Origin of the sequence: Actinomadura meyerae (assembly GCF_900188445.1) — a bacterium.
GTDB classification, from domain to species: Bacteria; Actinomycetota; Actinomycetes; order Streptosporangiales; family Streptosporangiaceae; genus Spirillospora; species Spirillospora meyerae.
Genome location: NZ_FZOR01000026.1, coordinates 1 through 111998, shown reverse-complemented (window position 1 = coordinate 111998; position 111998 = coordinate 1). Strand labels below are relative to the sequence as shown.

Here is a 111998-nt window from a genome sequence, read left to right as displayed (position 1 = left end):
CCTCCGCGTCGGTCGGCGCGACGACGGCGTCGGCCGAGACGATGACGTACGGTTCGTCGAGGACACCGGACGGCTTGAACGCCGCGCGGTAGGCGTCCACGGCCTCCAGGACGTTGGACGGCGCGACGTGGTAGTTCGCGGCGAACGGCAGGCCGCGCTCGCCCGCGACCTGGGCGCTCTGCCCGCCGCTGCTGCCGAGGATCCACAGCTCGACTTCGGCGTGCTCGCCGGGCGTCGCGTGCGCGACGTGCCCGTCCGCGGACCGGTACGTGCCGTCCAGCAGCGCGGTGATGTCGTCCACGACCTGCGCGAAGTCCGGGACGCCCGGCCGCTCCAGCAGGTGCGTGAACCGGGTGTACGCCGGGTTGGCCGCCAGCCGCGCGAAGTCGATCGGCGGCGGGATGAGCAGGCCGTCCACGATCCGCCGCTCGCGCGAGGGCGGCGGGGGCGGCGGCGAAGCCGGGGGCGGGGCGCCGGTGCGCTCCTCGGCGCGGCGCTGCCCGGAGCGGCCGAGGCCGATGTCGATCCGGCCGGGGTGCAGGGCGTCGATGGTGCCGAACTGCTCGACGATGGCCAGCGGCGTCCAGTGGCCGGTCTGGACGGCGCCCGACCCGACGCGGATCCGCTCGGTGGCGGCGGCGACCGCGGCGATGAGGATCTGCGGCGCCGAACCGGCGACGCCGGGCGCGAGGTGGTGCTCGGCGAGCCAGTAGCGTCGGTAGCCGAGGGCCTCCGCGCGCCGCGCGAGGTCGAGGGTGTCGCGGAGCGCCGCCGGGACGGTGCCGCCCACCGGGACGGGCGACAGATCGAGGACGGACAGCGGGATCATGTGCGGCCTCCGGTCGGGGCGGCGGGCGACGGGCGCTCCGCGTTCGCCGGCGTCCCCGTCGCGTAGCGGTTGGCGGGGCGCGGCAGGCCGAGGCGGCCGCGCAGCGTCCCGGCGCCGGGTCCGGTCCCGGGCGCGGTGTCGTAGGCGGTGCGGAAGGCGGAACGCCGCTGCAGCAGCGGCACGACGTCGCGGCTGATGGCGGCGAGGTCGTGCGGGAGGAGGCCCGGGCGCAGGCGGAAGCCGTCGAGGCCGGCCTCGCGCCAGTCGAGCAGGACGTCCGCGAGCTCGGCCGGTGTGCCGGTGAAGATCTCGGCGTCGGAGGTCAGCTCGGCGCCGTCCAGTTCGTCCAGACGGGCCTTGCGGGCTTCGGCGGCAGCGGGGTCCTCGTCGAGGAAGACCACCAGGTCGGCGAAGATCTTCAGCGGTGCGCCGCCGCGATCGGTCCTGCGCTCCGCGTCCCGCACCTGCCCGGCGATCGCGGCGGAGTCCGCGCGGGAGTGCGGGGTGATGAAGACGACGTCGGCGGAACGGGCCGCGAACTCGTAGGGCACGGTGTCGTGGGCGAGCGCCGTGACGAGCGGCTGCCCCTGCGGCGGGCGCGGCGTGATGGACGGCCCGCGGACGCTGAAGTGCGGCCCCTCGAAGTCGATGTAGTGGAGCCTGTCACGGTCCAGGAACCGGCCCGTCGGGACGTCGCGGATCTCCGCGTCGTCCTCCCAGCTGTCCCAGAGGCGGCGCGCGACCTCGACCGCGTCGGCCGCCTCCCCGAACAGCTCCGCGATCATCGCCCGCCCCTCGGGGGTCGCGAAGGCGTCCGGCTCGAAGACCCCGGGGAACGTCCGGCGGCCGAAGTGCGCCGCGTCGGAGGCGCGGCCGGACACCTGCGGCCGCCAGCCCGCCCGCCCCCGGCTGACGTGGTCCAGCGTGGCGATGCCGATGGCGACGTGGAACGGCTCGGTGTGCGTGGTGTTCGCGGTCGGCACGAGCCCGATGCGCGTGGTCGCGGGGGCGAGCCGCGCCGCGATCAGGACCGCGTCGAGCCTCCCTCGCACCTGGTCGGTCCGGTCGTCCGGGGCGGCGAACCGGGACGACTGCGGGCCGAGGGCGTCCTCGATCGTGACGAAGTCGAGCAGGCCGCGCTCGGCCTCGGCGGCGAGGCCGGCCCAGTAGCGGGCGGTGAACAGCTCGGCGGGCCGGGCGGACGGGTCGCGCCAGGCGGCGGGATGCCAGCCGGCGCCGTCCAGCGCGGCGGCGAGGTGCAGGGCGGTCACGACGCGGTCTCCTCTCGCGCGGGCGCGGCCCGCCCGGCGGCGCGCGCGGGGCCGAGGCCCAGGTGGTCGCGCAGCGTCGGGCCGGTGTAGTCGGCGCGGAACACGCCCTTCTCCTGGAGCAGCGGGACGACCCGGTCGACCAGGTCGTCCAGGCCGCCGGGGGTCAGGTGCGGCACGAAGACGAACCCGTCGGCGGCGTCGGCCTGGACGAACTCGTCGATCTGGTCCGCGACGGCCCGCGGCGTGCCGACGAACGTCTGCCGGCCGGCGGCCTCGATGACCAGGTCGCGGATGCTGAGGCCGCGCTCGGCGGCCAGTTCCCGCCACCGCCGGACGGTCTCGCCGCGGTCGCCGCGGAACTGGGCGCGCCCCTTCGAGACGCCCTCGCCGAGGTCGGGCTCGATGTCGGGCAGCGGGCCATCGGGGTCGTAGCCGGACAGGTCGCGGCCCCACACGCCCTCCAGGTAGGCGATGGCGGTCTGCGGGCCGACCTGCGCCCGGCGGATCTCGGCGGCGCGCTCGGCGGCCTCCTCGGCGGTGTCCCCGATGACGCAGGTGACCGAGGGCATGATCTTCAGCTCGTCCGGGCGGCGCCCGTACCGGGCGAGGCGGCTCTTGACGTCCTTGGAGAAGGCGCGGCCGTCCTCCAGGGTGCCGTGCCGGCTGAAGATCACGTCGGCGTCGGCGGCGGCGAACTCGCGGCCCGCGTCGGAGTCCCCCGCCTGGATGATCACCGGGTGGCCCTGCGGGCCGCGCGGCGTGGCGAACCGCCCGGAGATGCGGAAGTGCCGCCCGCGGTGCGCGAAGGCGCCCGCGCCGGGCCGGACGAACTCCCCCGCGGCCGGGTCCGCGACGAGGTCGCCGTCCGCCCAGGAGTCCCACAGCTCGCGCGCGGTGTGCAGGAACTCGGCGGCGCGGGTGTAGCGGTCGGCCTCGTCGAGGAAGCCCCCGCGCCGGAAGTTCTCCCCGGTGAACGCGTCCCAGCTGGTGACGACGTTCCAGGCGGCGCGGCCGCCGCTCAGGTGGTCCAGCGTCGCCAGCCGGCGCGCCACCTCGTACGGTTCGTTGAACGTCGAGTTCACGGTCGCGGCGAGACCGAGGCGGGAGGTCACCGCCGCGAGCGCCGACAGCACGGTCAGCGACTCGGGGCGCCCCGCCACGTCCAGCTCGTGGATGCGGCCCTTCATCTCTCGCAGGCGCAGCCCCTCGGCGAGGAAGAAGAAGTCGAACCTGCCGCGCTCGGCGGTGCGCGCCAGGTGGACGAAGGAGTCGAAGTCGATCTGGCTGCCGGAGGCGGGGTCCGACCACACGGTGATGTTGTTGACACCCGGGAAGTGGGCCGCCAGGTGGATCTGCTTGCGGGCCATCAGCCGGCCTGCTCACGGTCGCTCATCTTCCGGAGGATGACCCGAAATTTCCTACTAAGTCAATAGGCAAAGTAGGCAAGCGGCACGCGCCACACCGCACCCCATCCACCCCTTGCATACTTTTCCTACCGATTTGGTTGATTGCTCCTCCAGGCCGTCCTAGACTGGCCGACGTGCCGCTGAAGCCGTCCCTGACGACCCGCGGCCACGTGGATCTGTGCCGCGTGGCCAGCGCGCTGTGTTCGCACTGAGCCCCCGACCGACGACACCCGAGCCAGAGGCCGGCCGCACCGGGGTCCTCCCGCACCCCTCCCGCCCGCCGCACCCGGCAGCCGCACGACACCTCCAGGGGAGACCCATGACCGAAGTACTGCCGAACCTCGCACTGGACCCCGCCCGCTTCCGCCAGGCCCTCGCCCACCACGCCGCCGGAGTCGTCGTCGTCACGGCCGCCTCCGGCGGCGAGCCCGCCGGGCTGACCGCGACGTCGTTCTCCTCGGTCAGCCTGGACCCGCCCCTCGTCGCCTTCTACGTGGACCGTTCCTCCACCACCTGGCCCGCCCTGCGCGCCGCCGGCCGCTTCGCCGTCAACATCCTCGCCGGAGACCAGGCCGACCTCGCCTCCCGCTTCGCCCGCCGCGGCATCGACCGCTTCGCCCCGCCCACCGCCTGGCAGGCCGACGAGCACGGCACGCCCCTTCTGGACGGCGCCTGCGCCCACCTGCTGTGCACCCCGCACGACACGATCGTCCTCGGCGACCACATCCTCGTCGTCGGCCTGGTGACCGGCGCCGACCTGCACACCGGCGGCCGCCCGCTGCTCTACCACCGCGGCCGCTTCGGCCGCTTCCTCCCCTACCGGCGAACCCCGTAGCCGCCGCCATGCCCCCGGTGCGCGAGGTCCGTTTCCCACAAGACCGTCGCCCTGCCGAGTACGTACGTTGACCTGTATGGATGCATATTCGAAGCAGATCTCTCGACCGGGCCGGCACGAGTATGACGATGAGCGGGCGGATCTGGCCGACCTGGTCAACGTCGGCCGGGCGGTGGCCGGTTACTTCGAGCGCGTCGGGATCACCCGCACCGCACAACTGGCGGGCAGGGACCCGATCGAGCTGTACGAGCAGATGTCGGCCGCCTGCGGCGAGGCCCTGGACCCGTGCCTGCTCGACACCGTCATGTCCGCCGTGGACCAGGCCGAAGGGCGGCCCGCCCGCCCGTGGTGGCACTACACCCCCCAACGCAAACGGCTGCTCGCCGGCGGGTGAAGCACACGCCGAGACCGCATCACCCGCATCCACGCGGTGCGAACCCGCAGAACGCGGCGAATTGCGTACACTCAATACCCAAGCGCTTACTTGCCTTGCTAGGCTCGGAGGAGCCTGAGCGGCGGGGGGTGCGCTAAGGGAACACTGATTGTCCGCGATCACCGACGACGAGCCGGCCAGTGAAGCACCCCCGCCCTCAGCGGACACGGGCCGGTGGATCTCCGGAACCGAGCAGTTTGGGTCTCAGCATGGACGTCTCGCAGGAATCCTTCCCGGCGATGCCCGCCGACGGGCGCCGCCCGCCGCGCACCCGTTCGCAGCGGCCCGTCGACCCGATCCGCCGGCACGGCTGGATCCAGGACAAGCTCGACCACCTGATGTACGAGTCCGCGATGCTGCCGGGCGTCCGCTTCGACCGGCCGGCCGGCGACCCGGGCTGGTTCTCCCCCGGCAGCGCGATGTGGTACGTCCACTCGCACTTCTCCGCCATCGCCGGCGGGTTCGTCGGGCTGATGTGCGAGGGCGTCAAGCCCGACATGGTGTACGGCGGCCTCGACCACAGCGACTTCTTCAACGACCGCAAGCGCCGGGGCGGCCGCTCGGCCTCGTTCTACTGGGCGACCGTCTTCGGCCCGACCGAGGTCGCCGAGAAGATCTGCCGGAACGTGCACAGGTACCACGAGACCGTCCAGGGCACGATGCCGGACGGCACGCCGTACGCCGCCAACAGCGCGGAGAACCTCCGCTGGGCGCACGCCGGGCTCACCTGGGGCTACATCCGCGGCCACCAGCTGTACCACCCGAGGCCGCTGCCGCCGGAGAAGCTCGACGAGGTCGCGGACGGCATGGCCCGCATCCACGAGGCGATCGGCGCCACCGACCTGCCGCGGACGATGGACGAGATCGAGGAGTACTACCGGCAGATGCGGCCGCGGATGTGCCTCAACGAGGACGGCGCGTGGGCGCTCGACTTCGCGTTCTCGGAGATCAACAAGCCGGGCCGGGCGCCGCTGCGCTGGGCGCTGGAGGACGCGATGCCGTGGTGGGCCCGCGAGATCCTCGGCGCGAAGTCCACTCCGCGCCAGCGCGCGATCGGCCGGCGGCTGAACCGGGTGGTCGTCAACGGCGTCCAGACGGCCATCGGCACCCCGTGGTACGTGAAGGAGGCGCGCGAGCGCATCAGGGCGGACCGCTGACGGGCACGGGTCGTCCGGCGGGCCGTTCCGCGGCCCCGGCGTGGAAATGCACCTCCCGATCCCGTTAAGGTCTTGGGCTGGTGAGCCGGGAAGTCTGGTCGGCAGTGCCGCCGCCGACCCCGGAGAACTCCCGTGACGAACCTCCTCCTCGCCTTCGCCGCCCTGCTGCTGCTCGCGGTGCTGGTGTCGAACCTGGCGCACCGGACGGTGCTGTCGACGGCGGCGCTGTTCCTGGTCGGCGGGTTCCTGCTCGGCGACGGCGTCACCGGCCTGGTCTCGCTGCAGCCGGGCGACGAGCTCGTGTCGGCGCTGGCGGAGCTCGCGCTGTTCGCCGTGCTGTTCACCGACGGTATGCACGCCGGCTGGGACGACCTGCGCAGCGCCTGGCGGCTGCCCGGACGCGCCCTGGGCTGGGGCCTTCCGCTGACACTGGGGATCACGGCGCTCCTCGCGCACTACCTCGTGGGCCTGGGCTGGGTGGAGGCGCTGCTGATCGCGGCCGTCCTCACCCCGACCGACCCGGTGTTCGCCGCCGCGCTCGTCGGCAACGAGAAGGTGCCGCCGCGGCTGCGCCACCTGCTGAACGTGGAGTCGGGGGTCAACGACGGGCTCGTCCTGCCGTTCGTGGTGGTCTTCCTGGCGATCGCGCAGGGCGAGAAGGACCTGCACGTCGGCGAGCTGGCGGCGGAACTGGCCGGCGGGCTGGCCACCGGCGTGGTGATCCCGTACGCCGCGATCATGCTGGTGCGGACCCGGTGGTTCGCGATCGCGCCCAAGTACGAGCCGCTGAACGCCGTCGCGATCGGGCTGCTCGTCCTGGCGACGGCGCAGGCCACGCACGGCAACCTGTTCCTGGCCGCGTTCGCCGCCGGCGTCACGGTCGCCAGCGTCGGGCACGAGCACCGGGAGGCGTTCGAGGAGTTCGGCGAGCTGGTCGCCGAACTGCTCAAGCTCGCCGCGCTGCTGCTGTTCGGGGCGCTGCTGTCCCCGGCGTTCCTCGGCGACGTCGGCTGGGCGGGCTGGGCCTTCGCCGTCCTCGCGCTCGTGGTCGCGCGGCCGGTCGCGATCTGGGTGTCGTTCCTGCGCTCCCGGCTGACCATGCGGGAGCAGGCCGCGGTGATGTGGTTCGGCCCCAAGGGCTTCGCCTCGGTCGTCTACGGGCTGCTGGTGCTGGAGTCGGGGATCGCGGCCGGCGACAAGATCTTCCATCTCGTCGGCGCCACCATCGCGCTGTCGATCCTCGCGCACTCCTCCACCGACATCATCGTCGCGCGGAGCTTCGACGACGAGCGGGAGGTGCCGGCCTGGCACGACCGAGCCCGCGCGCGCCTGCAGAAGCCCCGCCGCGGCGCGGCGGAGCCCGACGCGGACGGCCCGCCGGCCGGCTCCCGCGACACCGCCGGGGAACGGCGGGAGTGAGCGGGAGCCGGGTCCGGCGGTACGGGGTCAGGACTTGGCCTCGGCCGCGGGCTCGTCCTCCTTGGGGCGGTCCTTGAAGTAGGCGCGGGTCTCCCGCCAGACCAGCGGCCCCAGGATCACCAGGCCGATGAGGTTGGGCAGCGCCATGAGGCCGTTCATCACGTCCGAGAAGGTCCACACGGCGGTGAGGGTGGAGACCGACCCGATGTAGATGGCCACGATGAAGACGATCCGGTAGGGCAGGACGGCGCGCCTGCCGAACAGGTACTCCATGCAGCGCTCGCCGTAGTAGGACCAGCCGAGCAGGGTGGAGAAGGCGAAGAAGAGCACGCCCAGCGTGACGATGACGCTGCCCCAGTCGCCGGGCAGGCCCTCGTCGAACGCGCGGGCGGTGAAGGTGGCCGCCTGGTCCTCGCCGCCGGTCTTCCAGGCGCCGGTCACCAGGATCGTCAGCGCGGTGAAGCTGACCACGACCAGGGTGTCGATGAAGGTCTGCGTCATCGACACGAGCGCCTGCCGGACGGGGTGCGTGGTCTTGGCCGCGGCCGCGGCGATGCCGCCGGTGCCGAGCCCGGACTCGTTGGAGAAGATCCCCCGCGCGACGCCGTACCGGACGGCGGCGGCGACCCCCGCGCCGACGAAGCCGCCGGTGGCGGACGTCCCCGAGAACGCGTCGGTGAAGATGAGCCCGATCGCGCCGGGCAGCTCCTCGATCTCGTAGATGAGGACCGCGGCGGCGCCGACGATGTAGAACACGATCATCACCGGGACGAAGGCGCTGGTGATCCGGCCGATGCTCTTGATGCCGCCGAGGATGACGGCGGCGGCGAGCAGGGTCACGATCACGCCGGTGGCCCACGGCGTCAGGCCCCACTCGTCCTCAACGTTCTCGGCGACCGTGTTGGCCTGCACCATGTTCCCGATGCCGAACGCCGCGACGGCGCCCGCGATCGCGAAGAACCCGCCGAGGAACCATCCGAGGCGGCCCTTGATGCCCGCGCCCGGAGGTAGTGCATCGGGCCGCCGCTCTGCTCTCCGGCGGCGTCGGTGCGCCGGAACCGCACGCCGAGGTACGCCTCGCTGTACTTGGTGGCCATCCCGACCAGGCCGGTGACCCACATCCAGAACACCGCGCCGGGCCCGCCGAGGGCGATGGCGGTCGCCACGCCCGCGATGTTGCCGACGCCCACCGTGGCGGCCAGCGCCGTCGTCAGCGCCTGGTAGTGCGCGATGTCGCCGGCGGCGTCGCCGTCCTCCTTGCGTTTGAAGAACGCGAGCCAGAAGGCCAGCCGGAAGTGCCGGAACTGGAGCCCGCGCAGCAGGATCGTGAGGTAGAGGCCGGTCAGCAGCAGCAACGGGATCAGGAGCCACGGCCCCCAGACGAAACTACTGACGTCGGACAGGAAGGTCTCCAGTGACTTCATGAAACCACCGCGAGGAGGGGGGCTGAGGGAGCGGAGGGAGCTTCCCTGGACGGTAACCCGGCCGTGCGCCCTTGTGAAGATCCCTATTTGACCCGTTGTGCGCGGCGACCGGCGGTACCGGCTCACCGGGCGCCTCGGCGACGCCGTCCACACCTCGGTCACCGCCTACACCGCCTCGTCCGGCGGCGTGACGGCCGCCGCGCGGATCGACGGAGACGGCCTGGCCGCCGGTCCCGGCGGCGAGTTCCCGCTCCGAGTCGGCGGGCCGCGGCGGCACGAGGAGTGCGTCGTCGCGATGAATCCGGGCTTCCGCAACTGGGGCTTCGGCTCCACCGGCGCGTCCTGTACACCCTCGACGCCGGCAACGGCCGCCGCTGGGTCCTCGAGGCCCGGCGCACACCGCCGAGCTCCCCAGCCTCGCCGCCGCCTTCCCCGGCGCCTTCGTGATCTTCCTGCACCGCGACATCGCGCGGACCATCGCCTCCGGACCGCCCCTGCATGGCCCCAGGTAAGGACGGGTATGGCTACCGGTCATTAGAGAACCCCTCCACGCGGACGGCCGGCGAAACCCGCCGGCACGCGGACGGAGACCAACGACCATGCGATCGCGACGTGTCCCTTCGGCCGCCGCTCCGGACGCCGCCCTGGAGCGGCTCGGGGCGGCCCTGGTGGAGGTGATGTCGCAGGTCGGCGCTTCGGTCGGAGGGGCGTTCCTGCTGCCCGCCCAGGAACGCGTGCTGAGGCTGGCGGTGGTGTGCGGCGCCACCCGGCAGATCGTCGCCCCGTGGGCGCGGATCTCCCTGCACGACCCGCATCCGGTCCCCGACGCCGTCCGCACGAAGCGGCTCGTGTGGCTGAGCGGGCAGGAGGAGATCGCCCGCTGCTACCCGCGGCTGTCGCTCGCGGTGCCGTACGACTTCAGGCTCGCCGCGGTACCGATCGCCGACGCCACCGAGCTGGTGGGCGGCCTGGCGCTGCTGTGGCCGGTCACTCACCCGCAGGAGCTGAGCGACGACGAGCACGAGGCGATCAACGGCTTCTGCCAGCGGGCGATGCTGCTCGCGCAGCCCGTCCCCGCCGGCGCGGCCGGGCTGCGGTGCCCGCTTGAGCCGTACATCCTGCCGCCCCTCCCCCCACACCTCCCCCGTCCGTCGGCGCGGGACGAGGCGCTCGCGGCGGTCGCGTTCGCAGAGCGCCTGCCCACGGGCTGCTGCGCCCTCGACATCGACGGCCGTGTCATCTTCGCCAACTCGGCCGCGGCCGATCTGCTCGGCGCCGGGGCCGACGAGCTGACGGGAGCCCGCCCGTGGGAGGCGCAGCCGTGGCTCGGCGACGCCCTCTTCGAGGCCCACTACCGGGCCGCCGTGGTCGGCCGCCAGCCCTCGTCCTTCACCACCGTCCGGCCACCGGACACCCGGCTGAGGTTCCACCTCTACCCCGACGTGTCCGGGATCAGCGTCCTGATCGAGCCCGCCCCGGACGAGGAGCCGACCGTGCGGGCCCCCGCCCGGCCGGACCAGCGGAAGTCCACCTCCGCGGAACTGGCCGGGGTGGACACGCTCTACCAGATGACCCACCTGGCCGCCGCCCTCACCGAGGCCGCGGGGCTCGACCAGGTGGTCGAGCTCGTCTGCGACCAGATTGTGCCCGCCTTCGGCCCCAAGGCCCTGGTGCTGATGACGGTGCGGGACGGCAGGCTCTGCGTCGTCGGCCACCGCGGGCCCGTCGCCGGGCTCGCGAAGGATCTGGACGGCACACCGCTGACCTCCCCCGTTCCGGCCGCGCAGACGCTGGCGTCCAGCAGGCCCAAGTTCTTCTCCAGTTTCGCCGAACTCCTGCGGGCCTACCCCGAGGCGATCTACGCGGAGGGCATGGAGGCCCGCGCCTTCCTGCCCCTCATCGCCTCCGGCCGCCTCATCGGCACCCTCGTCCTGAGCTACGAGGACGTCCACCACTTCTCGCGGGCCGAGCGCGCCGTCCTGATGTCACTGGCCGGGCTGACCGCCCAGGCGATGGACCGCGCCCGCCTCTACGACATCAAGCACGATCTGGCGCGCACGCTGCAGTCGGCGCTGCTGCCCCATGCCCTGCCCGAGGTCGGCGGCCTCGAGGTGGCCGCCCGCTACCAGCCCGCCAACCGCGGCATGGACGTCGGCGGCGACTTCTACGACCTCATCCGCATCGGCCCGACGACGGCCATCGCCGCGATCGGGGACGTCCAGGGGCACCACACGAGCGCGGCCGCGCTCATGGGCCAGGTCCGCACCGCCATCCACTCCCATGCCGGCGTCGGCTCGCCGCCGGGCGGCATCCTCGCCGCCACCAACCGCCTCCTCATCGACCTGGACACCGAGCTGTTCGCCAGCTGCCTGATCGTCCGGCTCGACCTGGCGCGCCGGTGCGCCCAGCTCGCCACCGCGGGCCACCCGCCGCCCCTGCTCCACCGTCCCGGCGAAGGCACCGCGTCCGTCGCCGTGTCGCCCGGCCTGCTGCTCGGCATCGATTCCTGCGCCGACTACCCCACGTGCGAGATCCCCCTGTTCCCGGGTGCCGTCCTGGCCCTCTACACCGACGGGATGGTCGAGGTCCCCGGAATCGACATCGGCGAGACCACGGCCGAACTCGCGCGCCAGCTCACCAAGGCCGCGGACCGGTCCATGGACGCGGTCGCCGACACCCTCCTGGCCAAGGCCGCCACCGCGACGCATCGGCAGGACGACGCCGCACTCCTCCTGATCCGCGTCCTCCAGCCCTGAGATCCCGTCCGGCACCGAGGTCCCGTCCGGCACCGAGCTCCCGCCGCCGCGGCCTCACCAGGTGCGGTTCGGGGCGACGGCGACCGTGCACGGCGCGTGCTTGAGCAGCGCGTCGCTCGTCGCACCGAGGTGCAGCGACTCCACCTCCCCGGCCCCACGCGCGCCCACCACCATGAGCGTCGCGTCCTCGGACGCCGCGAACAGCGCCTGGCGCGGGGACTTCAGCACCAGCGACGTCGCCGCCTCCACCTGCGAGTACTTCACCCGCCACGGTGCCACCGCGCGCTCCAGCACGGCACCGGCCACGCGGCGCAGCCGGTCCTCGTCACCGAACAGCGTCAGGTCCCCATCGGGCGCCGCTCCCGGCTCCCAGCAGCCGTACACCGCGCGCAGCCGCCAGCCGCGCAGCGCCGCCTCCTCGAACGCGAACGCCAGCGCGGCGTCCGCGCCAGGCGACCCGTCCACGCCGACGACCACGAGCCCGTCGCGCGGCGCCGGCGACCGGACCACCAGCACCGGACGGTCGGCCTTGGCCGGCACCCGCAGTGCCGTCGAGCCGACGGGGATCTGGTCCGGCCCGTGCGAACCGAGCACGATCACCTCGGCGTCCGCCGCCTCGTTCAGCAGCGCGGGAGCGGCGCTGCCGTCCTTCAGCCGCCCGCGCACCTTCAGCCCCGGCGCCAGCTCCCGCGCCAGCCCCACACCGTGGTCGAGGAGGTGCTCGCCCATCCGCCGGATGGTCGCCTCGCCCTCGTAGTCGATGTAGCTGATCGGGTACGGCCAGCGCCAGACGTGGCACACCGTCAGCGGCAGCCGCCGCAGCCGGGCCTCGCCCACCGCCCACCGCACGGCCCGCTCGCTCTCACTGGTCCCGTCGTAGCCCACGACCACGTGGCTCATGACGTACTCCTCATTCGATGTCCGGGTCGCGCTCATGGACGACCGCGACAGGGCTCGGTGCCTCGTGCAGGACGGCGCGGGTGACCGCGCCGAGCAGGGTTCGGGGGGACGATCCGATCCCGCGGTCGCCGACCACGAGCAGCATCGCGTCCCGCGCGGTTTCGGCCAGGACGTGCCGGGCCCGCTCCATGACGAACCTGCGCTCCACGGCGACGTCCGGATACTCGGCCAGCCACGGCTCCACCGCGGCGGCGAACCGTGTCTCGGCCTGCTTCTTGATGCTCTCGGGGTCGGTGAACGGCAGGCGCTCGGGCGCGGGCAGCACGGCGGGGTCCCACCAGGCGCAGACCAGCGTCACCCCGGCATCGCGGAGCCCGGCCTCCCGCAGCGCGAACCGCACCGCGGCCGCGCTCGCCGGCGAACCGTCGACGCCCACGACGATCCGCGCGCTGGGCCGCCGCTCATGTGCGGGCACCACGACCACGGGACGCACGGCATGCGCGGGAACGTGCACGGCCGCGGAGCCGATCGGCAGCTTGTCGAAGCCGCCCGCCCCCCGCGCACCGATCACGATCAGCGCCGCCTCCGCCGAGGCGTCGAGAAGCGCGCCGGGCGGCGTGCCCTTCACCAGCAGCGGGCGGACGTCCACGTCCGGGGCCATCCGCCGGGCGCGCCGGACACCGTCGTCGAGAGCCAGCGCCCCCATGGTCTTGACGATCTCCAGCGCCTCCTCGTCGCGCGGGGTCAGCGGGTGCGTCAGCGGGTAGGGCCAGGTCCAGGCGTGGCAGAGCAGGAGCGGCACGCCGCGCAGGGACGCCTCGGCGGCCGCCCAGCGCAGTGCCCGTCCGGCGGCCGGTGAGGCGTCGAACCCCACCAGGACGGCTCGATCGTCCATCGCCCTCACCCCCTCTTCTCCGAGCCTCACCGTTCTGCCGCGCCGTATGCAGGGGCAGGGGTCCACCAGGGCACGGGACCTTCGTCCCTGGGGTGCGTCCGGCCGGGAAGAGCAGGCTGGAAGTGGATCCCGATGAGGGTGGACCGCCAGGAGGGAACATGACCGAGGAGCCGCTGGAACGGCGCCCCGCCGCCGACCTGATGACCCGGGACCTGCTCACCGTCGCGGCGAGCGAGTCCGTCCTGATGGCCTGGGAGCTGATGTGCAAGGCCGAGGTGCACCATCTGCCCGTCACCGATGACGAGGGCGGCTTCCTGGGCGTCCTGGACGCGCAGACCCTCACCGCGACGTGGGACGCCGCGGCCCCGCTGCAAGCCCGCCGGCCCGTGACGGCCTTCCTGCCGCCCCGCCCGCCCGCGACGGTCCGGCCGTCGGCCACCCTCCGGGAGGCCGCGCGCGCCATGCTCGATTCCGGCAGGGACTTCGTCCCGGTGATCGACGAGCACGGCGCCCTGGCCGGGCTGCTCACCGCCCGCGACCTGATCGGCGCGCTCGCCGGGGCCGAACGCGACATCGCCCCGCGCAGCGGGGGCATGCCGTCCCTCTACCGGATCGAACCGGTGCTGCCGAGCAGGCCGCCAGCCCACCCCGGCTCCAGCAGCATCACGCCCGACTGACCGGGCCCCCGGTCGCCGAGAGGGCCGCCGTCGCCGAGAGGGCCGCCGTTGCTGATCGGGCCTCCGCTGGGACGATGGTCACCGGCCGTCTCCCGCCCCACCAAGGCCGAACTCGGTTGTTATGGGGCGAATTCGGGACCGTACCCTGGCGAGGCGACGCCGAGGCAACGGAGCCGGCGCCGAGGGCAAAGGAGCCGACGATGAACGATCCGGTGGCGACGGCCACGCACTCCGGGGTGCTGGAGGAGGTCGAGCGGCGGGTGCTGTGGCTGTCGACGGCCATCGTGCACCACGCCAACCGGGTGCGGCCCAACACGTCGGGGCTGAAGGTGGGCGGGCACCAGGCGTCGTCGGCGTCCATCGCGTCGATCATGACGGCGCTGTGGTTCGGCCACCTCGGGCCGGACGACCGCGTGTCGGTCAAGCCGCACGCCTCCCCCGTGCTGCACGCGATCAACTACCTGCTCGGCGAGCTGGACGAGCGGTACCTGACGTCCCTGCGCGAGTTCGGCGGCCTGCAGAGCTACCCGAGCCGGACCAAGGACCCCGACCCCGTCGACTACTCGACCGGGTCGGTGGGCATCGGGGCCACCGCGCCGATCTGGGGCGCGATCGCCCGCCGGTACGCCGACCGCGAGGCCGGCGGGACGCCCGCGGGCCGGCAGTACTCGCTGGTCGGCGACGCCGAGCTGGACGAGGGCGCGGTCTGGGAGGCGATCCTGGACCCGGGCGTCGCCGAGCTCGGCGAGATCGTCTGGATCGTCGACCTCAACCGGCAGTCCCTGGACCGGGTCGTCCCGTACCTGGCCGCGCACCGGCTGAAGGGCATGTTCGGCGCCGCCGGCTGGCAGGTGCTGACGCTGAAGTACGGCCGGCTGCTGACCGAGCTGTTCGGCCGGCCCGGCGGCGACGAGCTGCGCGCACGGATCGACGCGATGTCCAACCCCGAGTACCAGCGGCTGCTGCGCTGCGACGCCGGCGAGCTCCGCGAACGGCTCCCGGCCGGCAGCGAGCCCGTCGCCCGGCTCGTCGCGACGCTGGACGACGCCACCCTCCTGGCCGCGATGCGCAACCTCGGCGGCCACGACCTCGGCAGCCTGTCCGACGCGTTCGAGGCGATCGACGACACCCGGCCGACCGTGATCTTCGCGTACACGGTCAAGGGGCACGGCCTGCCCAGCGAGGGGCACCCGCAGAACCACTCCGCGCTGCTGACCGCCGGCGAGATCGCCGGGCTCGCGGCCCGGCTGGGCGTCGACCCGGAGGAGCCGTGGGCCCGCTTCGAGGAGGGGTCGGCGGCCGCCCGGCTGTGCGCCGAGACCGCCGCGCGGCTGCGCCGGGCGCCCGCCGCGCCCCAGGCCCCGCCGCCGCTGCCCACCGACATCGGCCGCACCCCCAGGGGCACCGCGACCACCCAGGCCGCCCTGGGCAGGCTCCTGCTGGACCTCACCCGGGAGGCGCCCGAGGCCGCGGCGCGGATCGTCACCGTCAGCCCGGACGTCAGTTCCAGCACCAACCTCGGCGGCTGGGTGAACAAGGTCGGCGTCTGGTCGACCAGCGAGCGCCGCGACTGGTTCGCCGACGACGGCGAGACGATCCTGCACTGGCGCGAGGGGCCGGCGGGCCAGCACATCGAGCTGGGCATCGCCGAGACCAACCTGGTCGGGCTGCTCGGCGAGCTCGGCGCCACCTGGAGCCGCTGGAACCGCCCGCTGCTGCCGATCGGCGTGCTGTACGACCCGTTCGTCGGCCGCGCCCTGGAGCCCTGGTCGTTCGGCATCTACGCCGGCGGCCAGTCGATCCTGATCGGCACCCCGTCCGGGGTGACGCTGGCCCCCGAGGGCGGCGCGCACCAGTCCGTCATCACCCCGTCGATCGGTGTCGAGCAGCCGGGCTGCGTCGCCTACGAGCCCGCGTTCGTCCTCGACACCGAATGGACGCTGCTGGCGAGCATGGCCCGCCTCGGCCGCCCCGGCGGCGGCTCGGCCTACCTGCGGCTGTCGACCCGTCCGGTGGACCAGACGCTCGCGGCGGTGCCGGAGGACCCGGCGGCCCGGGAGCGCCGCCGGAGGCAGGTGATCGCCGGGGCCTACCCGCTGCGCCGCTCGTCCGCCCGTCCCGCCGTCACCATCGCGGCGATGGGCGCCCTGGTGCCCGAGGCGCTCGCCGCCGCCGACCGCCTGGAGCAGGCGGGCGTCGGCACCGACGTGGTGTGCGTGACCAGCCCCGGCCTGCTCTTCCAGGCCCTCCGCTCCCGCCAGGGCCACGACGACGCGCCGAACTGGATCCTGGACCAGGCGTTCCCGGCCGCGCGCGCGACGCCGCTCGTCACCGTCCTGGACGGGCATCCCCACACGCTGGCGTTCCTCGCCGGGGTCAACAACGTGCCCTGCGCCACCCTCGGCGTCACCGGGTTCGGGCAGTCCGGCTCGATCGACGACGTCTACCGCCACCATGGCATCGACACCGACTCGATCGTCCGCGCCGCCCTGGACCTCCACGGCGGGTAGGGGGACGCGTACGCGGCTCGGCGCGGCCGAGCGCCGGGAGCCGTGTGATCGAGGACGATGCATGGAGCAGACGGCGCCGATCAGGAGGCAGGGGGCCATGGACGAGTTCGACGTTGTGGTGCTGGGAGCCGGGCCGACCGGGGAGAACCTGGCGGACCGGGCGCACGCCGGCGGGCTGAGCGTGGCGGTCGTGGAGGACGAGCTGGTCGGCGGGGAGTGCTCGTACTGGGCGTGCATGCCCAGCAAGGCGCTGCTGCGCCCGCCCGCCGCCCTCGCGAACGCCCGGCGACTGCCCGGTGCCCGCGAGGCGGCCGGCGGGACGCTGGACGCGGCGGCCGTCCTGCGGCGCCGCGACGAGTTCGCCGCGCACTGGAAGGACGGCGGGCAGGTCGACTGGCTGGAGTCCGCCGGGCTCGTGCTGGTGCGGGGCCGCGGTCGGCTGGACGGGGTCAGGCGCGTCATCGTGGACACCCCGGACGGCGGGCGGCGGGTGCTGACGGCCCGGCACGCCGTCGCGGTCTGCACGGGCACCCGCGCGGCGCTGCCCGACCTGCCGGGGTTGGCCGAGGTCCGTCCCTGGACCAGCCGAGAGGCGACGTCGTCATCACGGGTGCCGGGCCGGCTGGCCGTCGTCGGCGGCGGCGTGGTGGCGTGCGAGATGGCCACGGCCTGGCGGGCGCTCGGCAGCGAGGTGGTGCAGCTGGTGCGCGGATCCCGGCTGATGGCGCGGATGGAGCCGTTCGCGGGAGAGCTGGTGACGCAGGGACTGCGCGCGGCCGGGGTCGACGTGCGCTTCGGGACGTCCGTCACCGGTGCCCGCCGCGACGGGCAGGTGACCCTCACGCTGGACGGCGGTGAGACGCTCACCGTCGACGAGGTCCTGTTCGCCACCGGGCGGAAGCCCGCCACGGCCGACCTCGGCCTGGAGACGGTCGGGCTGAACCCGGGCCGTCCGATCGAGGTGGACTCCACCGGACTGGCGGCCGGCGTCCCCGGCGAGTGGCTCTACGCGGCCGGGGACGTCAACGGGCGGGCGCTGCTGACCCACCAGGGCAAGTACCAGGGCCGGATCTTCGGCGCGGTGATCGCCGACCGCGCCGCCGGGCGCGCCCTCGACACCGCCGACTGGGGACGCAGCGTCGCGACCGCGGACGAGCGGGCGGTGCCGCAGGTCGTCTTCACCGATCCGGAGGCGGCGGCCGTCGGGCTCACCCTGGAGGAGGCGGAACGCGCGGGGCACCGGGTCCGGGCGGTCGACTACGACCTCGGCTCCGTGGCGGGCGCCTCCCTGCACGCCGACGGCTACCTGGGCCGCGCCCGCGCGGTGGTCGACCTGGACCGCGAGGTCCTCCTCGGCGCCACCTTCGTCGGCGGGGACGTGGCTGAGCTGCTCCACTCGGCCACCATCGCCGTCACCGCCGAGGTCCCCATCTCGCGGCTCTGGCACGCCGTCCCCGCGTACCCGACGATCAGCGAGATCTGGCTCCGCCTGCTGGAGACCTACCGCGGCTGAAGACCGGTGGCGGCTCCCGCCCGGCGTTTCCCGGCGACGGCCACGGGACGGCGGGCGGGACGGCGGGCGGGACGGCGGGCGGGGCGCCAGGTGGCGACGAGGGCGGCGGCGAGCAGGAGTTCGGCGACGTCCCCGCCGTAGTACATGATCTCCGCGCCGCCGCGGACCTGGGCGGCGGGAGCGTGCACGTCGATGAGGAACCCGCCGTACATCAGCTGGGCGATGACGGCGTGGAGGGCGATCGCCGCGCCGAGGACGACCAGCCGCGCCTTGACCGGGGGCCGTGCGGGTGCGGGATCGGGTCCGGCGATGACCCACGCGAACAGGAAGCCCGAGAGCACGAAGTGCGCGTGCATGAGCCAGTGCAGGGCCGGGCGGGAGGTCGTGGCGTCGTACAGCGGGGTGAAGTACAGCACGGCCAGGCTTCCGGTACTGAGCGTCAGCGCGACGATGGGGTGGGCCAGGACCCTCATCGGCGTGCTGCGCAGCACGCCGGTCAGGTCTCGGGCCCGCTCGGTCGGCAGCCCGCGCAAGAGCACGGTGATCGGGGCGCCCAGGACCAGGGCCAGCGGCGCGTACATTCCCAGCAGCATGTGCTGGAGCATGTGGCCGCGGAAGTCCTCGTGCGCCCACGGCGCGATCGGCGGCAGCAGCGCCACCGCCAGCAGCGCGCACCCGGCCAGGAACATCGCCGTGCGCCACCGGTCCCGGGAGCGGGTCGTCCGGCCGGGTTTGGAGCGTGCGAGCAGCAGGTAGGCGACCGCGAGGGCCGCCACACCGGCCACCGCGAGCACGGTGGCCCATCCGCCGCCGCCGTGCGCCGGCGTCGGGTGCTGGTGCATCAGGCGCTCCAGGGCCGGAAGGAGGCGTCAGGCTCCGGGTCGAACGGGGTTCCGGTGCGCTGCACCAGCCATCCGAAGGCCGCGAGCACCGCGCCCAGCGCCAGGAAACCCATGTCCCACCAGAACTGGTTCGGGCCGCCGTGCACGTGGTGGATGCCGAGGATCTGGTGGTCGACGACGCCTTCGACGATGTTGAACAGCCCCCATCCGACCAGCACCCATCCCCACAGCACCTGGGACGTCCACACCCGGCGGCGGCGATGGGTGACGCGCGAGTACAGGACGGCCAGCCCGCCCAGCACCGACAGCCAGCACAGCACGTGGAACAGGCCGTCCCACACCGTGTTCATCTCCAGCCCGGACACCGTGTGGGGGTCGTAGTACTTCAGCCCGAGCCGGTCGGTGTCGGTGCTGGTGAGCATGTGGTGCCACTGCAGGAGCTGGTGCAGCAGGATCCCGTCGACGAAGCCGCCGAGGCCGACGCCCAGGGCGATGCCGGGCAACTGAAGACTGGCCGGCCTGGCGTCGCCGGCCCGTTCGCTGGCGGTGGTCATGGGCGGCTGCTACCCGGCGCCGACCCGAGTATTCGCCGGGCCGGCGGCGCCGGCGCGTCCGGCGACGGTGAAGATCAGAGCTGCAGTGCCTTGGTCTCCAGGAACTCCTCGATCCCCCAGCGGCCCAGTTCGCGGCCGTTCCCGGAGCGTCCGTAGCCGCCGAAGGGGGCCGCCGGGTTGAAGGCGCCGCCGTTGATGTCGACCTGTCCGGTGCGCAGGCGGCGGGCGACGGCGACCGCCGAGTCCCGGTCCGGTCCCCACACGGCGCCGGCCAGCCCGTAGGGCGTGCCGTTGGCGAGCGCGATCGCCTCCTCGACGCCGTCGTAGGGCTGGACGGCCAGCACGGGCCCGAACACCTCCTCCTGGACGATCTCCGCGCCGGGCGCGACGCCGGTGACGATCGTCGGGCGCACGTAGTGGCCGCGGGGCAGCCCCGCCGGACGCTCCGCTCCTCCGGCGACGATCCGGGCGCCGGCGGCCTCGGCCCGCTCGATGAAGCCCGTGACGGTCCGCCGCTGGGCCGCCGACACGACCGGGCCGAGGTCCGTCCCGGGCCGGGCCGGGTCGCCGACGACGAGCGCGCCGGCGTGCGCGGCGGCCAGGTGCAGCGCCGCGTCGAGGTCCGCGCGCGGCACGAGGAGCCGGGTCCAGGCCGTGCAGGTCTGGCCGGAGTTGAGCATGGCCGCGTCGACGGACGCGGGCACGGCCGCCTCGAGATCGGCGCCCGGAAGGAGCACGCTCGCGGACTTGCCGCCCAGTTCGAGGCTGACGCGCTTGATGCCGGCGGCGGCGACGGCCGCGACGCGGGCGCCGACCCGGGTGGAACCGGTGAAGGAGACCGCGTCCACGCCCGGATGGGCGGCGAGGGCCTCCCCGACGACCCGTCCCGGGCCGGGAACGAGGTTGAACACGCCCGGCGGGACATCGGCCTCGTCGATCGCGTCGGTGAGCAGATAGGCCGACAGCGGCGTCAGCTCGGCCGGTTTCAGCACGACGGCCGCGCCGGCGGCGAGGGCACCCCCGATCTTGGCGAGGACCTGGTAGAGGGGGTAGTTCCACGGGGTGATGCAGGCGGCGACGCCGATCCCCTCGCGCAGGACGAGCGAGTTCCCGACGCGCTCCTCCCAGGCGAGGTCCCCTGCGGCGTCGAGGTAGGCGCGCAGGACGTCCAGTCCCGTGTCGACGTGCGCCTCGCGGGCCACCCGCAGCGGCGCGCCGACCTCCGCGACGGTCGTCTCCACGAGCAGGTCCCGGCGGCGTTCGAGGGCGCCGCGGACCCGTTCGAGCACGGCCAGCCGCTCGCGCGGCGGCAGTGCCGACCAGGAGGGGAAGGCCGCCGCCGCGGCCGACACCGCGGCCTCGGCGTCCGCGGCTCCGGCGTCGGCGGCGGTCCCGGTCGCCGCCTCGGTCGCCGGGTTCTCGACCTCGACGGTCCGGCCCGAGGCGGTCTCGCGCCACCGTCCGCCGATGTACACCGCCGACCGGTCCCATTCCGGGCGGCGGGCGGTCCGCCGGGCGCTCATGCCCGCGCCGAGGAGTCGGAGTAGACGGCCTTGCCGAGCCACTGGCCGCCGTCCACGGAGAGGACGTCGCCGGTGATGTAGGCGGCGCGCCGGGGGTCGAGCAGGAACGCCGCCGACTCGGCCACCTCCTCCGGCGTGGTGAACCGGTTCGCGGGGACGCTGCCGAGCACGCGGTCGCGGTCCTCCTCGGTCGGCCACAGCGCGGCGCCGGCCCCCTCGGTCTCGGTGGGGCCCGGGGAGATGCAGTTGACCCGCACTCCGCGTCCTCCCCATTCGGAGGCGAGGGTGCGCGTCATCGCGAGGACGCCGCCCTTGGCCGCCGCGCTGTGGACGGTCCCGGGGTGCCCGTGCCAGGCGTAGCTGGCGATGACGTTGAGGATCGAGCCCCGGCCCGCGGCGAGCATGTGGCGGGCCGCGGCTCGGGTGCCGTAGAAGGTGCCGTTGAGGACGATGTCGACCACAGCGCGCCAGCCGCCGGGCGAGAGGTCCTCGGCGGGGCACACGAAGTTGCCCGCCGCGTTGTTGACCATCGCGTCGATGCGCCCGTACTCGGCGGCGACGCCGTCCACCGCAGCGGTGAGCGCGTCGGCGTCGCGCACGTCGCAGGTGACGACCGCGGCCCCGGCGCCGAGTTCCTCGGCCATGCGGGCGGTCTCCGCCAGGGGCTCGGCGCGCCTGCCGATGACGACGACGTCCCCTCCCCCGGCGGCGTAGCGGACGGCGATGGCCCGGCCGATGCCCGATCCGCCGCCGGTGACGACGGCGACCCGGCCGGCGAACTCGGCGAGCGGCGACTTCTCGATCATGGCTTCCTCACTGGTCGGTGGACGGGGGCGGATCCTGCGGCACGGCGGCGAGCACGAGGGCGTCGACGGCGACGGCGCCGCCGGGCCCGGCGCGCAGCGGGTTCACCTCGCACTCGGCGACGGCGGGGTCCGCCGCGATGAGGCGGGACACGGCCGCGACGCTCTCGGCGACCGCGTCGAGGTCGGCGGGCGGGCGGCCGCGGAACCCGGTGAGCAGGGGCAGCCCGGCGAGCGACTCCACGAGCCGGCGGGCCTCGGCCGCGGTGACGGGCGCGAGCGCGAGCGCGACGTCCCGGTACACCTCGGCCTGCACCCCGCCGAGCCCGACGAGGACGACGGGGCCGAACGCGTCGTCGCGGCGGGCGCCGACGATGAGCTCGACGGCGTCCGCGCGGGTGTCCATCTCCTCCAGGACGTAGTCGCCCTCGCCCAGCCGGCCGGCCATGTCGGCGAGGGCGGCGCGCACGGCGTCCGGGTCGGGCAGGCCGACCGCCACGCCGCCGACCTCCGTCTTGTGCTCCAGCCAGCCGGCCTTGAGGACGAAGGGGCCCGCCATGGCCCGCGCCGCCTCGGCGGCGTCCTCCGGGGTCCGGACGGAAACCGCGCGAGGGTAGTCGAGGCCCGCGCGGGCGAGGAGGTCGCGGCCCGCGAGGTAGGGAAGCGCCTCGCCGGTACCGCCGAGCGGCGCGGCGGGGACGGCGAGCCCGGGCCCCTCCCCCGCCGGTTCCGAGCGGACGAGCTCGACCGCGAGCCTCAGGGACCGCGCCACCGCGTCGATGGTGAACAGCGCGGGGACCGACCGGGTCCGCAGCTCCCGCACCGCCTCCGAGTCGTGGCTCATGCTGTGCACGAGGACCGGGCGCCCGTGCTCGGCGACCGACAGCCCGAGCGACGCGGCCACCTCCAGCTCCCGCTCGACGAGCGTCGGGGTGTCGGCGCCGTAGCAGCCGAAGTACCCCGACAGGACGACCGCGTCCACCTCGCCGCTCCGCAGCAGCACGTCGACGACGCGCGCGTAGGTGTCGAGGTCCTGCTCGCCGGCTCCGGCGAGGTCGATCGGGTTGGCCGCCCCGGCGCCGTCGGGCAGCAGGGCGGCGACGGCGGCCCGCGTCGCGTCCGAGAGCGGGGGCACGCGGAGCCGGTGGCGGGCCGTCACGTCCGCGGCGAGGGCGCCCTGGCCGCCGCTGTCGCTGACGATCGCGACTCGGTCGCCCGCCGGGAGCGGCCCGCCGGCCAGCAGGTGCGCGAGGTCGATGGCCTGCGCGGGAGTCTCCACGAGGACGGCGCCGGCCGCCCGGCAGGCCGCCGCGACCACGTCGGTCGAGGCCGTCAGCGCGCCGGTGTGCGACCGGGCCGCGGCCCGGCTCGCGTCGCTGGCGCCCACGGTGAGGACGATGACCCGCTTCCCCGCGGCGCGGAGCCGGGCCATGACGTCCACGAGGTCGCGGCCCGCGCCGAAGCTCTCCAGGTAGAGGACGACGGTCCGGGTGGCGTCGTGCGCCACGAGGTCGGCGAGCAGGTCGGCCGCGGTGACGTCGACCTGGTTGCCGACCGAGACGAACCGGGAGACGCCGAGCCCCGCGTGGGCCGCGAGACCGGCGATCTCCAGGCCGAGCTGCCCGGACTGCGACACGATCGCGATGCCGCCGGGGGCGAACGTGCCCCAGGCCAGCTCCAGTTCGGCCTCCGCGTCGTACAGGCCGAGGCAGTTCGGGCCGACGATCCGGGCGCCGGCGCGGCGGATCCGGTCGGCGAGCCGGCGCTCCAGCCCGGGCTCGCCGTTGGCGAGGTCGATGTGGGCGGTGATCCCGAGGAACCCCTTGACGCCGAGGGCGAGCGCCTCGTCCACGACGGCGGGGACGGTCCGCGCCGGGGTGGCCAGCACGACCAGCTCAGGCACGGACGGCAGCTCGCCGAGCGACCGGGCCGACCGGACGCCCTCGATGGCGGCGCCCTTGGCGTTGACGAGGTGGACGTCCCGCCGGTGCGCGCCGCGCAGCGCGCCGCGGGCGATCCAGTACCCCCACTTCGCGGGGTCGGGCGAGGCGCCGACGACGGCGACCGACTTCGGGTCGGAGAAGACCGACAGGGAGCCGCTCATCGCCCGGCCACGGCACGGGAGATGATGAGGCGCTGGATGTCGGAGGTGCCCTCCTCCAGCTCCTCCAGCTTGGCGTCCCGCAGCCACTTCTCGATGAGGAACTCGCGCGAGTAGCCCCAGCCGCCGTGCGTCATCAGCCCGGCATCGGCCACCCACGTCGCGTTCTCCGACGCGGTCAGCTTCGCGATGGCCGAGGCCGCGGTGACCGGCTCGCCGGCGTCGTAGAGCCGCGCGGCCCGCATGGTGACCAGGTGGGAGATGTCGGTCTTCGCGGCCATGTCGGCGAGGCGGAAGGCGACGGCCTGGTGCTCGATGATCGGCTTGCCGAACTGGACGCGCTCCTTCGCGTACCGGACGGCGTCCTCCAGGACCGCGCGGGCCAGCCCCGTGGCGGCGGCCCCGATGAGGATCCGGGACGCGTCGAAGGTGTGCATGAGCCCGTAGAAGCCCTTGCCCTCCTCGCCGAGCCGGTTCTCGGCCGGGACGCGGACGTCCTCCAGGAAGACCTCCGCGTTCAGGGTGCCGCGCTGGCCGTACTTCCTCATGGGCGCGCCGACCGTGAGGCCCTCGCGGTCGCGCTCGACGACGAACGCGGTCACCCCGCGCGAGCGGAGCGCCGGGTCGACGGTGGCGAACACGACGAAGTACTGCGACAGCGGGGCGTTGGAGATCCACGTCTTGGACCCGTTGAGGACGTAGTGGTCGCCGTCGCGGACCGCGCGCGTCTGCAGCGCGGCGGCGTCGGACCCCACGCCGGGCTCGGTGACGGCGACGCTGGTCACCGGCGGCGCCGAGCCGGTGAGCGGGGTGACCCACCTGCGCTTCTGCTCCTCGCTGCCGAGGGACAGGATCGGGTCGGCGAAGAACGAGCTGGAGGTGAGGAAGTTGGCGATGCCGATGTCGCCGTGGCACAACTCCTCCTGGACGAGGCACTGGGTCACGAGGTCGGTCACGCCGCCGCCCCCGTACTCGGCGGGCAGCATGTAGGCCGCGAGGCCGATCTCGGCGGCCTTGGCCCACAGGTCCATGGGGGCCTCGGTGTCCGCCTCGTCGATGGCGCGCGAGCGGGGGCGGATCTCGTTGCGGGCGAAGTCGCGGGCGAGCGTGACGAACTCGCGCTGCTCGTCGCTCAGCGCGATCCCGTCGGTGAGGTCGAAGGACATGGAGGGGCTCCCGATGAAAATTAACTGATCAGTCAGTTATGTTCGTGGTGATCGTGGAACAGGGCGCTGCGGGCTGTCAAGGTGATCCGCGGCCGGACCGCGCGTCGTCCAGGCGCGGGGCGTCCGGCGTGCGGGACCGGGGTGCGGGCCGGCCGGGTGCGGGCGCGGGGCCAGGTCAGCCGGTGGCGGCCCGGGCGGGCTCGGTCGACATCGTCGCGAGCAGGTGGTCGCACACGCTGCGCATCCGCTCGATCGTCATGTGCCGGGACCCGACGAGCGCCTGGATCGCCAGGCCGTCGATCATGCTGACCAGGGCGTTGGCGAGCAGCAGCCGGTCACCCTCGACGATCAGCCCGTCGGCCTGCCCGGCGCGGATGATCTCGGCGATCACGCTGCGCCACTCCCCGTAGATCCGCTCGTTGAGCTCGCGGAGGTCGGGGTCGTGCAATGCCTCGACCCAGGTCTCCGCCCACACGCGCCAGGCCGCCGCGGTCTCCTCGTCGTGCGGGAGGTAGGAGTCGACGAACGCGCGCAGCCGCTCCCGGGCGTTGGGATGCCGGTCCAGGATCTGCTTGCGGCGCTCCAGCGAGCGGGCGAAGTTGTACTCGAACGCGGCGTGCACGAGGTCGCGCTTCGTCTCGAAGTAGTAGTGGACGGAGCCGGTGCTGATCTTGGCGCGCCGGGCCACGTCGGTCACGCGCAGCGCCTTGTAACCCCGCTCGCTGACGACCTCGCAGGCCGCCCTCAGGATCTGGTCGCGGCGCTCGGCGACGACGCTCGGTCGGGGCATCCGTTCTCACCTCGTGTGCTGTGAATGATCAGGTTGTCAGACGGCCGCGGCTCAGTCCAGCGCCGGTCCCGGCCGCGGGCGCGGTCCGCCCGGCCGCCCTTCCAGGACGGCGGAGACGGGCCGGCCGCGGGCGTGCCACTCGACGACGTTGCGGGCCTGTTCGAGGACGTAGTCGCGGGTGCTGGCCGCCGACAGGTACGCGGCGTGCGGCGTGACGAGCACCCGGGGGTGGCGGACGAGCGGGTCGTCCGGCTCGGGCGGCTCCCGCGGCAGCACGTCGAGGGCGGCACCGGACAGGCGGCCCCCGTCCAGGCACCGCAGGAGCGCGCCGTGGTCGACGAGGCCCGCCCGCGACACGTTCACCAGCGACGCGCCCTCGGGCATGAGGCCGAGCCGCCGGGCGTCCAGCAGCCCCCTGGTGCCTTCGGTCAGCGGCAGGTGCAGGCTGACGACGTCGCTGCACGCCAGCAGCGCGTCGAGATCCAGCGGTTCGACGCCGTCCGGGGGCGCGGCGGCGGGGTCGTGCCCGACGACGCGGCCGGCGAGCGGGCGGACGAAGCCGGCGTAGCGGCGCCCGATCCGCCCGAGCCCGACGACGCCGACGGTCACGTCCGAGAGCCGCCGCAGGTCGTGCCGGGTCCCGTCCCACACCCCGGCGCGGACGTCGCGGTCCAGCCGGGGCAGCCCGCGCAGGAGGGCGAGCGTCATGGCGAGGGCGTGGGAGGCGACCTCCTCGGTGGCGGCCCCCGGGACGTTGGCGACCCAGACGCCGCGCTCGCGGCAGGCGTCCAGGTCCACCATGTCGTAGCCGGCCGACTGCGTGGCGACCAGGCCGACGCCGGGCAGCGCGTCGAGGAGCGGCCGGTCGACGCGGGCGTAGCCGAGCAGGAGCGCGTCGGCGTCCGCGGCGGCGGCCGCGATGTCGTCGGGTGCGGGCGAGCGTGCGAACCGCACCGTGAACCCGGCCCGCTCCAGCAGCGCCGCGCCGGGGCCGGGGTCGGTGTCGACCACGTCGGTGTAGACCGCGACGGGCCCGCTCATGCCGTGCCCCTCGCGGACACCGTGTCGCTCGCGGACGCCATGCCCCTCGCGGCGCGGCTCTCCTCGCGGACGTGGATGAGTGTGGGCCGGTCCGCCTCCAGAGCGGTCTTGATCGCGCCGGTCAGCTCGGCGGGGTCGCCGGCCCGGACGCCGTGGCAGCCGAGCGAGCGGGCCAGCGCGGGGAAGTCGGGCCCGCCGAGGGCCACGGCGTGGACCGGTTCGTCCCGGTCCGCCATCTCGTTGCGGATCTCGCCGTAGCCGCCGTTGTCGACGACGACCACGGGCAGCGCGATCCCCAGCTCGGCCGCCGCCGCCAGCTCGGCGACGGTGAACATCGTGCCGCCGTCGCCCTGCAGGACGAGCACGGCGGTGCCCGGGTGCGCGATCTTGGCTCCGATGCCCGCCGGGAGGCCGAAGCCGAGCGTGCCGCCGCCGGTCGGGTAGAGGAAGCCGCCCGGCCGGTGCAGGGGGAGGTTCGACAGCGCGCCGTAGTAGCAGGCCATCGCGCTGTCGGACGCCACGATCGCGTCGCGGGGCAGCGCCTCGGCGATCGCGGAGACGATCGGCAGCCAGGGCGCGCCCTCGTCCCGCGCGGCCGCCCGGTGCAGGGCCCGCCACCGCGCCGCCCGTTCCGCCGCCGGGCCCGCCGGGCCCTCGGCGCCCGCGGCGCCGGTCCGCGCCAGCAGGGCGCGGAGCGCGAGCGCGGCGTCCCCCACGAGCGACACCTCGGGGATCACGTTGGTCACGATCTGCGCCGGGTCGACGTCGACGCGCAGCACCTTGCCGGACAGGTCGGGGAGCCCGATCCACCAGTCGGACGGGGCGAACTCGGTTCCCACCGCGATGACGAGATCGCTGTCGTCCATCAGGTCCAGGACGCACTGGTGCTGGAGGCCCGCGCCCACGAAGAGCGGGTGGTCCTCGGGGACGACGCCCTTGCCGTTGGCGGTGGACACCACCGGGGCGCCGACCGCCTCCGCCAGGCGGACCACCTCGCCGCCGGCCCGCGCCGCTCCCCCGCCGACCACCAGCACCGGCCGCCGCGCGGCGGCGCACGCCGCCGCGGCGGCGTCGACCGCCTCCGCCGCCGGGATGCGGTCCGCGGCCGGGACGGGACCGGCCGCGGTCACCTCCGCCCGCTCTTCGAGCAGGTCGAGCGGGATCTCCAGATGGACGGGCCGGGGGCGTCCCGAGGTCAGGTCCGTCCACGCCTGGGCCACGGCGAGCGGGATCTCCCCGACGCTCGCCACCCGGTGGCTGCGGCCGAGGACGGCCGCCATCGCGGCGCTCTGGTCCTTGACCTCGTGGAGGAGGCCGTTGCCGCGGCCCGGGTGGCGCAGCGGCATCCCGGGCGAGACGAACAGGACCGGCACCGAGTCCGAGTACGCCTGCGCCGCGGCGGCGGCCGCGTTCAGGATCGCCGGGCCGGTCGTCGTCAGGCAGACGCCCGGCCGCCCGGACGACCGCGCGTACCCGTCCGCGGCGTAGCCGGCGCCCTGCTCGTGCCTCGGCGAGACGTGCCGGATCCCGTGCCGTGCCATGGCCGCGTAGACCGTGAGGTTGTGCGTCCCCGGGATCCCGAAGACCGTGTCCGCGCCGTGCGCGGCGAGCGCGGCGACGAGTGCCTCGCCGCCCGTCATCACTGCCATGCTGCTCACTCCTTCCGGGTCACCGGATCAGTCGAGGACGCGGGCGTCGCGGACGTCCCAGTACGCGTTCACCCGCGCCCCGGGGGCGACACCGTCCGAGGTCCGGGGGACCTCGGTGCTGGCGACCAGCCGGCGGCCCGCGTCCGTGCGCAGCTGGACGGTGCGGCTGCTGCCGAGGTAGATGCAGTCCTCCACGATCGCCTCGACGCGGTCGGCGGTGTCGGGCACGGGGGCGCCGGCGAGGGCGATGCCGAGGCGTTCCGGCCGGACGAGCAGCGACGCGGCGCCCTCGTCCGCGGCCCCGTCGAGCCGGAAGCTCCGGCCGCTGTCCGCGTCGACGAAGGCCCCGCCCCGGACGGTGCCGGTGAAGACGTTCGAGGCGCCGACGAACTCCGCGCTGTAGCGGCTGTTCGGCTCGGCGTAGAGCTGCTCGGGCGTGCCGAGCTGGACGATCCTCCCCTCCCGCAGGAGGGCGATGCGGTCGGACATCGTGAGCGCCTCGTCCTGGTCGTGCGTGACGAAGACGAAGGTGATGCCCATCTCCCGGTGGAGCCGCCGGATCTCCAGCTGGAGCTGCTCGCGGAGCAGCTTGTCCAGCGCGCCGAGGGGCTCGTCCATCAGCAGGACGCGGGGCCGGAAGACGATCGCCCGCGCGAGGGCCACGCGCTGCTGCTGGCCGCCGGACAGCTCGTCCGGGCGCCGCCCGCCGAGGTGGCCGAGCTCGACGAGGTCGAGGGTCTCGGCCACCCGCCGCCGGATCTCCGCCTTGGGGGTCCGCTGCCGCTTGAGGGGGTAGGCGACGTTGTCGGCGACCGACATGTGCGGGAAGAGCGCGTAGTGCTGGAACACCATCCCGAAGCCGCGCTTGTGCGGCGGCAGGGCGGTGATGTCCCGGCCGTCCACCTCGACGGTCCCGGACGTGGGCCGGGTGAAGCCGGCGACGATGTTCAGCAGGGTGGACTTGCCCGAGCCCGACGCGCCGAGCAGGGTCAGGAACTCGCCCGCCCGGACGTCGAGGTCGACGGCCTCCAGCACGGTGTTGTCGCCGTACTGCTTGCTCACCGCGCCGATGGAGATCGGGGCGCCGGTCGACGCCGGGGCGGGCGTCGTCTTGAGGGCTGCGGTCATGTCATGCACCTGTGTTCGTTGCGGGGCGTGCGGTGCGGCGGCCGGTGAACCGCCGGACCAGCCGGGTCAGGCCGAGGACGGTGAAGGAGCCGAAGATGACGATCAGCACCAGCGTCGAGAGGGCCGCGACGGTGGGATCGATCTGGACCCGGATGCCGGACCACATCTGGACGGGGAGGGTCGTCATCTCCGGGCCGGACAGGAAGATCGCGGTGACGACCTCGTCCCAGCTGATGAAGAAGGCGAACAGCCCGCCGGCGAGCACGCTCGGGAGGATGAGCGGGAGGGTCACCCGGAAGAACGTGCCGACCGGTCCGGCGCCGAGGCTCATCGAGGCCATCTCGAGGCGCCGGTCGACCGAGACCAGCCCCGCCACGACGTTGATCACGACGTAGGGGACGGCCAGGCACGTGTGGACCAGGACGAAGCCGAGCGTCGTCTGGGTGAGGCCGAGCTCCAGGAAGGCGATGTAGGCCGCCAGGCCGACGATGACGTAGGGGACGATCAGCGGCGCCAGCAGCACCGCCATGATCGTGTTGCGGAACGGGAGGCGGCCGCGCACCAGGGCGAGGGCCGCGAGGACGCCGAGGACGACCGCGCAGGCCGACGACAGGAGCGCCACGTTGAGGCTCGCGAGGGCCGAGTCGAGCCAGACCGGGTCGTCCAGGATGTTGCGGAACCACCGCAGCGAGGTCTCGCCGGGCGGGAAGGACAGGTACGAGCTGTCCGAGAACGACATCGGGACGACGATGAGGACCGGCAGGACGAGGTAGACGCCCACGAGGGCGGCGAGGACCGCGAGCCCGGTACGGGTGAGGATCTTTGTCATGGCTGCCGCATCAGGTGTTTCTGGAGGTCGACGAACCGTCCCGCCACCACGAGCAAGACGAGCGTGGTGAGCAGGAGCATGGTCGCGAGGGCCGCGGCGAAGCCGAAGCGGAGCACGGTGCTGACCTGCTGCACGATCAGCTCGCCGATCATCGTGTTCTTCGGCCCGCCGAGCAGCGCCGGGGTGATGTAGTACCCGAGCGCCTGGACGAACGTGAGCAGCACCGCCGCGGCGACCCCGGGCGCGCTGAGCGGCACGAAGACCCGCCAGAACGCGCCGGACGGGCGGTCGCCGAGCGACTCGGCCGCCTGGAGCAGCCGCCGGTCGATGCCCTGCATGGTCGCGTAGATCGGCAGGACCGCGAAGGGCAGCGCGACCTGCACCATGCCGAAGACGACACCGGTGAGCGTGCGGATCAGCGGGATCGGCTGGTCGGCCAGACCGAGCGACTGGAGGGTCTCGTTGAAGGCGCCGGTGTCGCGGAGGAAGAGGACGAGCGCGAAGCTGCGCACGAGGATGCTCGTCCAGAACGGGACGAGGACCAGCCCCATCATGACCATCCGCCAGCCGGGCCCGACGAGCGTCATGAGGTAGGCGTAGGGGTAGGCGAGCGCGAGCGTCACCACCGTGACGATCGTCGCGATCAGGAACGTGTTGCCGAGGACGCGCGGGTAGACGGAGTTGGCGAAGACGTCGCGGTAGTTCTGGAGGCCGACGGCCGGGTCGGTGAGGCTGCGCGACAGCATGACGGCGAGCGGCACCACGAACACCAGGACGAGGAAGGCCAGCAGCGGCAGGACCAGGACGCCCCATCCGTCGAAGCGCGTCCAGCCGGGCACCCGCAGCGGGCGGGGGCGCCCCCGCGCCCTGCCCGCCGGCGAGCCGGCCGCCGCCGACGTCACTTGGCGATCCACGCGTTGAGGCGCTCGGTCACACCGTCGTAGTTCTCGGCCCAGTACCCGTAGTCCACGAGCCCGGCCGAGCCCTGCGCGTTGGCGGGGAAGCCGGGCAGCTCCTTGCGGACGGCCTCCGGCACCAGGTCGAGCGCCTTCTCGCTGGCCGGGCCGTAGATCGACGCCTCGGCGTCAGCGGCCTGCGCCTTGGGGTTGTCGAGGAACCAGCGCATCCACTCGAAGGCGAGGTCCTTGTTCGGGTACCCCTTCGGCACGACGATCTGGTCGTAGGAGACGAGGTTGTCCTTCCACTCGTTCGCGACCTTCTCCCCGGCCTGCCGCGCCTGGAAGATGCGCCCGCTCCACGCCTGGACGAGGGGCGCCTCGCCGCTCGCGAGCATCTGCGTCATCTGGTCGCCGGTGTCGAAGAAGACGATGTCGCGCTTGATCGACTCCAGCTTGCGGAAGGCCCGGTCGATGTCGAGCGGGTAGAGCTGGTCGGGCTTGACGCCGTCGGCGAGCAGCGCGGCCTCGAACATGCCGCCGGTCGCGTACTTCCAGAAGCCCCGCTTGCCGGGGAAGCGCTGCGTGTCGAAGAACTCGGCCCACGTCGTCGGGTGCGCGCCGGAGAAGGTCTTCGAGTTGTAGGCGATCGTGAAGGAGTACTGGAGGATCGGGATGGCGCACGGGCCGAGCTGGCTCTCGGCGACCCCCGTCGCCTTGGCCTTGTCGAGGATGTCCTGCGGGAGCTTCTCCAGCAGCCCGGCGGCGCACGCGGTGTTCGCGAAGTTCGGCTCCACCTCGGTCGGGCCCCAGCTGACCTTGCCCGCCTCCACCTGCGCCTTGATCTTGGCGTAGTCGGTCGGCGAGTCCTGCTTGATCGTGACGTTCTTGGTCTTGGCCCAGGGGGTGAAGTAGGAGTCGACGTGCGCCTTCTGGGCCGCCCCGCCCCACATGGTCACCGTGAGCGACGAATCGGAGGCGCCCGAGCCGCCGCCGCAGGCGCTCAAGGCGACGGCCAAGCCCGCTGCCGACGCGATGGCGAGCAACCTGGTGGTCTTCATCGACCCTCCCGTTCCGTTGTTGTTTGACTGATGCGTCAGTTAATGTCGTACACCGTGACGTGCGCCACGCTCGGTGTCAAGGGGTCCCCGGCGACATCCCGTCCTCCGGACCTGCGCCAACGCCGGTTCCGGGGGAGCTTCCGGGGCGCGTCGACGCCTTGCTGGAAAGGGCTTGCGGGGGTCTGCGACCCAAGGCCGCGGGCGCCGGAGACCGCCCTTCCCGGGCCGGTGCGGACGCCGGGTGAACCCGCCGCGGACACGGCTGCGTACTCGTGGGCGTCGCCGATCCGAGGGGGCCGTTCTGAGCGTGCTGAGGATGGGTGCTCGTGCACCGAGCGTCGCGGCCGTGCTCGGGATCCTGCTGGGTTCGGCCGTCCCGGTCTCCCCCGCCCGCGCCCACGGGGCGACGGAGAGTCCGCCGAGCCGCGCGACCGGCTGCGAACCGGGCCGCGGCGCCGTCCGGGCGAGCGCCGCCTGCAGGGCCGCGGCGAGGGTGAGCGGCGCGGCACTCGCCGAATGGGACGAGCTGCGCGTGCCGAACGTGCGCGGCCGCGACCGCCGGATGATCCCGGACGGCAGGCTGTGCAGCGCCGGGATCGAGCGGTTCCGCGGGCTGGACCTGGCGCGCGCCGACTGGCCCGCGACCAGGCTGGCCGCCGCGGCCCGCCACACCTTCCGCTACCGGGTGTCGATCCCGCACCGGGGCGGCTTCCGGCTGTACGTCACGCGGGACGGCTACCGTCCCACCCGCCCGCTGACCTGGTCAGACTTGGAACCCGAGCCGTTCCTGAAGGCCACGGATCCGCCGCGGCGCGACGGGGCCTACGTCTTCGCCGGGCGGCTCCCGCGCGGCAAGACGGGGCGCCACGTCATCTACACGATCTGGCAGACGTCCGATACACCGGACACCTACTACTCCTGTTCCGACGTCACGTTCACCGCCGCCCGCGGGCGGCCGGCGGGCCACGATCCGGCCTCGGCGCGCGCCGCGCCGAGCCGATCGGCCGGTGCGGAAGCCTCGTCCAGTCCGAGCGCCCCGCCCGGGGCCGGTGCCCCGTCCAGTCCGGTGGCCGGCACGTCCGCGGCGAAGCCCGCCCGGAGCACCGGGCTGATCGTCGCTGCGGCCGGCTTCGCCGGGCTCGTGACGATCCTCCTGGTGGGCGGTGCCGTGGCGCTGGTCCGGCGGACGCGCGTCCGCCGGGAGTTCTGACGCCGTTCCCGCCGTCCCGGTGTCAGGCGGCGGTGAGCGGCAGGCCCGCGCGGGCGCTCGCGGCGTACTCGTCGTCGACAGCGACGACGCGGCGCCCGGCGGCGGCCAGCAGCGAGGCGGCGATCGCGGCGCGGTAGCCGCTCGCGCAGTGCGCCCACACCTCGCCGCCCGGCACCTCGTCCAGGCGGCGCGGCAGGTCGTGCAGCGGGACGTGCACGGCGCCGTCGATGTGCGACTCGTCCCACTCCAGGTCGCGGCGCACGTCCAGGAGCACGACCGGGCGGTGGTGCCGGACGGCCGCCAGGTCCTCGAACGACGCCGTCGGGAAGGAGCCGAGGGCCTCCCCGCCCGTCCAGCGCTCCGGGCCGCCGGTCGCCGACGCCGCCGGGCGGTCGATCCCGATGCGGACCAGTTCGCGCTGGGCGTCCGCCACGTCCTCGGGCGTCTCCCCCAGCAGCGTCACCGGCGTACCCCACGGGACGAGCCAGCCGAGGTAGGTCGCGAACCTGCCGTCCAGCCCGAAGTTGAGCGTCCCCGGCATGTGCCCGGCCGCGAACGCCGTCCGGGTCCGCAGGTCGACGACCCATTCCCCGGCCTCGATGCGGCGCCGCAGTTCGGCGGCGTCCGCGCGGCGCGGCTCCGACAGGTCCGGCGCCTCGGGCCCGGCGGTGTTGATCCCCTCCATGTGGGCGTAGTAGGCCGGCCAGGCGTCCAGGCCCGCCAGCAGCGAGTCCACGTACTGCTTCTCGGGCAGGGTGAGCACGGGGTTGGCGCGCTTCTCCTGCCCGATCGTCGACGCGTCGGTCTTCGACTGGGTGGCCGAGCAGAAGCTGCCGAACCCGTGGGTGGGGAAGATCTCGGTGTCGTCGGGCAGCTCGCCGGCCAGCCGCTGCGCGGAACCGTACTGGGCGGCCGCCAGGTCGAGGGTGTGGGACGGTCCGAGCAGGTCCGGGCGCCCGGTGGATCCGTAGAGCAGAGACCCGCCGGTGAACACCGCGGGCGCGCGGCCCTCGGCCTCCAGGACGTAGGCCAGGTGCGTGAAGGTGTGGCCCGGAGTCGCCAGGACCCGCACCCGCATCCGCGTCCCGACCCCGATCACGTCGCCGTCGGCCACCGCGTCGTGCGGGAAGACCACGGCGTCGGCGGCGTTGATGTGGCAGGTGGCGCCGGTCGCCCGCGCCAGCGCCGGCCCGCCGGTCACGTAGTCGTTGTGGACGTGGGTCTCGAAGACGTCGGTGACCGGGACCCCGCGGGCCTCGGCCAGGGCGAGCACCCGGTCGATGTCGCGCTGCGGGTCGACGGCGAACGCGACCTCGCCGTCGGTGACGAAGTAGCTGCGGTCCCCCAGCGCGGGCGTCTCGATCGGCACGATCTCGATCATCGGCCTGCCTCCCTCTCCGCTTCGTCGGGCGTTGCCCTCGTGCGGATGGTGCCCGCCGGAGGGGCGGCCGACTCGGCGGTGCCCTCCGGCGGCCGGTGATCGTCCTCACCAGCCGATCGCGGCGGCCACCGGCAGGTGGTCGCTGCCCGTGGGCGGCAGCGACCACGCGCTCCGCGCATGCACGCCCCCGACCAGGATCTGGTCGATCCGGACCATCGGCAGCGCCGCCGGCCAGGTGAACCCGAAACCGTCCCCGGCCTCGACCTGCGCCGAACTCATCCGGGACGTGAGGGCGTCGAACGCTCGGTCGTCCAGGGTGCCGTTCAGGTCGCCGAGCAGCACCTTCCGCGGGTTCCGCTCCGAGGCGACGGCCTCACCCAGCGCCTGGACGCCCCTGTTCCGATGGGTGGTCCAGAAGCCGGCCCTGGGGTTCACCCGCACGGACCCCAGATGGGCCACGTACACCGCCAGCGGCCCGTGGTCGGTGGCCACCGTGGTGCGGAACGCCCGGTCGTAGGTCATCTTGGCTTCGACCGGCTTGGCCTCCCCCAGCGGGCCGGCGTCCATCTTGATGTCGACCGGCCGGGTGTCCGACAGCGGCAGCTTGCTCCACAGCCCGACCGTCCCCCGCACCGTGTGGTGCGGATACGCCTCCGCCAGTTCTCTCTCGTACGTGCCCTTGGCCTGCTCGGTCAGTTCCTGCAGTGCCAGGACGTCCGCCCCGGAGGCGGCCAGAGCGCGGGCCGTGCCGACCGGGTCGGCATTGCCCGCACCGACGTTGTGGCTGACCACCACGAGGTCGCCGCCGGGGTGGGACCGGTCGCCGAGCAGCCCGCCGAAGAGGTTCAGCCATACGGCGACCGGCAGCGCCAGCGCGACGACGGCCGTGGCGGAACAGCGCCACAGTGCCGCCCCGAGCAGCACCGGGACGAACAGGCCGAACCACGGGAGGACGGTCTCCACCAGGCTGCCGATGTTCATGCCCCGGTTCGGGATCTTCGCGTGCAGCAGCATGAGCAGGGCGAGCAGCAGCGCCAGCGCGGAGAGGACCGGGCCGCGCTTCCACGGTCCGGGCCGGGAGACGAGGCGGATCGCACGGCGGGCGGTACGGCGGACGGCCGCGCGCCGGTCGGCGGGGCCGGTGTCCGGGCGACCGGTGGCGGCCTGCCCGGTATCCGCGGTCGCCACCCGCGTCATCGTCTGGCTGTGCTCACCGGTGACGGCCGGCTCATCGGTGACTACCGGCGCATCGGTCACTGCCGGCTCACCGGTCACCGCCGGCGGATTCCATGACATGCGGCCAGTCAAGGCGGCGCGGTGTTGCCGGCGCGTATGCGGTTTTACATACACCGACGATATGCGCCCTTTCGTAGCATCGGCGGCATGCGTGTGCTCATCGTCGAAGACGAGCCCTACATGGCGGAGGCGATCCGCGACGGCCTCCGCCTGGAGGCGATCGCGGCCGACATCGCGGGGGACGGCGACACCGCACTGGAGCTGCTGACCGTCAACGCCTACGACATCGCCGTCCTCGACCGCGACGTCCCCGGACCGTCCGGCGACGAGATCGCCCGGCGCATCGTCGCGTCCGGGACCGGCATGCCGATCATGATGCTGACCGCGGCCGACCGCCTCGACGACAAGGCCACCGGGTTCGGGCTCGGCGCCGACGACTACCTCACGAAGCCGTTCGATCTGCGCGAGCTGGTACTCCGGCTCCGGGCCCTCGACCGCAGGCGGTCACACAGCCGGCCCCCGGTCCGGGAGATCGCCGGCCTGCGGCTGGACCCGTTCCGCAGGGAGGTCTTCCGGGACGGCCGCTACGTCGCGCTGACCAGGAAGCAGTTCGCGGTGCTCGAGGTCCTCGTGGCCGCCGAGGGCGGCGTCGTCAGCGCCGAGGAGCTGCTGGAGCGCGCGTGGGACGAGAACGCCGACCCGTTCACCAACGCGGTCCGCATCACCGTCTCGGCGCTGCGCAAGCGGCTCGGCGAGCCCTGGGTCATCGCCACCGTGCCGGGCGTCGGCTACCGCATCTCCGCCGAACCGGAGGCCGGGCGCCAGGGGGGCGGGCGTGGATAGGCTCCCCGGTCCGAGCGTCCGCCTCAAGCTCACCCTGAGCTACGCCGCGTTCCTCATGCTCGCGGGTGCGCTGCTGCTCGCGGCGGTGTGGGTGTTCCTGCTGCGCTACGTCCCCGACCGCGCGCTCCTCCTGCCCGCCGGGACCGACGAGACCGGCGTCTTCCCCGTCCGGTCGAACCTGCTGCGCGTCTTCGCCCCGCGGGCGGCCGCGGTGATGGCCTTCCTGCTGCTGTTCGGGATCGCGGGCGGGTGGATGCTCGCCGGGCGCATGCTCGCCCCGCTGACCCGCATCACGGGCGCCACCCGCCTGGCCGCGGCCGGGTCGCTCTCCCACCGGATCCGGCTGCCGGGCCGCGCGGACGAGTTCCGGGAGCTCGCCGACGCCTTCGACGCGATGCTCGCCCGGCTCGAAGCGCACGTCGCGGAGCAGCAGAGGTTCGCCGCCAACGCCTCGCACGAGCTGCGCACCCCGCTCGCGATCTCCAAGACGCTGCTGGACGTGGCCCGCAGCGACCCGGGCCGCGGCACCGGCGAGACCATCGACCGCCTCCACGCCGTCAACAGCCGGGCCATCGACCTCACCGAGGCGCTCCTGCTGCTCAGCCGGGCCAACCAGCGCTCCTTCGCCCGGGAGGACGTCGATCTCTCCCTGGTGGCGGAGGAGGCCGTGGAGGCACTCCTCCCCCTGGCCGAGAAGCACGGCGTCACCGTCGAGACCTCTGGCGACATCGCTCCCACCACCGGGTCGCACGCCTTGCTGCTGCAGCTGACCGCGAACCTCGTGCAGAACGCGATCGTCCACAACCTGCCCGGTGGAGGCGGCGCCTGGGTCACGACGAGCGTCCGCCCCGGCACGGTGGTCCTCACGGTCGAGAACACCGGTGAGGAGATCAGTGAGCGGCGCGTGCCGACGCTCACCGAGCCGTTCCAACGCGGCACCGAACGCGTCCACACCGATCACGCGGGCGTCGGCCTGGGCCTGGCGATCGTCAAGACCATCGCCCAGGCGCACGACGGAACGCTCACCCTCGCCCCGCGCCCCGCCGGGGGCCTCCGCGTCGCGGTGGAGCTCCCCCGGCATCGCGGCGCCTCGCGGGAGGAGGCGTCCGGGGCCCGGTCGCGGCGGCAGGTCAGCGGACGGAGCGCAGCTCCACTCTCCGGATGAGGTGCACGTCGGTGAGCGGTCCCGTGGAGGCGGCGAAGCCGAACCTGACGGTGCTCGGGACGGGCTCCGGCGCGGGGAACCGCAGCACCCGCTGGAAGCCCTTGCCGTCCTGGAAGTCGATGTCGACCGTGACCACCGGGTCGGGGCCGGGCGGCAGCACGAGGCGGACGGTCCGCTTCGCCGGCTCCAGCAGGGCTTCCGCCCGCGCCGGCGTGACCTGGGGCGGCATCTGCCGCAGAGCGCCGTGGAGCTTGCCGGGAAGCGAGGACGGCCATGGGCCGGTGGCGCTCTTGTTGGCCGTCGTGGCGTCGAGGAAGCAGTACCCCTCGATGCCGTCCCCCGGACCGCGGGCGGTCACGAGGCCGGGCCCCGGAGGAGGCGCCTGGAACCTCGTCCCCGCCGGGGAGCGCCGCACGCAGCCGTTCCCGCGCTCCTCCCCGTCGCCGAAGTAGTCGCCCAGGACGTCGAGCCCGATCCCGAGGTACCCGCCGTCGACGCCCGGGACGAACTGGCCGCCGGGGTCGCCGTCGGGCAGCTTCTGGGCGTAGCCGAGGCTGCCGCCGAAGGCTCCGGGCGTCGTGAGCCTCCTGGCGCCGTCGGTCAGGAAGAACGCGATGCCGTCCGCCGGGACCCGCGTGGTGTTGCCGTACTGCCACTGCTCGAAGGTCACCTCCAGGCCGTCGCCGGCCGGGACCGGCGAGTCGAACATCACCGCGCCGGTCTCCTCGAGATGGGCGTCGGTGAGCTGGAGGTACCCGTGCGGCGCCGCACCGACCGGCGGGACCGGGCCCTCCGGGTCCGGGTGGCATCCGCCGAGGGGGTGGTTCGCGGCCTCCGCCACCGGGCCCCCGCGCCGCGCGCCCGTCAGGCAGGCGGCCCCGTACCCGACGAAGCGGGAGTCGGCGGCGGCTCCGGTGAACGACTCCTCGACCAGGACCGCCCTCGGACGGTGGGGCGCCGCCAGGGCGGGCCCGGCCGACGCCGCGGCCGCGGCGACCCCGATCAGCGCGACGGCGCGAAGCATCCCACGTCTCATACTCGGCTCTTCCGTTTCACATCAGAGGTGATCTTGCCAGGCCGTTTTCATATGACCATGGATTCACGGCGGGCTCCAGCAATTGCCGTGCCCTCAGCGGCATTCACACCAATTCATTAAGGAAAAGCGCGGCATTCCATCAGCGGGTCACGCCACCGCCATGACCGGGCATTTGGCGGCGGCGCGGCCCCGCCCGGCCGACGGTGACGAGGCATTGGAGCGCGCGCCCGCGCACATCGGCGTGCGTCACGCCGCAGCTCCTTCCACGGCGGATGCTTCCCAGCCGAGCAGGCGCATGGTCTTGCGGGCGACGGGCGGAACGCCGTGCATCCGCAGGCGCCGCCCCTGCCGGATCAGGACCTGCTCGGCACGGTGCAGGAGCACGACGCCGCCGACGTCGATGAAGGCGAGCCCGCCCAGGTCGACGTGCAGATCCGACGGTCCGGGAGCGGTCATGGTGCGCAGGGCGGCGGCAAGCAGCTCCCGGTTCGACAGGTCGGCCTCGCCCTCAAGCCGAAGCAGCAAGGGGCTGAGGGAGGTGGCGATCCGCAGGAGTCCGTCACGGGTCACCGTGACGCCCGGACGCTGTTCACGAGGAAGCGGGCGAGTGAATGGCTCGGCGTAAGCAGTCATGCGGACAGCCTGCTCACCGCGCCGGGCCATCGCGCCTGGGGGCATCACTGGCCGACACCCAGGCCCTCCCGGGTGCACGCGGGACCCAGTGCATCGACCAGGGCCTTCCCCGGCGCGGTTCAACACCGTGCGGAGCAAGCCTTGGGGCACGCCTTGCCTCTGAAGGAGCCCGCAATGACCACCACTCTCCAAGAGCTCGGACGTACCGGGCCACTGCTCACCGGCCTCGACATGGACGGCGGCCGGGTCAGGGAGCTGCTGTCGCTCGCGGCCGGGCTGAAGGCCGGGCGGCTCGGCGGGCCCGGCGCGCAGCCACTGCGGGGCAGGAAGATCGCCCTGGTGCTCGGCCGGCCCGCCGCCCGCACCCGCCGCGCGGTCGAGACCGCGGCCGCCGAGCTTGGCGCCCGCACCGCCGTGCTGCCCGCGTCGTCCGCCCGGACGTCGCCCGCCGCCACCGCCAGGGCGCTGAGCCGGGACTTCGACGGCATCGCCTACGCCGGGACCGGGCACGCCGACCTCGACCGGCTCGCGCGGGCGGCGACCGTGCCGGTGTGGAACCTCGGCACGGACTCCTGGCGCCCTCTCCAGGCCGCCGCCGACATCCTCACCATGGCCGAACTGGGCGGCGCACAACTGGACGGCGCACAACTGAGCGGGGCGCGACTGGACGGCGGCGACCTCGCCGGCATCGCCTTCTGCTTCACCGGCGACGCCCGCGCCCCCATCGCCGCGTCCCTGCTCACCACGGGCGCGAGCCTCGGCATGGACGTGCGGATCGCCGCCCCCGCCCACATGCGCCCGCCCGCCGGCGTCCTCAGCCGGGTCCACGACCTGGCGCGCCGCAGCGGCGCCCGCATCCTCGTCACCACCGACGCCCGCGACGCCGTCGCCGGGGCGGGCTTCGTCCACACCGCCGCGTGGGTCACGCGCGACCTGCCGTTCGACAGTCTGCTCGCGCGCGTCCAGGCCCTCGTCCCCTACCGCGTCACCGGCCAGCTCCTGCGGGCCACCGGCCGGCCGGACGCGCGGTTCATGCACGGCCTGCCCGCGGTGCACGACGCCGAGTCCCCGCTCGGGCGGCGCATCTACCGGCAGTTCGGCCTCACCGGCGCCGAGGTCACCGAGGCGGTCTACGCGTCGCCGCAGTCCGCCGTCGCCCGGCAGGCCGCCAACCGCGTACCGGTCGCCAAGGCGCTCCTGCTCAGCGCCTTCGAGCCACCGCGGTGAGTCTCCGAGGGCCGGCCGCAGCGCCCCGTCAGGGCTGGACGGCGTCGATCAGGTTCCAGCTCAGCGCCGTGGCGGCGGAGACGGGCGCACCGGTCAGCGCCATGTAGAGGGTGCGCCAGCGGCCGATGCGGCGCGGGACGCTCACCGTCCCGCCGGCTCCGGGGATGAGGCCCATGGGCACCTCGGGCAGCCGGAAGGTCGTGTCCGGGTGGGCGGTGACCCGGCCGGCGAAGGCGGGGATCTCCAGGCCCGCGCCGACGCAGGGGCCGTGCACGCGGACCTCGACGCGGCCGGCCAGGCGGTGGACGAGGCGGCCCGCGCCTCCCCTGGTGCGCACCAGGTGGGCGGTCGCGAGGTCGGGGGCGCTGCCGAACTCGGCCAGGTCGCCGCCGGAGCAGAACGCGGGGCCCGCGCCCCGCAGGGTCACGCGAGTGACCCCCTCGTCGGACGCGGCGACGGTGAGGGCGTCCACCAGGGCGTCGCGCAGCTGCCGGCCGAAGGCGTTGCGCCGCTCCGGCCGGTTGAGGGTGATCGACAGATGGCCGCCGTCGCGCGTCACCAGGACGGGCTCGGCCACGTCGGGCGGGAGCGGGCGCGGGCCGCGGGCGGACAGCCATCGTGCGAACTCCGGCCCGCCGAGGAGCGTGGAGTAGGCGTAGGACTCGACGTCCAGCGCCGCAGCGGCGGGCATGCCCTCCGTGGCGCGCAGGACGTCGCGCAGGATCAGGGACGCGTGCGGGTTGCGGGCGGCGGCGTCGCGCAGCGCGTCCTGCGCCGACGGATCGTCGACGGTCTCCCGGCCGCCCGGCCCGAGCGTGAGGTCCAGCGCGCGGACGAGTCCCGGGTCCCCGGTGCCGACGCCCACCAGGATGCGGTCGCAGTCCAGGGCGCGCCGGGCCGCCCGCGCCGCGGTCGCGGGGTCGGCGGGTCCCAGCTCCACGGTCACGAGCGGGTCGAGGACGGAGCCGTCGGCGGCGAGCGGCGGCAGGTCGGCGGCACCGGCGGCGAGGTCGGCGACGGAGATGCGCACGGGCCCGGAGTGTATCGTCGGGCCATGCCTGCGGGTGGGGACGCGTCGCCGCCGATGGGCGGGCCGGAGGCGCACGCGAGCTGGGCGCGATCCGGGGTGGTCCCGCTGTGCGGCACCGCCGACGGACCGCCCCTCGTGCCGCCGGGCGACGCGGCGGCGGTGGCCGCCCGGCTGGGCGAGCGCTTCGGGGTGGACGGCGCGCGCCTGCTGTCGGAGCGGGCCGCGTTCACCGGGCACCGGCGCCGGGGCCGTACCTCGGCGGGCGGCGCCTGCCGGCTGCTCCGCACGGCGGACGGGTGGGCCGCCGTGTCCTGCGCGCGGCCCGGCGATCCGGCGCTCCTCGGAGCCCTCGCCGAGGCCCCGTGGACGATGACCCGTGGCCGGTGCTCATTCCGTGGCTGCGCGAGCACACCGGCGCGGATCTGGCGGAACGAGCCGAGCTTTTGGGGGTCGCCGCCGGGCCCGTCGCGGGATGGCCGGCGCGCGTCCCCGCGCCGCCCGCGCCCCGGTCGGTGGAAGGCGCGCTGGTGGTCGACTTCAGCGCGCTGTGGGCGGGGCCGCTGTGCGCGCACCTGCTCGGCTCGGCCGGGGCCCGCGTCGTCAAGGTCGAGACCCCTGGCCGCCCGGATGGCGCGCGCCGGGGCCATCCCGGCTTCTACGACCTGCTGCACGCCGGGCACCGCTCGGTGGTGCTCGATCCAGCGGAGCCCGCCGGGCGCCGCGCGCTGGAGGCGCTCGTGGCCGCGGCCGACATCGTCATCGAGGCGTCCCGCCCACGCGCGCTGGCCCGGTTCGGCCTCGACGCGGAGGCCGCGGCCGGCGCCGGCACCACCTGGGTGTCGATCACGGCCTACGGGCGCGCACACGACCGGATCGGCTTCGGCGACGACGTGGCCGCCGCCGCCGGCCTCGTCTGCCGCGACCGCGCCCTGGCCCCGCTGTTCTGCGGCGACGCCGTCGCCGACCCCCTCACCGGGCTGGCCGCCGCCGCTCTCGCCGCGTCCGAGCCGCCCGGTGGAGGCGGCGTCCTGTGGGACGTGGCCATGGCCGGCGTCGTCGCCGCGACGCTTCCGGACGACGGCCCGGTGGCGGGCCCGGAGGCCGTCCGGTGCGGCGGGTCCTGGTCCGTGGAGGGCGTTCCGGTCGCTGAGCCGGTCCGGCGCGAGCCGTCGGGCACGGCCCCCGCGATGGGACGGGACACCGCCGAGGTGCTGGCCGGCCTCGGCATCACCGTCCCATGAGCGGGCTGCTGCTGCGGGACGCCGAGATCGGCGGGTCGGAGCGCGCCGATGTCCGGGTGGCGGGCGGCCTGATCGCCGAGATCGGCGGCGGGCTGGCGCGGGTGCCCGGCGAGCGGGCCCTGGAGTGCGGCGGCGGCGCGCTGCTCCCCGGCCTGTGCGACCACCATCTGCACCTGCACGCCCTGGCGGCGCGGCGTCACTCCGTCCCGTGCGGGCCGCCCGAGGTGACCGGTCCCGACGGGCTCGCGGCGGCGCTGCGGGACGCCGTCCCGGACGGGCACGGGTGGGTGCGCGGCACCGGTTACGCCGAGAGCGTCGCCGGTGACCTGGACGCCGCCGCGATCGACGCGTTGCGTCCGGACGGGCCGGTGCGGGTCCAGCACCGCAGCGGAGCACTGTGGATCCTCAACTCGGCGGCCGTGCGCGCGGCCGGCCTCGCCTCCGCCGGCCATCCCGGCATCGAGCGGGACGCGGCGGGGCGTCCCACCGGGCGGCTCTGGCGTGCCGACGGCTGGCTGCGCACGCGCCTTCCGGCGGCGCGTCCGGTGGACCTGGGCGCGGTGGGACGGGAACTGGCGCGGCTGGGCGTCACCGCCGTCACCGACGCGACACCCGACCTCGGCGCGGAGGCGGCCGCCTCGATCGAAGCCGCCGTGCGCGACGGGTCGCTCCCCCAGCGCGTCCACCTCCTGGGCCTGCCACCGGACGCCCGGACGGGCCCGCACCCGCGGCTCGGCACCGGCCCCTACAAGATCGTCCTTGCGGATTCGGGGCTGCCCGCCCTCGATGACCTGGCCGACCGGATCAGGCTCGTGCACGGCCATGGCCGGCCTGTCGCCGTGCACTGCGTCACCCGTGAGGCGCTGCTGCTCCTGCTCGCCGCCCTCGACGAGACCGGGACGCTGAACGGCGACCGCGTCGAGCACGCGGCGCTCGTGCCGCCGGAGACCGTGGCGGACCTGGCGGAGCGGGGGCTGCGGGTCGTCACGCAGCCGGGGTTCCTCGCCGACCGCGGGGACGACTACCTCCGCGACGTACCGGCCGCCGACGTGCCCGACCTGTACCGGTACCGGAGCCTGCTCGCCGCCGGGGTACCGGTCGGGCTGTCCAGTGACGCGCCCTACGGGCCGCTCGACCCCTGGGCCGTGATGGCAGCCGCCGCCGACCGCACGGCCCGCTCGGGCACGGTCGTCGGGCGTGACGAGACCGTTCCGGCGGCTGCCGCCCTGCGCTCCCTCCTCACCGCGCCGGACGACCCCGGCGGACTTCCCCGGAAGGTGTCCGTCGGCGGGGCCGCCGACCTGGTGCTGCTGCACGTCCCGCTGAATGAGGCACTGCGCCGACCGTCGGCGGGCGACGTCCGGGCGACCATCGCGGACGGGCGCCTCGTCCAGGAGTGATCCGCGCCGGGCGGCGGCTACCGGTGGTCGCCGGTCACGTGGACGACCGCCACGGGGCAGGGGGCGTGCTGGACGAGGGCGTGGCTGACCGACCCCAGCAGCAGGCCGCGGAAGCCGCCGAGGCCCCGGGAGCCGACGACGAGCAGGCGCGCGTCGGCGGCGGCCTCCAGCAGGACATCGCGCGGCGGCCCGGTGCGGACGGAGACCTCGACGTCGACGCCGGGGCGCAGTTCGCGCAGCGGCATCATCAGCTGGGCGAGCCGCTTCTCCGCCGCCTCCCGCATGCCGGCCGCGTCCACCAGCGGCGGCAGGTCCTCGGACGGCGCCGCCGCCCAGGCGGCCACCGCGAGCACGGACGCCTTGTGCAGTTCCGCCTCGGTGAAGGCGAGGGCGAGCGCGGCGCGGGAGGCGGGCGAGCCGTCCACGCCGACCACCACGCGGTCCGGGCCGGTGGCGGGGCCGCGGTCGCCGCGGGCGATCACCACCGGGCAGGGGGCGTGCGCGACGACCTGGGCGCTGACGGAACCGAGCACCAGCCCGGCGAAGCCGCCGAGGCCCCGGGGGCCCAGCACGAGGAGGTCGGCGCTCCGCCCCGCCTCGATCAGCTTGGCGGCGGCCAGCCCGCTGGCGAGCACCCCGCGCACCTCCACGTCGGGGGCCGCCTCGCGGACGTGCGCGAGGCCGGCGTCCAGGGTCTCCTGGGCCAGGCTCCGCAGGTCCACGGGCGGGACGATGGGGCCGCCCACGTAGGCGTCGTAGACGTGGAGCACCGTCAGCGGCACGTCCCGGACGCGGGCCTCCTCGGCCGCCCAGTCCAGGGCCCGGACCCCGTTCTCGGAGCCGTCATGGCCCGCGACGATCCCGGCGATCGGCTGTCCGTTCATGCAGTCCCCCAAGGCTCGGGTCTCCACCTGTCGGTCACCCCCAGGGTCCCGGGCAAACGCCCGTCCCGGGCAGAGGCGTCGGTCCGGGGAAGAGGGTGACCTTCGTCCCTCCCCGCGGGACGCGGTGCCGCTCGACGCGCGATCCATGGCATGACAGCATGGAAACGCTGTTTCCATTTTGAGGAGGGGCCGTGCGGTACGTGGTGATCGGTTGCGGGAACGTGGGCATGGAGCTCGCCCGGCGGTGGAGCGAGCGGGGGCACGAGGTCCTCGGGACGACCACCTCTCCCGAGCGGGCCGGTGAGGTGGCGGCGGTCTGCGCGGACGTCGCGGTGCTGCGCGGCGCCGACCGCCCGGCCGTCACCGAGGCGGTGCGCGGGGCCGACGCGGTGGTGCTCACCGTCAGCCCGCGGCTGTCGCGGTCCTTCGACCCCGGGCAGCGCGTCGCCGAGTACGCCGACACGCTGGTCGCGAGCGCGCGGACCGCCGTCGCCGTCCATCCGCGGGTCGTCTTCACCAGTTCGACGTCCGTCTACGGCGCGGGCACCGGTCCGGTGATCGACGAGCGGAGCCCGCGGACCGGCGACGCGGACGCCTCACCGCGCGGCTTCATCGCGGCCGAGGACGCGGTGCTGGCGTCGCCGGGCGGCGCGGTGGTGCGCATCCCGGACGTCTACGGCCACCCCGGTGACATCGACTACCCGGCCCGGGTCCGGTTCGCGCACGAGAGGCTCGGCGGGAGCGTCCCGTTCTCGGCCCGCGCGCTGCTGTACCGGATCGACTACCGGGACGCGGCGGCGGCGCTCGACTTCGTGGTGAGCGAGGGGCTGACCGGCGCCTACAACGCGTTCCCCGACGCGGTGGTGCCGCCGACGAACGCCGAGGCGTTCGGGGAGATCTGCGCCGCCGAGGGGCTCGCGGAGCTGGCCTTCCGCGGCGAGATCAGGACGCCGGAGGTGCCGGTGACGTCGGCGAAGCTGCGCGCGGCGGGGTTCGCGTTCGCGCACTGACGCGGGGAGGCGCCGCGCCGGTGCGCGAACGCGGTCAGCGGCCGTCGTGCGCCCTGCGCCGCCGCGGGATGATCAGCAGCGCGGCGCCCCCGGCCATCACCAGCGCGGACGCGATCAGCGCGTAGGTCGGGACGCCGTCGAGGCTGCCGGTGTTCGGCAGGTTCTTGGTGCCGCCGGTGCCGTTCGCGCCGCCGGAGCCGGTGGGGGCGCCCCCGCCGTCGCCGCCGCCGCCGGTGTTCCCGCCGCCCGTGCCCCCGCTCTTGCCGGCGAAGGTGACCGGGATCTCGGCCGTGTTGGGACCCTGGTTGCCGGGCGCGGTGACCGCGATGACGCAGGCGCCCGGCTTGGCCGTGCAGTCGGCGCCGCCCGCCTTCGCCACGATCTTGATCTTCGCGGACGTCGACTTGTCCTTGGTGATGAAGTTGCCGTCCGCGTCGGTGCCGCCGAGGATCGCGCCGCCGGTGTCCTGCGCGGCGCAGTCGGTCGGCAGCTTGGGGCCGGGCTTGCACAGGCCGAGGGTCACGAAGGTCTCGTTCGGGGTCATGCCGCTCACCTGGACGGTGATGGTGTCCCCGGCCTTCAGCCCGGTGGTCTTGCTCGCGGTGATCTTCGGTGCGGCGGACGCGGGCGGCGCGAACGCCAGCACGCAGGCGCCGGTGAGCGCGGCGGCGGCTCCGGCGCGCCTCAGGGATCTGGTCACGGCGTTGCTCCTTCTGGTCATCTGCTGCGGCTGGTCATCTGCTGCGGCGTTGGACGGCGGCGACGGCGGCGCCCACGAGGACGATCAGCCCGGTGACGGCGGCCCAGAGCCGGGTGGACGGCCCGCCGGTGCCGGGTCCGGCGCTCGCGGCGGGCGCCGCGGAGGTCCGGACGGCGGTGCCGCCCTTGACGGGCGATCCGGCGAATCCGACGCGGACGATCGCGGTGTTGGCGTCCACGACGGCGCGCGGCACGGCCCCCGGCAGCGGGCCGGCGCCGATGACGCACTGGCGGGACGTGCAGTCGATCCCGCCGAACCGCGGGCGCGCCGTGAGCCGGACCTCCGGCAGCCTGCCCCGGGCGTCGACGTTGACGAAGGTCGCGCCGCCGCCGAGGTCGCAGTCCTTGAGCCCGTTGGTGTAGCCCTCCCGGCAGAGGCCGACGGCGACCGACTTCAGGCCCGGCCGGAACCCGGTCCCGGTGACGGTGATCGTCTCGCCGGGCTGGAGGTCGGCGGCGCGGCTGACCTGGAGCGCCGGCGAGGGCGCGGCAGCCGCGCCCTGGACGGGGGGAAGGGTTCCTGGGGCGCTCAGCGCGGCGGCGAGGGCGATCGCGATCACGGGGCGGAACCTCCGGTGCTGCCGGCGGCCGCCGTCCGCCGTGCGGTGGCGGGCGCGGCGGCGGGGACGGGGGTCTCGGTGACGCGGTCGCGTCCGACGGTGTAGCCGCGGCATGCGAGCGCGCGGATCTCCGGGGCGGCCGGCGCGGCGACGAGCACGGCGGTCCCGGTGGCGGCGAGCCTGCGCAGCACGGTGTGCACGGCACCCGCTCCCGGGCCGGCGGCGATGCCGTCCACCAGCAGGAGCCGGGGCCGGGTGAGCAGCGCCTCGGCCAGCGCGAGCAGGTCCCTCTGCGCGGCGGACAGCGCCCGCACGGGCTCGCCGCCGAGGCCGCGCAGCGCGGGGAAGACCTCCAGCACGGCGCGGGCGGCGGAGCCGGGGTCGGCGTGCCCCATGTCGCGCGCGTGAGCGGCGAGGCCCTCGGCGACCGGGCGCCCGTCCGGGACGCGGGGCGCGGGTCCGGCGTGGTGGCACAGCCCGAGGCGCATCCGCTGCCCGGCGTCGAGCGCGGTCAGGTCGGCGCCGCCCAGCCGTACCTTGCCGCGGCACGGCACCGCGCCCGCCAGGGCGGCGAGCAGCGTGCCCGCCCCCGGGCCCGACAGCGCGACGATCTCCCCCGCCGCCACCGTGAGGCCGGCGCGCCGCAGCGGCACCGTCCCGCGCGGGACCGACAGCCCCTGGACGTGCAGGAACGGCGCCGGATCGGGTTCCGGCCCGCGCACGCGCAGCGCCAGCAGCGCGCCGAGGACCGGGGGCACGGCGGTGACCGCCAGCGCGGACCCCTCGGCGAGCACGCCGCGCAGGGCGGCGGCGCAGCCGAACCCGGCCAGCCCGCCGAGCGCGGCGGCGGCCCCGGTGAGGCCGGCCGCTGCCAGTAGGCGCGATTCTGGCAGCGGCCGGAGCACGGTGGCGTCGAGGGCGGCGGTGGCCAGGCAGGCGGCGGCCAGGACGACCGCGAACCCGGCGGCGAGCATCGCCGGTCCGGGCGCGGTCGCCATCAGCAGCGGCGCCGCCGCCCCCGCGAGCAGCAGCCACGGGACGGTCTGCGCCGCGCCGGCGGCCCGGCGCCCCAGGACGGCGAGCACGGCCCCCGCCATGAGCGCCCACGCCAGGTACCGGACGGGCTCGTCGCCGATCAGGTCCCATCGGAAGGTCAGCAGGTGCAGGCCGCCCATGAGGGAGGCACCGACCGTCCATCCCACGAGGAGGTGGACGGGCAGGGCGGCGCGGACGTCCCGGAGCACGCCGCGCGCGACCGGGCGCTCGGAGCCGGCCGGTTCGGGCGCGGCCGACGCGGCAAGGGCGAGAACGGCCCCCGCAACCCCCGCGACCAGCAGCGCCGTGCCGGGATCGGCGGACCACAGCGTCGCGACCCACGCGGCGGCCGCCGCCCCGCCGAGCGCGGCGGCCTGCCCCCATGCCGCGGCGCCGGGCGACCGCGCCGCCCGCGCGCGGGGCGCGGCCAGCAGCGGGCTCGCGAGAAGCCCGGCCGCCATCACCCCGGACGCGAACACCGGCACGGCGGGGGCCGCTCCGGCGACCGCGACGGCGAGCCCTGCGAGGACGCCGCCGACGGCGGTGACCCGGTGCGCGCGGAACCGTCCGGCCAGCCGTGGCACGGCCAGAGCGCCGGCGCACGCGAGCACGAGCCCGGTCAGCGCCATGTACGTCACCACGTCGCCGGGGACCTTCACGACGCCGCCGAGCGCGTCGGAGAGCAGCAGCACGGTGCCGCCCGCGAGCGGTCCGGCGGCGGCGGAGGCCACACCGGCCAGGGACGCCCGCCGCGAGGAGATCGTCATCGCGCGTCCCCTCTCGGCAGGGCGAGGAAGCGCTCCAGTGCCTCGGTGTCGACCGCCGCCGCGGCCCCGCCCGTCCGGCGCTCCAGGTAGCCGATCAGCGCGTCGCGGTCGACGACGTACTCGCCGGACGGCGACGGCGCCACCGAGTCCAGGTAGCCGATCACGTCGGTGAGCTCCACCGTCGCCTCCGGGGCACGGGCGGCGGGCGGCGCGGCGGTGGCGGGCACCGCCCGGCGGCGGCGCCTGCGGGCCCGCGCCCACCGGCCGAGCGTCAGCCGGACACCGATCAGCAGCAGGAGCGCGGCCAGCGCGTTGGCGCCGAGCAGCCCCCACGGGTAGGCGCTGAAGCTCGTCTCGAACGGGACGGCGCCGGCGTACCGGCCGCCGACCACGAACCGCCCGAACGAGGCCGGCGGCAGCACCACCGGGATCCGGTACGTGGCGGTCTGCCCGGGACGCAGCGTCCCGGTCGGCGGGGCGTCCAGCGGGCTGTCGGGCACGGCCCCGCCGCCCCAGCCGACCACCAGCGGCGCGTTCTCGAGGGGCTCGGGGCCGCTGTTGCGGATCCGCAGCACCAGGGTGCGGCGGGGCCTGCCGCCGAACAGCTCGCCGCGCCCGCCGCCGCCGACGAGCTCCAGGCCGACGACGTCCGCGCGGACGGGCGGGGCGTCGCGGCGGACGGCCTCGACCGGGTGGCCCGCGACGGTGAACGGCACCGTCACCACCGCCTCCGGCCCGGGGCCGCCGGGCAGGGTGCCGACCCGGACGACGCAGGGGCACGCGGCGGGGGGCGCACCCACGGTGAGCCCGGCCTCGAACGTCCCGGTGGGCGCGACCATGGCGGTCACGGCGCGCTCGGTGTCGCAGTCGGCCGAGCCGTGCACCGCCTCCGCGCCGCAGACCTGGACCTGCACGGTCGCGCCGGGCGTCCACGCGCTGCCGCTGATCCGGGCGGCCGTGCCCGCGGCGGCGGAGGACGGCTCGACGGCCGCCCCCGGTTCCACGGCCGGCGGCGCGGTCCGCGCGGCGGCGGCCGGGACGGCGGCGGGCTGCACACCGGCGGCGACGGCGAGGGCGAGCAGCAGCGCGGCCGGGCGCCGTGCGGAAAAGCGGAGCCCCACGGGAAGACGCGGCCTCACAGGAAGACCCCCGTCTCGGTATCGCCGGAGGTCAGCCCGGCCCGCTCCCGCCAGCGGCGGATGAGCCGGGGCAGGACGGACCACAGCACGAACACGCCGCCCGCGAGCGTGAGCAGCGCGACCCAGGGCACGACGGTGAACCGGGTCTGGGCGCGGACGTCGATGCCGCCGGCCGCGACCAGTTCCACCCGGACGGTGACCGTGTCCAGCGCGGGCGTACCGTCCCACGGCAGCGTGATCTCGGTGCGCCCGCCGGGCAGGAGTTCGGGCAGCCGCCGGTCCGGCCACCGCTTGATCTCGCGCCCGAAGGCGCCGGTGGCGCGGACGCGGGCGGTCGGCGCGATCCGCTGGTTGCCGGTGTTGACGACGGTGTAGCGGATCGTCCCGCGCCCCCGCTGGACGAACGGGACGGCCGGGTCGCTGCGCCGCACGCCGAGGCTCGCGGCGCGCAGGCCGGGGGTGAGCGGGCCGGAGACGCGCAGGTAGACGCGGGCTCCGACGGCGCGCCGCACCCCGACGCGGGCGCCGCCCGCCTGCTGGACGCTCTCGATGGCGGTGTTCAGCGCGACGATTCCGCCGATGTGCTCGCCGGGGGTGGCGTTGGCGGGGACCGTCAGGGTGAACGGGATTTCCTTCGCGGTCCGCGCCGGGATCTTCTGCGTCGCGGACTTCATGCGTATCCAGGCGCCGACGTCGCGCGGCGCCTCGTCCGCCCCGCGCAGCGCGAACCCGGCGTCGCGGGGCGTGTTGTAGGCGTCCGCGCCGTAGACGCGGAAGGTGAGGGGGCGGCGGGTGAGGTTGGTGATCCGGACGACGTCGCGGACGGTGGCGCCGGGCGGCGCGTCGAACGCGAAGAAGGGCCGGGCGGCGAGGGCGGCGCTCGCGTTGGCGGGCCCCACGGACCAGGCCCCGTTCCCGGTCGCGGGGCCGGGTGCGGCCTCGGCCGCCGCCGCGGCGCCGGGCGCGGCGGCGCCGGCGGCGAGGCCCGCCGCTGCCGCGGCGGCGGCGATCCGCTGTCGGGGGGTCATCGGTCACCTCGCTGCGGCCGGGCGGGTCGCCGCCCGGCCGCGGGGCTCGGGGCGGTCAGGAGAGCGTGAGCGTGAGCACGGCGGTGTAGCGGCCCGCGCCGGTCGCCGGCGGGACGGTGAGCCGCAGCCCGGCGCCGGCGGTGAACGTCCCGCCCACGATCTGCCCGGACCCGCCGGGCGCGGAGCACAGCGTGGCCGCCGTGGTGGTGTCGAGCGGCCCGGCGCTGCCCTGCGTCACCGCGCTGGCCCCGGGACCCGCGGCGCAGTTCGGCGTCCAGGTCAGCTTCCCGGCGGGGATCTTCGTGCCGGCCGGTGCGGTGAAGTCGGTCAGCGTGCCGGTGAGCGACCAGCCGGTGGTCCCGCCGCGCGCGTCGATGACCTCGACCTTCCGGAGCGCCCCGGTGGCGGCCTGCTCGGTGCCGTCCAGCGTCACCGGGCTGAGGTCGACCTCGCCCGGCTCGCGGGACATGGTGAGCGGCCCGCCGGTCACGGACAGGTTGATCTTCTGCTCGGCGCACCGCTCGGCGGGCTCGCCGGCGCACGCCCCGGTGGGCGGCGGCGTCTTCTCGGTGACGGTCAGCGGCACGGCGCGGCTCACCTGCCCCTGGGTGACCACGACGGTGCGGGCCCCCGGCGCGGCGGACTCGGCGACGGTCGCCGACGCGGTGAGCTTCCCGGCGGCGTCGGCGGAGGCCGACACCCCGGTCAGGCCGCCGGGGTCGCAGGCGGCGCCGGCGGCGTCGCACAGCGCCAGCTCCGCCGCGCCCGGCTGCCAGCCGGAGCCGGTGACGCTGATCGCGCCGCCCTGGACGACCGTGGCGGGGCTGACCGAGGCTGCGGGGCCGCCCTCGGCGACGTCGATCGTCGCGAGCGTCCCGGGCGCGGTCTTCGGCGTGCAGGTGATGGTGGCCTGCGCGCCGGCCTCGGCGACGATCGTCAGCCCGGCGGGCGCGATCCTCACCTGCCCGGCGGCGGTGAGCGCGAGCCTGCCGGAGACCTTCCCGATCGGCAGCTCGCCGTACGCGGGGATCGTCTCGGTCCGCTTGGGCGCCTGGATGGGCACCGAACCGGACTGCGCGCCGGAGACGGCGAGCGTGCCGGAGGTGGTCCAGGAGTTGACCGGGAGCGGCGCGACGCCGGGCATGTTCGAGAAGTCGGCCTCGACGGCGACCTCGTCACCCACCTTGGCGGACGCGGGCGCGGACACCGTCACCGAGGCGTCGTACGCGAACGTGCTCCCGAAGATCGTGCACTGGTAGGGGACCTGTCCCGTGCCGGCGTGCGCGGCGCCCGCCGCGGCCAGCGGCACCGTGACGGCGCCGGCCGCGGTCGCGACCGCCGCGGCGCCGCGCAGGGCGGTGCGTGTGCGTCTCATGGATGTCGCCGCTCCTCTCGCCCCGTTTCGCACAAGGAAACAGGGTTTCGCAAGGTGCGGATAGCGAAACCGCTACGGCGCGGCGATGTCAAGGGGCGGGCGGCAGCGGAAACACAATCGTTTCACTGCGCGATCATCGCGGAGGCGGTGCCGGGCGGCGATGGGCGGCCCCCGCCGAGGTGACGGGAAGGCGGCGGGAAAGGCGGCGGGGAGGGTGACGGGAAAGGCGGCGGCGGGACGCGGTCAGCCGCGGTGGCCGAGCTCGCCGGACAGCCGCGCGGCGGACTCCACCAGCGCCGGCGCGCACTCGGCCATCCGCGGCTTGAACCGGGTGAGCGGCCCGGCGACGCTGAGCGCCGCGATGACCCGGCCGTCGTGGTCGAAGACCGGCGCGGCGATCGAGGCGGTCCCCTCCTGGCGCTCGCCCTGCGAGGAGGCGTACCCACGCTTGCGGACCGCCGCCAGCTCCCTGCGGAGCCGGTCCTCGTCCACGATGGTCCGCTCGGTCAGCGCCTCCAGCCCGTGCCGGGCGATCAGCGCGCCGACCTCGGCCTCGTCCAGGAACGCCAGGATCGCCTTGGACGAGCTGCCCGCGTGCAGCGGGTAGGGGATGCCGAGGCTGACCTCCACCCGCAGCTCGTTCGGCGGCACGACCTGGTCGACGTACAGCCGGGTGTCGCCGCGCCGGATCGACAGGGTGGTCGTCTCCCCCACCTGCTGGGCGAGGCGGCGCAGCTCGGGCGCGGCCAGCGCGCGCAGGTCCATCCGGGCGAGGTAGGCGCGGCCGAGCGCGATGGCGGCGTGCCCGAGCGCGTACCGGCGGGTCACGGGGTCGACGGCGATGAGGTCGCGGCTGCGCAGCGCGGTGAGGATGCGGTGCACGGCGGCCTTGGTCAGCCCGAGCTCGGTGGCGATCTCGGTGACCCCGAGGTCGGGCCGGCCGCTGCGGCCGAACAGCAGCAGGACGTCCATCGCGCGCTCCACGGCGGCGATCGACCGGCTCTGCCCCTCGCCCTCCTCGGCGGGGGACGCGGCGGCGCTCGAAGGGCTCGCACTGCGCGGCACGGCGGTTCCTTCCGACGGGGTGGGACCAGCCGCAGTCTAGGCCATCGCGTTTCCCGTACAGAAACACTCGTCTCCGCTCGGGGCGTTGACACCCGCTTCGCGACGTCGTTACCGTGAGCGTGACGGTGTTTCCTGCTGCGAAACGAAGGGCCCGATGCCGTGGCGGTCGACGCGCAGACCTTCCGTTCGGTGCTCGGCCAGTGGCCGACCGGCGTCGCCATCGTCACGACCGTCTCCGGCACCGGCTGGCACGGCATGACGGCGGGCTCGTTCGGCAGCGTCAGCCTCGACCCGCCCCTGGTCATGGTCTGCCTGGCGCGGCACGTCCGCACGCACGCGCTGGTCGAGCGCAGCGGCGTGTTCGCGGTGAGCGTCCTCGGCAAGGACCAGGCCGCGCTCGGGCACCGGTTCGCGGGGGGCGAGCCGGGCGCCGACCGGTTCGCCGGCGGGACGTGGACCGCGGCGCCGACCGGCGCGCCCGTGCTCGGCGAGGCGGTCGCCTGGCTGGACTGCCGGGTCGTGCACGCGCACCCCGGCGGCGACCACACGATCTTCGTGGGCGAGGTCCTCGGCGCCGCGACGCCCCGCCGGACCGCGCCGCTGCTGTTCCACTCCCGCGCCTGGGGGCAGCTCGCCGACCCGCTGCCGGACGAGGTGACGATCGCCGACACCGGGCTCGCCGCCGCGCTGCACCGCCGGCTCACCGCGTCCGGCACCGCGCCCGCCCGCGTCACCCGGGCCGGCGCCGCCCGGCTGCTGGCGGCGGTGGGCGCCGCGGGCGTCCGGGTCCGCACGCCGCTCCCGCCCGCCGTCCCGCCCGGCGCGCTCCCCAACGGCACGCTCCCCAACGGCACGGGCTCCAACGGCGCGGGCTCCCCCGCCGCTTGGTCGGTGCTGGTGGAGGACGCCGCGTGCCTGGCCGAGGTACCGCACGGGTCCGGCATCACCGCCGAGGTCGCCGACGGCCCGGACGCCGCGCGGCTGATCGGGGCGGCGCGCACCCGCGGCCTGCCCGTCATCGGCCGGATCGGCGACGGCTTCGCCCCCGGACGGCAGCGGGACGTCCTCGCCGCCGTCGACCGGCTGGCCGCCGCCGGGTGCGCCGAGATCGCGCTCGACGAGGGCCCCGAGGCCGCGTCCCCGCTGCACGTCCGCAACCTGCTCCAGGAGGCGGTGGCACGCGCCCGGCCGGTGCCGCTGCGGGTGCGGCTGCGCGAGGCGTACGGGCTGGGCCTGGCGAACGCGCTGACCGCGATGAAGAGCGGCGTGCGGAGCTTCGACACGACGCTCGGCGGCGTCGACGGCGGCCTGTGCGCGGAGGACGTGCTGTTCCTGGCCGCCCGCCTCGGCGTCGCCACCCCGATCGACCGGGCCGCCCTGGTGGCCGCCGCCGCAGACCTGGAGGCCGTCTGGGGGTCGGCCCTTCCCGGCCGCACCCACCGGGCCGCGTCCTGACCAGCCGAAGGGAACCAGCCGAATGACCCAGCCGACGACCCAGCCGACGACGCTGACCGGCGAGCGGCTCGTCGAGTCCATGACCGCCGCCGAGCGCGCGCGGGCCGAGCGCGTGGAGGCGGTGCTGCCGCGGCTGCGCGAGGCCGCCGCCGGCGCCGACGCCGCCGCCGAGTTCCCGGCCGGGCACGTGGCGCTGCTGCGCGACGCCGGCCTGCTCGGCCTGGTGGTGCCCGAGGAGTACGGCGGCCTCGGCGGCGGGCTGCGCGACCTGGCCGCCGCCACCTACGCGATGGGCGCCGCCTGCCCGTCCACCGCGCTCGCGTACTTCTTCCACAACACCAGCGCGTCGCGGGGGCTGCTCCCGCTGGAGGCGGTCGAGGCCGGTCTCTTCAGCGGGGACGACGAGGTGAAGCCGGTCCGGGCGTTCGCCGAGAAGGTGCTGTCCCGGATGGCGTCCGGGACGTGGATGGCCAACTTCGCCAGCGAGGAGGTGAAGTCGTCCGGCGCCAACATCGCGATCGCCACGACCGCGTCCCCGGCGGAGGGCGGCTGGGTCCTCAACGGGGTGAAGTCGTTCGGGTGCGCCACCGGCGTCGCCGACACCTACCTGGTGACGGCGCGGTTGGACGGCACATCCGACGCCGACGGGCTGGCGCTGTTCCTGGTGCCGCGGGATGCGCCGGGCGTGGCGTCCCGCGAGCCGTGGAACGGGCTCGGCATGCGCGCGTCCAACAACCACGGGGTGACGCTCACCGGCGTGTTCGTCCCGGCGGAGGAGGCCCTCACCGTGCCGGGTGCGTTCGTGCGGATGCTGCGGATGAGCCGGGGCAGCTTCGTCGGCAACCAGCTCGCCATCGCCGCCTGCTACCTCGGCGCGGCGCAGCACGTGTACGACTTCGCGATCGAGCGGCTCACCCGCCGGACGTTCGCCGACTCCGGCCGGCCGATCGCGTCCTCGCCGATGCACCAGGTGATCATCGGCGACATGACCGAGCGGCTGGAGACGGCCTACCTGTGGATCCGCCGCCAGCTCGAGCTGGAGACGTCCGAGCCGCCGCTGCGGCCGAAGCCGGAGGTGTACCGGCAGTGGCGGCTCGCCAAGGGCGACATCACCGAGGCGTGCTTCCAGGTCGCTCTCGGCGCGTTCAAGGCCTGCGGCACCTCCGCCGCGACGATGGACGGCGTCATCGGCCGGACGCTCCGCGACCTCGCGATGGGCCTGGTCATGACGTTCCCGGCGGAGCGGGGCCGGCTGGAGGCGGCCCAGGTCATCACCGAGAGCAAGGAGAACGAGCTGTTCGCGAGCGTGCCGCGGTGACCCCGTCGACCCCGGTGACCGCGCCGCACCGCGACCTGGTGGACGGGGAATGGGCGGACGCGCCCGCGGCCGGCCCCGTGCTGGAGGACCCGGCGACCGGCGCCGAGACCGGGCCCGCCGGGATCACCGGCGAGGCGCGGGTGGAGCGGGCGCTCGCCGCGGCCGAGGCGGCGGCGGGCGGCTGGGCGGCGCGCCCGGCCGCCGAGCGCGCGGACCTGCTGGACGCCGTCGCCGCCGCCCTCGAACCGGCGGTCGCGGAGATCGCCGCCCTGGAGGCGGCGGCCACCGGCGTCCCGATCCGGCAGGCGGCGCCGCTCGGCATGATCGTGTCCGGGTCGTTCCGGCTGGCCGCCGAGCAGCTGCGCGGCGGCGGCCTGGAGGCCGCGTTCGCGCACCCGGACGGCCGGGCGGTGGAGGTGCGGCGGCTGCCGTGGGGCCCGGCCCTGTGCCTGGTCCCGTGGAACGCGCCCGCCCCGATGGCGGCGCACAAGGTCGCGAACGCGCTCGCCGCGGGCTGCCCCGCGATCCTCAAGCCGAGCGAGTACGCGCCGGCCGGCTGCCAGCGGTTCGCCGAGGCCGTCGCGGAGGTCCTCGCCGCGCGGGACGTGCCCGGCGGGGTGTTCCAGCTCGTCCACGGCGACGGCCGCACCGGCGCGCGGCTGACCGGGGACCCGCGGGTCCGGGCGGTGTCGTTCACCGGCGGCGCCGCGGGCGGCCGGTCGGTCGCCGCCGCGTGCGCGGCCGGGCTCAAGCCGGTCCAGCTGGAGCTGGGCGGCTGCAACCCGCTGATCGTGATGCCGGACGCCGACGCGGACCGCGCCGCCCGCGCCGCCGTGGACCTGCTCACCACGCTCAACGGGCAGTGGTGCCGCGCGCTCGGCCGGCTCATCGTGCCGGAGGCGGCGCAGGGCGCGCTGCTCGACGCGATCGGCGCGCGGCTCGCGGCGCTGCGCGCGGGCCCGCCGCTCGACGAGGACACCGACCTCGGCCCGCTGGTGCACTCGCGCCACCGCGACCGGGTCGCCGCGCGGCGCGACGCGCTCGGCGGGCGCGTCCTGTCGGCCACGAAGGTGCCGGACCGGGGCAACTACCTCGCGCCCGCGCTCGTGACCGGGGTGGATCCCCGGGACGCCGCCGAGGAGATCTTCGGGCCGGTCGCGACCGTCCACCCGTACCGGACGCCGGACGAGGCCGTCGCGCTGGCGAACGGCACCGCCTACGGCCTCGAAGGCTACGTGGTCGGCTCCGACGAGGGCGCGGCGCTGGCCGTGGCCCGCCGCGTCCGAGCCGGGGAGGTCAAGGTGAACGGGTCCAGCGTGATGAGCCTGCACCTGTACGCGCCGCGCCCCGCGTGGGGGGCGTCCGGGCTGGGCGAGGAGGGCACGGCGGAGACGCTGCGGTTCTTCACCAACCCGCGGGTCGTGGGCGTGGAGGACGGGTTCGCCCTGCACTCCCGGGAGGCGTGATGGCGCGGGTCCTGGTCGCCGGGGCGGGCCCGGTCGGGCTCACCGCCGCGCTGGTCCTGGCGCGCCGCGGCGTCCCGGTGACCGTCCTGGAGGCGGAGCCGGGCCTGGCCGCCGAGTCGCGCGCGTCCACGTTCCACCCGCCGTCGCTGGAGATGCTGGACGAGCTGGGCGTGCTGGACGCCCTGCTGGAGCGCGGCCTCGTCTCCCGGACGTTCCAGTACCGGGAGCGGCGCGGCGGCGTCATCGCCGAACTGGACCTGTCGGTGCTGTCCGGGGACACGCCGTACCCGTTCCGGGTGCAGTGCGAGCAGAGCAAGCTGACCCCGATCCTGCGCGACCGCCTGCTCGCCGCGGGCGGCGAGGTGCGGTTCGGCGCCGCCGTGCGGGCCGTCCTGCCGCACGCAGGCGGGGTGGAGGCGACGACGGCGGCGGGCGGCCGGTTCCGGGCGGACTGGCTGATCGGCGCGGACGGCGCCGGTTCGGCGGTGCGCCGCTCGCTGCGGATCGGGTTCGAGGGCATGACGTACCCGGAGCGCTTCCTGGTCGCCTCGACCCGGACCCCGGTGGAGGAGCTGCTGCCCGGCATCGCCGCGGTGAACTACGTCTTCGACCCCGGCGAGTGGCTGGTGCTGCTGCGCACCCCCGACCACTGGCGGGTGCTGTTCCCGACACCGGACGGCACGCCCGACGACCGCGAGCTGTCCCGGCTGCCGGAGCGGCTGCGGGGGGTCGCCGACACCGAGTGGGACGTCGCGCACGCCAGCCTCTACCGGGTGCACCAGCGGGTCGCGTCGGCGTTCCGGGCCGGGCGGGTGCTGCTGGCCGGGGACGCCGCGCACGTCAACAACCCGCTCGGCGGCATGGGCATGAACAGCGGCATCCACGACGCCGTCCGGCTGGCGGGCGCGCTCGCCGGCGTACTGGAGGGCGGCCCGGAGGCGGCGCTCGACGAGGCGGCGGCCGCCCGGCTCGACGTCGCCCTGTCGTTCGTCCGGAAGGTGACGCACGCCAACTGGGAGCGGATGCGGTCCAGCGACCCGGCCGCCCACCACGCGGAGCTGCGCGGGCTCGCCGCGGACCCGGCCGCGATGCGGCGGCACCTGCTGCGCACCTCGATGATCGCCTCGCTGCGGGACGCCGCCTGATGCCCGGCGAACCCGCGGCGCCCGGCGGGCCGGGTGTGATCGTCCGGGAGAACCCGGCCCGGCTCGGGGAGGTCGTCGGCCGCGTCCCGGCGGCGGGCCCGGCGCAGGTGGACCGGGCCGTCCGGGACGCCGAGTCCGCGCAGCGCGCTTGGCGGGAGTTGCCCGCCGAGGAGCGGGCCGAAATCCTGCGCAAGGCCGCCGACACCGTCGACGCCATGGCCGGCACCGACGTGCTGATGGCCCGCGAGACCGGCAAGCCCCTCGCCGACTGCGCCGGGGAGCTGCGGTTCGCCGCCGCCTACCTGCGCTGGGTCGCCGAGAAGGCGCCGGCCGCGCTCGCCGACCGGGAGACGGACGACGACGCCGGGCGGCTCGTCCTGCGGCGGCGCCCGTACGGGGTGGTCGCGGCGATCACGCCGTGGAACGCGCCGGTCATCCTCGCCCTGCTCAAGGTCGGGCCCGCGCTGGCGGCGGGGAACACGGTGGTCGTCAAGCCGTCGCCGCTCGCGCCGCTGGCGGTCACGCGGGTGCTGGAGGCGTTCCGGCCGGGGCTCGTCCGCGTGGTGCACGGCGGCGCCGCGACCGCCCGGCACCTCGCCGGCCACCCGGGGGTGCACAGGGTCGCGTTCACCGGCGGGAGCGCGGCGGGCCGCGCCATCGGGGCGGCGGCCGCCGAGGCGGTCACCCCGGTCCTGCTGGAGCTGGGCGGCAACGACCCCGTCGTGCTTCTGGACGACGCCGACCTCACCAGCGCGGCGATGGAGCGCCTGGTCATGGCGTCGTTCGCCACCGCCGGACAGGTGTGCATGGCCGCCAAGCGCCTGTACGCGCCGCGGTCGCGGCTCGCCGAGGTGCACGAGGCGTACGTCGCGGCAGCCGAGCGCGTCCTCGTGCTCGGCGACCCGCTGGACGCGGGCACCACGGTCGGCCCGGTCATCTCGGCGGAGGCAGCCGAACGGGTCCGCGCCCTGATCGCCGACGCGGCCGGACGCGGCGGCACCGTCACCGCACTGGGCGCGGTGCGGGCCGACATGGAGCGCGGCCACTTCGTCCGGCCCGCGCTGGTCACGGACGTGCCCGACGACGCGCCCGTCGTCGCCGGAGAGCAGTTCGGCCCGGTGGTGCCGCTGCTGGCCTACGACGACGAGGACGAGGTGGCCGTCCGCGCCAACGCGGGCGACCTCGGCCTCGGCGCGTCGGTCTGGTCGGCGGACGAGGAGCGCGCGTTCGCGTTCGCCCGCCGGTTCGACGCCGGGTTCACGTTCGTCAACACCCACAACCGCACGGGGATGGCGCTGCGGGCGCCGTTCGGCGGTGTGAAGCGCAGCGGCCACGGCCGCGAGTACGGCGTCGAGGGCCTGCTCGAGTACGCGCAGACGTGCGCGGTGCACGCGCCCGCCGCGTTCCGCGCGGGCGGCGCCGGAATGGGCGCGGGCGCGTACCCCACCTGACCCGGCCGCGCCTCCGGCGGGCTGATCGAGACCCTCCCCGGGGCGTCCTGACCGCGAGCGGCACGACGTGAAGTTTCTTCGCGACGGCTCTGGCGGCCCGGGTGCCGCCCTTGTACAGTTTTGGAAACAGCGTTTCGCTAGAGGAACCGGGAGGCCCGATGGGTCCGGTCCGGGTGGCCGCCGTCCAGTTCGCGGCGGGCCTCGATGTCCCCGGCAACCTCGCCGCCTGCCTGCGCATGGTGGACCGCGCGGCCGCCGAGGGCGCGCGGGTCATCGTCCTCCCGGAGTTCTGCAACCGGCTGTCCTGGTACGAGGACCGGGAGTCCGCCCGGCGGCACGCGTGCACGCCGGACGGCCCCTTCCTCACCGCCGTCTCCGCCAGAGCCGCCGCCCACCGCGCCTACGTCAAGGCCAACGTCACGCTCGCCGGCGCCGGGGGCCGGGTCACCGTCAGCAGCCTGCTCTACGGCCCCGACGGCGCCCTGCTCGGCCGGTCGGACAAGCTGACGCTGATGGGCGCGGAGGGCGACCACCTCGACCCCGGCACCGCCGCCGGCCCGGTGGTACCCACCCGGTACGGCCGCCTCGGCATGTACGCCTGCATGGAGGGCGTCACCAGCGACGTCCCGCGCGACCTGGCGGTGCGGGGCGCGCAGGTGCTGCTCAACAGCCTCAACTCGTTCGCCACCGACGAGGCGGACCTGCACATCCCCGTCCGCGCCGCCGAGAACCGGGTGTGGGTGGTCGCCGCCAACAAGGTCGGCCCGCTGCTGCCCGCCGCGCTGCTGCCCGCGATCGCCGAGCGGCTCGGCGTGCCGCCGGACCTCCTCGACGGCGCGGGCGAGAGCCAGATCGTCGCGCCGGACGGCACGGTCGTGGCGAAGGGCCCGCGCACCGGCGAGGCGGTCGTCGTCGCCGACATCGACCCGTCCCTCGCCGACCGCAAGACCCGCCCGGACGGCACCGACCTGTTCGCCGCCCGCAGGCCCCGGCTGTACGCGCCGATCGTCGCGCCGCCCCGCCCCCGCACGGCGCCGCCGGGCGCGGCGAAGGCGGACGCGGCCGTCGTCCGCTCCCCCGGCCTGGTGCGCCGGGCCGCGCTCGCGGGCGCCGAGCTGATCGTCCTGCCGGAGCTGGCGTTCGGCGCCGAAGCCGACCCCGGCCGGGTCGTCGCGGAGCTGGCCGGAGCGCTGGACGGCACCACCGCGCACGCCGTCACCACCGTGCGGGACGGTGCCGCGCACGCCGCCATCCTGGTGAACGCCGACGGGCTCGCCGGACGCCAGCTCCAGCTCCACGCCGCCGCCCGGCACTCCGCTTGGGCCACCGAGTACGGCGACGAGGTCGGCGTCTTCACCCTCCCCTGGGGGCGGCTCGCGCTCGTCGCGGGCGACGACGCCCTCTACCCGGAGGTCTTCCGGCTGGCCGCGATCGCCGACGCCGACGCCGTCGCGGTCCCCTTCACCCCCGCCGAGGACTGGGAGACCGCCCTCGGCCTCCCCGAGCGCGCCGCCGAGAACCGGCTGAACGTCGTCGCGTCCGGCCCGGACGGCGGCCTGATCCTCGCCCTCCCCGCCGACTTCACCCTCTGGACGGCCTGGGCGGGCCCGTTCGAGGGACGCATCAGCCACCCCCTCGTCACCCGCGCCACCGAGCCGGTCACCGTGGCGGCCGTCCATCCGGCCCAGGCCGTCAACCGGCTCGTCTCCAAGAACACCGACCTGGTCGGCGGGCGTCCCGCGCACGCGGTCGCCGCGCTGGCCGCCGACGCACCGAGCGGAGCGCCCCGTTGAAGGAGACCCTGCAGCACGTCGAGCAGATGGTGGACGAGTCCCCCACCGTCGACGTGACCGAGACGTTCCACCGGTTCGGCTCGATCCTGGACCGGCTGAAGGAGCGGATCGACGCCCGGTTCGAACTGGCCCGCGACCCGTCCACCGAGGCCCTGGAGTCCTACGGGAACCCGCCGGACGGCCCAGGCGGGCGCCTGGCCGCCTACAGCGGGCCCGAGGTCGACTGGATGGTCCACTCCTGGCTCGGGAACCCGGCGGCCGGCTTCGCGAACCTGCACCTGACCGTGTGGCTCGGCCCGCAGGTGCGGGTGCCGCACCTCGGCATCGCGCTGCTGGTGTGGCCCGAGGGATGGTTCTACGTCGACTCCGTCCCCCGCGTGAACCTCCTCGCCGACGGCGCCTACTACGACGCCTACTACGAGCCGCTCAACGAGGAGTGGCTCGCGGTGCGGGAGCAGAACCCGCAACTGGAGTGGTTCACCAGCCGCGCCGGGTTCATCCGGGCGAGCCTGTCCCCCACCGCGCACTGCCACTCCTTCCCCCGCGAGGAGAAGAACATCGACCTGGTGGAGCGGCTGCTGACCGAGCACGTCGACCGGTGGCTCGGCTGGGTGGACGAGGCCCCGCCCGTCCCCGCGGAGGAGCGGGCCGCGCTCGCCGCCACCGACCTCGCGATCCGGCGCAACATCGCCGAGCGCGACCCCGCGAACGTGATGGGCGTCCGGTACTTCGGGCAGGAGACCACCGACCGGCTCGTCCGCGCCCTGTGGGGCGGCGACCGAGAGCTGCCCCGGCCATGAGCACGGCGACGGGCACCTCCCCGAGCACGTCCACCGGCGCGCCCCTGGCCGTCCGGTCGTTGTGGTGGTCGGCGGACACCGGCGGCCCCGCCCCGTTCGGCACCGCGCACCTGAAGGTCTACTACCCGGCGCGCGCCGAGGGCACCGACGCCGAGCGGCTGTCCGGGATGATCCCGCCCGACCCGGAGCACGCGCCCTACCCGGTCGTCGTGTTCTGCTCCGGCGTGAACGTCGAGCAGGCCGTCTACCGGGAGCTGGCGGCCGGGATCGCCGCCGCCGGGTTCGTCGTCGCGACGTTCGACCGGGTGGCGGAGCTGTTCGGCGGCCAGTACGGGCTCACGCCCGGCGTCGACCTCGACGCGGCCCGCCCCGACTCCTACGGCACCCGACCCACCTGCCCCGCCATCCCCGCCGTGCTGGACGCGCTCGGCGGGATCGGGCCGCTCAAGGGCGTGCTCGACCTGGACCGGGTCGCTCTCGGCGGGCACTCGGCGGGCGGCACGGTCGTCCTCCAGTCGGCCCGGTTCGTCCCGAACGTGCGCGCCTGCTTCGCCTACGGGACGCACACGATGGTCGCGACCATGCTGGGCTGGCCGCCCGGCACCGTCCTCCCGGCTCAGGTCGGCTGCCCGGTGCTGCTGGGCGTCGGCACCGAGGACGGCGTCATCACGGGCAGCTCCGACCGCTACGGCGAGGACGAGCGCCCGCCCTCCCGCGATCCGGTGGCCCGCACCTTCCACGAGGCGCTGCGCGACCCGCGCGACCTGCTCGCCGTCGTGCGCGGCGCCAACCACTTCACCGTCGCGGACCCGGTCGACCCGACCGCCGCCCGCGCCTTCCTCGACCGGCCGGCCACGACCGACCCGGCCGCGTCCCGCCGCGCCTTCACCGGCCTGGTCACCGCGTTCCTGCGCGCACACGTGCGCGGGGAGGGCGCGGAACCGTCCGCCGACCCGGCGCTCATCGACCTCCGGCGCCGATAGGAGCCACCATGCTCAAGAACTTCTGGTACGCGGTCGAGTTCGCCCACGCGGTGACCCGCGCCCCCAGGCGGGTCACCGTCCTCGGCCAGGACTTCGTCCTCTACCGCAAGCGAGACGGCCAGGTGGTCTGCCTGTCCGACCTGTGCGTGCACCGGGGCGCCGCCCTGTCGGAGGGCAAGCTGGTCGGCGACGCGATCGCCTGCCCCTACCACGGCTGGCAGTACGAGCCGGACGGCGCGTGCAGCAGGATCCCGGCGAACCCGCCGGGGCGCGGCATCCCGAAGAAGGCCCGCGTCGACTCCTATCCCGTCCGGGAGGAGTACGGGATGGTCTGGGCGTTCCTCGGCGACCTGCCGGAGGACGAACGGCCGCCGATCCCGCACTTCCCCGAGCACGACGACCCGTCCTTCGCCACCGTGTACGTCGAGATGGTCATCGAGGCCAACTACGAGCGGACGTTCGAGAACGTCGTGGACGCCGCGCACACCCCCTTCGTCCACGGCACCCGGTTCGGCAACCCGGACAAGCCGGAGATCCCCGACTACGAGATCGTCCAGGACGACTGGTCGGCGGTCGCCGACATCACCCTCAGCCCGCCGCCCGCGCGGGGCCTGTGGAAGCGGCTCTACAAGGAGAAGCCCGAGGACGTCCTGACCACCAACGGCTGGTACCTGCCGAACATCGTGAAGCTGCACGTCCGGCTGCCGTTCGGGGACATGGTGCTGTACGACCACAACATCCCCATCGACCGGAACCGCACCCTCATCAAGATCGTCGGGTACCGGAACTTCTTCACCGGCCGGTGGGCGGACCGCGACGCCCGCCGGCGGATCCGCGGCATCCTGCTGCAGGACAAGCCGGTGGTGGAGAGCCAGCGCCCCGAGCTGCTCCCCTACGACCTGCCCGACGAGTTGCACCTGCGCAGCGACGCGCTCCAGGTCGCCTACCGGCGCCGGCGGCAGCAGCTGATGGCGGCGGGCTGGTGGCTCGGCGACGAGGACGAGATGAGCGTCAACGGCCCGCGCGGCAGCGCCACCGTCATCCCGTCCCCGGCCCGGCGGGAGAACCCGGAGCTGGCCCGCGCCTGGCAGCACCGCGCCCGCGGCGGCACCCCGGTCCCCGTCCCGAAGACCGCCGCCGCGAAGACCGAGACCACCGCGGACACGAAGACCACCGCGAACACCGAGAAGACCGCCGCGAACGGCGCCGTCCCGGAGAAGGCCGGCGCGGACACCACGGAAGGGGAGAGCGAGTGACCGCGACGCCGCCCAAGGCGCTGAGCGACCGGACGCTGGCCGCGCTGGCGGGCATCGAGGAGCTGACGACGGTCCGCGAGAAGGACCTGCGGAGCCCGATGTCGACGGACCCGGTCGGCGTGCTGCACGTCCTGCGCGGCGACCGGATCGCCAAGGTCGTCCGCATCGGGCTGACCGTCGGCGCGATCGGCATGGACAGCCACATGATCTTCGCGTTCACCGCCGCGGACTCGCCCGTCCCGCACTTCACGCTCGACTCGGTCAAGGCGGGCGGCCACCTCGCCTACCACATCGACCTCGTGCCGCGCGCCGACCTCGGCTCGCGGCTGGCGTACCTGAACGCGGTGTACCAGCCGCTGACGCCGGTGTACGAGGAGGTCCGGGAGCGGTTCGGGCCGTCCGCGGCCGCGATCGGCCCCCGGCAGCACGCGGTGATGTCCCCGTGGATGCTCGTCGACCGGGCGAGCGAGGAGCAGTTCGAGCAGATCGGCGCCTACCTCGACCGGTACTTCGAGCACTGGCGCGACCTGCTGGTGAAGGGCCTCCCCGACGAGGCGCTGGACGGGCTGACGGCCCCCGGCCTGGCCGCCCGCGACGCCCGCAACCGCGCCGCCCTCTTCAGCCCCGAGGTCGACCCCGTCTGGGCGAACGTCGCCCGGCTGGTCGGCGACGAGCAGGCCGAGGAGCTGCGCCGCGAGCTGCTGTCCAACGACCTTCCGGAGGACGGGGCGGCCCGTGGCTGAGCCGAGCGAGTGGCAGAACCGCATCCAGGGCGAGTGGCACGGGAGGCCGTCGCTGTTCGACGCCACCGGCACCTGGCGGGGCTACGAGGACATCCGCCGGTCCTCGGTCTTCGAGGACGGCACCACCACCTACTACATGGACGGCGGGCTGGAGGGCGGCGGGCCCCTTGCCGGCCGGTTCCGGCTGGGCGCGCCGTTCGCGTTCGGGGTCGTCGACTCCGACAGCGACCGCGTCTACACCGGGCCCGACTTCCACGGGACGGGGCAGCCGTACGGCGGGTTCGTCGACGCGCACTACTACGGCCCGGGCTGGCAGGTGGACCTCAACACCTGGAACCACGTCCTGCCCGACGGCGAGACGCAGGTGTACTCGTCCACCCTCTACCAGGGCTGGACGGTCGTCGGCTGCTTCAACGGTGTCTACAAGCGGAGCACCGACTACGACACCAACCCGGAGACCAGGGAGGCCATCGAACGGCATCTGGCGGGCGAGACGCGCAACGGCCCGGTCCCGTTCATCCTTCCGACCAAGCAGCGCGGCGCCTACGGCGGGACGTGCGAGCTGTGGGGCGCCGACCAGAAGCCGGCCGGCGAGGTGACCGTGTCGATCGAGCTGGAGCCCCTCGACCTGCTGCGCACCCGCCGGCACATCACCTGGTCCGGCGCGATCGACCGGACCTGCACCGTCGAGGCCAGGCGGGACGGGTTCCGCTCCTTCTTCGAGGGCCCGGACGCGTGGGGCAACGCGCAGGCGTTCGGCCGGGCCGACTACCCCGTCCTGCACTTCACCGACGTGTGGAAGCTGAAGGGCCGCGAGTTCATGGTGGACGCCGCGCCGGGGATGACCGCCGGGGAGACCCTCACCGTCGTGTACGAGCTGTTCAAGGGCAACGTCCTGACGAGCGTCCTGCACGGGGTGCTCACCTGGGAGGCCGCGTGACGGGCCCCGCCGTCGTCGTCACCGGCGGGACGCGCGGCATCGGGTTCGGCCTCGCCCGCGAGCTGCTCGCCCGCGGCGCCCGCGTCGCGATCTGCGGCCGGTCGCGGGAGTCGGTCGACGCGGCGCTCGACGGCCTCGGCGGCGGCGCGATCGGGCGGGTCTGCGACATGGCGGACCGCGGCCAGGTGCAGGCGCTGTGGGACGCCGCCGCCGAAGAGTTCGGGCGGGTCGACCACTGGGTCAACAACGCGGGCGTGTCCACCGCCCGCCGCCCGCTCGCCGAGCTGCCGCCCGAGCAGCTGGAGGCGGTGGTGTCGGCGAACCTGCTCGGCGTGATGCACGGCAGCGCCGTCGCGGTGCGCGGCATGGCCGCGCAGGGCGGCGGCACCGTCTGGAACATGGCCGGGCTCGGCGGCGACGGCCGCACCGTCCCCGGGCTGATCGCCTACGGCGCGACCAAGCGCGGCGCCGCATACCTCACCTCCGGCCTGGCCAAGGAGGTCAAGGGCGGGCCGGTGAAGGTGGCGCACCTGTCCCCCGGCATGGTCGTCACCGACCTGCTCGTCCGGGACTACTCCCCCGAGGAGCTGGCGAAGGCGAAGAAGGTCTTCAACATCCTCGCCGACCGGGTGGAGACGGTGGCGCCGTGGCTGGCCGCCAGGATCCTCGCGGGAACGCGGAACGGCGGCACGGTCGCCTGGCTCACCACACCGAAGATCATGGGACGGTTCCTGCTCGGCACCGTCCGCAAGCGCGACCTGTTCGGAGACCCGGCATGACGGACGCACTCGGCTGGCGGCGCAAGTTCGGGGTGATCGCGCCGTCCACCAACACCATCGTCGAACCCGACTTCTACCGGATGGGCGTCCCGGGCGTGACGTCCCACTTCTCCCGCATCCACATCCGGGACCAGAACATGGCCGGGGACGCGGGCATGGAGCGGCTGCTGGAGCAGATCCGCGACGAGATCGGCGCGGCGTGCGAGCGCGTCCTCACCTGCGAGCCCGACTACATGGTGATGGGCATGTCCGCGGAGACGTTCTGGGGCGGAGTCGAGGGCAACAAGCAGTTCGTCAGGCAGATCCACGACATCACCGGGCTCCAGGTGGCCACCGGCGCCGAGGCGTGCGAGCGCGCGCTGAAGCTGTTCGGCGCCCGCCGGATCGGCGTCGTCACCCCCTACCAGCCGGTCGGCGACGCCAACGTCCGCCGGTTCTTCACCGAGCTCGGCTTCACGGTCGACCGGATCATCGGCCTGAAGTGCCCGACGGCCGTGTCGATCGCGCACGTCACCGAGGAGGAGCTGCGGGCCGCGCTGCGCGAGCTGGCGGCGGGCGACGTCGACGCGCTGGTGCAGTGCGGCACCAACCTGTCGATGGTGGCGGCGGCCGACGAGGCGGAGCGCTGGCTCGGCCTGCCCGTCATCGCGATCAACGCCGCCACCTGGTGGATGGCGCTCCGCGACAACGGCATCGACGACAAGGTCCACGGCGCCGGGACCCTCCTGCGCGAGCACTGACCGAGGAGGGCCGCATGAGGACCACGGGCGGGTACGCCGGCACCGAGTGGGGCCAGGTCCACTACCGGAGGAACGGCGACGCGGGGCCGTGGATCGGGCTGTTCCACGAGTCCCCGCTGTCCTCGCGCGTCTTCGAGGACGTCCTGCCGCTGCTCGGCCGGCACGCTCGCGCCGTCGCGTTCGACACCCCCGGCTACGGCGCGTCCGACCCGCCTCCGGGGCCCGGTGCCGAGATCCCCGACTACGGCCGGGTGCTGGCGCGGGCGGCGGGCGCGATCGGGATGGAGCGGCCCGTGCTCTGCGGCGTGCACAGCGGGGCGTCCCTCGCGCTCACCGCCGCCGCGCACCTGCCCGCCGCCGGGCTGGTGCTGAGCGGCGTCCCGCTGTTCACCGGGGAGGAGCGGGCCGCCTTCATCGCGGGCTGGACCCCGGAGGCGCCGGTGGACGGCCGGGGCTCGCAGTTCGGCTGGGCCGTCGACCGGTACCTGCGCGGTTGGGGGCCGGACGTGCCGCCGGAGCTGCTGCACCTGGCCGTGGTCGAGCTGATGCGCGTCGCCGGCCGCTACGGCTGGGGGTACCAGGCGGCGTTCCGGTACGACCCGGCGGAGGCGCTCGCGGCGGCGGACGTGCCCGTCCTGCTGCTCAACACCGAGCACGACGTCCTCGCGGCCAAGGACGCGGTCGCGCTGGAGCTGGCGCGCGACGCCCGCCTCGTCGTCCTGCCGGGCGTCCGCGCCCAGCCGCACCTGCGGGCGCCGGGCGAGTTCGCCGCCGCGCTGCTCGACTTCGTCCGGAAGGCGGGCGTTCGGTAGCGTCGGGCCGCATGCGGGTTCATGTGGGGTGCGCGATGTGGGCGCACGCGCGGTGGCAGGGCCGGTTCCTGCCGCCGGGGCTGCCTCCGGCCGAGCGGCTGCGCGCCTACGCGAGCTGGTGCGACGCGGTGGAGGGGAACACCACCTTCTACGCGACGCCGCCGCGCAGCGCGGTCGAGTCGTGGGCCGAGCAGACCCCGCCGGACTTCCGGTTCCTGCTGAAGCTGCCGAAGGCGGTCACGCATGAGCGGCGGCTCGCGGACGCCGGCGAGCCGCTCCGCGCCTTCCTGGGTGCGATGGAGCCGCTGGGGCCGCGCACGCACGCGCTCTGGGCGCAGCTCCCGGCCTCGTTCGGCCCCGGCGACCTCGGCGCGCTGGCCGGCTTCCTGCGCGGGCTCCCCGCCGGCCACCGGTACGCGGTCGAGGTCCGGCACCGGGCGTTCTTCGAGGACGACCGGTGCGCCCGCGACCTGGAGCGGGTGCTCGGCCGGGCCGGGGCGGAGTGGGTCCCGTTCGACACCACCGCGTTCTTCACCACCCCGCCGACCAGCGACGCCGAGCGCGACGCCTGGACGAAGAAGCCGCGCGTGCCGCGCCGGTCGGCGGCGCTCACCGACCGCCCGGTCGTCCGCTACCTCGGCCGGGACGACACCGAGCGCACGGTCGAGGGCTGGCGGTTCTGGGTGGAGAAGGCCGCCGAGTGGGTGCGCGAGGGGCGCTCGCCGACCGTGTTCGTGCACACCCCCGACAACGCCGACGCCCTGGAGCTGGCCCGCCGCTTCCACGACGAGGTGCGGGCCCTCGCGCCGGAGGTGGAGCCCCTGCCGGAGCCGGTCCCGGCGGAGCCGCCCACCCTCTTCTAGGACGCCGCCCCAGAGAGGAGGTCGGCTCGGGCAGGAGGTCGGCTCGCCGGGGGCGCGTCACTCGCTCGCGTCCAGCATCGCCCGCGTGGCCTCGTCGACGATGTCGCGCATGGCGCGTTCGGCGGCCTCGGCGTCGCCCGCCTGGACGGCCTGCGCCACCTCCGCGTGCCAGCGGATCGCGGCCGGCTCGGGGTGGGCCGGCATCAGGTGGTGGTGGGTGCGCCCGGCGAGGACGGCGACGACACCGCTGAGCGCGGCCATCATCTCGTTCCCGGACGCCTCCAGCAGCGTCCGGTGGAAGAGGACGTCCGCGGTGAGGTAGGACTCCAGGTCGCCGGACCGGCCGTGCACGGCCATGTCCATCACCGCGCCGGTCAGCGTGCCGCACTGGGCGGGGGTGGCGCGGCGGGCGGCGAGCGCGGCGGCGACCGGCTCCAGCCCGCGGCGCAGCTCGCCGAGCGAGCGCAGCTGGGCGTCGCGGTCGGCGCCCTCCAGCCGCCAGCCGATGATCTGCGGGTGCAAGACGCTCCACCGCGCCCGCTCGGCGACCGTGACGCCGACCCGGCGGCGGCTGGTGACCATGCCCATCGACTCCAGGACGCGGATCGCCTCCCGCACCACCGAGCGGGACACCCCGAACCGGGACTCCAGCTCCTCGATCCGCAGCACCGCGCCCGCGCCGAGCTCGCCGGAGGTGATCTGCATGCCCAGCCGGTCGAGGACGCTGCCGTGCAGCCCGGCCCGCGGGATGTACATCATGGCTTAATCATCACATGAATCTCGGCATCGATCGCACAAAGATATGATTTTTAGGCCCGATCTATTGTAAAAGGCAGGTCATTGCGGTCACACTCGGGCGGACCGACTGCACCTCCCCGCTCCCCGGAGGATGACGAATGCACACGATCGTGCTGGCCGCGGCGCCGGCCGCCGACGGCGGGCGGCTCGTGCCGGCGGCGCTCGCCGGCATCGCGCTGATCGTCGTACTGATCACCTACTTCAGGGGCCACCCGTTCCTCAGCCTGACGCTCGGCTCGCTGCTGGTCGGCGCCATCGCCGGTCTTCCCATGGCGGACACGTTCGACGCCTTCGGCGAGGGCTTCGGCAAGACCACGGCCGACGTCGGCGCGCTCATCGCGCTCGGCGCGATGTTCGGCAAGCTGCTGGCCGACTCCGGGGGCGCCGACCAGATCGTCGACACCATCGTGGGCCGGTCCAGGCGGGCCCTCCTGCCGTGGGCGATGGCGCTCGTCGGCGCGCTGATCGGCCTGCCGATGTTCTTCGAGATCGGCCTCGTGCTGCTGATGCCGGTCATCTTCCTGGTCGCGCGGCGCTCGGGGCTGTCGCTCATCGCCGTCGGCATCCCGGCGCTGGCCGGGCTGTCGGCGATGCACGGGCTCGTCCCGCCGCACCCCGGACCGCTCGCCGCCATCGGCACCCTCAAGGCCGACCTCGGCCTCACGCTGGGCCTCGGCGTGCTCGTCGCGATCCCGACGGTCGCCCTGTCCGGCCCGCTGTTCGCGCGGTTCGCGGCCCGCTGGGTGGACGTCATGCCGCCGCAGCTCTACGTCGACCCCGGCGAGGAGCAGGAGCAGGACGCGGCGGAGGAGGGACGCAAGCGCCCGTCGTTCGCCGTCACGCTCGTCACCGTGCTGCTCCCCGTCGTCCTGATGCTGGGCAAGGCCGTCGCCGACATCACGCTGGACGAGGGCAACGACCTCCGCACCGTCCTGGACGACCTCGGCACGCCGCTGATCGCCCTGCTCATCGCGGTCGTCGTCGCGATGTTCACCCTCGGCCTCGGCTCGGGCATGGACCGGCGGGCCGTCTCGGCGTCCACCGCGGAGTCGCTGCCGCCGATCGCCGGGATCCTGCTGATCGTCGCGGCGGGCGGCGGCTTCAAGCAGACGCTGATCGCCACCGGGATCGGCGACCTGGTCGCCGACTGGGTCAAGGACAGCGGCTTCTCGGTGCTGCTGCTCGCCTGGCTGGTCGCCGTCCTCATCCGGCTGGCCACCGGTTCCGCGACCGTCGCGACCGTCACCGCCGCCGGCATCTTCGTCCCGCTGGTCGGCACCCTCGACAGCGGCGAGACCTCGCTGCTGGTGCTGGCGATCGGCGCCGGGTCGCTGTTCTTCTCGCATGTCAACGACGCCGGCTTCTGGCTGGTCAAGGAGTACTTCGGGCTCAGCGTCGGGCAGAACATCAAGACGTGGTCGCTGATGGAGACCGTCATCTCGGTGTGCGGCCTGGTGTTCGTCCTGCTGCTGAACCTGGTCGTCTAGCGCCGGCGCGGGCGCGGGGCCGCCCCGCTCCGGGCCCGCGCCGCCCGATGCCCGATCATGGAAGCCGGACCACCATCCAGGGGGCGGAGCACGTCGATGCGCGTCATTTCGGAATCACACCTCGGGGTCGTCCTCGCGGGCCTGCCGGGCCGGCCGCGGGTCGTGGCGGGCGGCAACTTCGCCACCCCGCGCCGCGCCCTGGCCGTGCTGGACGCGGCCGCCGCCGAGTACCGGCTGTTCATGCTGAACGCCCAGGGCGAGATGCCCGACCGCGAGGGCGTGGACCTGGAGACGCCGTTCGTCGGGGCGGGCATGCGCGGGCACGCCCGCCTGCGCTACTTCCCGTCGCGGCTCTCGCTCGTCCCGAACCTGCTGAAGGGGTCGCTGCCGCCGGACGTGGTGATCGTGCAGACCTCCACGCCGCGCGCCGGGACGGTGTCGCTCGGCATCGAGGTCAACATCCTGCCCGCCGCCGTGGAGGCCGTGCGCGCCCGCGGCGGGCTCGTCATCGCCCAGCTCAACCCGCGCATGCCCTACGCCTTCGGGGACGCGGTCATGGCGGTGGACGAGATCGACTACGCGATCGAGTCGGACGAGCCGCTCGCGAGCCCGGTGCCGCGGCCGCCCGGCGACACCGCCCGCGAGATCGGCGGCCGGGTCGCCGCCCTCGTCCCCGAGCGGGCGACGCTCCAGCTCGGCATCGGCGCCGTCCCGGACGCCGTGCTCGCCTCGCTGCTCGGCCGCCGCGGCCTCGGCGTCTGGTCGGAGATGTTCAGCGACGGCGTCCTCGCACTGGAGAAGGCGGGGGCGCTCGACCCGGACACGCCGATCACCGCCTCGTTCGCGTTCGGCGGCGCGGAGCTCTACGACTGGGCCGACCGCAACGAGCGCGTCCGGATGCTGCGCACCGAGAAGACCAACGACCCCAGCCTGATCGCGCGCCGGCCCCGCCTCGTGTCGGTGAACTCGGCGCTCCAGGTCGACCTGTACGCGCAGGCCAACGCCAGCCGGGTGCGCGGCGTGGTCTACTCGGGGTTCGGCGGGCAGACCGACTTCGTGGTGGGGGCGCTGCACTCCCCCGGCGGCCGGGCGGTCATCGCGCTGCCGTCCTGGCACCCTCGGGCGGACGTGTCCACGGTGATCCCGCGGCTGGCCGGGCCCGTCACCTCCTTCCAGCACAGCTTCATCGTGAGCGAGCAGGGCACCGCCACGATCTGGGGCGAGGACTCGCTGTCGCAGGCGCAGCAGCTCGTGGACCGGGTGGCGCACCCGGACGCCCGCGACGGCCTGCGCGAGCAGGGCCGCGAGCTGGGCTTCCCGCTGCGCTGATCTCGGCTAGGAGCGGACCTTCGCCCGGCCCTTGCCCTTGCCCGCCTTCTTCTTCGCGTTCTTGCCGGCCTTGTCGTCCTTGCCGGCCTTGCCGGCCTTGCCGGCCTTGCCGGCCTTAACGGCCTTGCCCGCCTTGCCGTTCTTGGCGGCCTCGGCCTTCGCGGGGGCGTCCTTCGCGGACCGCTTCCCGGCCCCGGCGTCCTTCTTCACCTTCTTAGCGTTCTTGGCGTTCTTGGACGGCTTCGCCGCCGGGGCCTCGACCGGCGCCGCCACGGCGGCCTCCACCACGGCGGCCTCCACCACGGCGGCCTCCGGCTCGGCGGCGGGCGCGGGTGCCGGGGCCTCCCCGGCGACGCGGGTCCGGAACGTCTGCCCGGACCGGAACCGCGGCACCCGCGCGGCGGGGACCTCGACCGGCAGCCCGGTGCGCGGGTTGCGGGCGCTGCGGGCGGGCCGCGCGAAGCCGTCGAACGTCCCGAACCCGGTGACGGTGACCCGCTCCCCCGCGGCCACCCGCTCCATCACGGTGTCGAACATGGCGTCCACGTGCCGGCGGGCGGCGGCCTCGTCGCTGCCCGCACGCTCCGCCACCATCTTGACCAGTTCACTCCGGTTCATGCGCCGCGCCCTCCACTGTGGCGATATGTGCTGCTCAGCGTAATGCGCCACCGCCGCCGGGACCCGTCACTTGCCGATGAACCCCTTGGACTTCAACCAGGTCTCGGCCACCTCCGCCGGCTCCTTGCCCTCGATGTCGACCTCGCCGTTCAGCTCCTGCAGGACGGTGTCCGTCAGCGCCGCCGCGATCGGGTCAGCGATCCGCCCGATGGCCGGGTGCTCCCGGTAGACGGACTCGCGGACGGTGAGGGCCGGGTTGTAGACGGGGAAGAACCGCTTGTCGTCCGGGACGGGCGTGAGGCCCAGCGCCTTGATGCGCCCGTCGGTCGTGGCGACCTCGCCGAACGCGCACGGCTTGCCCTTGCCGATGGCGTCGTAGATGGCGCCCTCGGCAAGGGTCGCGACGGCCGACTTCGGCAGCGTGAACCCGTAGGACTTCTGCAGGCCGGGCCATCCGTCGCTGCGCCCGGCGAACTCGCTCGCGACGCACGTGGACGCCTTGGCCGGATCGCTCTTCGCCAGGGCGGCGTAGTCCGACAGGTTCTCGATCCCGAGCTGCCGCATCGTCGTCGTCTTCACCGCGATGGCGTAGGTGTTGTTCGCGGGCGCCGCCGCCAGCCACTTCACCTTGTTCTTCGCGAGGTCCTGCTCGGCGACCGCCTTGTACTGCGCGGCCGGGTCGCCGATCGGCTCGGTCTCCTTCAGGTAGTTGATCCAGGCCGTCCCCGTGTACTCCCAGTACATGTCGACGCTGCCGGACGTCAGCGCCGCGCGGGTGGTGTTGCTCCCCTGGAGCCCGCACTTCTCGCGGACGGTCGCGCCCGCCGAGCGCAGCGCGAGCGCGGTGACCTGGCACAGGACGAGCTGCTCGGTGAACTCCTTGGACCCGACGGTGACCGTGGCCCCCTTCAGCGAGTTGCCCTCCGCCAGGCTGCCCGCCTCGGCGTCGGTGCCGCCTGAGCTGAAGCACCCCGCGGTGAGGGCGACGGCGGCCAGGGAGGCGGCGATGCGTGATCGTCCGGTGATGGGCAGGCGCATGGTGACTCTCCTCAGGGGTTCAGACGCCGCGGGGGCGCAGGACGTGCTCGACGAGTCCGATGAGCCAGTCGGCGGCCATGGCGAGCACGGCCGTCAGGACGCTGCCGGTCAGCAGGATCGGGGTGCGGTTCAGCGCGATCCCGGTGTTGATGAGCTCGCCGAGGCCGCCCGCGTTGGTGAAGGCCGCGAGCGTCGCGCTGCCCACGTTGAGGATGACCGCGACGCGGACGCTGGCCAGGATCACCGGCACCGCGAGCGGCAGCTCGACCCGCAGCAGCACCGCCGTCCGGGACATCCCGATGCCGCGCCCGGCCTCGATGAGCGACCGGTCGACGCCCTGGAGGCCGACCATGGTGTTGCGCAGCACCGGCAGCGCCGACACCAGGATGAGGGCGATCACCGCCGGCCGGAAGCCGATGCCGACCGTGACGGCGAGCAGCACCAGCACCCCGATGGACGGGACGGCCTGCCCCACGTTGGCGAGCGCGAGGAACGGCGCGGACAGCCGCCGCAGCCGCGGCCGGGTCAGCAGCACCCCCAGCGGGATCGCGATCGCGAGGACCAGCGCCGTCGACACCGCGACCAGGCCCACGTGCTGGCCGAACTGCCGGACGATCTCGTCCCGGTCGATGGCGCGCCGCTCGATCGGGTCCAGGTCGAGCCCGCGCACGTAGAGGTAGAGCGCCGCGCACACCGCCAGCAGGAAGACCGGCGTGACGAGGAGCCCGGCGCGGCCCCGCCCCTCCTCGTCCCGCCCCGCCCGCTCCGGGACGGCGGTGACGGTCATCGCGCACCGCCCGCCGCCGGGGTCTCCCTGACGATCGCCGACCACGAGACCGTGCCCGCGGGCCGCCCGTCGCCGTCCAGGACGGTCGCGGTCTCCGCGCCCGCCCGCAGCATCGCGTCCAGCGCCTCGTACAGCGACTGGTCGGCGCGGACCGTCGCCCCGGCCGCGTCCCCAGCCGGGCCGAGCGCGATCGAGCCGACCTCGACGAGCCGGAGCCGGCGCATCGCCGCGCCCGCCCCGACGAACGAGGCGACGAACTCGTCGGCGGGCTCGGCGAGGATCCGCGCGGGCGTGTCGTACTGGACGAGCTTCGCCCGCCGCCCGAGCATCGCGATCCGGTCGCCGAGCTTCAGCGCCTCCGTCAGGTCGTGCGTGACCAGCACGATCGTCTTGCGGATGCGGCCCTGCAGGTCCAGGAAGGCGTCCTGGAGCCGCTCCCGCGTGATGGGGTCGATGGCGCCGAACGGCTCGTCCATCAGCATCGCGGGCGGGTCGGCGGCGAGCGCGCGGGCGACCCCGACGCGCTGCTGCTCGCCGCCCGACAGCTCCTTCGGGTACCGGCCCCGGTACGTGCCGGGGTCGAGCCCGACCATGTCGAGCAGCTCGTCGACGCGCTCCCGGATCCGGCCCTTCGGCCAGCCGAGCGTGCGCGGAATGACCCCGATGTTCGCGGCGATCGTCATGTGCGGGAACAGCCCGACCTGCTGGATGACGTAGCCGATGCGGCGGCGCAGCTCGTCGGGGTCGGCGCGGGTGACGTCCTCGCCGCCGAGCAGGATGCGGCCCGCGGTCGGCTCGATCAGCCGGTTGATCAGCCGCAGCGTGGTGGTCTTCCCGCAGCCGGACGGCCCGAGCAGCACGACGATCTCCCCGTCCCGGACGCCGAGCGTGAGGTCCTCGACCGCCGGGGCGTCCTGGCCCGGGTACCGCTTGCTCACCCCCTCCAGGCGGATCGTCTCCCGGACGGCGGTGGGCTCGGTGACGGCGGTCTCGGTCAACGCAGCCCCCTGGCGGTGGTGAGGCGGGACAGCACGACGAACAGCAGGTCGAGGACGAGCGCCAGCGCGGCGACGCCGAGCGTCCCGGCGAGGGTGTCGTTCAGCGCGTTCGCCCCGCCGATCCGGGCCAGCCCGCCGAAGATCAGCTCGCCGAGCCCGGGGCCCGCGACGGCGGCGGCGATCGCGGCGATCGCGACCGTCATGATCGTGGCCACCCGGATGCCGGTGAGCACCACCGGCCAGGCCAGCGGCAGCCTGATCCGCAGCAGCCGGCTCAGCGGGCTCATGCCCATGCCGCGCGCGGCCTCCTCCACCGCGCCCGGCACGCCGTCCAGCCCGGTGATGGTGTTGCGCAGGATCGGGAACACCGCGTACAGCACCAGCGCGGTGATCGTCGGCGCCAGGCCCAGCCCGAACAGCGGGATGAGCAGGCCGAACAGCGCCAGCGATGGGACGGTCAGCATGGTGCCCGCGACGCCGAGCGCGAGGCCCCGCGCCCGCGGTCGGCCCTCGACGGCGACGCCGAGGCCGATCCCGACGACCGAGGCGACGGCGACGGCGATCAGCACGACCTCGGCATGCTCGGCGGCGAGCCGGGCGATCGTGGGCCAGCGGTCGGCGAGGTAGTCGGCGAAGCTCATCGCCGCCTCCCGGCGGCGGGAGCCCGGACGAGGACGGTGAGGCTCGCGTCTCCCATACTCAGAGGCTGCCCACAGATGATCGTTTCTGCAATGGCCGATCGGTGCCGCGCGGTGATCAAGGGCTGGGCACGGCGGCTCCGGCACCCGACACTGGGAACGCCGAGCGCATGAGAGGAGCCCGTGTGACCTACGCCTACGACCCGGAACTCGCCCCCTTCATCTCCACGGTCCCGCACCTGACGATCGCCGACGTGGAGAAGGTCCGCCGTGAGGAGGCGGAGATGTTCGGGAACAACCCCCGGTACGAACCCCCCGTCCCGGTCGAGACCCGCGACGTCACCGTGCCGCCCGGCGTGCCGGTCCGCGTCTTCCGGCCCGCGGAGCGCGAGGGCGCCCTGCCCGGCCTCGTCTACATCCACGGCGGCGGGTTCGTCCTCGGCTCCGTCGACCTCTACCGGGACGACACGACCGCCATCGCCGCGGAGGTCGGCGCCGTCGTCGTCTCGGTCGAGTACCGCCTCGCCCCCGAGCACCCCTTCCCCGCCGGCCTGGAGGACTGCTACGCCGCCCTCACCTGGACCGCCGAGCACGCGGCCGAACTGGGCATCGACCCCGCCCGGCTGGCCGTCGGCGGCGAGAGCGCGGGCGGCGGCCTGTCGGCGGCGGTCGCGCTGCTGGCCCGCGACCGCGGCGGCCCGGCCCTGTGCTTCCAGCTCCTCGGCGTCCCCGAACTCGACGACCGGCTCGACACCCCGTCCATGCGCGCGTTCACCGACACGCCGATCTGGCACCGGCCCAACGCGGAACTGAGCTGGGACTACTACCTCGGCGAAGGCGTCCGCGGCACCGCCGGCGTCTCCCCGTACGCGGCGCCCGCCCGCGCCGAGGACCTCTCCGGGCTACCGCCCGCCTACGTGACCACCTGCGAGTTCGACCCGCTGCGCGACGAGGGGCTGGCCTATGCGCAGCGGCTGGTCCAGGCGGGCGTCCCGACCGAGATCCACCACTATCCGGGCACCTTCCACGGGACGAACCTCGTCCCGCAGGCGGCCGTGGCGCGGCGGATGCACACCGACCGGATCGGCGTCCTCCGCCGCGCGCTGCACCCCTAGAGCTCGCTGCACCCTCAGAGCTCCAGGACGAGGCGGGGCCCGCGGGCCCGGGACACGCAGATCATCATGAATCCCCCGTCCGCGCGCTCCGCCTCGGTCAGCACCGAGTCCCGGTGGTCGGGCTCACCGCCGAGGACCACGGTCTCGCACGTCCCGCACGTCCCCTCCCGGCAGGACGACAGGACGCTCACCCCCGCCTTCTCCACGGTCTCCAGGATCGAGCGGCCGGCCTCGACCCGCAGCGTCCGCCCGCTCAGCGCCAGTTCGACGTCGAACGCCTCGGCCTCCCCCGTGACGGCCTTCGGGGAGAACCGCTCCGTGCGCAGCACATGCGTCCCGCACCGCTCCTCGACCGCCGCGAGCATCGCCTCCGGCCCGCAGCAGTAGACGAGCGCGTCCCCGGCCCCGCCGAGGATCGCATCGAGATCGAGCAGGCCGCGCTCGTCCTGCGGCCAGATCTCGACCCGCTCCCCGAACCGCGACAGCTCGTCGAGAAAGGCCATGGAGGAACGCCGCCGGCCCCCGTAGAACAACCGCCAGTCGGCCCCGGCGGCTTCGGCTTCCGCCACCATCGGAAGGATCGGCGTGATCCCGATCCCGCCCGCGAGGAACACGTAGCGAGGCGCGTCCTCCAGGGCGAAATGGTTGCGGGGGCCGCGCACGGTGAGCCGGTCTCCCACCCGCACCCGCTCGTGGACGAAGGTGGACCCCGGCCCCTCCTTCAAGACCCCTATCCGCCACTCCCGGGCATCGGCCGGATCCCCGCACAGCGAGTACTGCCGCTCGAGCCCGTCCTCCAAGACCACGTCGACGTGCGCACCGGGCCCCCAGCCCGGCAGCTCACCGCCGTCCGCCGCGCGCAGCGCCAGCCCCACGACGCCGTCCGCGAGGACGACCCGGTCACCGACGACCACCTCGATCTCCGCAGCCACAGACCCTCCATGCAGTGAACCGGCCATCCGCCCCGACCTTCACCGCAACCACCGCCTCCCACCAGCCCTCCTTCCGCCGGACGGAAGAAGCCGCCCCGTGCGCCGGACGCCCGCGATTGTCGGAGGCCCCGTCTACGATGCGCGGAGACGCGGAAGCGGAAGGACCTGCGCATGAGCGACGTGGACCCGGCGGCGAGGATCCGGGAGATCTGCATGGCACTGCCGGAGGCGGCGGAGAAGCCGTTCGGCGGTCACACCGCGCCGACCTACCGGGTCCGCGACAAGATGTTCGTGATGACCTCCGAGGACGGCCTCTCGATGACGTTCAAGGCCGGGCCCGGCGTGCAGGAGGCGCTCGTGGCGGAGGACCCGGAGCGCTTCTTCGTCCCGAAGTACGTCGGTGTGAAGGGCTGGGTCGGCGCCCGCCTCGACGTCGACCACGACTGGGACGAGATGGCCGAGCTCATCGAGGACAGCTACCGCCTCGTCGCCCCGAAACGCCTGGCCAAGCTCCTCGACTGACGACGCTCCCGGCGGCGGTCAGGCGCGCCAGTCGCCGATGCCGTCCCAGTGCATCTCCACCGCCCGCAGGGGCACGCCCCGCAGGGTGTGGGCGCGTTCGGCGACCGCCACCATCCATGGCCGGCCGCCCTCGGCGTTGAGGTCGTGGCCGATGCGGCGGAGTTCCACACGGCCCTCCAGCCACTCCGGGGTCTCCGCACCGTTGTCGATGACCTCGTCGAGGTACGCCCGGTTGCGGGTCATCGCCTTCTGCTCCTCGTTCAGGGTGGTGAACTGGTCACTCGCCCATGCGACGAGAACCGCGAGGCGGTCGACGGTCCGGTTCGTGCGGGCGAGCAGGCTCGCGGGGTCGCTCTCCCCGAGTTGTGCCGACATCGCCACGATGGTCCGCTGCCAGGCTCTCTCCTGCCGGGCGAGGAATCGCCGCTCACGCCTGCCGCGCGGCATCACCACCGATGAACCTCCTCAAAGAGTGACGGTCCAACATCGTGCCGTTATTACGAACCCGCGTCCAGGGCACGAAGGGCGGCAACATGATCAGTGGATACGGCGCTTCATGATGACGGCTCCCAGCCCGAGACCGCGGTCGACGTCCACTTGGCGATGCGGTTGATCAGGTCCGGGGTGGCGGCCACCTCGGCGTGGCCGAAGGCCGGTTCGATCCAGAGTTCCTTCGGCTCGGACGCCGCCTCGTAGAGCTGGTGCGCGTGGTCGAGCGGGAAGAACGCGTCCGCGTCGCCGTGGACGACGAGCAGGGGCGCCGGTGCGATGCGTCCGGCCAGCTCGTGGGGCGCCTCGGGTACCGGGTCCCAGCCCTTCGGCGCGATGCGGGTGCCGCGGGCCACGCGGACGGCCAGGCGGCCGAGGCGGCGCTCGATGACCCAGTGCACGCGCCGCATCGGGACCGTTCCGCGGTAGTACCAGCGGGCGGGCGCGCTGACCGACACCACCGCGTCGACCTCGCCGTGCAGCGCGGCGTGGCGGACGGCGATCGCGCCGCCCAGGGAGAACCCGGCGACCGCGACGCGCCGGTAGCCCCTGCGGCGTGCCGCCGCGACGGCGGCGGCGACGTCGAGGACCTCGCGGTCGCCGACCGTGGAGTGCCCGCCGGACCTGCCGTGCCCGCGGAAGTCGAACGCGACAACGCCGCCGTGCCGGCCGAGGGCGCCTGCGATCCGGCGCAGCGCGGGCTGCCGCCACGAGCAGGTGAAGCCGTGCGCCAGGACGAAGCACACGTCGCGGGCGCCGCGCAGGTGGCCCGCGTCGATCCGCACGCCGTCCGCGGTGAAGAGCGTGAGTGGTTCGGGATCTGCCACGTCCTCCATGATCGGTCATCGCCGGGCGGGGCTGAACGGCCGGGTGGCTGGGTAGATAGGGGAAGGTGGCTGGAGGGTTGGGTGGATCGGTGGGCGGTCCAGCGGGCATGGACGGCGAAGACCACGCGCTCGGTGTGAGGGCCTGCGGGGGCCGGCACGACGGCGATGAGTACCCGTGCCAGGCGATGGCGTCCTCGGCGCGGGCGCATGAGCGGGCGGCGGAACTGCTGGAGCAGATGGCCGCCGCGCATCCCGAGGAGGCCGATCTGCACCTCCAGGCGGCGGCCCGGCATCGCAGGTGGGCGGCGAACGACCGCGAGCTGGCGCAGAAGTACGCACCCAGGGACGGCGGGTTCGACGGGTGAGCGTGTGTAAGGATCTCCTTATCCGGTTCTGAGGAGGTCCTTGTGCGTATTGGGGTCATGCTGAGCGAGCGGAGCGGGGCGGACGCGCTCGGCAAGCTGGCGGACGATGTGCGGCGCGCGGCGGACGACGGTTTCCCGTCCGCGTGGCTCTCGCAGATCTTCGGGGTGGACGCCATCACCGCGCTCGCCGTCGCCGGCGGCGGCGTCCCGGGCATCGAGCTGGGCACCGCGGTCGTCCCGACGTATCCGCGGCACCCGGCCGTGATGGCGCAGCAGGCCCGGACGGCGGCGCTCGCCCTGGACGGGCGGTTCACGCTCGGCATCGGCCTGTCCCACCAGGTCGTCATCGAGGGCGTGTACGGGTACGACTTCGGCCGCCCCGCCCGGCACATGGACGAGTACCTGTCGGTGCTGGCGCCCCTGCTGGCCGGGGAGAACGTGTCCTTCGAGGGCGAGACGCTGAAGGGCTCGCTCGGGCTGACCGTCGGCAACGAGGGGCGGGTCCCGCTGCTGCTGGCGGCGCTCGGGCCGAAGATGCTGAAGCTCGCGGCGGAGCGCGCGGACGGGACGGTGCTGTGGATGACCGGGCCCGCCACCGTCCGGGAGCACATCGTGCCGACCATCACGGCGGCGGCCAAGGCGGCGGGACGCGACGAGCCGAGGATCGTGTGCGCGCTGCCCACCTGCGTCACGAGCGACCCCGACCGCGCGCGGGAGCAGGCCGCGCAGACGTTCGCGATGTACGGCGACCTGCCGTCCTACCGGGCGATGATGGACCGCGAGGGCGTCGCCGGCCCGGCCGACCTGGCCGTGGTCGGCGACGAGGACACCGTCCAGGCGAAGCTGGAGGAGCTGGCCGCCGCGGGCGTCACCGACTTCGTCGCCGCCCCGTTCATGCCGGGCGAGGAGCTGGAGCGGACCCGGCGGTTCCTCGCGGCCGCGGCGGCGCGATGAGCTCGTAGAGGTTGCCGCTGGAGTCGGAGAAGTAGAGGCCGCGCCCGCCGAGCGGGTGCGCCTCGTCGACGCGGCCGTTGTCGGCGTGCGCGGGCTCGTCGCCGTAGGGGATCTCGCGCGCGCCGAGGCGGTCCAGGACGGCCTCGAAGGTGGCGGCGTCCACGTCGAAGGCCAGATGGTGGCCCTGCGGGTGCGCGACCGTCAGGAAGTCGAGGGTGAGGCCCTCGTTCACCCGGATCGGGACGAAGTGCCGGGCGTGCGGGTGCGGGCCGGTGTACGGCAGGCCCATGACGCCGGCGAAGAAGCGGGCGGCCTCGTCGTTGTCGGCGGCGGTCACGATCGTGTGGTTCAGGCTGATCGTCATTCGGCGGTCTCCTCCTTCAGGGCGCCGTGCAGGAAGACGTCCAGGTACTCGGCCATCGTCGGGCCGGACTCCGACGGCCCGGCCGGTGGGCGGGCGCGGGTGAACGCCAGGCCCATGAACAGGCTCGCGAGCTGCCCGGGGGGCAGCCGGAGCCGGTCGCGTTCGGGTTCGAACAGTTCGGCGATGGCATCGCGGGTGCGGTCCATGGAGGCGTCGCGGTCCGGCGCGGCTCCGCGGCCCTCCCCCTCGCCGGGGCCGGGGACGCGGCGGTTCCCGGCGCGCCCGGTGGCGTGCAGGGCGCCCACGACCATGCCCATGCGGCCGAGGTAGGCCTCGATCGCCTCGCTCGCCTCGGCGAGCCGCCCGGCCAGCGGCTGGTCGAGCGGGATGGCCTCGATCTCCGCCAGGACGTGGTCGGGGCGCAGCGCCTCCGCGACGCAGGCGTCCAGCAGCTCGTCCTTGTCGGCGAACACCCGGAAGATCGTCGCCTCCCCGATGCCGGCGGCGCGGGCGATCTGCCCGGTGGTCACGGCGGTGCCGTGCTCGGCGACGAGCGGCAGCGCGGTGCGCACGATCATCTCGCGGCGCTGCCGCGGACTCATCCCCGGCGCCCGGCGCCGGCCCTTGCTCTCCATACCGCCCACGGTACGGAGTGAGCGCTCACTCCGTCAATACCGAAGTGAGTGCTCACTCCGATCACCCCGACAAACCCGGATTCGGCGGCTGATACCGTTGCGGTGCTGCGCGCCCAGGAGCGAAGTCCGGTGCGAACCCGGCGCTGTCCCGCAACTGTGGTGCCCCTCTCCGAGTGGCCGAGCCAGGTCGCCTCCTGCGCGCGCGACGACTATCGACCTCGTGGAAGGGCGATCCGTCATGAGCGGGCCGCGGCTTCCCCCAGCCTGGAGGCTCCTGTGAGACCCGTACGAACCCTCGGCGCGGTGATGGCGATCGGTGTCGCCCTGGTCACGGCCGCATGCGGCGGCGCCGACGACGGCGCGAAGGACGGGACGGGCGCTGCGGCGTCCGTCACCGTGCAGGCCGCGAACGGCGCGGTGACCGTCCCCGCCCGCCCGGAGCGCATCGTGTCGCTGTCCCCCACCCACACCGAGACGCTGTTCGCCATCGGCGCCGGCGAGCAGGTGGTGGCGGTCAGCGACTTCTCCAACTACCCGCCCGAGGCGCCGCGCACCAAGCTGTCGGGCTTCAAGCCGAACGCCGAGGCGGTCATCGCCTACAAGCCGGACCTCGTGGTGGTGTCCGACGACCTGAACGGCATCGTGAAGTCGCTGGAGAAGGTGAAGATCCCCGTCCTGCTGGAGCCGGCGGCGGCCAAGCTGGACGACGCCTACGACGAGATCGAGGACCTCGGCCTGGCCACCGGCCACGCCGACGAGGCCGAGAAGCTCACCGACGGCATGCGGGCGGAGATCAAGCAGGCGGTCGACGCGGCCTCCGCGTCCGCCAAGGGCAGGGGCCTGTCCTACTACCACGAGCTCGACAACGAGCTGCACTCCGTGACGTCCACGACGTTCGTCGGGCAGGTGTACGGCATGTTCGGCCTGCGGAACATCGCCGACAAGGCCGACAAGGCCACCGGCGGCTACCCGCAGCTGTCCCGCGAGTACCTGCTCAAGCAGGACCCCGACCTCATCTTCCTGGCCGACACCAAGTGCTGCGCGCAGAACACCGCCGCGCTCGCCGAGCGTCCGGGGTGGTCCGGCCTGGACGCGGTGAAGAACGGCAACGTGGTCGAGCTCGACGACGACATCGCCTCCCGCTGGGGGCCGCGCCTGCCGCAGTTCGTCAAGGCGATCGGCGACGCCGTGCAGAAGGTGCAGTGAACGCCCCGGCCGGGAACGCCCGCCCGTGAACGCCGTGCGCCGCCCGCTCGTCAAGGTCCCGCACCGCGCCCGCCCCGCCGCCGGGGCGGGCGGGCTGCCGGCCGCGCGGCTGCGTCCGCTGCCGCTCGCCGTCGCGGTCGCGGTGCTCGCCGCGGCGCTGCTGGCCGGGGTGCTGGTGGGCGCCGCGGGCCTGCCCGCGGGCGGCGTGCTGAAGGCGCTCGCGGACAAGGTCCCGTTCGTGCACGTCGACTCCGGGCTCGGGACGATCGACGAGAGCGTCCTGTTCGAGCTGCGGGTGCCGCGCGCGCTGATGGCGGCGCTGGTCGGCGGGATGCTCGCCATGGCCGGTGCCGGGTACCAGGGCGTGTTCCGCAACCCGCTCGCCGACCCGTACCTGCTCGGCGCGGCGTCCGGCGCCGGGGTCGGCGCGACGCTGGTGATCGCGCTCGTCCCCGGCGACCCCGGCTACGCCATCCCGCTCGCCGCCTTCGCCGGCGCGCTGTGCGGGGTGTTCCTCGCCTACGCGCTCGGCCGGACGGCGGGACGCCACGAGGCGGTGACGCTGGTGCTCGCGGGCGTCGCGGTGTCGCTGTTCCTCTCGGCGGTGCAGACGCTCGTCCAGCAGATGAACGCCGAGGAGCTCCAGCGGATCTTCTCCTGGATCCTCGGCGGGGTCGGCTCGGCGGACTGGCAACAGCTCACGCTGGTCGGCCCGTACGCGCTGGTGTCGACCGTCGTGCTGCTGGCGCACGGCCGCCTGCTGGACGTGCTGAGCGTCGGGGACGAGGAGGCGGCGAGCCTCGGCCTGTCGGCGGCCCGGGTCCGGCTGACCGTCCTGCTCGCCGCGTCGCTGGCGACGGCGTCGGCGGTGGCGGTGAGCGGGCTGATCGGGTTCGTCGGCATCGTCGTGCCGCACGTGGTGCGGCGGCTGGCGGGCGGCTCGTACCGGGTGGTGCTGCCGCTGTCGCTGCTCGGCGGCGCCGCGTTCCTGGAGCTCGCGGACCTCGCGGCCCGCACGCTCATCAGTCCGGGCGAGCTGTCGCTCGGCGTGGTGACGGCGTTCGTCGGCGGCCCGTTCTTCGTGGCGGTGCTCCGCGCGTCCCGCGGGCGGGCGGAGACGTGACGGTCGCGGTGCGGGGCCTGGACGTCTCGCTCGGCGGCCGGCCGGTGCTGAAGGGCGTGTCGCTGGACGTCCCGGCCGGGTCGTGGACGGCGGTGATCGGCCCGAACGGAGCGGGGAAGTCGACGCTGCTGCGCGCGGTCCTCGGGCTGGTGGAGTCGCGGGGCGAGATCACGGTGGCGGGCGAGGACCTCCAGCGGCTCAAGCCGCGCCGCCGGGCCCGGACGGTCGCCTACGCGGCGCAGAACCCGAACCTGCCCGCGGGGATGACGGTGTTCGACTACACCCTGCTCGGACGGTCCCCCTACATCCCGCATCTCGGCCGGGAGAGCGCCCGCGACCGGGCCATCACCGGGGAGGTCCTCGACCGGCTCGACCTCACCGCGTTCGCGACCCGGCCCCTGGACCACCTGTCCGGCGGCGAGCGGCAGCGGGTGGTGCTGGCGCGGGTGCTGGCGCAGCAGACGCCGGTGCTGCTGCTGGACGAGCCGACGACCGCGCTCGACATCGGCCACCAGCAGCAGGTGATGGAGCTGGTCGACCGGCTGCGGCTCGCCGACGGGCTGACCGTGGTGACGACGATCCACGACCTGACCCTCGCCGGGCAGTACGCCGACGCGCTCGTCCTCGTCTCCGGCGGGCGGGTCGCGGCGGCGGGCGCGCCGGAGGAGGTCCTCACCCGCGCGGTCGTCGAGGAGCACTTCGGCGCGCGGGTCCATGTCGCCCCCGGTCCGGGCGGGCGGCCGATGCTGGCGCTGGAGCGGCCGTGAACCTGGAGACCGTGTGGCGCGAGGAGGACGGCGAGCGCCTCGCCGCGACGGTGTGGCGAGCCGGGCCCGGCCACCGGATGATCTCGTCGGCGATGCTGGGCGGCGGCATCGGCCCCGCGGGCTGGGTGCTGAACGCGCAGGTCCCCGGCGCCTACTCGCGCACCGATCCCGTCGCCCACCTGGCGGAGCTGGCCGCGCTGTACCGGCTGGAGGGGCCGGGCGTCGGGATGCTCACCGCCGCGTCCGTGGCCCGCACGATGCGGCGGGACGACGCGGGCGTGCACGTCTCGGCGACGGTGGGGCTGCGCGTCCCGACGTGGGCGGCCTCCCCCGACGGTGTCCCCGACCCCGAGCTGGCGCCGCTGGACGGGACGTCCCGCTCGGCGCGGACGCCCGGCACCGCCAACCCCGGCACCGTCACCCCCGGCACCGTCAACCCCGGCACCGCCACCCCCGGCACCGTCAACCCCGGCACCGTCAACATCGTCGTCGCCGTGCCCGTCCGGCTGAGTGACGCGGCGCTGGTGAACGCGGTCGTCACCGCGACCGAGGCGAAGACGCAGGCGCTCCTGGAGGCCGGCTACCCGTGCACGGGCACCGCGTCCGACGCGGTCTGCGTTGCGGCGGCGTCCGGCGGCGCGGAGCACGAGGTCTTCGCCGGGCCCCGCTCGACGTGGGGCTCGCGGATCGCCCGCGCCGTGCACGCCGCAGTCCACGCCGGAGCCGTCGACTACACCCGCTACCTGGAGACCCGCGGATAGCACCGGCCGCCGTACCACCCCGGTGCGGTACGGCGGCCGGTTCAGGGCCAGTGCATGTGTGGGAGTAGGGCCTCACCTCCTGCCTGTGGGTCGTTCGGCCGGCATGACCCTCAGCCGGCGTGGGGAAGGCGGTGTCCGTTGCCGGGTCCGTTGCCGTGCCCGTTGTGATGGCCGTTGTGGTGGCCGTTGCGGTGCCCGTTCAGCGGGCCGGTGCGGGGCCCGGTGGCGAGCGGGTCGCCGCCGTCCAGCAGCGATCCGGTCCTGGTCCCGTTCATCGGCGGCAGCGAGTGCAGCCCGGTCCGCGGCTCGGGGTCGGCCACCGGGCGGGGACCGGTGTCCTGGCGGTCGGTGAGCGCGGTGAGCGCGTCGACGCGGCGGCGGGCCCGGTCGGCCTCGGCCCGCGCGGCGTCGCGCTCGGCGGTCAGCGCCCGCACCGCCGCGCGCAGCTCCTCGGCGGCCCGGGTCAGCTGCCAGTTGTGCCGCTCCAGCTCGCTGGCGCGGGCCTGCATCTGGTCGCGGTCGGCGACGGCCTGCCCCCGTTTGGCCTCGGCGTCGCGGACGGCCGAGCGCAGGTCCTCGGCGGCGCGTTCGGCGGCGGACGCCTCGACCCGCCGCCCCTCCAGGAGCGTCTCGGTCTCCGACACCCGGCCGTGCAGGGCGACCAGCTCGGAGCGGGCGTTCTCCAGCGAGGCGAGCAGCTCCCCCTCGCGGGACGCCATCCGGTCGCGCTCGCGCTCGGCGGCGAGCCGCGCGGCGGACGCGCCGTCGGCCTCGTCCCGCGCCTCCGCCGCCTCCTGCCGGGCGGTGTCGCGCTCGGCGGCCAGCCGCTCGGCCTCGGCGCGGGCGGCGGCCGCCTCCCGCTCGGCGGCGTCGGCGCGGGCGCGGGCGGCGGCGGTCTCCCGCCACGCCAGCTCCGCCTGCCGCTGGGAGGCGTCCCGCTCCCGCTGCGCGATGGCGACCTGCCCGGCGGCCTCGGCGCGGGCGTCGGCGACCCGCCGCTCGACGCCGGCGACGCTCAGCTCCGCCATCAGCGAGCCCGCGAGCCGGTCGGCGGCGCCCTCCAGCCGGTCGACCATCTCCCACGCCCAGGCGACCTGCCCGGTGAGCCCCGGCGACTCCAGCGCCCGCTCGCGGCTCTCCCGCGCGGCCCGCTCGCACTCGCCGTCGCGGTCCTGGCAGAAGCGGACGGTGCGGGCGCCGCGCACCGGCTGCGGCACGGGCCGTCCGCAGCCGGCGCACGGCCAGACCGCGACCGGGTCACCGAGGCGTGCGATCCCGGCGCGGTCGTCATCGCCGGCCGCGGGCTCCCCGGGGCCGGCGCCGGCCGGCTCCCCCTCCCCGGTGGGCGCGGCCCGGTCGGTGATGACGGGGTCGGTGATGACGGGAAGGTCGGTCTTCGTCGGGGCGGCGGAGGTCGGGGCGACGTCGTCCAGCGGGGCGACCTTCTGGTCTTCCATGGCCCGTTGTACGCACGCGCCCGCGGCGGCGTTCGACGTTCCGGCGGTGATTTGCGAGCGGCGCGCCACGCCTCAGCCAGAACGCCGTCAGCCCGGCGGGAACACCCTCAGCCCGGCCGGAGCGCCGTCAGCCCTCCCGCTCGCCCAGGTAGTCCTCCCGGACGCGGCGGCGGCTGAGCTTGCCGGACGGGGTGCGCGGCAGCTCCGCGCGGAACTCGATCCGCCGGGGGTGCTTCAGCTTGGCCAGCCTCGGCCCGCAGAACGCGAGCAGGTCGGCGGCCAGGGCGTCGCCCGCCTCGGCGCCCTCGGCGGGCTCGACGAGCGCGACGACGATCTGCCCCCAGTCGTCGTCGGGGACGCCGATGACCACGGCGTCCCCGACGGCCGGGTGCTGGAGCAGCACGGACTCGATCTCCGCCGGGTAGATGTTGACGCCGCCGGAGATGATGAGGTCGGTGCGGCGGTCGCTCATGTAGAGCCAGCCGTCCTCGTCGAGGTGGCCGAGGTCGCCGGGCGTGTAGAAGTCGCCGCGCATCGCGGCGGCGGTCTTCTCGGGGTCGTCGTGGTACTCGAAGCCGGGCTGGCCGCCGGCGTAGATCAGGCCGGTCTCCCCCGGCGGCAGCTCGGCGCCCTCCGGGTCCAGGATCTTGATCTGGACGCCCTCGACCGCGCGCCCGACCGTCCCCGGGTGGGCGAGCCAGTCCCGCGGGGACGCGACGACGACGGGGCCGCTCTCGGTGGAGCCGTAGTACTCGTAGAGGACGGGCCCCCACCAGTCCATCATCCGCTGCTTGGTCTCCTTGGGGATGGGCGCGGCGGTGTGGAAGACCTGCCGCAGCGACGACACGTCGTACTTCGCGCGGACGTCCTCGGGCAGCCCCAGCATGCGGTGGAACATGGTCGGCACCATCAGCGAGTTGGTGACCCGGTACCGCTGGATCAGGTCGAGCGTCCGCTCCGGGTCGAAGTGCGCGGAGATGACGACGGCGTGGCCGAGGCTGAGCGACATCAGCGCGTGGACGCAGGGCGCCGAGTGGTACAGCGGGCCGATGGCGAGGTGGACCTCGTCGTCGCCGGGTTCGAGGCCCAGGTGCCGCATCAGCGTCTGCTTCATGACCTCGAACAGCACCTCGGGCGGGATGTCCATCAGCGGGCGCCGCACGCCCTTGGGCCGCCCGGTCGTCCCGGACGTGTAGAGCATCACCGAGCCCATCTGGCGCTTGTCCGGCGGGTCGGCGCTGTGCGCGGCGCACAGCTCGGCCAGCGCGCGGTAGCCCTCGGCGTGGTCGGCGCTCACCCGGCCCTCCACCGGGACGCCCGCCTCGTCGGCCGCGCCCGCCACGGCGGCGGCGAACTCGCTCTCGGTGACGACGGCCTTGGCGCCGGAGTCGCCGAGGATGTAGCCGATCTCGGGCGCGGTGAGGTGGCGGCTGACGGGGACGAGGTAGAGGCCCGACTGCATCGCGGCCAGCATCACGGTGAGGAACTCGCGCCGGTTGCTCAGCACCGTAGCGAGCGCGTCGCCGGGGCTGAGGCCGAGGCCTGCGAGCGCATGGGACAGGCGGTTCACCTCGGCGTGCAGCTCGCCGTAGGTCACCGGGCCGCCCGGCGCCAGCACGGCCGGGCGGTCGGGGTCGTTCTGTGCGATCTGGTAGAAGCCGACGCCTTCGACACCCATACGGCTCTCCTCCATGCGGGTTCCGGCCCGTTATGTTCCGGCACTGCGCGTTCCGGCACTGCGCGTTCCGGCGCGTTCCGGCACGGTACGGGCCCGGCCGGGTGGCCTCGGTCCATCTGACCGGTCCTGCTGGCGGCCCGTCAAGAGCAGGGGGCGCGGCGCGGCGGCGAAGATCGACCGGCCCCGGTCAGCGGACTTCCCTGACCGCCACCGCCCGGCTCCGTATCATGATGGGTCAGTGCCGGGGGGCCGAGTATCGAGACCTACACGGCGATGGGGCGTGCATGACGGGACCGAGCGGCGACGGGGGCCGGTCGCGGCCGCCGGAGCGCCAGGACGGCCTTCCCCCCTGGCTCCGCAGGCTCCTGCAGGTCATGCTTCTGGACGTCTGCTCCACCGTCATCGTCAGCATCGGGGTGACGCTCGTGCACGGCGTCTTCTGGCTGAACGCCGTCGTCACGCTGCTGGTCGTCGCGGCGCTGACCGCGGTGCTGCTCGTCTTCTACCCCGCGACCGCGCACGCCGTCCTGGAGCGCGTCGGGAGGGTCCTGCGGTGGGGCGGCGCGGCGCTCGGGTGGGGCCTCGCGGGCGCCGCCGCGATGGCCGCCCTGCTGCTCGCCGGCACCGGCGTCCAGGTGCTCCGCGACCGCACCGGCGCGTGCGGGCAGCCGCTGGAGCTGCGGGTGCTGACCGCCCCCGAGACGCTCACGCCGCTGCGCGCCGCCGCCGCCGAGTTCGTCAACGACAGCGAGGACCGCGGCTGCCGGGTGTACAGCGTCACCGTCGTCCCCGAGGCCGGGCCCGTCCCGCTGTACGACGGGTTCCGGCTGCTGTGGCGGCGCAGCGCGCCGGCGGACGCGGGCCACACCGACGACCAGCAGCTGTTCGGCCCGCAGCCCGACATCTGGATCCCGTCGTCGACGGCCGAGTACGACTTCGTCCCGAAGGGGCCCGGCCAGGTCGGCGCGGCCGGGGCGGGGCCGGGCGCGCCGGCCGGCAAGGCCGACCCGGTGTTCCGGGTGCGCGGCTCGGTCGGGACGTCCCCGCTGGTGCTGGCGCTGTTCACCCGGGCGCACGAGTCCGTCTCCGACCCGATCGCCGCGCCGATCGCGCCGAGCACCGCGGCGCTGCTGCGCCGCATCACCGACGAGGTCGAGCTGCGCGCGATCGCGCGGCCGGTCCCGGAGACGTCGGCGGCGGCGCTCGCCGTCACGCCCGCGTTATACGACGGGGCGCCGGGCTCCGACGCCGCGGACGAGCGGTTCGCCGAGCCCGCCGACCTGGTGGCGCCGGACGCGGTGTCGCTGCTGTGCCGGTTCCGGGAGCGCGCCATCGCGCAGGACTCCGCCCCGCCCGACGACGTCGCCGTCGCGGTGCCCGAGCAGGTGCTGCACGACTACGACATGGGCCGCCCGCTCGGCGACCGGTGCGGCGCCGCCGACCCCGGCGCCGCCCCGCTCGGCCGCTGGCGCCTGCACCCCTACTACGCGACCGGCCTGCCCACGCTGGACTACCCGTTCGTCCAGGTGAAGTGGCGCGGGCAGGACACGCGGGAGCGGGACGCGGCGGTCACCGCGTTCCGCCGCTGGCTGGACCGCAACCCGCTGACCCGGCAGGGCTTCCGCGACGAACGCGGGGTCATCCCGTCGGCGCGCGAGGGCGACACCCGGCACCACTACCTGTCGCGGCTGCAGGGCGTCGTGGGCACCCGGGTGATGCCGACCGCGGTCGGGCTCGACCGGCCCCCGGGCGTCCAGGCCACGCTCGACCGCATCGGCGCGGCCCGCCCGCGGACGTCGGTGTCGCTGCTGCTGGACGTGTCCGGGTCGATGGGCGGCGCGGCCCGGGCGCGCGGCGGTTCGCGGCTCGTGCGCGGGACGTCGTTCCTGCGCAGCCTGGTGGCGCAGCTCCAGAGCAACGACCGCGCGGGCCTGCAGGTGTCGTCGGCCACGGCGTCGCCGAGCGCGACGGACACCTTCGGCAACGTCCGGCAGGACGCGGCGTCCCCGGAGCAGAAGAGCGCGATCACGAGCCGGCTGGAGGCGGTCGCCTCCAGCGGCGCCGACCAGCCGCTCAGCGACGCGATCGCGGCGGCCGACCTCGGGCCGGGCCGGCAGAACCTCGTCCTGGTCACCGACGGGCAGTCCCCTGCCACCAACCCGAAGCTCGGGTCGCGGGTCGCGTGGCTGGCGGGCGAGTTCCGCAGGCGGCATCCGGGGCTGCGGCTGACCGTGGTGCTGACGGGCCCGGCGACGTGCGGCTCGTCCCCCGTGCGGGAGATCACGGCCGCGCTCGGCCCGCGGAACGGGCCGGGATGCGTGCGGCTGAGCGGGGCACCGGAGGCCGAACAGGCCGCCGAGCTGCTGTCGGAGCTGCGATGAGGCGGCCCACGTTCCTGCCACGCTCCCTGCCGCGCCGTCTGCCGCGCCTCCTGCCGCGGTCGGCGCCGCGGTTCCTGCCGAGGAGCCGCCGGGCCTGGGTCAGCGCCGCGGCCGGGGCGGCGCTGGTCCTGCTGGCGTGGCTGCTCGTCGTCCTGCGGCCGGGGGCGCCCTACGCGGGCATGGCGGCCGACTGCGAGCGGTCGGAGCTGCTCGTCGCGGGCGGCACCGACGTCAGCCTGAAGAACCAGCGGCGGGCGCTGATCCGGCAGTGGAACGAGGGCCGCTACCCCGACGGCCGCCCGCACCCGCACGCCACGCTGGTGGAGGCCGCGGAGTCCACCGACCTGCAGCACAGCCAGATCAAGGCGGTGCAGGAGTCCGGCAGCTGCGCCTACGACGTGCTGATCATGGACAACACGTGGACGGCGGAGTTCGCCGACGCGGGCTACCTGCGGCCGCTCGACGGCATCGACGGCCTGGACGACTTCTTCCCGGCCGCGCTGCGGACGGGCGAGTGGGACGGCGAGCTGTACGCGGTCCCCTTCAACGTGGACGTCGGGCTCCTCTACCACTGGGAGGGCGTGTCGCCGCCGGCCGCGTGGCCGGCGCTGCTGTCGTCCGGTGTGGTGATGCAGCTCGCCGACTACGAGGGCCTGACGGTCAACGCGCTGGAGGCCGTCTGGATCGACGGCGGCGCGGGGCGGCTCACCGGCACCGCCCGGCCGGGGAAGGACGAGCTGAAGGAGAAGGTGTATCCGGCGCTCGCCCGGCTGGTGCCGCAGGCGCACGGGCCGCTGGCCCCGTCGCGGGGGTACGGGGAGCTGCAGAGCATCGAGGCGTTCGCGTCCGGGGCGAAGCTGATGCGCAACTGGCCGTACGCGTTCTCGGCGCTGGCGTCCGAGCCCCGGATGCGCGACGGGGCCCGGCTGCGGTTCGGGGTGGCGGCGCTGCCGGGCCGGACCGTCCTCGGCGGGCAGAACCTCGCCGTGTCCCGGCGCTCCCCGAACCCCGGCGCCGCCGCCGACCTCGTGGAGTTCCTCAGCGGGACGGGCAGCCAGCGGCTGCTGTTCTCCTGCGGCGGGTTCGCGCCCGGCCGCTACTCGGCGCTCGGCCTGTCGCCCGGCCGCCACTCCCCCGCCGACGTGAGGGTGCGGGCCTGCTCGTCCCTCACCGGCCAGCCGGTCGGGCCGGGCGAGACCGAGGTACCGGACGAGGCGCAGCTCACCGCGCTGGCGCGGGCGGTGGTGACCGCGCTGGGCCGGGCCGCGCCGCGCCCGGTGACCCCGCACTACAGCACGTTCACCGGCACGTTCCGGGGCTGCGTCCAGAAGATCCTCGACCGGGCGGGCACGGACCCCGAGTCGTTCGCGCGGGCGGTCGAGCGGTCCCTGGACGGCCGCACCGCGTCCTGCTGACGCGGGCGGCGCCCGGCCGGGGCCGCCCGGCCGGGGGCCGCACCGCGTCCTGCTGACGCGGGCGGCGCCCGGCCGGGGCCGCCCGGCCGGCTCTAGGACTGCCGGAGGCCGGTGAGGGCGGCGCGCGCCATCGCGTGCAGCAGGTCGCCCATCGCCTCGCGGTCGAGCCCGGCGGCGCTGCGCGGGGTGGAGTTGAGCAGGCCGAAGCAGGCGTGCACGGCCGCGCGCGCCCGGCGGTCGGGGAGGCCGGAGTCCATCCGGCGCAGGACGGCCACCCATTCCTCCACGTACGCGCGCTGGAGGCGCCGGACGCGGTGCCGCTGCGGCTCGGGCACGTTGTCGAGCTCCCGCTCGTGCACGGTGATCAGCGCGGGGTTGTCGAGCGCGAACGCGATGTGCCAGCGCAGCAGCGCGTCGAGGGCGCGCGCCGGGTCGGGGCCGGCGGCGCGCCGGACGCCCTCGGCGAGCAGCCGCTCGCTGATGTCGAGGAGCATCTCGGCGAGGACGGCCTCCTTGCCGCTGAAGTGCCGGTAGAGGGCGGGGCCGGTGAGCCCGACGGCGCGGCCGAGGTCGCCGATCGACACCCCGTGGTAGCCGCGCCGCGCGAACAGCTCGGCGGCGGCCGCGAGGATCTCGGCCCGGCGCGGGTTCGGCGGCCCGGGCGCGCCGAGCTCCGCGGCCCGTTGGGAGGTCATGGGGGCCAGTCTAGACTAGGGTTGTTAACGAGCGTTAACATCGGCATTGTTAATGAACGTTAACCGGGGAAGGGGAGGCATGGGCGGACCCGAGATCGGCTCCCGCGCCGACGTCGCGGGCGAGGCGTTCAAGACCAACGCCGCGCACAACGAGGCCCTGGTCGCCGAGCTGCGCGAGCGCGTCGACGCGGCCGGGCGCGGCGGGCCGGAGCGGGCCCGCGAGCGGCACACGGCGCGCGGCAAGCTGCTCCCCCGCGACCGGGTCGACACGCTGCTCGACCCCGGCTCGCCCTTCCTGGAACTGTCCCCGCTGGCCGCCCACGGCATGTACGGCGACGAGGCGCCCGGCGCCGGGATCATCACCGGCGTCGGCCGCGTGTCCGGCCGCGAGTGCGTCGTCGTCGCGAACGACGCCACCGTCAAGGGCGGCACGTACTACCCCGTCACCGTGAAGAAGCACCTGCGGGCGCAGGAGGTGGCGCTGCACAACCGGCTGCCGTGCCTGTACCTGGTCGACTCGGGCGGCGCGTTCCTGCCCCGCCAGGACGAGGTCTTCCCCGACCGCGAGCACTTCGGCCGCATCTTCTACAACCAGGCCACGATGTCCGCGCGGGGCATCCCGCAGATCGCGGCGGTGCTGGGGTCGTGCACGGCGGGCGGCGCCTACGTCCCGGCGATGAGCGACGAGGCCGTCATCGTGCGCGGCCAGGGGACGATCTTCCTCGGCGGGCCGCCGCTGGTGAAGGCCGCGACCGGGGAGGTCGTGACGGCCGAGGAGCTCGGCGGCGGGGAGCTACACTCCCGCACCTCCGGGGTGACCGACCACCTCGCCGAGGACGACGCGCACGCGCTGCGGATCGTCCGCGACATCGTCTCCACGCTGGGCCCGCGCGAGCCGCGCCCGTGGGAGGTCGCGCCCGCCGAGGAGCCCGCAGCCGACCCGTCCGAGCTGTACGGGATCGTCCCGCCCGACTCGCGCACCCCCTACGACGTGCGCGAGGTCATCGCCCGGATCGTGGACGGCAGCCGCTTCCAGGAGTTCAAGAGGGAGTACGGCGCCACGCTCGTCACCGGGTTCGCGCGGATCCACGGGCACCCGGTCGGGATCGTCGCGAACAACGGCATCCTGTTCGGGGAGTCGGCGCAGAAGGGCGCGCACTTCATCGAGCTGTGCGACCGGCGCAGCGTCCCGCTGGTGTTCCTGCAGAACATCACCGGGTTCATGGTCGGGCGCGAGTACGAGGCGTCCGGCATCGCCAAGCACGGCGCGAAGATGGTCACCGCCGTCGCGTGCGCCCGCGTCCCCAAGTTCACCGTGGTGATCGGCGGCTCGTTCGGCGCCGGGAACTACGCGATGTGCGGCCGGGCGTACTCGCCGCGCTTCCTGTGGATGTGGCCGAACGCCCGCATCTCGGTGATGGGCGGGGAGCAGGCCGCGAGCGTCCTCGCGACCGTCCGCCGCGACCAGATGGAGGCGCGCGGCGAGGAGTGGCCCGCGGCCGAGGAGGAGGGGTTCAAGGCGCCGATCCGCGAGCAGTACGAGGCGCAGGGCAACCCGTACTACTCGACGGCGCGGCTCTGGGACGACGGGGTGATCGACCCGCTCGACACCCGGCGCGTGCTGGGCCTCGGGCTGTCGGTGGCCGCCAACGCACCGCTGGAGCCGGTCGGCTACGGCGTCTTCCGGATGTGAGGGTGTTGATGTTCGACAGCGTCCTGGTCGCCAACCGCGGGGAGATCGCCGTCCGCGTGTTCCGGACCCTGCGGCGGCTCGGCGTCCGCGCGGTGGCGGTGCACACCGACGCCGACGCCGGGGCCCGCCATGTGCGGGAGGCCGACGAGGCCCTGCGCGTCCCGTCCTACCTGGACATCGACGCGGTCATCGGGGCGGCGCGCGCCGCCGGGGCGTCGGCCGTCCACCCGGGGTACGGGTTCCTGGCGGAGAACACGGCGTTCGCGCGGGCGTGCGGCGAGGCGGGGCTGGTGTTCATCGGCCCGCCGGCCGAGGCGATCGAGGCGATGGGCGACAAGATCCGCGCGAAGCGGACGGTCGCGGCGGCCGGGGTGCCGGTCGTCCCGGGGCGCGACGAGCCGGGCCTGTCCGACGCCGAGCTGGAGGCCGCCGCGCTGGAGGTCGGGCTGCCGGTGCTGCTCAAGCCGTCCGCTGGCGGCGGCGGCAAGGGCATGCGGCTCGTCCGGGACGCGGCCGGCCTGCCCGAGGCGATCGCGTCCGCCCGCCGCGAGGCGCGCGGCTCGTTCGGCGACGACACGCTGCTCGCCGAGCGGTTCGTGGAGAACCCGCGGCACATCGAGATTCAGGTGTTCGCCGACGCGCACGGCGGCGCGGTCCATCTGGGCGAGCGCGAGTGCAGCCTGCAGCGCCGCCACCAGAAGATCGTCGAGGAGGCGCCGTCGCCGCTGCTGGACGAGGCGTCCCGCGCGCGCATGGGCGCCGCCGCCGTCGCCGCCGCGCGGGCCGTCGGGTACGTGGGCGCCGGGACGGTCGAGTACATCGTCTCCGCCGACCGGCCCGGCGAGTTCTTCTTCATGGAGATGAACACCCGGCTCCAGGTCGAGCACCCGGTCACCGAGCTGGTCACGGGCCTCGACCTGGTGGAGCTCCAGCTCCGGGTGGCGTGCGGCGAGCCGCTGCCGTTCACGCAGGACGACGTCCGGCTGGAGGGCCACTCCATCGAGGCCCGCGTCTACGCCGAGGACCCGGCGCGCGGCTTCCTCCCGACCGGCGGGCGCGTGCTGGCGCTGCGCGAGCCGGACGGCGCCCGCGTCGACTCCGGCCTCGACGCCGGGACCGAGGTCGGCGGCTCCTACGACCCGATGCTCGCCAAGGTGGTCGTGCACGGCGCCGACCGCGCCGAGGCCCTGCACCGGCTCGACCGGGCGCTCGCCTCGTACACGCTGCTGGGCGTCCCGACGAACGTGGCGTTCCTGCGGGCGCTGCTGCGGCACCCGCCGGTGGTGTCCGGCGATCTCGACACCGGGCTCGTCGAGCGCTCCCTGGACGGCCTGGTCGCGGGCGCGTCCGTCCCGCCGGAGGTCCTGGCGGCCGCCGCGCTGGAACGGATGCGGGCCCTGGAGTCCGGCGACGACCCGTGGGACATCCCGGACGGCTGGCGGCCGGGCGCGCACGCCTGGGCGCCGTGGATCATCACCCCGTCCGGCGGGGAGCCGGTGGAGGTCCGCGTGCAGGGGCGCGCCGCGTCCGCTCGCGTCGCCGTCGGCGGCGCCGAACCGGTCGACGCGGCGCTGAGCGGCGCGCTCACCGGCACACTGACCGGCGCGCCGACCGGCAGGTTCACCCTGACCTACGGTGGAAGGACGACCTCGTTCGAGGCCGCCCGCGACGGCGCCACACTGTGGCTCGGCCGGGACGGGCACGCGTGGGCGCTGAGCGAGCACGTCCGCGCCGAGGGCGGCGCCGCGGCGGCCGCCGCCGGCGACGGCGTGCTGCGCAGCCCGATGCCGGGGACGGTCCTCGCCGTGAAGGCGGCCGAGGGCGACCGGGTCGAGGCCGGGCAGCCGCTCGTGGTCGTCGAGGCGATGAAGATGGAGCACGCCGTCACCGCGCCGCTCGCCGGCGTCGTGGCGCGGCTGCCGGTCCGCGCGGGCGCGCAGGTCGCGCTGGACGCGGTGCTGGCCGTGATCGAGGAGGCATAGAAGGATGCGGGTACCCCTCTCCGGCCTGCCCGAGCGGGTCACGATCTACGAGGTCGGGCCCCGGGACGGGCTGCAGAACGAGAAGGCGGTCGTCCCGGTCGGGGTCAAGTCGGAGTTCGTGACCCGGCTGGCGGACGCCGGGCTCGGCACGATCGAGACCACCAGCTTCGTCCATCCGAAGTGGGTGCCGCAGCTCGCCGACGCCGAGGAGCTGCTGGACGTCCTGCCGCGCTCGCCGCACCTGCGCTACCCCGTCCTGGTGCCGAACGAGCGGGGCCTCGAACGGGCGCTCGGCAACGGCGTGACCGAGATCGCGATCTTCGGCAGTGCGACGGAGACGTTCGCCCGCCGCAACCTCAACCGCACGGTGGACGAGTCCCTCGCGATGTTCGCCCCCGTCGTGGAACGCGCGCGCGCCGAGGGGCTCTGGGTGCGCGCCTACGTCTCGATGGTGTGCGGCGACCCGTGGGAGGGCGACGTGCCGATCTCCCAGGTGGTGTCGGTGGCGTCCCGGATGATGGACATGGGCTGCTCCCAGCTCAGCCTCGGCGACACCATCGGCGTCGGCACGCCCGGCCAGGTCACCGCCCTGATCGAGGCGCTCGGCGCGGCGGGCATCGGCCCCGACCGGCTCGCCGTCCACTTCCACGACACCTACGGGCAGGCCCTCGCCAACACCCTCGCCGCGCTGCGGGCCGGCGTCACCGTCGTGGACGCCTCCGCCGGCGGCCTCGGCGGCTGCCCCTACGCCGAGAGCGCCACCGGCAACCTCGCCACCGAGGACCTCGTCTGGATGCTGAACGGCCTCGGCATCGAGACGGGCGTCGACCTCGGCGCGCTCGCCGCCACCAGCCGCTGGATGGCCGGGCACCTCGGCCGCCCGAGCCCGTCCCGCGTCGTCCAGGCCCTGTCCCCGGAGCCGTCCCCGGAGCCGTCCCCGGAGCCGTCCCCGGAACCGTCCCGCGAATCGGAGTGAGACCAATGATCGACTTCACGCTCGGCGACGAGCAGGAGGAGCTGCGCCGGACCGTCGAGCGGTTCGCGCGCGAGACCGTCGCCCCGGTGATCGGCGACCTGTACGAGCGCGGCGAGTTCCCGTACGAGATCGTCGCCGCGATGGGGAAGATGGGGCTGTTCGGGCTGCCGTTCCCCGAGGAGCACGGCGGCATGGGCGGCGACTACTTCACGCTGTGCCTGGCCCTGGAGGAGCTCGCGCGCGTCGACTCGTCGGTGGCGATCACGCTGGAGGCGGGCGTCTCGCTCGGCGCGATGCCGATCTACCGGTTCGGGTCGCCGGAGCAGAAGAAGCGGTGGCTGCCGGTGCTCACCTCCGGTGAGCGGCTGGCCGGGTTCGGGCTGACCGAGCCGGGCGGCGGCTCCGACGTCCCCGGCGGCATGCGCACCACCGCCCGGCTGGACGGCGACACCTGGGTGATCAACGGGTCGAAGGCGTTCATCACCAACTCCGGCACCGACATCACCGCGTTCGTCACGGTGACCGCCTACACCGGCGAGAACGAGATCTCCACGATTCTCGTCCCGAACGGCACCCCGGGCTTCACGGTCGGCCGCAAGTACTCCAAGGTGGGCTGGTCGGCGTCCGACACCCGCGAGCTGTCGTTCGACGACGTGCGGGTGCCCGCCGAGAACCTGGTCGGCGAGCGCGGCCGGGGCTACGCGCAGTTCCTGCGGATCCTGGACGAGGGCCGCATCGCGATCGCCGCGCTGTCGGTGGGCCTCGCCCAGGGCTGCGTCGACGAGTCGCTCCGCTACGTCCGGGAGCGGGAGGCGTTCGGCAAGGAGATCGGCCGCTACCAGGCCATGCAGTTCAAGATCGCCGACATGGAGTCGCGCACCCACACCGCGCGCCTCGCCTACTACGCCGCCGCCGCGAAGATGCTGCGGGGCGAGCCGTTCAAGAAGGAGGCGGCGATCGCCAAGCTCGTCGCGTCCAACGCCGCCATGGACAATGCCCGCGACGCCACGCAGGTCTTCGGCGGCTACGGGTTCATGAACGAGTACGCGGTGGGCCGGTTCTACCGCGACGCGAAGATCCTCGAAGTCGGCGAGGGCACCTCCGAGGTGCAGCGCATGCTGATCGCCCGCGCGCTCGGCCTCCCGCCGTCCTGACCCGCCGCGCCGCCCGTCCCGCGAGCGCGGGGCGGGCGGCACGGGCCGGGCGGGCGCCGTCAGCGGATCTTCGACAGGTCGAGCAGCACGGTCCCGCTCCTGGTCGTGAAGAAGTGCTGCGGGTCGCGCTCGTTGCGCGCGGCCCCCATCACCTCGTTGGTCCGCCGTATCCCGGTGTCGAGCAGCTCACCCGACTCGACGTCGTACAGGACGTGGGTCTTCGTCCTGGCCAGGCCGCCCGGGAAGTACGCGAGGTACCGGCCGTAGATGAGCTCCTGCACCGCCCCGAGGGGCGTGTCGGGAAGGGTCCTGCCGGCCTTCCCGTCCCGGCTCTGCACGGCGGTCTTCATGTCGCCGCGGTAGGTGACACCGGACGCGGGGCCGCCGACGCACCAGGTCACATCGCACGACCACGCGCCCTTGAACGGCGCGAGGCGGGCGTCGCGGCGCTCGCCGGTCGCCAGATTCCGCAGCGACTCGAACCTGATGGTGCCGACGCCGCCCTCGCGGGACGCGGGGGAGCCGATCCACGGCCAGGCCACGATGCTGAACCCGTCGGTGCCGGGGACCTTCGCGGGCGCGCCGCCCGCCAGCGGCGCCCGGTACACGGCGCCGCCCGCCCCCATGACGACGTCGTCCCCGTCGATGAGCAGCGCGGTCACGTCGTTCCCCGGCAGTCCGGTGATCTTGCGCGCGGGGCCGCCGGCGAGCGGCGCGCCCCAGACCTCGACCGTGTCGCGGCCGCCCGCCCGGTACGACAGCCACCAGACGACCTGCCCGCGCGCGATGGTGAAGTCCGAGGCGAAGATCCTCGATCCGCGCGGGATCACGATGTCGGTGATCAGGTCGGCCCGGCCGGTGCCGAGGTCGTAGGACCACAGCTCGTCCGGGCGCTGCAGGGACGCCCAGGTCGCCCCGACCAGCACGTCGCCGTCCAGCAGCGCGACGGGGTGCAGGGCGGTCCCGCCGGGCAGCCGCCCGGGGACGGTCCGGACGGCGTCCGGCCAGCGTTCGCGCACCTTGACCGGCGTGCCGAGGCCGTCGGCCGGCACGGGCTCCAGCGCGCCGGGCGCGGCGACCGGGGGCGGGCCGTCGCCGGAGCGCGCGACCGCGCCGATCGCGCCCGTCCCGCCGAGCAGGAGCGCGGTCCCGAGCGCGGCGGCCGCCACCCGGCGGCGGCGCCGCCGGGTGTGCGCCGTCTCGACGGCCTCCAGCAGCCCGGGCCGGACGGCCGGGGCCTCCCGTGCGGCGGTCGCCAGCGCGCCGCGCAGGGCCGTGCCCAGTTCATCGGTCATGGGTTCATCGGTCATGGGTTCATCAGTCATGGCGGCCTCCCATCGTGGACGCGGCGGCCGGGCGCCAGTCCGCGCGGAGCTTGTCGAGCGCGCGGGCGGCCTGGCTGCGGACCGTCCCGCGCGAGATGCCGAGCATCCCGGCGATCTCCTCGTCGGACAGGTCCTCGTAGTAGCGCAGGACCAGCACCGCGCGCTGCCTGCGGGGAAGCACCGCGAGCGCCTCCCACAGCCGCGGGTCGCTCTCGGCCCGCTCCAGGCCGCGGTCGTCGTAGTGCCGTTCCGGCACCGCGCCCATCAGGTGCTCGCGTCTTCGCCGCCGCCAGACGCTGATGTGCTGCCGCGCCATGATCTTCCGGACGTACCCCTCGGGATCGTTCTTGTTGAGGACCCGCCCCCAGGCGCCGCGCAGCCGGATCAGGCTCTCCTGCAGCAGGTCCGCCGCGTCGTCGGCGTTCCCGGTCAGGACAAAGCCGTAGCGCAGCAGTGCCTGGGCACGTGTCGTCACGAACTCCTCGTACGTCACGCCGTCATCGTCCAAAGACCCGTCCTTCCTTCGCCCCAAGGACGCGCCCGGCCCCGTATCTGTTGCACGGCCGTCCGCGCGGCGCCCATCGCGGTAGGGTCGGCGGATGCTGCTGCGCGCCTATGGGATCGCCCGGTCGCTGGTCATGTACTACGGGGTACCGGGCAAGCACCGCCGCGCGAGGCGGCTGTACGGCATGTTCATCGGGCCCGGCGACGTGGCGTTCGACATCGGCGCGCACGTGGGCGGCCGGGTGCGGGTCTGGCGGAGCCTCGGGGCGCGGGTGGTCGCGGTCGAGCCGCAGCCCGACTGCCTGCGCGTGCTGCGGCTGTTCTTCGGCCGCGACGGGGACGTGGCGATCGTGCCGGGGGCGGCCGGGGCGGAGCCGGGGCGGGCGAGCCTGGCGCTGTCCACCGCGACGCCGACGGTGTCCTCGATGTCGCCCGGCTGGATCAGCTCGGTGGCGACCGACGGCAGCTTCGCCCGCGTCCGCTGGGACCGCGAGGTCGAGGTCGAGGTGACCACGCTGGACGACCTCGTCGCGGCGCACGGCGTCCCCGCCTTCTGCAAGATCGACGTCGAGGGCTTCGAGGCGGACGTCCTCGCGGGCCTGTCGCGGCCGGTGCCCGCGCTGTCGTTCGAGTACGTCCCGTCGGCGCACGACGCCGCGCTGGAGGCGCTGGCCCTGGTGGAGCGGCTCGGCGCGTACGAGTACAACTACTCCCCCATCGAGACGATGCGGCTCGCGAGCCCGCGCTGGCTCGGCGCCGAGGAGCTGCGGCGGCGGCTGGAGCTCATCCGCCCGCGCGGCCGGTCGGGCGACGTCTACGCCCGCCTGCGCTCCCCCGCCCCGTAGCGGCGCCGGCGGTCAGGCGCCGGCGGTCAGAGGGCGACGGTCAGAGGCTCGCGGTCAGGGGAGCGCGCCGGCGATGACGGTCACCACCATCTTCCGGACGGCCTCGGGCTCCGGCGGCGGCCCCGACTGGTCGGCGAACAGCAGGTGCGCGGCCCCGATCAGGGTGGGCGCGAGCGTGCCGATGTCGGCGTCGGGGCGCAGGCGCGCGAGGTCCCGCTCGGCGGCCAGGTAGCCCTCGATCACGTCCACGGCCTCGGTCAGCACCGGGACCCCGGCGGGCCAGACCCGCCGCAGCCGGACGCGGAGCTGGGTCCGGAAGGTGATCAGCGGGACGATCGCGACGGCGACGGAGCCGAACAGCGCCGCCAGCGCGCCGGTGAGGTTGCCGGCGACCTCGCCCGTCCCGGCGGACTCGCGCAGCGCGGCGGCCTGCGGGGCCATCCGCCCGGCGCGGTCGATGACGAACTCGGCGAGGAACGCGTCGAAGTCGGTGAAGTGCCGGTGCAGCACCCCCTTGGCCACCCCGGCCTCGTCGGTGACCGCGCGGCTGGTCAGCGCGCTCGGCCCGCCCCGCAGCAGCACCTGCTCGGCGGCGTCGAACAGCTGCTCCCGCACGTCCCGGAGAGCCACCCCTGTGGGCACGTCGCATCGTCCTCTCGACAAGTGGGCAAGCGCCCACTATGGTGGGCACATGCCCACTCTAGCGAACGAGCCCCACCGGGCACGCGACGTGGCGGAGTCGTTCGGCGCGGACGCCGAGCGCTACGACCGGACGCGTCCCGCCTATCCGGACGCCCTCGTGGCGCGCCTCGCCGAGGTCGGGCCCGCCGTCCTCGACGTCGGCTGCGGCACCGGCATCGCGGCCCGCCAGTTCCAGGCGGCCGGGTGCCGCGTCCTCGGCGTCGAGCCCGACGCCCGCATGGCCGAGCTGGCCGAGCGCGGCGGCGTCCCGGTCGAGGTGTCCACGATCGAGGACTGGGACCCCGCCGGCCGGACGTTCGACACGGTCGTCGCCGGTCAGGCGTGGCACTGGGTCGACCCGGTCGCGGGCGCGGCCAAGGCCGCGCAGGCACTGCGTCCCGGCGGGCGCCTGGCGGTGTTCTGGCACTCGTTCCAGCCTCCCGCAGACCTCGGCGACGCATTGGCCGCCGCGTACCGCCGCGCCATGCCCGACTCGCCGCTGTTCCAGCAGCCGCTGCCCGGGCCCGAGGCGTACTCGCTGATGTGCGGCAAGGCGTCCGACGGCATCCGGGAGGCGGGCGGGTTCGGCGAACCCGAGGAATGGCGCTTCTCGTGGGAGCGCCGCTACACCCGCGACGAGTGGCTGGAGCAGGTCCCGACCTTCGGCCTGCACTCCCGGGTCCCGGCGGACAAGCAGCAGCGCATCCTCGCGGACATCGGCGCCGCCATCGACGCGGCGGGCGGCGCGTTCACCATGGGCTACACCACGGTCGTCGCCACGGCCGTCCGCGCCTGACGGACGCTCAGGCCGGGTGCGCCCGCTCGCCCGGCGCCGTCACCATGGCGGCGTCCGGGTCGGTGATCGATGCCGGCCACGCCTGCACCTCGTCCCGGCCGATCAGGTCCGTTCCGCCCCGGCACTCGGTCAGATCGCCCGCCTGGCCGACGAACCCGGCGATCCCCATCGTCTGCGACATTCCGATCATGGAAGTGGGCGGTGACTCCCGCACGCGCGGTCCGCACGGGCATGCTCTGCGTCACATCCGGTGCGAGGCGCCTTCGAAAGAACGATCATGTCTGCTAGAAATCACCGGTCGTGTCCGGACCCGACGACGGGTGGTTCATGGAAGCGCTGCGTCCCGGTGACCCCCGGGAGATCGGACCCTACCGGCTGGAGGCCCGGCTGGGCGCGGGCGGCATGGGGCAGGTGTTCCTGGGGGTCTCCCCCGGCGCCCGCCGCGTCGCGGTCAAGGTCATCCGCGCCGAGTACGCCGACGACGAGCGGTTCCGGGCGCGGTTCGCCCGCGAGGTGGACGCGGCCCGCCGCGTCGGCGGGTACCACACGGCGCAGGTCGTGGACGCCGACCCCGAGGCCGCGTCGCCGTGGCTGGTCACCGCGTTCATCCCCGGCCCGTCCCTGCGGGAGGTCGTCGCCGAGCGCGGGCCGCTCGATCCCGGCGCGGTGCGGGCGCTCGCGTCCGGGCTGGCCGAGGGCCTCGCCGCGATCCACGCGTGCGGGCTCGTCCACCGCGACCTCAAGCCCGGCAACGTCATCATGGCGGCCGACGGCCCCCGCGTCATCGACTTCGGCATCGCCCGCGCGACCGACGCGACCGCGCTGACCTCCACCGGAGCGGTCGTCGGTACCTACGCCTACATGTCGCCGGAGCAGGTGCGCGCCGACGCCGCCGGCCCGCCGAGCGACGTGTTCTCCCTCGGCTGCGTGCTCGCCTACGCCGCGACCGGGCGCGGCCCGTTCGACGCGGCGACCATCCCGGCGATCGTGCACCGCGTCCTGCACGACGAGCCGGACCTGTCGGCCCTCCCCGACGACCTCCGCAACATGATCGGCGCCTGCCTCGCCAAGGACCCGGCGGCCCGGCCCGCCCTGGACGCGCTCATCACCGCGCCGGAGAGCATCGAGCCCCCGCCGGACACCGGCCCGTCACCCGGCGAACCCGGCACGCTCGCCGGCGCGACGCTCAGCGCGACCCGGTCGCGGGACGCCCCGGCGGCGGCCCCGGCGCCGGTCGGCCGGCGCGCGCTGATCATCGGCGGGGCCGCGGCCGCCGCGGCGGCCGCGGTGGGCGCCCCGGCGGCGTTCCTCCTGACCCGCGGGGAGGAGAAACCGGCCGCCGCGCCGCCGCCCGCCTCACCGCCCCGGCCGGACGGGCTCGTGCCCCAGACCGGGGCGCTCACCGCCCCGGAGGTCAAGAGCCTCAGCGAGGTCGCCTTCAGCCCCGACGGGCGGACGGTCGCCGCCGGGGGCACCGATTCCACGATCACGCTGTGGGACGTCGCGAGCGGGCGGGTGCTCCGCACGCTCCGCAAGACGGGCTGGGTCGGCGCGCTCGCGTTCAGCCCGGACGGCGGGTCACTGGCGAGCTCGTCCATGATGCCCGGCCAGTTGCTGATCTGGGACGTGGCGACCGGGCGGCTGAAGGTGAACGTCCGGACCGGCGAGTTCGGCCTGAACGCGCTGGCCTACAGCCCGGACGGCCGCACGATCGCGGGCGCCAACCCCGACGCCCGGCTGTTCGACGCCGCCACCGGCCGCATCCGGGCGCGGTTCGGCCTCGGGGGCGGCGCCAACGCGGTCGCCTACAGCCCGGACGGGAAGACCGTCGCCGTCGGGGCCGACGGCTCCAGGAAGCCGCCGGGACGCTCCGTCCAGCTCCTCGACGGCCGGACGCTCCGCGGCCGCGGGAAGCTCACCGGGCACACCGAGAAGGTCACCGGCGTCGCGTTCAGCGCCGACGGGCGGCGCGTCGCCAGCTCCGGCCCGGACGCGACGGTCCGGATCTGGGACGTCGCCGCCCGCCGCGCCGTCCGCGTCATCGAGACGGGCGAGGCGAAGGTGCGCAACGTGCAGCTCTCCCCGGACGGCTCGTCCGTCCTCGGCGCCTGCTCCGACCGGACCGTCCGCGTCTGGAGCACCGCCACCGGGGCGCTCACCTCGACGCTCGTCGGGCACCCGCAGCCCGTCGACCAGATCGCGCTCGCCCCCGGCGGACGGCTCGTCGCGGCCGTCGGCAGCGTCAGCCCGAACGGCACCGTCACGCTCTGGAAGGTCTGACCGTGGATCCGCTGCGCGACGACGACCCCCGCGAGGTCGGCCCCTACCGGCTGGAGGGCCGGCTCGGCGCGGGAGGCATGGGCGAGGTGTTCCTCGGAGCGTCGCCGAGCGGGCGCAAGGTCGCGGTGAAGACCGTCCGCGCCGAGTACGCCGCCGACCCGGGGTTCCGCCGCCGGTTCGCCCGCGAGATCGAGGCGGCCCGCCGCGTCGGCGGTTTCCACACCGCGCAGGTCGTCGACGCCGACCCGGACGCCGCCTCGCCGTGGATGGTGACCGCGTTCGTCCCCGGCCCGTCGCTGCGGCAGGTCGTCCAGCGGCAGGGGCCCCTTGACCCGGCCGCGGTCCGCGAGCTCGGCGCCGGCCTCGCCGAGGGCCTCGCCGCGATCCACGCGTGCGGGCTCGTCCACCGCGACCTCAAGCCGGGCAACATCATCATGAGCCCGGACGGCCCCCGCATCATCGACTTCGGCATCGCCCGCGCCGCCGACGCGACCGCGCTGACCTCCACCGGAGCGGTCGTCGGCACGTTCTCGTTCATGTCCCCGGAGCAGGTCCGCGCCGATGACACCGGCCCGCCGAGCGACGTGTTCGCGCTCGGCTGCGTGCTCGCCTACGCCGCCACCGGGCGCGGCCCGTTCGACGCGGCGACCATCCCGGCGATCGTCCACAAGATCGTCGGCGCGCCGCCCGACATCGCCGGGCTGGCCGACCCGCACCTGCGCGACCTGGTCGTCCGCTGCCTGGAGAAGGACCCGGCGCGGCGGCCGCCCGTCCCGGAGGTCCTCGCGGCGCTGAACGGCCCGCCGCCGCGCCGCCTTCCCCGCCGCGCGCTCCTGCTCGGCGGCGCGGCCGCCGCCGCGACCGCCGCCGTGGCCGTCCCGGCCGTCCTGCTCTGGCCATCGGGCGCGCCCGCCGCCCGGAAGAACGCCCCGAAGACCCCGATCGGCGTCCCCACCGGCGTCACCCTGCCGAGTTCGGAGGTGGCGATCTTCGACCTGGCGTTCTCCCCCGACGGCCGGGCCCTGTGGGGCGCGGGCTTCTCCTCGATCCTGCGCTGGGACGTCGCCACCGCGCAGGTCACCGCCCACGAGATCAAGGACTCCGACGAGACCTACCAGCGGCCGATGGCCTTCAGCCCCGACGCGAGCACTCTCGCCACCGGCGGCCGGGACGGGAAGGTCCACCTCTGGGACACGGCGAGCGGGCAGCTTCGCAAGACCATCACGGGCCTGCGGGGCGGCCCGGCGCTGGAGTTCGGCCCGGACGGCCGGTCGCTCGCCGTCAGCAGCCACAACGGCCCCGTGTACGTCCAGGTGTTCAACATCGCCACCGGCAAGGCCGTCCCGATGAGGATCGACTACGGCGCCAAGGCGCTGGCCTTCTCCCCGGACGGCGGGAGGCTCGCCGGCGACCGGTCCCTGTCCGGGCGCTTCACCCTCTGGGACGTCTCGACCGGCAAGGGCACCGAGGTCGAGCCGCTCTACGCCACCGAGATCCCGTCCCTGGCCTTCAGCCCGGACGGAGAGACCGTGGCGGTGTCCACCGGCGGCTACCACGGTTTCGAACTCCGCAACGCCGGCGACGGCGCACTGAAGAAGACCGTCAAGGACCTGGACGGCTCCGTCCGGGCCATGGCGTTCAGCCCGGACGGCGACACCCTCGTCACGGCCGACAAGACGAACATCCGCCTGTGGCACATCCCGACCGGCCGCAACAGGGCGACGCTCCCCGGCGACCCCGACGACGACCAGACGGTGACCTTCGCCCCTCACGGCCAGAGCTTCGCCACCACGAGCGGCGCGGGCACGACCCGCCTCTGGACTTTCCAGTAACTCAGGTCAGCGCACCGAATCTCCGGGTGAAGCGTCCTGCTCTTTCTCCGCGCGCTCGTATCCCCAGGCCCGGTCAGCGGTGATGGCCTGGCAGGCGGGCGGAGTGCCGGTGGTCGAGACGTCCGCACAACGGGGCACCCGGTTGATCAGGCGGGGACGGGCTCCCGGTCAGCATCGTCACAGGGTGGATGGCTCTCCTTGCCCATTCGCTCGGCCGCATCGATGTAGTCGGCAAGGGCGTCGCGGGATTGAGCGAGCCCGGCCATCTGATCGTCCAGCCGCCGCAGCCGTGACCGCATCGCGGCCAGCAGCTCGGGACACCCGAGCAGTTCCGGGGCCTCTCCGACCGCACAGGGCAGCAGGTAGGCGATGTCCTCGGAGGACAGACCGGCACCGAGCAGGTGCCGGATCTGCCTCACCCGCAGCACCGCGTCCTCGTCGTACTCGCGGTAACCGTTCGCACCGCGGTCCGCCTCAAGCAGGCCCTGGGCCTCGTAGTAGCGCAACTGATGGGCGTTGACGCCCGTCCGGCGGCTCAGTTCCCCGATCAGCATCGAAACCTCACTTGACCTTCACACCGGTATCAACGTTGACGATGCTGCCATGAGCGACAACAACGACACATCCGTGACGGTCATCGGCCTCGGCCTGATGGGCCGGGCACTTGCCCGCGCGTTCCTGAAAGCCGGGCATTCCACGACCGTGTGGAACCGTACGACCTCCAAGGCCGACCAGCTGGTGGCCGAGGGTGCACGGCTGGCGCCGACGGTGGGCGACGCGCTCAAGGCGGCTTCCCTGACGATCATCTGCGTCACCGACTACCAGGCCGTGCATGAGCTGCTCGGCGGAAGCGACATCGAGCTGGACGGCACGACGTTGATCAACCTGACCTCGGGCTCCTCGGCTCAGGCCCGGGAAGCCGCCCGATGGGCCGAGCAACGCGGCGCCCGTTACCTGGACGGCGCCATCATGGCCATCCCGTCGGCGATCGGCACCGCCGAGGCGGTGATCCTGCTCAACGGGCCACAGCCGGACGTCGAGGCGCACAGGTCACACTCGATGCCCTCGGCACCGGCACCTACCTCGGAGCGGACCACGGGCTGGCGTCCCTGTACGACGTGGCCGGCCTGGCCATGATGTGGAGCATCCTGAACGCCTGGCTCCAGGGCACCGCCCTGCTCAGGACGGCCGGTGTCGACGCCGCGACGTATGCGCCGTTCGCGCAGCAGATCGCCACCGTTGTGGCCGAATGGCTGCCCGGGCATGCCGAGCAGGTCGACAGCGGCTCCTTCCGGGCCGAGGTGTCGGCCCTGGAGACCGACGCGCGGGCGATGGCGCACCTGATCGAGGAGAGCGAGGCAGCGGGGGTCAACGCCGAACTGCCGAAGTTGTTCAAGGCGATGGCCGACCGCTCGATCGCCGCCGGACACGGCGGGGAGCAGTATCCCGTCCTGATCGAAGAGTTCGGCAAACCCGGCGACGCCTGACAGTGATGATGTAGGTGAGCGCCTCCCGCTGGGGTCTGGCCCAACGCCTGACTGGCCTGGTGCCTTCAACGGGATCTGCCGACCCTGC

General features: G+C 74.8%; 104 protein-coding genes and 1 pseudogene (1 of these 105 running past the window's edge). 54 read left to right on the top strand and 51 right to left on the bottom strand.

Going from position 1 to position 111998, the window contains the following annotated elements:
• The 3 genes in view from CHF16_RS24920 to CHF16_RS24910 are tightly spaced (each overlapping or abutting the next) and all read right to left on the bottom strand, a layout consistent with a single transcriptional unit that may run on beyond the window.
• Positions 1 to 829: the 5' portion of an LLM class flavin-dependent oxidoreductase gene (locus CHF16_RS24920; RefSeq protein ID WP_089328549.1), read on the bottom strand. 302 nt of this gene lie to the left of the window's left edge; only the first 829 of its 1131 coding nucleotides appear in the window; the start codon lies at positions 827 to 829; its stop codon lies beyond the left edge, outside the window.
• Positions 826 to 2100, bottom strand: a complete 1275-nt coding sequence (locus tag CHF16_RS24915) for an LLM class flavin-dependent oxidoreductase (protein WP_089328548.1) — start codon at positions 2098 to 2100, stop codon at positions 826 to 828. The genes CHF16_RS24920 and CHF16_RS24915 overlap by 4 nt, the downstream gene beginning before the upstream one ends.
• The gene (locus tag CHF16_RS24910; protein WP_089328547.1) at positions 2097 to 3467 is read right to left on the bottom strand and encodes an NtaA/DmoA family FMN-dependent monooxygenase; all 1371 of its coding nucleotides are present in this window, start codon (positions 3465 to 3467) and stop codon (positions 2097 to 2099) included. Before CHF16_RS24910 ends, CHF16_RS24915 begins: the two co-directional genes overlap by 4 nt.
• A gap of 173 nt (positions 3468 to 3640) precedes the next feature.
• Here CHF16_RS24910 and CHF16_RS42210 point away from each other — a divergent pair, with 173 nt between their 5' ends.
• From CHF16_RS42210 to CHF16_RS24890, 5 genes are all read left to right on the top strand, one after another.
• Positions 3641 to 3718, top strand: coding sequence for a putative leader peptide (locus CHF16_RS42210; protein ID WP_425427511.1), 78 nt, complete (start codon positions 3641 to 3643; stop codon positions 3716 to 3718).
• A 107-nt stretch (positions 3719 to 3825) separates the two neighbouring features.
• Positions 3826 to 4341 carry a flavin reductase family protein gene (locus tag CHF16_RS24905; RefSeq protein ID WP_089328546.1) on the top strand — a complete coding sequence of 172 codons (516 nt, stop codon included), beginning with the start codon at positions 3826 to 3828 and terminating at the stop codon, positions 4339 to 4341.
• Between the two features lie 76 nt (positions 4342 to 4417).
• A complete protein-coding gene (locus tag CHF16_RS24900; protein ID WP_089328545.1) occupies positions 4418 to 4735 on the top strand; it encodes a helix-hairpin-helix domain-containing protein in 318 nt (105 codons plus the stop codon).
• Between the two features lie 248 nt (positions 4736 to 4983).
• Positions 4984 to 5931 (top strand): oxygenase MpaB family protein, encoded by a 948-nt coding sequence (locus tag CHF16_RS24895; protein ID WP_089328544.1) that lies wholly within the window; start codon positions 4984 to 4986, stop codon positions 5929 to 5931.
• A gap of 132 nt (positions 5932 to 6063) precedes the next feature.
• Positions 6064 to 7350 carry a cation:proton antiporter gene (locus CHF16_RS24890; RefSeq protein ID WP_089328543.1) on the top strand — a complete coding sequence of 429 codons (1287 nt, stop codon included), beginning with the start codon at positions 6064 to 6066 and terminating at the stop codon, positions 7348 to 7350.
• Between the two features lie 27 nt (positions 7351 to 7377).
• On the opposite strand, the pseudogene CHF16_RS24885 reads toward CHF16_RS24890, so the two are convergent.
• A pseudogene (locus CHF16_RS24885) lies at positions 7378 to 8774 on the bottom strand (alanine/glycine:cation symporter family protein).
• Between the two features lie 599 nt (positions 8775 to 9373).
• Between CHF16_RS24885 and CHF16_RS24880 the strand changes: the two are divergent.
• Entirely contained in the window at positions 9374 to 11530 is a 2157-nt protein-coding gene (locus tag CHF16_RS24880; RefSeq protein ID WP_089328542.1) for a SpoIIE family protein phosphatase, read from the top strand.
• Between the two features lie 54 nt (positions 11531 to 11584).
• Here the strand turns inward: CHF16_RS24880 and CHF16_RS24875 are convergent, their stop codons facing one another.
• On the bottom strand, positions 11585 to 12430 hold the full coding sequence (locus CHF16_RS24875; protein WP_089328541.1) for a universal stress protein: 846 nt from the start codon (positions 12428 to 12430) through the stop codon (positions 11585 to 11587).
• Between the two features lie 10 nt (positions 12431 to 12440).
• Positions 12441 to 13325: a universal stress protein gene (locus tag CHF16_RS24870; protein WP_089328540.1), complete on the bottom strand. Its 885-nt coding sequence runs from the start codon at positions 13323 to 13325 to the stop codon at positions 12441 to 12443.
• Between the two features lie 158 nt (positions 13326 to 13483).
• On the opposite strand from CHF16_RS24870, the gene CHF16_RS24865 reads away from it, so the two are divergent.
• From CHF16_RS24865 to CHF16_RS24855, 3 genes are all read left to right on the top strand, one after another.
• A complete protein-coding gene (locus CHF16_RS24865; RefSeq protein WP_089328539.1) occupies positions 13484 to 14002 on the top strand; it encodes a CBS domain-containing protein in 519 nt (172 codons plus the stop codon).
• Between the two features lie 200 nt (positions 14003 to 14202).
• Positions 14203 to 16512 carry a transketolase-like TK C-terminal-containing protein gene (locus tag CHF16_RS24860; protein ID WP_089328538.1) on the top strand — a complete coding sequence of 770 codons (2310 nt, stop codon included), beginning with the start codon at positions 14203 to 14205 and terminating at the stop codon, positions 16510 to 16512.
• Positions 16513 to 16573: 61 nt separating this feature from the next.
• Complete coding sequence (locus CHF16_RS24855) at positions 16574 to 18025, top strand: dihydrolipoyl dehydrogenase family protein (RefSeq protein WP_089328537.1); 1452 nt, start codon at positions 16574 to 16576, stop codon at positions 18023 to 18025.
• On the opposite strand, the gene CHF16_RS24850 is transcribed toward CHF16_RS24855, so the two are convergent.
• The 13 genes from CHF16_RS24850 to CHF16_RS24790 form a co-directional block, all read right to left on the bottom strand.
• Entirely contained in the window at positions 18013 to 18867 is an 855-nt protein-coding gene (locus CHF16_RS24850; RefSeq protein WP_089328536.1) for a cytochrome c oxidase assembly protein, read from the bottom strand. The two genes, CHF16_RS24855 and CHF16_RS24850, sit on opposite strands and share 13 nt — an antisense overlap.
• Positions 18867 to 19421, bottom strand: a complete 555-nt coding sequence (locus CHF16_RS24845; RefSeq protein WP_089328535.1) for a DUF2243 domain-containing protein — start codon at positions 19419 to 19421, stop codon at positions 18867 to 18869. The genes CHF16_RS24850 and CHF16_RS24845 overlap by 1 nt, the downstream gene beginning before the upstream one ends.
• A 74-nt stretch (positions 19422 to 19495) precedes the next feature.
• On the bottom strand, positions 19496 to 20944 hold the full coding sequence (locus CHF16_RS24840) for an aldehyde dehydrogenase family protein (RefSeq protein ID WP_089328534.1): 1449 nt from the start codon (positions 20942 to 20944) through the stop codon (positions 19496 to 19498).
• Positions 20941 to 21750: an SDR family oxidoreductase gene (locus tag CHF16_RS24835; protein ID WP_089328533.1), complete on the bottom strand. Its 810-nt coding sequence runs from the start codon at positions 21748 to 21750 to the stop codon at positions 20941 to 20943. The genes CHF16_RS24840 and CHF16_RS24835 overlap by 4 nt, the downstream gene beginning before the upstream one ends.
• Before the next feature lie 7 nt (positions 21751 to 21757).
• A complete protein-coding gene (locus CHF16_RS24830) occupies positions 21758 to 23851 on the bottom strand; it encodes an acetate--CoA ligase family protein (protein ID WP_089328532.1) in 2094 nt (697 codons plus the stop codon).
• Positions 23848 to 25014: an acyl-CoA dehydrogenase family protein gene (locus CHF16_RS24825; protein ID WP_089328531.1), complete on the bottom strand. Its 1167-nt coding sequence runs from the start codon at positions 25012 to 25014 to the stop codon at positions 23848 to 23850. Before CHF16_RS24825 ends, CHF16_RS24830 begins: the two co-directional genes overlap by 4 nt.
• A 175-nt stretch (positions 25015 to 25189) precedes the next feature.
• Positions 25190 to 25804: a TetR/AcrR family transcriptional regulator gene (locus CHF16_RS24820; protein WP_089328530.1), complete on the bottom strand. Its 615-nt coding sequence runs from the start codon at positions 25802 to 25804 to the stop codon at positions 25190 to 25192.
• Between the two features lie 51 nt (positions 25805 to 25855).
• A complete protein-coding gene (locus CHF16_RS24815; protein WP_089328529.1) occupies positions 25856 to 26845 on the bottom strand; it encodes a C-terminal binding protein in 990 nt (329 codons plus the stop codon).
• Entirely contained in the window at positions 26842 to 28494 is a 1653-nt protein-coding gene (locus CHF16_RS24810) for a 5-guanidino-2-oxopentanoate decarboxylase (protein WP_089328528.1), read from the bottom strand. The genes CHF16_RS24815 and CHF16_RS24810 overlap by 4 nt, the downstream gene beginning before the upstream one ends.
• Positions 28495 to 28521: 27 nt before the next feature.
• A complete protein-coding gene (locus CHF16_RS24805) occupies positions 28522 to 29622 on the bottom strand; it encodes an ABC transporter ATP-binding protein (RefSeq protein WP_089328527.1) in 1101 nt (366 codons plus the stop codon).
• 1 nt (position 29623) lies between these two features.
• Positions 29624 to 30451 carry an ABC transporter permease gene (locus CHF16_RS24800; RefSeq protein WP_089328526.1) on the bottom strand — a complete coding sequence of 276 codons (828 nt, stop codon included), beginning with the start codon at positions 30449 to 30451 and terminating at the stop codon, positions 29624 to 29626.
• On the bottom strand, positions 30448 to 31353 hold the full coding sequence (locus CHF16_RS24795; RefSeq protein WP_089328525.1) for an ABC transporter permease: 906 nt from the start codon (positions 31351 to 31353) through the stop codon (positions 30448 to 30450). The genes CHF16_RS24800 and CHF16_RS24795 overlap by 4 nt, the downstream gene beginning before the upstream one ends.
• Entirely contained in the window at positions 31350 to 32300 is a 951-nt protein-coding gene (locus CHF16_RS24790) for an ABC transporter substrate-binding protein (protein ID WP_245869170.1), read from the bottom strand. The genes CHF16_RS24795 and CHF16_RS24790 overlap by 4 nt, the downstream gene beginning before the upstream one ends.
• A gap of 7 nt (positions 32301 to 32307) precedes the next feature.
• Here CHF16_RS24790 and CHF16_RS41930 point away from each other — a divergent pair, with 7 nt between their 5' ends.
• Together CHF16_RS41930 and CHF16_RS24785 are read left to right on the top strand one after the other, a co-directional pair.
• A complete protein-coding gene (locus tag CHF16_RS41930; RefSeq protein WP_281259392.1) occupies positions 32308 to 32439 on the top strand; it encodes a hypothetical protein in 132 nt (43 codons plus the stop codon).
• A gap of 285 nt (positions 32440 to 32724) precedes the next feature.
• Positions 32725 to 33618: a lytic polysaccharide monooxygenase auxiliary activity family 9 protein gene (locus tag CHF16_RS24785; RefSeq protein WP_089328523.1), complete on the top strand. Its 894-nt coding sequence runs from the start codon at positions 32725 to 32727 to the stop codon at positions 33616 to 33618.
• Positions 33619 to 33640: 22 nt separating this feature from the next.
• Here CHF16_RS24785 and CHF16_RS24780 read toward each other — a convergent pair whose 3' ends face one another.
• Together CHF16_RS24780 and CHF16_RS24775 are read right to left on the bottom strand one after the other, a co-directional pair.
• A complete protein-coding gene (locus tag CHF16_RS24780) occupies positions 33641 to 34999 on the bottom strand; it encodes an MBL fold metallo-hydrolase (protein WP_089328522.1) in 1359 nt (452 codons plus the stop codon).
• A 105-nt stretch (positions 35000 to 35104) separates the two neighbouring features.
• Positions 35105 to 36256 (bottom strand): endonuclease/exonuclease/phosphatase family protein, encoded by a 1152-nt coding sequence (locus CHF16_RS24775; RefSeq protein WP_245869162.1) that lies wholly within the window; start codon positions 36254 to 36256, stop codon positions 35105 to 35107.
• Between the two features lie 126 nt (positions 36257 to 36382).
• On the opposite strand from CHF16_RS24775, the gene CHF16_RS24770 reads away from it, so the two are divergent.
• Both CHF16_RS24770 and CHF16_RS24765 read left to right on the top strand, forming a co-directional pair.
• On the top strand, positions 36383 to 37078 hold the full coding sequence (locus CHF16_RS24770; protein WP_089328521.1) for a response regulator transcription factor: 696 nt from the start codon (positions 36383 to 36385) through the stop codon (positions 37076 to 37078).
• Complete coding sequence (locus tag CHF16_RS24765; RefSeq protein ID WP_089328520.1) at positions 37071 to 38243, top strand: sensor histidine kinase; 1173 nt, start codon at positions 37071 to 37073, stop codon at positions 38241 to 38243. The genes CHF16_RS24770 and CHF16_RS24765 overlap by 8 nt, the downstream gene beginning before the upstream one ends.
• On the opposite strand, the gene CHF16_RS24760 is transcribed toward CHF16_RS24765, so the two are convergent.
• Both CHF16_RS24760 and CHF16_RS24755 read right to left on the bottom strand, forming a co-directional pair.
• Positions 38209 to 39267 carry an L-type lectin family protein gene (locus CHF16_RS24760; RefSeq protein WP_089328519.1) on the bottom strand — a complete coding sequence of 353 codons (1059 nt, stop codon included), beginning with the start codon at positions 39265 to 39267 and terminating at the stop codon, positions 38209 to 38211. The two genes, CHF16_RS24765 and CHF16_RS24760, sit on opposite strands and share 35 nt — an antisense overlap.
• A gap of 258 nt (positions 39268 to 39525) precedes the next feature.
• Positions 39526 to 39912, bottom strand: coding sequence for an STAS domain-containing protein (locus tag CHF16_RS24755; RefSeq protein ID WP_179271686.1), 387 nt, complete (start codon positions 39910 to 39912; stop codon positions 39526 to 39528).
• 174 nt (positions 39913 to 40086) lie between these two features.
• Between CHF16_RS24755 and CHF16_RS24750 the strand changes: the two genes are divergently transcribed.
• Complete coding sequence (locus CHF16_RS24750) at positions 40087 to 41139, top strand: Rossmann-fold NAD(P)-binding domain-containing protein (RefSeq protein ID WP_089328517.1); 1053 nt, start codon at positions 40087 to 40089, stop codon at positions 41137 to 41139.
• Positions 41140 to 41167: 28 nt separating this feature from the next.
• Here CHF16_RS24750 and CHF16_RS24745 read toward each other — a convergent pair whose 3' ends face one another.
• Positions 41168 to 42169: an enoyl-CoA hydratase/isomerase family protein gene (locus CHF16_RS24745; protein WP_218826819.1), complete on the bottom strand. Its 1002-nt coding sequence runs from the start codon at positions 42167 to 42169 to the stop codon at positions 41168 to 41170.
• 362 nt (positions 42170 to 42531) lie between these two features.
• On the opposite strand from CHF16_RS24745, the gene CHF16_RS24740 reads away from it, so the two are divergent.
• Both CHF16_RS24740 and CHF16_RS24735 read left to right on the top strand, forming a co-directional pair.
• Positions 42532 to 43410, top strand: a complete 879-nt coding sequence (locus tag CHF16_RS24740; RefSeq protein WP_218826818.1) for a CoA transferase — start codon at positions 42532 to 42534, stop codon at positions 43408 to 43410.
• Positions 43407 to 44810 (top strand): amidohydrolase family protein, encoded by a 1404-nt coding sequence (locus CHF16_RS24735; protein WP_089328516.1) that lies wholly within the window; start codon positions 43407 to 43409, stop codon positions 44808 to 44810. The genes CHF16_RS24740 and CHF16_RS24735 overlap by 4 nt, the downstream gene beginning before the upstream one ends.
• Positions 44811 to 44827: 17 nt before the next feature.
• Here the strand turns inward: CHF16_RS24735 and CHF16_RS24730 are convergent, their stop codons facing one another.
• Positions 44828 to 45694, bottom strand: coding sequence for a universal stress protein (locus CHF16_RS24730; RefSeq protein WP_179271685.1), 867 nt, complete (start codon positions 45692 to 45694; stop codon positions 44828 to 44830).
• A 191-nt stretch (positions 45695 to 45885) separates the two neighbouring features.
• On the opposite strand from CHF16_RS24730, the gene CHF16_RS24725 reads away from it, so the two are divergent.
• Positions 45886 to 46704 carry an NAD(P)-binding domain-containing protein gene (locus CHF16_RS24725; protein ID WP_089328514.1) on the top strand — a complete coding sequence of 273 codons (819 nt, stop codon included), beginning with the start codon at positions 45886 to 45888 and terminating at the stop codon, positions 46702 to 46704.
• Positions 46705 to 46738: 34 nt separating this feature from the next.
• On the opposite strand, the gene CHF16_RS24720 is transcribed toward CHF16_RS24725, so the two are convergent.
• The 7 genes from CHF16_RS24720 to CHF16_RS24695 form a co-directional block, all read right to left on the bottom strand.
• Positions 46739 to 47404 carry a neocarzinostatin apoprotein domain-containing protein gene (locus CHF16_RS24720; RefSeq protein WP_179271684.1) on the bottom strand — a complete coding sequence of 222 codons (666 nt, stop codon included), beginning with the start codon at positions 47402 to 47404 and terminating at the stop codon, positions 46739 to 46741.
• A gap of 34 nt (positions 47405 to 47438) precedes the next feature.
• Complete coding sequence (locus CHF16_RS24715; RefSeq protein WP_179271683.1) at positions 47439 to 48023, bottom strand: neocarzinostatin apoprotein domain-containing protein; 585 nt, start codon at positions 48021 to 48023, stop codon at positions 47439 to 47441.
• Complete coding sequence (locus tag CHF16_RS39640; protein WP_143228107.1) at positions 48020 to 49825, bottom strand: ATP-binding cassette domain-containing protein; 1806 nt, start codon at positions 49823 to 49825, stop codon at positions 48020 to 48022. The genes CHF16_RS24715 and CHF16_RS39640 overlap by 4 nt, the downstream gene beginning before the upstream one ends.
• Complete coding sequence (locus CHF16_RS24710; protein ID WP_089328511.1) at positions 49822 to 50946, bottom strand: hypothetical protein; 1125 nt, start codon at positions 50944 to 50946, stop codon at positions 49822 to 49824. The genes CHF16_RS39640 and CHF16_RS24710 overlap by 4 nt, the downstream gene beginning before the upstream one ends.
• Before the next feature lie 14 nt (positions 50947 to 50960).
• Positions 50961 to 51992: a DUF916 domain-containing protein gene (locus CHF16_RS24705; RefSeq protein WP_089328510.1), complete on the bottom strand. Its 1032-nt coding sequence runs from the start codon at positions 51990 to 51992 to the stop codon at positions 50961 to 50963.
• Positions 51993 to 52047: 55 nt separating this feature from the next.
• On the bottom strand, positions 52048 to 53367 hold the full coding sequence (locus tag CHF16_RS40440) for a WxL domain-containing protein (protein WP_089328509.1): 1320 nt from the start codon (positions 53365 to 53367) through the stop codon (positions 52048 to 52050).
• A 243-nt stretch (positions 53368 to 53610) separates the two neighbouring features.
• The gene (locus CHF16_RS24695; protein ID WP_245869160.1) at positions 53611 to 54432 is read right to left on the bottom strand and encodes an IclR family transcriptional regulator; all 822 of its coding nucleotides are present in this window, start codon (positions 54430 to 54432) and stop codon (positions 53611 to 53613) included.
• A gap of 159 nt (positions 54433 to 54591) precedes the next feature.
• On the opposite strand from CHF16_RS24695, the gene CHF16_RS24690 reads away from it, so the two are divergent.
• The 15 genes from CHF16_RS24690 to CHF16_RS24620 all read left to right on the top strand — a co-directional run bounded on the left by CHF16_RS24690 (position 54592) and on the right by CHF16_RS24620 (position 70976).
• A complete protein-coding gene (locus tag CHF16_RS24690) occupies positions 54592 to 55887 on the top strand; it encodes a flavin reductase (protein WP_089328508.1) in 1296 nt (431 codons plus the stop codon).
• 22 nt (positions 55888 to 55909) lie between these two features.
• The gene (locus CHF16_RS24685) at positions 55910 to 57205 is read left to right on the top strand and encodes an acyl-CoA dehydrogenase family protein (RefSeq protein ID WP_218826817.1); all 1296 of its coding nucleotides are present in this window, start codon (positions 55910 to 55912) and stop codon (positions 57203 to 57205) included.
• Positions 57202 to 58671 carry an aldehyde dehydrogenase family protein gene (locus CHF16_RS24680; RefSeq protein ID WP_245869158.1) on the top strand — a complete coding sequence of 490 codons (1470 nt, stop codon included), beginning with the start codon at positions 57202 to 57204 and terminating at the stop codon, positions 58669 to 58671. Before CHF16_RS24685 ends, CHF16_RS24680 begins: the two co-directional genes overlap by 4 nt.
• Positions 58671 to 59816, top strand: coding sequence for an FAD-dependent oxidoreductase (locus tag CHF16_RS24675; protein WP_089328507.1), 1146 nt, complete (start codon positions 58671 to 58673; stop codon positions 59814 to 59816). The genes CHF16_RS24680 and CHF16_RS24675 overlap by 1 nt, the downstream gene beginning before the upstream one ends.
• Positions 59816 to 61267 carry an aldehyde dehydrogenase family protein gene (locus CHF16_RS24670; protein WP_089328506.1) on the top strand — a complete coding sequence of 484 codons (1452 nt, stop codon included), beginning with the start codon at positions 59816 to 59818 and terminating at the stop codon, positions 61265 to 61267. Before CHF16_RS24675 ends, CHF16_RS24670 begins: the two co-directional genes overlap by 1 nt.
• Before the next feature lie 158 nt (positions 61268 to 61425).
• Entirely contained in the window at positions 61426 to 63060 is a 1635-nt protein-coding gene (locus CHF16_RS24665; RefSeq protein ID WP_089328505.1) for a nitrilase-related carbon-nitrogen hydrolase, read from the top strand.
• On the top strand, positions 63057 to 63860 hold the full coding sequence (locus CHF16_RS24660) for an oxidoreductase (RefSeq protein WP_089328504.1): 804 nt from the start codon (positions 63057 to 63059) through the stop codon (positions 63858 to 63860). Before CHF16_RS24665 ends, CHF16_RS24660 begins: the two co-directional genes overlap by 4 nt.
• A complete protein-coding gene (locus tag CHF16_RS24655) occupies positions 63857 to 64843 on the top strand; it encodes an alpha/beta hydrolase family protein (protein ID WP_089328503.1) in 987 nt (328 codons plus the stop codon). Before CHF16_RS24660 ends, CHF16_RS24655 begins: the two co-directional genes overlap by 4 nt.
• Positions 64844 to 64851: 8 nt before the next feature.
• Positions 64852 to 66099, top strand: a complete 1248-nt coding sequence (locus tag CHF16_RS24650; RefSeq protein ID WP_089328502.1) for an aromatic ring-hydroxylating dioxygenase subunit alpha — start codon at positions 64852 to 64854, stop codon at positions 66097 to 66099.
• A complete protein-coding gene (locus CHF16_RS24645) occupies positions 66096 to 66842 on the top strand; it encodes a hypothetical protein (RefSeq protein WP_089328501.1) in 747 nt (248 codons plus the stop codon). Before CHF16_RS24650 ends, CHF16_RS24645 begins: the two co-directional genes overlap by 4 nt.
• Complete coding sequence (locus CHF16_RS24640; RefSeq protein WP_089328500.1) at positions 66835 to 67782, top strand: hypothetical protein; 948 nt, start codon at positions 66835 to 66837, stop codon at positions 67780 to 67782. The genes CHF16_RS24645 and CHF16_RS24640 overlap by 8 nt, the downstream gene beginning before the upstream one ends.
• On the top strand, positions 67779 to 68561 hold the full coding sequence (locus CHF16_RS24635; protein WP_089328499.1) for an SDR family oxidoreductase: 783 nt from the start codon (positions 67779 to 67781) through the stop codon (positions 68559 to 68561). The genes CHF16_RS24640 and CHF16_RS24635 overlap by 4 nt, the downstream gene beginning before the upstream one ends.
• Positions 68558 to 69301 (top strand): maleate cis-trans isomerase family protein, encoded by a 744-nt coding sequence (locus CHF16_RS24630; protein ID WP_089328498.1) that lies wholly within the window; start codon positions 68558 to 68560, stop codon positions 69299 to 69301. Before CHF16_RS24635 ends, CHF16_RS24630 begins: the two co-directional genes overlap by 4 nt.
• 14 nt (positions 69302 to 69315) lie before the next feature.
• Positions 69316 to 70113: an alpha/beta fold hydrolase gene (locus CHF16_RS24625; protein WP_089328497.1), complete on the top strand. Its 798-nt coding sequence runs from the start codon at positions 69316 to 69318 to the stop codon at positions 70111 to 70113.
• A gap of 11 nt (positions 70114 to 70124) precedes the next feature.
• On the top strand, positions 70125 to 70976 hold the full coding sequence (locus tag CHF16_RS24620) for a DUF72 domain-containing protein (protein WP_089328496.1): 852 nt from the start codon (positions 70125 to 70127) through the stop codon (positions 70974 to 70976).
• A 57-nt stretch (positions 70977 to 71033) separates the two neighbouring features.
• Here the strand turns inward: CHF16_RS24620 and CHF16_RS24615 are convergent, their stop codons facing one another.
• A complete protein-coding gene (locus tag CHF16_RS24615; RefSeq protein WP_089328495.1) occupies positions 71034 to 71735 on the bottom strand; it encodes a FadR/GntR family transcriptional regulator in 702 nt (233 codons plus the stop codon).
• Between the two features lie 137 nt (positions 71736 to 71872).
• Between CHF16_RS24615 and CHF16_RS24610 the strand changes: the two genes are divergently transcribed.
• Both CHF16_RS24610 and CHF16_RS24605 read left to right on the top strand, forming a co-directional pair.
• Positions 71873 to 73261 (top strand): GntP family permease, encoded by a 1389-nt coding sequence (locus CHF16_RS24610; protein ID WP_089328494.1) that lies wholly within the window; start codon positions 71873 to 71875, stop codon positions 73259 to 73261.
• 96 nt (positions 73262 to 73357) lie between these two features.
• Positions 73358 to 74590 (top strand): acetyl-CoA hydrolase/transferase family protein, encoded by a 1233-nt coding sequence (locus CHF16_RS24605; RefSeq protein WP_089328493.1) that lies wholly within the window; start codon positions 73358 to 73360, stop codon positions 74588 to 74590.
• Positions 74591 to 74596: 6 nt separating this feature from the next.
• Here the strand turns inward: CHF16_RS24605 and CHF16_RS24600 are convergent, their stop codons facing one another.
• From CHF16_RS24600 to CHF16_RS24580, 5 genes are all read right to left on the bottom strand, one after another.
• A complete protein-coding gene (locus CHF16_RS24600) occupies positions 74597 to 75208 on the bottom strand; it encodes an HU family DNA-binding protein (RefSeq protein WP_089328492.1) in 612 nt (203 codons plus the stop codon).
• Positions 75209 to 75274: 66 nt separating this feature from the next.
• Positions 75275 to 76246, bottom strand: coding sequence for a glycine betaine ABC transporter substrate-binding protein (locus CHF16_RS24595; RefSeq protein ID WP_089328491.1), 972 nt, complete (start codon positions 76244 to 76246; stop codon positions 75275 to 75277).
• A gap of 19 nt (positions 76247 to 76265) precedes the next feature.
• The gene (locus CHF16_RS24590; protein WP_089328490.1) at positions 76266 to 77033 is read right to left on the bottom strand and encodes an ABC transporter permease; all 768 of its coding nucleotides are present in this window, start codon (positions 77031 to 77033) and stop codon (positions 76266 to 76268) included.
• Positions 77030 to 78031: an ABC transporter ATP-binding protein gene (locus tag CHF16_RS24585; protein WP_089328489.1), complete on the bottom strand. Its 1002-nt coding sequence runs from the start codon at positions 78029 to 78031 to the stop codon at positions 77030 to 77032. The genes CHF16_RS24590 and CHF16_RS24585 overlap by 4 nt, the downstream gene beginning before the upstream one ends.
• A complete protein-coding gene (locus tag CHF16_RS24580) occupies positions 78028 to 78672 on the bottom strand; it encodes an ABC transporter permease (RefSeq protein ID WP_089328488.1) in 645 nt (214 codons plus the stop codon). Before CHF16_RS24580 ends, CHF16_RS24585 begins: the two co-directional genes overlap by 4 nt.
• Before the next feature lie 182 nt (positions 78673 to 78854).
• On the opposite strand from CHF16_RS24580, the gene CHF16_RS24575 reads away from it, so the two are divergent.
• Positions 78855 to 79784 carry an alpha/beta hydrolase gene (locus tag CHF16_RS24575; RefSeq protein WP_089328487.1) on the top strand — a complete coding sequence of 310 codons (930 nt, stop codon included), beginning with the start codon at positions 78855 to 78857 and terminating at the stop codon, positions 79782 to 79784.
• A 14-nt stretch (positions 79785 to 79798) separates the two neighbouring features.
• Here the strand turns inward: CHF16_RS24575 and CHF16_RS24570 are convergent, their stop codons facing one another.
• The gene (locus tag CHF16_RS24570; RefSeq protein ID WP_245869156.1) at positions 79799 to 80716 is read right to left on the bottom strand and encodes a PDR/VanB family oxidoreductase; all 918 of its coding nucleotides are present in this window, start codon (positions 80714 to 80716) and stop codon (positions 79799 to 79801) included.
• 171 nt (positions 80717 to 80887) lie between these two features.
• Between CHF16_RS24570 and CHF16_RS24565 the strand changes: the two genes are divergently transcribed.
• Entirely contained in the window at positions 80888 to 81238 is a 351-nt protein-coding gene (locus tag CHF16_RS24565) for an MmcQ/YjbR family DNA-binding protein (RefSeq protein ID WP_089328485.1), read from the top strand.
• Between the two features lie 18 nt (positions 81239 to 81256).
• Here CHF16_RS24565 and CHF16_RS24560 read toward each other — a convergent pair whose 3' ends face one another.
• Together CHF16_RS24560 and CHF16_RS24555 are read right to left on the bottom strand one after the other, a co-directional pair.
• Complete coding sequence (locus tag CHF16_RS24560) at positions 81257 to 81691, bottom strand: hypothetical protein (RefSeq protein ID WP_089328484.1); 435 nt, start codon at positions 81689 to 81691, stop codon at positions 81257 to 81259.
• A 101-nt stretch (positions 81692 to 81792) separates the two neighbouring features.
• Positions 81793 to 82554: an alpha/beta hydrolase gene (locus tag CHF16_RS24555; RefSeq protein WP_425427509.1), complete on the bottom strand. Its 762-nt coding sequence runs from the start codon at positions 82552 to 82554 to the stop codon at positions 81793 to 81795.
• 89 nt (positions 82555 to 82643) lie between these two features.
• Between CHF16_RS24555 and CHF16_RS24550 the strand changes: the two genes are divergently transcribed.
• Both CHF16_RS24550 and CHF16_RS24545 read left to right on the top strand, forming a co-directional pair.
• Positions 82644 to 82919 (top strand): hypothetical protein, encoded by a 276-nt coding sequence (locus CHF16_RS24550; RefSeq protein ID WP_143228106.1) that lies wholly within the window; start codon positions 82644 to 82646, stop codon positions 82917 to 82919.
• Positions 82920 to 82961: 42 nt separating this feature from the next.
• Positions 82962 to 83873, top strand: coding sequence for an LLM class F420-dependent oxidoreductase (locus CHF16_RS24545; protein WP_089328481.1), 912 nt, complete (start codon positions 82962 to 82964; stop codon positions 83871 to 83873).
• Here the strand turns inward: CHF16_RS24545 and CHF16_RS24540 are convergent.
• Both CHF16_RS24540 and CHF16_RS24535 read right to left on the bottom strand, forming a co-directional pair.
• Entirely contained in the window at positions 83812 to 84237 is a 426-nt protein-coding gene (locus tag CHF16_RS24540) for a VOC family protein (protein WP_089328480.1), read from the bottom strand. The two genes, CHF16_RS24545 and CHF16_RS24540, sit on opposite strands and share 62 nt — an antisense overlap.
• Positions 84234 to 84872 (bottom strand): TetR/AcrR family transcriptional regulator, encoded by a 639-nt coding sequence (locus CHF16_RS24535; RefSeq protein WP_245869154.1) that lies wholly within the window; start codon positions 84870 to 84872, stop codon positions 84234 to 84236. The genes CHF16_RS24540 and CHF16_RS24535 overlap by 4 nt, the downstream gene beginning before the upstream one ends.
• Positions 84873 to 85148: 276 nt before the next feature.
• On the opposite strand from CHF16_RS24535, the gene CHF16_RS24530 reads away from it, so the two are divergent.
• From CHF16_RS24530 to CHF16_RS24515, 4 genes are all read left to right on the top strand, one after another.
• Entirely contained in the window at positions 85149 to 86078 is a 930-nt protein-coding gene (locus CHF16_RS24530; RefSeq protein ID WP_245869151.1) for an ABC transporter substrate-binding protein, read from the top strand.
• A 94-nt stretch (positions 86079 to 86172) separates the two neighbouring features.
• On the top strand, positions 86173 to 87201 hold the full coding sequence (locus CHF16_RS24525; protein ID WP_089328556.1) for a FecCD family ABC transporter permease: 1029 nt from the start codon (positions 86173 to 86175) through the stop codon (positions 87199 to 87201).
• Positions 87198 to 87968 carry an ABC transporter ATP-binding protein gene (locus CHF16_RS24520; RefSeq protein ID WP_089328478.1) on the top strand — a complete coding sequence of 257 codons (771 nt, stop codon included), beginning with the start codon at positions 87198 to 87200 and terminating at the stop codon, positions 87966 to 87968. The genes CHF16_RS24525 and CHF16_RS24520 overlap by 4 nt, the downstream gene beginning before the upstream one ends.
• 2 nt (positions 87969 to 87970) lie before the next feature.
• Positions 87971 to 88729, top strand: a complete 759-nt coding sequence (locus CHF16_RS24515; protein WP_245869169.1) for an adenosylcobinamide amidohydrolase — start codon at positions 87971 to 87973, stop codon at positions 88727 to 88729.
• 110 nt (positions 88730 to 88839) lie between these two features.
• Here CHF16_RS24515 and CHF16_RS24510 read toward each other — a convergent pair whose 3' ends face one another.
• A complete protein-coding gene (locus CHF16_RS24510; RefSeq protein ID WP_089328477.1) occupies positions 88840 to 90186 on the bottom strand; it encodes a coiled-coil domain-containing protein in 1347 nt (448 codons plus the stop codon).
• Between the two features lie 127 nt (positions 90187 to 90313).
• Positions 90314 to 91864, bottom strand: coding sequence for an AMP-binding protein (locus CHF16_RS24505; protein ID WP_179271682.1), 1551 nt, complete (start codon positions 91862 to 91864; stop codon positions 90314 to 90316).
• 284 nt (positions 91865 to 92148) lie between these two features.
• On the opposite strand from CHF16_RS24505, the gene CHF16_RS24500 reads away from it, so the two are divergent.
• Together CHF16_RS24500 and CHF16_RS24495 are read left to right on the top strand one after the other, a co-directional pair.
• Complete coding sequence (locus tag CHF16_RS24500; RefSeq protein WP_089328475.1) at positions 92149 to 94245, top strand: vWA domain-containing protein; 2097 nt, start codon at positions 92149 to 92151, stop codon at positions 94243 to 94245.
• The gene (locus tag CHF16_RS24495; protein WP_143228105.1) at positions 94242 to 95660 is read left to right on the top strand and encodes an extracellular solute-binding protein; all 1419 of its coding nucleotides are present in this window, start codon (positions 94242 to 94244) and stop codon (positions 95658 to 95660) included. Before CHF16_RS24500 ends, CHF16_RS24495 begins: the two co-directional genes overlap by 4 nt.
• Before the next feature lie 92 nt (positions 95661 to 95752).
• Here the strand turns inward: CHF16_RS24495 and CHF16_RS24490 are convergent, their stop codons facing one another.
• Complete coding sequence (locus CHF16_RS24490; protein WP_089328473.1) at positions 95753 to 96355, bottom strand: SACE_7040 family transcriptional regulator; 603 nt, start codon at positions 96353 to 96355, stop codon at positions 95753 to 95755.
• A gap of 79 nt (positions 96356 to 96434) precedes the next feature.
• On the opposite strand from CHF16_RS24490, the gene CHF16_RS24485 reads away from it, so the two are divergent.
• From CHF16_RS24485 to CHF16_RS24470, 4 genes are read left to right on the top strand one after another with little or no spacing between them, the layout of a single operon-like run.
• Entirely contained in the window at positions 96435 to 98048 is a 1614-nt protein-coding gene (locus tag CHF16_RS24485) for a carboxyl transferase domain-containing protein (RefSeq protein WP_089328472.1), read from the top strand.
• 8 nt (positions 98049 to 98056) lie between these two features.
• Positions 98057 to 100030 carry an acetyl/propionyl/methylcrotonyl-CoA carboxylase subunit alpha gene (locus CHF16_RS24480; RefSeq protein WP_089328471.1) on the top strand — a complete coding sequence of 658 codons (1974 nt, stop codon included), beginning with the start codon at positions 98057 to 98059 and terminating at the stop codon, positions 100028 to 100030.
• A 4-nt stretch (positions 100031 to 100034) separates the two neighbouring features.
• The gene (locus CHF16_RS24475; protein ID WP_089328470.1) at positions 100035 to 101006 is read left to right on the top strand and encodes a hydroxymethylglutaryl-CoA lyase; all 972 of its coding nucleotides are present in this window, start codon (positions 100035 to 100037) and stop codon (positions 101004 to 101006) included.
• A 5-nt stretch (positions 101007 to 101011) separates the two neighbouring features.
• On the top strand, positions 101012 to 102160 hold the full coding sequence (locus tag CHF16_RS24470; protein ID WP_089328469.1) for an acyl-CoA dehydrogenase family protein: 1149 nt from the start codon (positions 101012 to 101014) through the stop codon (positions 102158 to 102160).
• A gap of 59 nt (positions 102161 to 102219) precedes the next feature.
• Here CHF16_RS24470 and CHF16_RS24465 read toward each other — a convergent pair whose 3' ends face one another.
• Both CHF16_RS24465 and CHF16_RS24460 read right to left on the bottom strand, forming a co-directional pair.
• The gene (locus tag CHF16_RS24465) at positions 102220 to 103485 is read right to left on the bottom strand and encodes a TolB-like translocation protein (RefSeq protein ID WP_143228104.1); all 1266 of its coding nucleotides are present in this window, start codon (positions 103483 to 103485) and stop codon (positions 102220 to 102222) included.
• Positions 103478 to 103993: a SigE family RNA polymerase sigma factor gene (locus CHF16_RS24460; protein ID WP_089328467.1), complete on the bottom strand. Its 516-nt coding sequence runs from the start codon at positions 103991 to 103993 to the stop codon at positions 103478 to 103480. Before CHF16_RS24460 ends, CHF16_RS24465 begins: the two co-directional genes overlap by 8 nt.
• Positions 103994 to 104084: 91 nt before the next feature.
• Between CHF16_RS24460 and CHF16_RS24455 the strand changes: the two genes are divergently transcribed.
• On the top strand, positions 104085 to 104834 hold the full coding sequence (locus CHF16_RS24455) for an FkbM family methyltransferase (protein ID WP_089328466.1): 750 nt from the start codon (positions 104085 to 104087) through the stop codon (positions 104832 to 104834).
• Positions 104835 to 104888: 54 nt separating this feature from the next.
• Here CHF16_RS24455 and CHF16_RS24450 read toward each other — a convergent pair whose 3' ends face one another.
• A complete protein-coding gene (locus CHF16_RS24450; RefSeq protein WP_089328465.1) occupies positions 104889 to 105476 on the bottom strand; it encodes a TetR/AcrR family transcriptional regulator in 588 nt (195 codons plus the stop codon).
• Positions 105477 to 105525: 49 nt separating this feature from the next.
• Between CHF16_RS24450 and CHF16_RS24445 the strand changes: the two genes are divergently transcribed.
• A complete protein-coding gene (locus CHF16_RS24445) occupies positions 105526 to 106311 on the top strand; it encodes a class I SAM-dependent methyltransferase (RefSeq protein ID WP_089328464.1) in 786 nt (261 codons plus the stop codon).
• A gap of 7 nt (positions 106312 to 106318) precedes the next feature.
• On the opposite strand, the gene CHF16_RS40435 is transcribed toward CHF16_RS24445, so the two are convergent.
• A complete protein-coding gene (locus CHF16_RS40435) occupies positions 106319 to 106492 on the bottom strand; it encodes a hypothetical protein (RefSeq protein ID WP_179271681.1) in 174 nt (57 codons plus the stop codon).
• A gap of 119 nt (positions 106493 to 106611) precedes the next feature.
• On the opposite strand from CHF16_RS40435, the gene CHF16_RS24440 reads away from it, so the two are divergent.
• On the top strand, positions 106612 to 108591 hold the full coding sequence (locus tag CHF16_RS24440) for a WD40 repeat domain-containing serine/threonine protein kinase (RefSeq protein ID WP_089328463.1): 1980 nt from the start codon (positions 106612 to 106614) through the stop codon (positions 108589 to 108591).
• A gap of 2 nt (positions 108592 to 108593) precedes the next feature.
• Positions 108594 to 110423 carry a WD40 repeat domain-containing serine/threonine protein kinase gene (locus CHF16_RS24435; RefSeq protein ID WP_089328462.1) on the top strand — a complete coding sequence of 610 codons (1830 nt, stop codon included), beginning with the start codon at positions 108594 to 108596 and terminating at the stop codon, positions 110421 to 110423.
• Positions 110424 to 110569: 146 nt separating this feature from the next.
• On the opposite strand, the gene CHF16_RS24430 is transcribed toward CHF16_RS24435, so the two are convergent.
• The gene (locus CHF16_RS24430; protein WP_089328461.1) at positions 110570 to 110977 is read right to left on the bottom strand and encodes a MerR family transcriptional regulator; all 408 of its coding nucleotides are present in this window, start codon (positions 110975 to 110977) and stop codon (positions 110570 to 110572) included.
• Positions 110978 to 111026: 49 nt separating this feature from the next.
• Here CHF16_RS24430 and CHF16_RS41520 point away from each other — a divergent pair, with 49 nt between their 5' ends.
• On the top strand, positions 111027 to 111560 hold the full coding sequence (locus tag CHF16_RS41520; RefSeq protein ID WP_245869150.1) for an NAD(P)-dependent oxidoreductase: 534 nt from the start codon (positions 111027 to 111029) through the stop codon (positions 111558 to 111560).
• Positions 111542 to 111910 carry an imine reductase family protein gene (locus CHF16_RS41515; RefSeq protein WP_245869148.1) on the top strand — a complete coding sequence of 123 codons (369 nt, stop codon included), beginning with the start codon at positions 111542 to 111544 and terminating at the stop codon, positions 111908 to 111910. The genes CHF16_RS41520 and CHF16_RS41515 overlap by 19 nt, the downstream gene beginning before the upstream one ends.
• Positions 111911 to 111998: the final 88 nt, after the last annotated feature.

Bases quoted from the DNA above. Each gene is read 5' to 3' on its own strand.
- CHF16_RS24540 (WP_089328480.1), bottom strand. From the start codon at position 84,237: ATGACGATCAGCCTGAACCACACGATCGTGACCGCCGCCGACAACGAC.
- CHF16_RS24790 (WP_245869170.1), bottom strand. From the start codon at position 32,300: ATGTGGGGCGGGGCGGCCCAGAAGGCGCACGTCGACTCCTACTTCACC.
- CHF16_RS24865 (WP_089328539.1), top strand. From the start codon at position 13,484: ATGACCGAGGAGCCGCTGGAACGGCGCCCCGCCGCCGACCTGATGACC.
- CHF16_RS24825 (WP_089328531.1), bottom strand. From the start codon at position 25,014: ATGTCCTTCGACCTCACCGACGGGATCGCGCTGAGCGACGAGCAGCGC.
- CHF16_RS24880 (WP_089328542.1), top strand. From the start codon at position 9,374: ATGCGATCGCGACGTGTCCCTTCGGCCGCCGCTCCGGACGCCGCCCTG.
- CHF16_RS24470 (WP_089328469.1), top strand. From the start codon at position 101,012: ATGATCGACTTCACGCTCGGCGACGAGCAGGAGGAGCTGCGCCGGACC.
- CHF16_RS24905 (WP_089328546.1), top strand. From the start codon at position 3,826: ATGACCGAAGTACTGCCGAACCTCGCACTGGACCCCGCCCGCTTCCGC.
- CHF16_RS24535 (WP_245869154.1), bottom strand. From the start codon at position 84,872: ATGGAGAGCAAGGGCCGGCGCCGGGCGCCGGGGATGAGTCCGCGGCAG.
- CHF16_RS24445 (WP_089328464.1), top strand. From the start codon at position 105,526: ATGCCCACTCTAGCGAACGAGCCCCACCGGGCACGCGACGTGGCGGAG.
- CHF16_RS24500 (WP_089328475.1), top strand. From the start codon at position 92,149: ATGACGGGACCGAGCGGCGACGGGGGCCGGTCGCGGCCGCCGGAGCGC.
- CHF16_RS24605 (WP_089328493.1), top strand. From the start codon at position 73,358: ATGCGCGTCATTTCGGAATCACACCTCGGGGTCGTCCTCGCGGGCCTG.
- CHF16_RS24620 (WP_089328496.1), top strand. From the start codon at position 70,125: ATGCGGGTTCATGTGGGGTGCGCGATGTGGGCGCACGCGCGGTGGCAG.
- CHF16_RS39640 (WP_143228107.1), bottom strand. From the start codon at position 49,825: ATGACGATCTCCTCGCGGCGGGCGTCCCTGGCCGGTGTGGCCTCCGCC.
- CHF16_RS24850 (WP_089328536.1), bottom strand. From the start codon at position 18,867: ATGCACCAGCACCCGACGCCGGCGCACGGCGGCGGCGGATGGGCCACC.
- CHF16_RS24875 (WP_089328541.1), bottom strand. From the start codon at position 12,430: ATGAGCCACGTGGTCGTGGGCTACGACGGGACCAGTGAGAGCGAGCGG.
- CHF16_RS24785 (WP_089328523.1), top strand. From the start codon at position 32,725: ATGGGTGCTCGTGCACCGAGCGTCGCGGCCGTGCTCGGGATCCTGCTG.
- CHF16_RS24685 (WP_218826817.1), top strand. From the start codon at position 55,910: ATGACCCAGCCGACGACCCAGCCGACGACGCTGACCGGCGAGCGGCTC.
- CHF16_RS41520 (WP_245869150.1), top strand. From the start codon at position 111,027: ATGAGCGACAACAACGACACATCCGTGACGGTCATCGGCCTCGGCCTG.
- CHF16_RS24815 (WP_089328529.1), bottom strand. From the start codon at position 26,845: ATGAGCGGGCCCGTCGCGGTCTACACCGACGTGGTCGACACCGACCCC.
- CHF16_RS24580 (WP_089328488.1), bottom strand. From the start codon at position 78,672: ATGAGCTTCGCCGACTACCTCGCCGACCGCTGGCCCACGATCGCCCGG.
- CHF16_RS24735 (WP_089328516.1), top strand. From the start codon at position 43,407: ATGAGCGGGCTGCTGCTGCGGGACGCCGAGATCGGCGGGTCGGAGCGC.
- CHF16_RS24590 (WP_089328490.1), bottom strand. From the start codon at position 77,033: ATGACCGTCACCGCCGTCCCGGAGCGGGCGGGGCGGGACGAGGAGGGG.
- CHF16_RS24595 (WP_089328491.1), bottom strand. From the start codon at position 76,246: ATGCGCCTGCCCATCACCGGACGATCACGCATCGCCGCCTCCCTGGCC.
- CHF16_RS40440 (WP_089328509.1), bottom strand. From the start codon at position 53,367: ATGAGACGCACACGCACCGCCCTGCGCGGCGCCGCGGCGGTCGCGACC.
- CHF16_RS24495 (WP_143228105.1), top strand. From the start codon at position 94,242: ATGAGGCGGCCCACGTTCCTGCCACGCTCCCTGCCGCGCCGTCTGCCG.
- CHF16_RS24900 (WP_089328545.1), top strand. From the start codon at position 4,418: ATGGATGCATATTCGAAGCAGATCTCTCGACCGGGCCGGCACGAGTAT.
- CHF16_RS24655 (WP_089328503.1), top strand. From the start codon at position 63,857: ATGAGCACGGCGACGGGCACCTCCCCGAGCACGTCCACCGGCGCGCCC.
- CHF16_RS24505 (WP_179271682.1), bottom strand. From the start codon at position 91,864: ATGGGTGTCGAAGGCGTCGGCTTCTACCAGATCGCACAGAACGACCCC.
- CHF16_RS24600 (WP_089328492.1), bottom strand. From the start codon at position 75,208: ATGAACCGGAGTGAACTGGTCAAGATGGTGGCGGAGCGTGCGGGCAGC.
- CHF16_RS24510 (WP_089328477.1), bottom strand. From the start codon at position 90,186: ATGGAAGACCAGAAGGTCGCCCCGCTGGACGACGTCGCCCCGACCTCC.
- CHF16_RS24630 (WP_089328498.1), top strand. From the start codon at position 68,558: ATGACGGACGCACTCGGCTGGCGGCGCAAGTTCGGGGTGATCGCGCCG.
- CHF16_RS24810 (WP_089328528.1), bottom strand. From the start codon at position 28,494: ATGGCAGTGATGACGGGCGGCGAGGCACTCGTCGCCGCGCTCGCCGCG.
- CHF16_RS24625 (WP_089328497.1), top strand. From the start codon at position 69,316: ATGAGGACCACGGGCGGGTACGCCGGCACCGAGTGGGGCCAGGTCCAC.
- CHF16_RS24910 (WP_089328547.1), bottom strand. From the start codon at position 3,467: ATGGCCCGCAAGCAGATCCACCTGGCGGCCCACTTCCCGGGTGTCAAC.
- CHF16_RS24455 (WP_089328466.1), top strand. From the start codon at position 104,085: ATGCTGCTGCGCGCCTATGGGATCGCCCGGTCGCTGGTCATGTACTAC.
- CHF16_RS24465 (WP_143228104.1), bottom strand. From the start codon at position 103,485: ATGACTGATGAACCCATGACCGATGAACCCATGACCGATGAACTGGGC.
- CHF16_RS24820 (WP_089328530.1), bottom strand. From the start codon at position 25,804: ATGCCCCGACCGAGCGTCGTCGCCGAGCGCCGCGACCAGATCCTGAGG.
- CHF16_RS24760 (WP_089328519.1), bottom strand. From the start codon at position 39,267: ATGCTTCGCGCCGTCGCGCTGATCGGGGTCGCCGCGGCCGCGGCGTCG.
- CHF16_RS24615 (WP_089328495.1), bottom strand. From the start codon at position 71,735: ATGATGTACATCCCGCGGGCCGGGCTGCACGGCAGCGTCCTCGACCGG.
- CHF16_RS24855 (WP_089328537.1), top strand. From the start codon at position 16,574: ATGGAGCAGACGGCGCCGATCAGGAGGCAGGGGGCCATGGACGAGTTC.
- CHF16_RS24895 (WP_089328544.1), top strand. From the start codon at position 4,984: ATGGACGTCTCGCAGGAATCCTTCCCGGCGATGCCCGCCGACGGGCGC.
- CHF16_RS24485 (WP_089328472.1), top strand. From the start codon at position 96,435: ATGGGCGGACCCGAGATCGGCTCCCGCGCCGACGTCGCGGGCGAGGCG.
- CHF16_RS24750 (WP_089328517.1), top strand. From the start codon at position 40,087: ATGACCACCACTCTCCAAGAGCTCGGACGTACCGGGCCACTGCTCACC.
- CHF16_RS24490 (WP_089328473.1), bottom strand. From the start codon at position 96,355: ATGACCTCCCAACGGGCCGCGGAGCTCGGCGCGCCCGGGCCGCCGAAC.
- CHF16_RS24675 (WP_089328507.1), top strand. From the start codon at position 58,671: ATGGCGCGGGTCCTGGTCGCCGGGGCGGGCCCGGTCGGGCTCACCGCC.
- CHF16_RS24755 (WP_179271686.1), bottom strand. From the start codon at position 39,912: ATGACTGCTTACGCCGAGCCATTCACTCGCCCGCTTCCTCGTGAACAG.
- CHF16_RS24805 (WP_089328527.1), bottom strand. From the start codon at position 29,622: ATGACCGCAGCCCTCAAGACGACGCCCGCCCCGGCGTCGACCGGCGCC.
- CHF16_RS24835 (WP_089328533.1), bottom strand. From the start codon at position 21,750: ATGATCGAGAAGTCGCCGCTCGCCGAGTTCGCCGGCCGGGTCGCCGTC.
- CHF16_RS24730 (WP_179271685.1), bottom strand. From the start codon at position 45,694: ATGAACGGACAGCCGATCGCCGGGATCGTCGCGGGCCATGACGGCTCC.
- CHF16_RS24830 (WP_089328532.1), bottom strand. From the start codon at position 23,851: ATGAGCGGCTCCCTGTCGGTCTTCTCCGACCCGAAGTCGGTCGCCGTC.
- CHF16_RS24870 (WP_089328540.1), bottom strand. From the start codon at position 13,325: ATGGACGATCGAGCCGTCCTGGTGGGGTTCGACGCCTCACCGGCCGCC.
- CHF16_RS24565 (WP_089328485.1), top strand. From the start codon at position 80,888: ATGAGCGACGTGGACCCGGCGGCGAGGATCCGGGAGATCTGCATGGCA.
- CHF16_RS24840 (WP_089328534.1), bottom strand. From the start codon at position 20,944: ATGAGCGCCCGGCGGACCGCCCGCCGCCCGGAATGGGACCGGTCGGCG.
- CHF16_RS24650 (WP_089328502.1), top strand. From the start codon at position 64,852: ATGCTCAAGAACTTCTGGTACGCGGTCGAGTTCGCCCACGCGGTGACC.
- CHF16_RS24480 (WP_089328471.1), top strand. From the start codon at position 98,057: ATGTTCGACAGCGTCCTGGTCGCCAACCGCGGGGAGATCGCCGTCCGC.
- CHF16_RS24670 (WP_089328506.1), top strand. From the start codon at position 59,816: ATGCCCGGCGAACCCGCGGCGCCCGGCGGGCCGGGTGTGATCGTCCGG.
- CHF16_RS24800 (WP_089328526.1), bottom strand. From the start codon at position 30,451: ATGACAAAGATCCTCACCCGTACCGGGCTCGCGGTCCTCGCCGCCCTC.
- CHF16_RS40435 (WP_179271681.1), bottom strand. From the start codon at position 106,492: ATGTCGCAGACGATGGGGATCGCCGGGTTCGTCGGCCAGGCGGGCGAT.
- CHF16_RS24705 (WP_089328510.1), bottom strand. From the start codon at position 51,992: ATGACCCCCCGACAGCGGATCGCCGCCGCCGCGGCAGCGGCGGGCCTC.
- CHF16_RS24780 (WP_089328522.1), bottom strand. From the start codon at position 34,999: ATGATCGAGATCGTGCCGATCGAGACGCCCGCGCTGGGGGACCGCAGC.
- CHF16_RS24475 (WP_089328470.1), top strand. From the start codon at position 100,035: ATGCGGGTACCCCTCTCCGGCCTGCCCGAGCGGGTCACGATCTACGAG.
- CHF16_RS24845 (WP_089328535.1), bottom strand. From the start codon at position 19,421: ATGACCACCGCCAGCGAACGGGCCGGCGACGCCAGGCCGGCCAGTCTT.
- CHF16_RS24430 (WP_089328461.1), bottom strand. From the start codon at position 110,977: ATGCTGATCGGGGAACTGAGCCGCCGGACGGGCGTCAACGCCCATCAG.
- CHF16_RS24665 (WP_089328505.1), top strand. From the start codon at position 61,426: ATGGGTCCGGTCCGGGTGGCCGCCGTCCAGTTCGCGGCGGGCCTCGAT.
- CHF16_RS24770 (WP_089328521.1), top strand. From the start codon at position 36,383: ATGCGTGTGCTCATCGTCGAAGACGAGCCCTACATGGCGGAGGCGATC.
- CHF16_RS24860 (WP_089328538.1), top strand. From the start codon at position 14,203: ATGAACGATCCGGTGGCGACGGCCACGCACTCCGGGGTGCTGGAGGAG.
- CHF16_RS24610 (WP_089328494.1), top strand. From the start codon at position 71,873: ATGCACACGATCGTGCTGGCCGCGGCGCCGGCCGCCGACGGCGGGCGG.